This window comes from Oceanibacterium hippocampi (assembly GCF_900172325.1).
GTDB lineage: Bacteria > Pseudomonadota > Alphaproteobacteria > Sneathiellales > Sneathiellaceae > Oceanibacterium > Oceanibacterium hippocampi.
Genome location: NZ_FWFR01000003.1, coordinates 173,015 through 286,221 on the forward strand (window position 1 = coordinate 173,015; position 113,207 = coordinate 286,221).

Genomic DNA, 113,207 nt, shown 5'->3' on the forward strand with positions numbered 1-113,207 from the left:
AGTTCTACATCCCGGAGCCCGAGCAGCTTGCCGTGCAATCGGCACAGAACCGCCAGGGACGCGGCAATGTACTGGCCCCGGACGAGGCGCGCCGCGTCCAGGACCTGCTGCGGGCCGATGCCGAGCAGGTCTACGGCCATTACGAGGACATGCTCAACGAGCGCGAGGACGGCAGCGTCATCGATCCGGAAAGGGACGGGCTGGCCCGGGAACTTGCTCGCATGGACCTGACCCTCAACTTCTATACGCAATGGTACTGGAAGACCGACCTGCACAACCTGATGCACTTCCTGAACCTGCGCGCGGACGCCCATGCCCAGTTCGAGATCCGCGCCTATGCCGATGTCATGCTGGACACCCTGAAGCGCTGGGTGCCGATCACCTTCGACGCCTTCATGAACTACCGGGCGAACGGTGCCCAGCTCTCGGCCGCCGGCCTCGACGTGGTCCGCCGCATGCTGGCAGGCGAAACGGTCGAGCAGGCAGGCAGCGGCCTCAGCGCCCGGGAATGGCGTGAACTCATGGCGACACTCGGCCGCGACTGATCGTCCGTCCGCGGTTTTCTCGGCACAAAACGATGCCTCCCATCGTCTCTTGAACGGCGACTGCCCCGTGACGGCCAGGATTGGCGCGGCGGGCGACGCGGACAGGGCCGATGAGAGGATCGATCGCGATGCTGAGAACCATCCTGACCGGCATGCAGCAGGCATTGGAAGCCATTCAGAAGACCACCACCCTGACGCTTGGCGTCGAGGGCGGCGTGCCGCCGAGCTACAGCCTCGACGTCCTCGCCGGCGTGCTCATCGACCTGACGAAGATCGTCAGCCTGATGCCGAACCAGGTCAAGGCGGTCGAGGCGATCCTGCAGGCCAATGTCAACGAGAACCGCGAAACCATCAAGAAGATGGACAGCGGGAACAAGCCCTGGTTCGACGCCACGATGGCGGTCTACGCGGCGATGTTCCGGAGCGTCGAGACCCTGCTCCGCGACATCTACCGCGAGGCCGACGATCCGGATGGCACCAAGGAAAAGGCCTGGGAGCAGCGCATCCAGGACATTCGCGTCAAGTTCAGGCTCGACAACGAGGAGCTGCAGGACGACGTCCGCGACTTCATCCTCGCCGCGCAGCCGGCGGAGGCGAGCGGCGGCCAGCTCAACGTGCGCTGACGGCCGGCCCCGGCGGCCGGACCGACGGTTCAGACGGCGACGATCTTTCCGGGATTCATGATGTTGTCCGGGTCGAGCGCCTGCTTGAGGGTCCGCATCACGCTGAGCGCCTCACCATGCTCGGCCTGCAGGAACTTCATCTTGCCGTAGCCGACGCCGTGCTCGCCGGTGCAGGTGCCGCCGAGCGCCAGGGCCCGCATGACGAGCCGGTCGTTCAGACGGTGCGCCTCGGCCAGTTCCTCGGGCTTGTCCGGGTCGAGCAGGAAGGAAAGGTGGAAATTGCCGTCGCCGACATGGCCGACCAGCGGCGCCAGCAGGAACGATCCGGCAAGATCCTTCTTGGTCTCGACGATACATTCGGCAAGCGCCGAGATCGGCACGCAGACATCGGTCGGCCAGCCCTTGGAACCCGGCCGCATGGCCAGCGCCGCGTAATAGGCATTATGCCGCGCTTCCCAGAGCCGGCTGCGGTCCTCGGTCCGGCTGCTCCAGCGGAAATCGCCGCCGCCATGATCGCCGCAGATCGCGCCTACCGTCTCGGCCTGTTCCGCGACACCGGCTTCCGAACCGTGAAACTCCAGGAACAGCGTCGGCTGGGCCGGGTAGTCGAGGCCGGAGTAATTCCGGATCGCCTCCATCTGGACCTCGTCGAGCAGCTCGATCCGGGCGACCGGCACGCCGGCCTGGATGGTGGTGATGACCGCCTGCACCGCGCCTTCGATATCGGGAAAGGAGACGACCGCGGCGGAAATCGATTCCGGAATGCCGTAGAGCCGGAGGGTGACCTCGGTAATGACGCCGAGCGTCCCCTCGGAACCGACGAACAGCCGGGTCAGGTCGTATCCCGCCGACGATTTCCGGGCACGCTGCGCGGTGCGGATGACGCGGCCGTCGGCCAGCACCACAGTGAGCGCCAGCACATTCTCGCGCATGGTGCCGTAGCGGACCGCGTTGGTGCCCGACGCGCGGGTCGCCGCCATGCCGCCCAGCGAGGCATTGGCGCCGGGATCGATCGGGAAGAACAGGCCGGTATCGCGCAGATGCTCGTTGAGTTGCTTGCGGGTGACGCCGGGCTGGACCGTGCAATCCAGATCCTCGGCGCTGACCCGCAGAATGGCGTTCATCTCGCCGAGATCGATCGTCACACCGCCATGCAGCGCGTTCACATGCCCTTCAAGGGAAGTCCCGGTGCCGAACGGGACGACCGGGACGCGATGAGCGGCACAGATCTTCACGATCGCCGCCACTTCCTCGGTGCTCCGGGCGAAACACACCGCCTCGGGCGCCGCGGTCTCGTGCCAGCTCTCGTCGTGGCCATGCTGTTCGCGCACTGCCGCGGCGGTGCTCACCCGTTCGCCGAGCAACGCCTTCAGTTCCTCGAGCCAGTCATTCCGCAATGCCGTCGCAACACTCATCGGATTTCTCCATCAGCCGGCCATCGAACGTGGGCGCCGATACTAGGGCAGCCCGCGGGGTGCGGCAACAAGGCCGGCGCCGGCGGGCTTTTGGGGCGCGCGGCTTTGCTCTACACTCCCCCTCATGACCGCTTCAGCCACCTTGCCGATTGCCGGTGAATCCGTGCGCCCCGAATGGATTGACTACAACGGTCACATGAACGTGGCCTACTTCGTCCTTGCCTTCGATCACGCACTCGACCAGTTTCTCGATCAGCTCGACATCGGCGATGACTATCGCCGCCGCACCGGCCATTCGACCTACATACTGGAAACCCACGTGCACTATGTCCGTGAAGTGCATGAGGGAGCGCCTCTGGCGTTCCGCTTGCAGCTCCTCGATTTCGACGCCAGACGGCTCCATTACATGCTGGAAATGCGCCATGCGGACGCGGATTACATTGCCGCGACGTCGGAACAGTTGCTACTGCATGTCGATCAGTCCGGTCCGCGCGCCGCGCCGTTCCCGCCCCATGCCTACGAGCGGGTCGCCGCCCTCCATGAAATGCACCGCACTTTGCCCTGGCCCGAGCGCGCCGGGACGGTGATCGGCATCCGGCGACGCATGGCGGCCTCTCATGGGTGAAATCGTCGCGACAGCCCGCCCGCGGAACTCTCGATCGTCGCGCGGACGCAATCTCCTTGCCGGACTGGCGCTCGGGCTTGCCTTGCTGCCGGTCCTGTCGCTGCCCGCCAGCGCCGACTGCGCGGACGTTCCGGCGCCCGGCGTCGACTGGCGCCGCTGCCAGTTCTTCGGCAACGATTTCTCGGACCGAGATTTCACCGGGGCCAATTTCCAGAGCGCCAGTCTTTCGAATACCAATTTCGAGAATGCGCAGCTGGACGGGCTTGACGGCCGCCGGGTGCATTTCGTCGCCGCGAAGATGAGCGGGGCGAGCCTCGCCGGCGCCGACCTTCGGGATGCGGACTTCACCAGCGCCGATCTGAGTGGCGCCAGCCTGGCAAAGGCCGACATGCGGCGCGGCCGCTTCTACGGCACGGTATTCCGCAACGCCGACCTGACCGGCGCGCGCCTCGACAATGCCGACCTGCTCAACGCCGACCTGTCCGGCGCGACCTGGATCGACGGCAAGACGGTCTGCGACGAAGGATCGATCGGGCAGTGCAGGTTGAAACGCACCAAGGCGCCGGGTCCCGCCTAGGCGCGATAGTTCGCGACCCTCTGTTCGGCGCGGGGCGCGACGGTATCCAGAGGCATGTCTTCGGGATCGTGAGCGATCACGGGGTCACCTGGGCCGGCAGCCGCCGCGTCGTGGCTCGAGTCCGTCTTCGGCGGTTTCACGCGGAAGAACAGCGTCGCCTCCGTGCCCGTGCCGACCTCGCTCTCGATCGTCAATCGGCCGCCATGCAGTTCGATCAGCGAACGGACCAGCGGGACGCCGAGCCCGGTGCCCTCTTCCTTGCGGCTGAAGCCGCTGTCGACCTGCCCGAAGGGCTCGAAGACACGTTCCATCTGATCTGCGGCGATACCGATCCCGGTATCGCGGACGCAAACCGCGTATTCCTCGCCAACCGTTTCCGAGGTGACCACGACCTCGCCGCCCGGCTGGGTGAATTTCACCGCATTGCTGATCAGGTTGACCAGCATCTGCTTCACCGCCCGTGAATCGGCGGTGATCTGCGGCATCGCCGTCGGCATTTCCAGGCGCAGCTCTATGCCGCCGGATTCTGCATTCTGCGCGAGCAGACGTACCGCGGACTGGGCGATGCGGCGCAGGTCGATGGTTTCCAGGCTCAGTTCGAACCGGCCGGCCTCGATCTTCGACAGGTCGAGAATGTCGTTGATGACCTGCAGGAGGTGGCGGCCGCTGTCGGCGATGTCGAGGGAATATTCCTTGTAGCGCGGGTCGCTGTGGCTGCCGAAGAGCTCGTCCTTGAGTATATCGGAGAAGCCGATGATCGCGTTCAGGGGCGTGCGCAGCTCGTGGCTCATCAGCGCAAGGAACTCGGACTTCATCCGGTTGGCGCGCTCGGCGACACGCCTGGCCTCGATCGCCTCGGCCTCGCGGGCCTTCAGTTCGCTGATGCTGGTATGCACGCTGACGATGCCACCACTGCGGGTGCGCCGGTTGCTCGACTTGAGCCACTCGCCGCTCACGAGCTGCTGCTCGAAGGTCCCGACGGAAAGCGTGCGCAACTGCCGTCCCTCCGGGAAATAGCCGCGATACTTGGTATTCTTGATGATCGAGCGCCCTTCCTCGTCGAACAGCGCAAAGGCATCGGAACTGGATTCGATGGCGTCGACCAGGTTGGCCCTCGCCTCCGCCAGTCGATCGGCGAGGGTGGCGTTGTCCCGCTTGGTCCGGGCATGGTCGAGGAAGGAGGTGAACCCCACCCGGGCAAAGCTGATCATCGCGACCAGGTACATCGCTGCCATCAGCGCCATGATCAGCGACAGCTGGTCGAAATTGCCGATGAAACGGATGATCAGCGGGGTCAGCGCCGGCACCGAGAAGAACAGATAGGCGGCCGGAACGATGCTGAGCGCCGGGACCACGCCGGCGACGAGACCGCCGATCACGAAGGCCAGGAAGACCTCGTGAACGATCGAGTCGGTGGAAAAGAAGAAGAAGCCCGCCGCCCCCCAGAGGCTGCCCAGGAACAACGCGTAGGCCGCGGACGCGTCGACGACCCGGCGGCTGACCGAACGCGGCACCGGCCAGTTCCGCTTGCGATAGGATGCGTAGAACACGAAGGCCGACGGCACGGCCATGATCAGGACCCAGGCCAGGAGCGCCAGATTGGGCACGATGTCCCAGAGAACCGCGGCAGTCAGCATCGCGGTGGGGACGTTGAACGCGGTCATCACGGGCGCGTACTTGGTCATCTGGACGACCTGGCGTACGCGAACCTCGGCTTCCTGCCATTTTTCCTGTGTGCGACCGCCCGCCCATGAATCGGCGAGACGCGGCCAGATCAGGCCCAGCATTATGATATCTCGCCCTTGAAGCGCTTTTTCCCGCGATCTAGGCGTCGATCCTCGCCGATGGAGGTTAAGAGGCCTTTAAGATCCCCCGCCACCCGACCGCCGGTTGTGCACCCTGCCCGCGAGATTCAAGGGATAGTACCCGGCAGTCAGCCGATCAGGCCGCGCGCCCGAAGCTCGCTGTCCAGCGCCTTGGTCTGGGTCTCGACGGATATCGGCAGGTCGGAGGTGATCTCGAGCGCGCGGTCCTCGAAGACATCGGCATCGCCGATCCGGACCTTGTGCGCCTCGACCGCGCGATCACGTGCCACCAGCAGGATCTCGATCTGCGGCCGGAACAGGCGAAGCATGGCGGTCAGCCAGCGGTTGACCGGCCAGGACGGGTTGGCGTGATCGATCACGAAGCGGTCGAGCATCGCGATGACATCCTCCGCGCGATACCAGTTCTCGCCGGTCACCCAGCGGTTTGTCGTGAACAGCCCGATCGGGAACCCGAACTTGTCCATCGACACGGCGATCAGGTGAGACAGCCGTTCGTCCCCTTCGGGCCAGGGTTCAGTGCCCTCGTGCGGCACCGGCGACAGTCCCTTCGGCATACCCTTGACGCGGACGAAGGTGTGGAAATGGCCGTGCTCCACCTCGCTGCCGCGATGGGCATGGTAATAATACTGGGCATGCGAGTCGCTGTCGTAGATGTCGCCTTCGGGAAAGTGATTCCACTCGTAGAAGGTGCCCTGCCCCTTGAGCAACTCGCCGACGACGTTGAGGCCACCCTTCCGCAGCACGCGGTAGCACTCGATGATCTCGGCGGCCGCGCCATGCATGTGCTTGAGCCGGTCGCTGTCGAGCTCCGACAGAAGCTGGCTGATGATTGCTTCGTCGCTTGCCATGGTCTTGGCAAGGTAATCGGTCTTTCCGCTGTCTGGCAAACCGGCGGCATTCGTCATGACAATCGCTCTCCTAAGGTTCACGGACCAGCCGGAAGCCGATCAGAATATGCTTGATCTGGTCCGGACGGCCATGCCCGGCCGCCGCGCGGCAGACACCGCAACCCTTGTCGTCCCAGGAACCGCCCTTGACGACATGCCGGTGCGCGCCGGCAGGGGTCGCCGTCCATTCGAACACCTGCCCGGCGACGTCAAGCACGCCGTAGGGGCTTGCACCGGCCGGGAAGCTGCCGACCGGCATTGTATCGAACGGCCCGGCATCGTGACTGTTCAGCCGCGCCGGATCGAAGTCGTTCCCCCAGGGAAAATAGCGCCCGTCGTCGCCTCGCGCCGCCTTTTCCCACTCATCCGCCGTCGGCAATCGCCAGCGCTGGCCGGTTTCCCGGCTCAGCCAGTTCGCGTAGTCGGTCGCGTCGGCATGACTGACCAGAACGACCGGGTGGTCCTCCCGCCCCATCGGGGGCCGGCCGTCCCGCCAGGCGAAGCGGCGTGTTCGCGCATAGGGATGGACAAGGCCGTAATCCTGCCAGGTCGCCCGATCGACGTCCGGCGCGGGGTGCCCGGTCGCGGCGATGTACCGGCCATAGTCCGCGTTGCTGATCGGCGTCGCGGTGATGCGGAATGCCGGGAGCCGCACGGTGCGCCGTTCACCCTCCGATTCGTACCACCGTTGCTGCCTCGTCACGTCGTGACCGTAGCCCCGTTCGTCCAGCGCATAGGCAATTTCCCGTTCGGCCCGATCCGATCCGACAATGAACGTGCCGCCGGGAATGTCGCGAAGCGGCGGTTCCGGGACCGCCGCACGAAGGGGCGCGACCGCGAGCCACAATGCCGCGACGACAAGTCCCGTCCGCACCGACATTGCTTTCGAAGGGTACCTCATGGCCGGCAATATACGCCTCGCCCGTCGCCGCCGCGCCCCGCTCTCACGCGCTCGTGAGACGATTTGACCGGACGCCGCGCCCGCCGCCATGGCATGGATTCGGGGATGACGCCGTTCCCGCGATTGACCCGCCATAGTTGTTGCCCCTCATGCGTCATGCTGCCGCGTGTTCGGGCAACGGCTCCTGTGATATTGAAGCTGTTCGGAAAACCCGTTCTCGCTACCAGCCCAAGGAGTCCCTACGCGATGTTCCGTCCCAGCGTTTTCGTCGGCGCCCTCGCCGCCATGGTGTTTGTCGCCTCCGCCGCGCATGCCGAAGGCGATGCCGAGAAGGGCGAGAAGGTTTTCAAGAAGTGCAAGGCCTGCCACACGATCGAGGAAGGCGGCAAGAACAAGGTCGGTCCGAACCTGTTCAACGTCGTCGGACGGCATGCCGGCGCGCTCGAGGATTACAAGTATTCCGACGCGATGAAGGAATCCGGGCTGACCTGGGACGACCCGACGCTCCATACTTATCTCGAGAAGCCGAAGGACCTTGTGAAGGGCACGAAGATGTCCTTCCCGGGCCTCAAGAAGGAAAGCGACCGGGACAACGTGATCGCCTATCTGAAGTCCTTCTCGAAGTAACCGCCCGGCGCTCAGGCGCCGCCGAAAGCCTCGCGCATCGCGGCGGCCGTCCCGATCGGGCGGCCGATCGCGCGCGCCAGCGCCGCGCTGTGCGCGACCGGCACGCTGTTGTCGGCGGCGGTGCCGCCGTCCGGCAGCGTGACGTTGTTCTCGAAACCGACCCGGACATGGCCGCCCAGTGCCATCGCCGCCGCCATGCAGGCCTGCTCCTGTGGGCCGAAGGCGCAGACCGCCCACGGGTCGTCCTCTTCGTTCGCCTCCAGGAAGGGCAGCAGGACGCGCGGCGACGAGGCGCCCGCGGCGACATATCGGCCGAGTACGAACAGCAGGAAATGCCGCCCCGGCGGTACGACACCCGCCTTGCGCAAGGCCCGGAAGCGGATCACGTCAGCCGCATCATAGAGGATGAACTGCGGCATGATCGGCTGCCCCGCGAGCCAGTCGAAGAACTGCGCCGCCGCCCGCTCCTCGCCAGCCGGCGCGAGTTCCCGTAACGCCAGCGAAACCGCTTCGGGCCGGAGCTCGCGAACGAGCGCCATCTGCTCCGCCGCGCTGTAGCGGCCCACCGCTTCGGTCGTCGCCTGAATGACGAGGCCGTCGCCGACCCGCGCGCGCACCGCCTCGGTCGCCTCCCGGTAGCGCCCGACATCGAGGCTGTGCGCACCGTCGTCGTCGCGGACGTGGAGATGCAGCATAGCCGCGCCGGCCGCCGCCGCGGCCGCGGCGGTCTCGGCGATTTCGGCCGCGCTCATCGGCAGCGCCGGATGGTCGGACTTGGTCTTGCGCGCGCCGTTCGGTGCGACGGCAATGTAGAGCGGTTCAACCTCCGCGCCGGCCCTGTCCATCGATCGATCTCCTGCCGCCAATGATCTGCCGCACCAGCGTGGCGCGCTTTGACCAGACAATGCAAGAGGTCGAATTTGCTCTGGTAATCAGCCTCTTATCCGCTACCATCTGGCCGCGATGATGATCTGGCGGCGTTGGCAGCATTACCTGGTCCCTGCAATCATGCTGGCGTTGGCGCTGGGCGTGCGGCTGGACCAGCCGCAGCTTCTGGTGACGCTGCAGAACCGCATTTTCGATACCTACCAGCAGATCAAGCCGCGCTCCTACGAACCGGTGCCGGTGCGGATCGTCGATATCGACGACGAGAGCCTCAACGCTCTCGGGCAATGGCCTTGGCCGCGCAAGCAGGTCGCCGATCTCGTCGTTCGGCTGTTCAATGCCGGCGCGGCGACGGTCGTCTTCGATATCGTCTTCGCCGAGCCGGATCGCACCTCGCCGCGCGAGATCGTCAAGCTCTGGCCCGAGCTTCCGGCCTTCCAGGCGCTGAAGGACGACCTTTCGGGCTTGCCCGACAACGACGAGCTGCTGGCCGAGATCATCGCCCAGGCGCCGGTCGTGACCGGCTTCGCGCTGGTCGACGGCAACGTCAACCGCTACCCCCTCGGCACGCCGGAAAAATGGGGCGTGGCGATCGCGGGCGACGATCCGAAGGCGTTCCTGCCGTCCTATCGCGGCGCCCAGCCGTCGCTGGAGGTGCTGGAAAAGGCGGCAAGCGGCAACGGCAGCTTCAACATGGTGCCCGACCGGGACAACCTGGTGCGCCGGGTGCCGACTTTCGTCCGCATCGAGGACAGGCTCTATCCGTCCCTCGTGCTCGAGGCGCTGCGGGTCGCGCAGGGCGCCTCGACCTATATCCTGAAGGGTTCCGGGGCCAATCTGGAGGAATCCTTCGGCGAGCACACGGGCCTCAACCACGTCAAGGTGGGCCGGCTCGAGATCCCGACCGACGCGAACGGACAGATGTGGGTCCACTACACCCGACCGGTGCCCGAGCGCAGCGTGCCGGTCTGGAAATTCTACGCCGAGGAACTCGGCCGCCCTGACGAGACATTCGACCCGGCCCTGATCGAGGGCAACATCATCTTCATCGGCACCAGCGCGGCGGGCCTCAAGGATCTGCGCGCGACGCCGCTGGCCGCGGCGCTGCCCGGCACCGAGGTTCATGCCCAGGCGACCGAGCAGATCCTGCTCGACGACTTTCTCGAACGCCCCGACTGGGCCGACGGCGCCGAGCTCCTGTTCATCCTGCTGCTCGGAATCGCGCTGATCGTCGCCCTGCCCTATCTCGGCGCCGCCTGGTGCGCGGTGATCGGCGCAGCCGGCGCGGCAGGCGGAATCTTCTTCTCCTGGCAAATGTACGATCTCGCCCGGCTGCTGGTCGATCCGGTGGTCCCGGCGCTCTCGGTCCTGCTCGTCTACCTGGCCAGTTCGCTGCTCAATTTCCTCCGCTCCGAGCGCGAGAAGCGGCAGGTTCGTGGCGCCTTCTCGCAATATCTTTCGCCGGCCCTGGTCGAGCAGCTCGCCCGCCAGCCGGAACGGCTGCGCCTCGGCGGAGAAACCAAGGAAATGACCTTCCTGTTCTGCGACGTGCGTGGCTTCACCGCCATCTCCGAGCGGTTCAAGGGCAATCCGCAGGGCCTGACCTTCCTGATCAACCGTCTGCTGACGCCCCTGACCGCGCAGATCCTGCAGCGCGAGGGAACGATCGACAAATACATGGGCGACTGCATCATGGCGTTCTGGAACGCGCCGCTGGACGATGCGGAACATGCCCGGCACGCCTGCGTCTCGGCGCTGGCCATGATGGAGGCGATGCGCGTCCTGAACGCAGAGCGCGAGGAGGAGGCAAAGGCCGAGCAGGTGCCCTTCCTTCCTCTCAATGTGGGTATCGGCCTCAATACCGGTGCCTGCGTGGTCGGCAACATGGGGTCCGACCAGCGTTTCGACTATTCGGTGCTCGGCGACGCGGTCAACCTGGCCTCCCGCCTCGAGGGGCAGAGCAAGAACTACGGCGTCGATATCGTCGTCGGCGACAGCACCCGGCAACAGGCGTCGGATTTCGCGGTGCTGGAACTGGACCGTATCGCGGTCAAGGGAAAGAGCGAGGCGGAAACCATTCACTGTCTGCTCGGCGATTCCGGGCTCGCGGAAAGCGACGCCTTCCGGGCCCATGCCGAGCGGCACGAGGTGTTGCTCCCGACCTACCGCTCGCAGCAGTGGGCCGATGCCCGGCGCCTGCTGGACGAATGCCGCAAGCTCGATGCCGCCTGCACCGGGAAGCTTGCCGCGCTGTACGACATGTACGAGGCCCGGATCGACGATTACGAGAAGAACCCGCCGCCGGCCGACTGGGACGGCGTCTATGTCGCCACCAGCAAATGATGGCCAAGCTTCCTTAAGTCGATCGCGCTCCGCTCTCCTGCCCCGATCCGACCGATCCCGACCCATTCCCGACAACATCGGAAGATTATAGCCGTTGACTCGGGAATCAGCCCGAATCTATCATGAAGACAAGAAAATCAAGCCCTTATGGCGTTTCGGCGATTGCTGTAATGACCGGGGTGAATGCAGGGAGAGGGGTTTCGGTTCCGTAACGCAGGCAACTGAATATTGGAACGCTGCATGGCATTGTCGTGATATGCTGTGAAAGTGTATTTCGGTTTCATGCGTCTACTGCGCCACTATTGATCCTTCACGTGGTGTGGTCTGTCCCCCCGTCGCACAAGGCGGATCGGTGACGGACACGGCTCCTGATCGTTCGCGATGCCCGACACCGTGTCGCCGGGGATCCGGGGGCAGATACCTGTGGAGGATCGGAATGGAGCGCGAGCCAGGCCGACGGACGCCGAATTGGGGTCGAACCGGATTTCCCGACCGGGAGTTCCGCGTACCAAGGCATAAAGTTTGCCGCTCGTGCTGATCTGGGAGGCTGCTGTCGATGACGGTATTCATCGCCAAGAGATTCGGATTCATGATCCTGACGATGATCATCGTCTCGCTTCTCTTGTTCCTGCTGCTTGAATATTCGCCGGGCAGCGTCGCGACCAAGGTACTCGGCCCCTATTCGAGCGAGGAACAGCGCCAGCTCTGGCTCGAGGCGCACGGCTACATGCAGCCGATCTACGTCCGCTATTTCGACTGGCTGTTCAATTTCGCGACCGGCGATTTCGGTGAATCCGTTCGCTTCAAGGTTCCGGTCGCCGACGTCCTTTGGTCGCGGCTCGCCAATACCGCGATCCTCGGCGGCTTCGTCTTCGCCATCATGATCCCGCTGTCCCTGACGCTGGGCGTGCTGGCCGGCATGCGGGAAGGCTCGAAACTGGACCGCACCATCTCGGTGACCTCGATCGTCACCACGTCGCTCCCGGAATTCGCCTCGGCCGTGCTGCTGTCGGCGATCTTCGTCTTCGGGCTTGGGCTGCTGCCCGGCACCAGCGGCATGTCACGCGGCTGGAACATCCAGGAGATGATCCTGCCGACGATGGTCCTCGTGCTTTACGATTTCGGCTATGTCGCGCGCATGACACGGGCCTCGATGGCCGAGGTGATGACGACCCATTACATCCGGACCGCGATCCTCAAGGGCCTGCCCTACAAGACCGTGATCATGAAGCACGCGCTGCGCAATGCGATGATCGCCCCCTTCACGGTGATCATGCTGCAGATCAACTGGCTGCTCTCGGGCGTCATCGTCGTCGAGTATTTCTTCGCCTACAAGGGCTTCGGCGCCCTGCTCCTGGAGGCCTCGCTCAACCAGGATATCTTCATGATCGAAGCCTGCGCGATGATCGCCGTGTTCGTCGCGGTGGTGACGCAGACCCTGGCGGATATCGGGTACACCTACCTCAATCCGCGCATCCGGTTCAGCTAAGGGGCGTCCGCAATGGTTGATGAAACCCTCGACCCCGTCGCCAACCGCCGTGTCCCGTTCATCGTCACGGCGCTGAAGTCCTTCCTGCTGCTCCGCGAAAGCTGGGTCGGCATGATCGGCGCCGCCATCGTCATCTTCTGGGTACTCGTCGCGATCCTGGCGCCGCTGCTCGCGCCTTTCGACCCGCTGGCAACGCTGGCGCCGCTGCAGAAGCCGGGTGCGGTAGGCCCCGACGGCGCCATCTTCTGGCTCGGTACCGATCAGATCGGCCGCGATATCCTGTCGCGGATCATCTATGGCTGTCGCACGGTGCTGATCTATGCCCCGCTGGCGACCCTCTGCGCCTACACGGTCGGCATCCTGATGGGCCTGACCGCAGGCTACAAGGGAGGCGTCTGGGACGAGGTGCTGAGCCGGACCAGCGACATCATCCTCTCCTTCCCGGTGCTGGTTCTCTACGTCATCATCATCGCCACGATCGGCGCGTCGGGGACCAACATCATCATCGCCATCACCTTCGCGAGCGCGCCCGGGATCATGCGCATCGTGCGCGGCCTCACGCTCGACCTGCGAAACCGCGACTATGTCGCCGCCGCCCAGACCCGGGGCGAGCCGACGTGGCGGATCCTGCTCGTCGAGATCCTGCCGAACGCGCGCGGCCCGCTGATCGTCGATGCCTGCCTTCGTCTCGGCTATGTCACGATCACCATCGGCGTGCTCGGCTTCCTCGGTCTCGGCCTGCCGCCGCCAGATCCGGACTGGGGCAGCATGATCGCCGATACCCGGCAATTCGCCCTCGTCTTCCCGCATATGAGCCTGTTCCCCAGCATCGCGATTTCCTCGCTCGTGCTCGGACTGAACCTGCTGGCGGACGGCCTGCGTGAAATCAGCCTGCGTGACTAGGAGCTGACCCGATGAACGACGCGAGTGCTTCGACGGGAACCGGTACGAGGCCGATTCTCGACATCCGCGACCTTTGCATTTCCTACTTCACGCGGGCCGGCGAGATCCCCGCCGTGGTCGACTTCTCGCTCAAGCTGGCGCCCGGCGAAAGCGTCGGCCTGGTGGGCGAATCCGGCTGCGGGAAATCGACGGTGGCGATGGCGATCATGCGCTACCTCGGGACCAACGGCGGCATCGTCGGGGGCAGCATCGAATTCGACGGCCGCGACCTGACAACGATGGCGGAGGAAGACCTCCGGCGGATCCGGGGCTCCGAGATCGCCATGATCTACCAGGAGCCGATGGCGGCGCTCAATCCGTCGATGCGGATCGGCCGGCAGCTCATGGAAGTGCCGCTCTTTCACGAGAATGTCTCGGAGGCGGAAGCCGAGAAGCGCGCCATTGCCATGCTGGAGGACGTCAACCTGCCCGACGCGGAACGGGTGATGGAGGCCTATCCGCACCAGATATCCGGCGGCCAGCAGCAACGCGTGGTGATCGCGATGGCGCTGCTGTCCAATCCGAAGCTGCTGCTGCTCGACGAGCCGACGACCGCGCTCGATGTCACCGTCGAGGCCGGCATTGTCGAACTGATCGCCGACATCTCGAAGAAATTCGGCACCAGCATGCTCTACATCTCGCACAATCTCGGGCTGATCCTCGAGACATGCGACCGGGTCTGCGTGATGTATTCGGGCGAAGTGGTCGAGGAAGGCACCGTCAACGAGGTGTTCGACCGGATGCGGCATCCCTACACGCACGGCCTGTTCAACGCCATCCCGCTGCCGACGGCGGACAAGAATTCCCGGCCGCTTGTGGCGATCCGCGGGCAACTGCCGCTGCCGCACCAGCGCCCGCCCGGCTGTTTCTTCGGACCGCGCTGCGATTTCTTCGTCGAGGGGCGCTGCGATGCCCAGCCCATCCCGATGACGGGGATGACGTCGCCGACGCACCGCGTGCGCTGCATCCGCTGGGAGGAGATCGACTGGGACAATTACGCCCCCGACCGCAAGGAGAGAGAGCCCCATCCGCCGGGCGAGATCGTCCTCCAGGTCGAGGCGATGCGGAAATACTATCCGGTTCACGACGACTCGCTGCTCGCCATTTTCCGCGGCGACACGACCCGCCAGGTGAAGGCCAATGAATCGCTCAGCTTCTCGGCGCGCAAGCAAGAAACGGTTGCGATCGTCGGCGAATCCGGCTGCGGCAAATCGACCTTCGCCAAGGTCCTGACTGGGCTCGAGACGGCGACCGACGGCAAGATCATCTTCGGCAACACCGATATCGGCCAGATCGCCGTCGGCGACCGTACAGAGGGACAGCTGAGTTCGCTCCAGATGGTGTTCCAGAATCCGAACGACACGCTCAATCCGAGCCAGACGGTCGGCTCCCAGATCGCGCGCGTGATCCGGAAATTCGGCGTCGAGAGCGATCCGGACAAGATCCACGACCGGGTCATGCGGCTGCTCGACCTGGTCAAGCTGCCGCGCGACTTCGCCCTGCGGCGACCGCGCCAGCTGTCCGGCGGCCAGAAGCAGCGGATCGGCATTGCCCGCGCCTTCGCCGGCAATCCCTCGATGGTGATCGCCGACGAGCCGGTCTCCGCCCTCGACGTGTCGGTCCAGGCCGCGGTCACCGACCTGCTGATGGACATCCAGGAGGAATTCGGCACCACCCTGCTGTTCATCAGCCACGACCTGTCGGTGGTCCGCTACCTTGCCGACCGGATCGTCGTCATGTATCTCGGCCAGATCATGGAGCGGGGCTCGACCGACGAAGTCTTCAGCCCGCCCTATCATCCCTACACCGAGGCGCTGCTCTCGGCGGTGCCGATCGCCGACACCCGGGTCGAGAAGAAGCGGATCGTGCTCGAGGGCCAGTTGCCGAGCGTGCTCAATCCGCCGAAAGGCTGCCCCTTCCATACCCGTTGCCCGCGCAAGATCGGCGCGATCTGCGAGAACGAGCGGCCGCCGGTGCACGATGTCAGCGACCAGCACAAGATCGCCTGCCACATTCCGCTCGACGAGCTGAAGGCGGTCGAGCCGGTGTTCCGCCTGGCCAGCGACGCCCCGTCCGCGGCATGAGAGCGAGGCCGCGCGTACAACCGGGCTGATGTTCGCGATTTAACTACAAATTAACGCCCCGGCCTCGATAGTCGGACCGTCGATCCTGCGAAGCGAGAGGCGTCTCCAGTCGAGCCGCCGTGTTTCGCAGCACAGAGAAGCGGAAGGCGGGACGGCGTGAGCAGCAAGATCAGTGGTACCGAACAAGCACAGACAGGAGGGGCGGCATCCGGTAGCCGGTGGCGCCTTCTGGTCGTCGAAGACGGCGACATCGCTTCCCTCGTCGTTGAACAGTTGTCGCAACAGATCGCGATCGACAAGACCCGCGACATCGAGGTTGCGCGGAACGAGATCCTGAAGGGCGACTATGATTGCGCCGTCGTCGATGCTTCCCTGCCCGGCCTCAAGATCGGCGAATTCCTGTCGCTGACGGCTTGTGCGCGTCCGGCGACCCCGATCGTGGTCGTCGGCGGAGACGTCGAGAATCTCGACCTCGGCGCCGCCGAATATGTCAGCTCGACCGAAATCTCGACTCCCCGCCTCGGCAGTTCCGTCCGGAAGGCGATCACCAACGGCCGGAAGTTCCGCCGTCTGCACGAACTCGAGCGCAAGCTCGAGGTCGAGGGCTCGCAGGACAGCGTCACCGCGCTGCCGTCCCGCGTTCGCTTCCATGACCGGCTGGAAATGGAAGTCCGCAATGTCGAGGGCAGCGACAACCATCTCGCGCTCCTCGTTCTCGATCTGGACGGCTTCAAGGCATTCAACTACAGCCTCGGCTACGCGATCGGCGACCAGCTTCTGCAGGCCGTCGCCGAGCGGCTGAACCAGACCGCGCCCGACGCCAAACTGGTCGGCCGACTGGGCAACGACGAGTTCGGCATCCTGCTCGACCTTGCACCGAATTTCGCGTCACAGGTTGCCACCAAGTTCTCCAAGGCACTCCGCGTGCCGTTCGACTGCGCCGGCCACCAGGTCGAGATCAGCGCGACCTTCGGCATCGCCATGCAGGCCCCCGGCGACAACGCCACCGAGCTGCTGCACAAGGCGATGAACGCGCTCGACGGCGCCCAGCGGCGCGGGGTGCGTTTCCTCGTCTTCGACGAGGAGAACGAAGGCGAACGGCGGCTCCAGTTCGGCCTCGGCCGGGATCTGCCGAGCGCCATCGAAAGCGGCCAGATGCGGCTCTACTTCCAGCCGAAAATCAGCATGATCGACGGCAATGTGACCGGTGTCGAGGCTCTCGTCCGCTGGCAGCATCCGGAACATGGCCTCGTCTTCCCCGACAATTTCATTCCGCTCGCCGAGCGCTCCGGCGCCATCGAGCCGCTGACGCGCTGGGTGCTCGACGCCGCGCTCAAGCAGGCCAGTGCCTGGAGCGCGCTCGGCATCGACCTCGAGATTTCCGTCAACGTCTCGGCCCTGACGCTGCACAACCGCGACTTCCCCAACACGGTCCGGACGATGCTCGCCAACTGGTCGTTCCCGGCCAACCGGCTGACGCTCGAAATCACCGAGAGCGCCTTCATTTCCGACGTGCTGCGCGCCACCGATACGCTGACGCGGCTGCATGAACTGGGCGTGCGGATCTCGATCGACGATTTCGGAACGGGCTATTCCTCGCTGGCCTATATCCGCCGCCTGCCGATCGACGAGCTCAAGGTCGACAAGAGCTTCGTCATGCACATGCAGTCGGAACCCGACGATTCCGTGATCGTGCGGGTCCTGGTCCAGCTCGGCCGCAGCCTCGGCCTCAATGTCGTCGCCGAGGGCGTCGAGGATCGCGAGACCTGGTACATGCTCGCCGCGCTCGGCTGCAACTGCGCGCAGGGCTATTACATGGCCCGTCCGCTGGACGTCCCGAACTTCGAGAAATGGCTGCAATCCTCGGCCTGGGGCCTCGCCGGCCGCGCCGTCGCGCAAGCCAGCCTCGCCGAGTAGCGATCCCCATCACCTGAACGCGGATCCAGACGAGCCAGTCGCGAAAGCGCCTGTTCGGCTCACCACGTACGATTCGCGGCTCCGATGTCCGCCGTCCGGGGCCAGCGTTCCTCCTTCGCTCCAAGACGCGACGCCGGCGCAGCCGTTTGCCCGGACCGGACGGATGATGTAGAGGTGAATTGGACGCATCAAACGTCCTTTTCGTCTCTCCCGTAACGGACATTTCCACGAATGGCGATCAACGGCCCCGATGTCACGCTCGATCACCCGGCCTTCATCCATCCGAGTGCCGAGATCTTCGGCAAGGTCCATATCGGACGGGATGCCTCTGTCTGGCTGAACGTCGTGATCCGGGCCGAGAACCAGTCGGTCGAGATCGGCGAAGGCAGCAACGTCCAGGATTTCGTCATGATCCACGTCGGCGCCTCGACCGGAACCCGGATTGGCCGCCATTGCTCGATCGCGCACCATTCGACCGTCCATGGCTGCACGCTGGGTGACAACTGCCTGGTTGGCATCAATGTCACGATCATGGACGGCGCCGTGATCGGCAAGAACTGCGTCATCGGCGGCCATTCGCTGATCACGGAGAACACCGTCATCCCCGACAATTCCATCGTCATGGGCACACCCGGCCGGGTGGTGAAGACGCGCAACAGTTTCATGCAGACGCGCATGAATGCGCTTGCCTATGTCCGTAATGCCAAGGCATATGCGGCCGGTCGGTACCGCGAGTGGGACCAGCCCGAATTCGTCGCGGCGATGATGGCGGCACGGGCCGAATTCGAACGCGAGATGGCCGAGGCGGAATCCGCCATGGCCGAGCAGAACGCAACCTGAACGATTGAAACCAGGGGCCCTCGACGCGGCCCGGAAGAGGTCAACATGGACTCTCCCTACCTTCTCTTCCTCGGCGACGTGCCGGATCAGCTTTCGGCCAAGACGGCGGAAGGCGTCGTCCGCTGGCGGCCCGAACGGGTGCTGGGCCAGAACCGGATGGAGGGCTGCGGGGCCGATCTCGGGGTCGCCGACATCTCGATCCCCCATGCCGCCGCCAAGGGGGCGAAGACGATGATCGTCGGCGTCGCCAATTCCGGCGGCGTCCTGCCAGGACACTGGAGCCGCTCGATCGTCGAGGCGATGGAACTCGGCATGGACGTGGCGAGCGGCCTTCACATGCGCCTCGCCGACCAGCCCGAGATCGCCGAGGCGGCAGCCAGGACCGGCCGGAAGCTTTACGACGTCCGTCATCCGACGCGGCAGTTCCCCACCGGCAAGGGCACCAGGCGGACCGGCAAGCGCCTGCTGACCGTCGGCACCGACTGTTCGGTCGGCAAGATGTTCACCACGCTCGCGCTCGAGAAGGAAATGCGGAAGCGCGATTTCAAGGCCGATTTCCGCGCCACCGGCCAGACCGGGATCCTGATCACCGGCGAGGGCGTGTCGATCGACGCCGTGGTCGCCGACTTCATCTCGGGCGCCGTCGAATGGCTGTCGCCTGACAACGATCCGGATCACTGGGATCTGATCGAAGGCCAGGGGTCGCTCTTTCACCCCTCGTTCGCCGGTGTCAGCCTCGGCCTCCTGCACGGCGCCCAGGCCGACGTGCTGATCATGTGCCACGAGCCGACCCGGCCGCACATGCGCGGCATCCCGGGGCGCGCCCTGCCGTCGATCCAGACCTGCATCGATGCCAATCTGCAGGCAGCCCGCCTGACCAACAGCGCGGTCCAGTGTATCGGCATCGCCGTCAACACCTCCGGCCTCGACCCGGCGGCCGCCAGGGACTATCTCGCCGCCACCGAGGAGACGCATGGCCTGCCCTGCGTCGATCCGGCACGCGATGGCGTCGCCCGCCTGGTGGACCGCCTGTCGTGAACGACATCAGCCTCACGGTCAGGCAGGAGTCCTGGCCGATCCGGGGCGCCTTCCGGATCAGCCGCGGCGCCAAGACCGCGGCCGAGGTCGTCGTCGTCGAGGTCACCCGCGGCCCCTTCACCGGGCGCGGCGAATGCGTGCCCTACGCCCGCTACGGCGAAAGCCTGGACAGCGTGACCGGCGAGATCGAGCGCGTCCGCAAGACCATCGAGGGCGGCGTCAGCGCGGAACGGCTGCTCTCCCTGCTGCCGTCCGGCGCGGCGCGGAACGCCGTCGATTGCGCCCTCTGGGACCTTGCCGCCAAGGCGAGCGGACGCACCGTCGCGGACCTGCTGGGCGTGCCGGCCCCGGGCCCGCAGATCAGCGCCTACACGTTGAGCCTCGACAGCGCCGAGGCGATGGGCGCGGCGGCGAAGCTCCAGGCAGACCGGCCCCTGCTCAAGCTGAAGCTGGGTGGCGCCGGCGATGTCGAGCGGGTTGCCGCGGTCCGCGAGAACGCGCCGCGATCGCGCATCATCGTCGATGCGAACGAGGCCTGGACGCCTGCCATGATCGCCGATTTCGACGCCGACATGGCGCGCCTCGGCGTCGAGCTGATCGAGCAGCCCCTGCCCGCCGACAAGGACGAGGTGCTGGCCGATATCGAGCATTCGGTGCCGCTGTGCGCCGACGAGAGCTGCCATGACCTGTCGACGCTCGACGAGGTCGCGCCCCTATACGACTACATCAACGTGAAGCTCGACAAGACCGGCGGCCTGACCGAGGCGCTCCGCCTCGTCGGCGCGGCGCGCGATCTCGGCCTCGGCGTGATGGTCGGCTGCATGCTCGGCACCAGTCTCGCCATGGCGCCGGCGCTGCTGCTCGGCAGTTCCGCCCGCTATATCGACCTTGACGGGCCGCTGTTGCTCGACCGCGACCGCGAGCCGGGCCTGCGCTTCGAAGGCAGCGTCGTTCATCCACCGCAGCCGGCGCTCTGGGGCTGAACCCCCGGCAGCGATTCAGCACAAGGCGCGGGCCTCATGAGGATCACCGGCATGCTGGGCCTGGAACGGATCGCCGAGAAGAAGCGCAACACCGGCATCACCTTCGCCCGGCATGAACGGGGCAACGGCATCGGCCTGCTCGCCAACATCCATCTCGCGGCCGCCGTCGCGCCGGCGCCATTTATCGAGTATCCTTTCGATCCGCCCGAATGGACGGTCGAGCGCCGGGACCTCATCCTTGCCGGGCCGGTCGTCGCGGAACAGGGCTGAACCGTACTGTCCGAGCGCCCGGGCCTCGGATTCGAACTCGACGACGCGCATCTCGAAGCAACACGCATCCAGGGGACCATCCCCCGAACAGGATCACGGCATCATCGCCAGGAACATTAGGTCCGTCATGCCTGCCAGATCCGACCGGCTCGACCGGCCCCTCTGCACGCCCGGCAGGCCGGTCGCTGACGCGCCCGCGAAGCGGATCGTCGGATGGCGCGAATGGGTCCGGTTCCCGGAACTGTCGGACGTGATGATCAAGGCGAAATTCGACACCGGGGCGCGCACCTCGGCCCTACATGCCTGGGACATCACCCCTTTCGAGAAGGCGGGCGAACCGTGGATCGCCTTTCAGCTGCATCCTCTCCAGCGTAACGACGCCGAGCGTATCGACTGCCAGGCGCCGTTGCACGACCGCCGGGAAGTCGTCAATTCGGGCGGCGGTCGGGAACTGCGCTACGTGATCCTCACGACGCTTCGTCTCGGCGACGCGGCATGGCCGATCGAGGTGACGCTGACCAACCGGGACGAGATGGGCTTTCGCCTGCTCGTCGGGCGCACCGCCATGCACGGCCGTCTCGTCGTGGATCCCGACCGTTCCTACGTGCACGGCCGGCGACGGAAGAAAAAGAAGAAAACCAGGGCGGCCGCGGCCTTATCCCGCGGCGACGGAGGAGAAGCCCGATGAAGATCGTCATGCTGGCCCGCAACCCGGAGCTCTATTCGCATCGGCGTCTGGTCGAGGCGGCCGAGGCCCGCGGGCACGAGATCCGCATCCTCAATACCCTGATGTGCTACGTGAACATCACGTCGCATCGTCCGGCGGTCCATTATGGTGGCGAGAAGCTCGACGATTTCGACGCGGTGATCCCGCGGATCGGCGCCTCGATCACCTTCTACGGCGCCGCCGTGCTGCGCCAGTTCGAGATGATGGGCGTCTATCCCCTCAATGAATCGGTCTCGATCGTGCGCTCGCGCGACAAGCTCCGCTCGCTGCAACTGCTCGCCCGCAAGGGCCTCGGCCTTCCGGTCACCGGCTTCGCCCATTCGACGAAATATACCGACGAGCTGATCGAGATGGTCGGCGGCGCGCCCGTCGTCATCAAGCTTCTGGAAGGCACGCAGGGAATCGGCGTGGTGCTGGGCGAGACGCACAATTCCGCCAAGAGCGTGATCGAGGCGTTTCGCGGCGTGAAAGCCAATATCCTCGTGCAGGAATACATCAAGGAAGCGGGCGGCACCGACATCCGCATCTTCGTCATCGGCGACAAGGTCGTCGCCTCGATGAAGCGCCAGGGCGCCGAGGGCGAGTTCCGCTCCAACCTGCACCGGGGCGGCACCTCGTCGGCGGTGCGCATCACGCCGGAGGAGCGTTCGACCGCGGTCCGCGCGGTCAAGGCGCTTGGCCTCAACGTCGCCGGCGTCGACCTGCTGCGCTCGAACCACGGTCCCGTCATCATGGAGGTGAATTCAACACCGGGTCTGGAAGGGATAGAGAACGCGACCGGCAAGGATATCGCCGGACAGATCATCGAGTTCCTCGAAAGTAACGCGAAAAGCGGCAACACAAGAACAAGAGGTCAGGGATGAGAGAGCCATTCACGATTGGCGGCGCAACGATCGCCGCCGGCACCCGCGAGACCATCGATCTGCCACTCACCATGTTGTCCACCCATACGCCGATGACACTCCCGGTCCATGTCGTGCATGGCCGGCGAGAGGGGCCGGTGCTGTTCGTCTCGGCGGCGCTGCACGGCGACGAGATCAATGGCGTCGAGATCATCCGCCGCCTGCTGAAGGCGCCGCAGATGGCGCATCTCAAGGGCACCCTGATCGCGGCGCCGATCATCAATGTCTATGGCTTCATCAGCCATATCCGCTACCTGCCCGACCGTCGCGATCTCAACCGCTCGTTCCCCGGCGCCGCCGGCGGCTCGCTCGCGGGGCAGCTCGCCAACCTGTTCATGACCGAGATCGTCAGCCCCGCCAGTCTCGGGATCGATCTGCATACCGGGGCGATCCATCGTACGAACCTGCCGCAGATCCGCCTGTCGCCCGAGGACCAGGACCTCAAGCAGCTGGCGAAGGCATTCGGCGCGCCGGTCATCCTGCGCTCGCCCTTCCGCGAGGGATCGCTGCGGGCCGCGGCAATGGAAAAGAAGGTGCCGGTACTCGTTTACGAGGCAGGCGAGGCCCTCCGCTTCGACGAGCATTCGATCCGCGTCGGCGTTACCGGCGTGCTGCGCGTGATGAGCAAGATCGGCATGATCGCGCGGCTGCGCCGGCATGCCGCCCCGAAACCGGTCGTCGCCAAGTCGAGCTACTGGGTCCGGGCGCCCGCCAGCGGCATCGTACGGACCTTCGTCCGCATGGGAGCGGTGGTCCACGACGGCGAGCAGCTCGGCATCGTCAGCGACCCGTTCGGCGAGCAGGAAACCACGATCATTGCCCGCAATGAAGGTATCCTGGTCGGGCGCAGCAATCTGCCGGTGGTCAATCAGGGCGATGCGCTTTATCACATCGCGAGGCTCGAGCCGAACGTGGCCCGCGAGGATGCCGAGGAGTTGCTGGAGGATCATTTCAATTCCTTCGATCCGGACCGGGTATCCGCCACCTGAGGCTTGTATGAGAAGCGCCTTCCTGACCGGGGCGCGTGACGAATCCGGGGAGTTACCATGCCGTCGACGCTGATCAATCGCCGCGACCTCGCGTTCCAACTTTACGAGGTTCTCGGCATTGAAGCGCTCACCCGTCGCCCCCGCTACGCCGAGCACGGGCGGGACACCTTCGAGGCGGTGATCGACACCGCGGAGGCGATCGCCGAACGTCATTTCGCCCCGCACAATGCCGAACTCGACCGGAACGAGCCGACCTTCGACGGCGAACGGGTGCATATCATCCCGGAGGTCGGCGAGGCCTTGCGCCATTACATCGAGGCCGGCTTCATGGCGGCGGGCCATGACGAGGCGGCCGGCGGGATGCAGCTTCCCTACGTGGTCACCCAGGCCTGCGCGGCCTTCTTCCAGGCGGCCAACATCTCCACCGCCGCCTATCCGTTCCTCACCGGCGCGGCGGCCAACCTGCTGGACGCGTTCGGCAGCCCACAGCAGAAGGAGCGCTACATGACGCCGATGCTGGAGGGCCGCTATTTCGGAACGATGGCGCTGTCGGAACCGCAGGCCGGCTCGTCGCTTTCCGATATCCGGACCCGGGCCGAACCGCAGGACGACGGAACCTACCGGCTGTTCGGCAACAAGATGTGGATCTCTGGCGGCGAGCACGATCTCTCGGAGAACATCGTCCATCTGGTACTGGCGAAGATCCCCGGCGGGCCGGCCGGCGTGAAGGGGATCTCGCTGTTCATCGTGCCGAAGTACCTGGTCAACGACGACGGCACCAGGGGGCCGCGAAACGATGTCCGCCTGGCCGGCCTGAACCACAAGATGGGCTACCGCGGAACGACCAATACGCTGCTCAATTTCGGCGAGGAGGACGGCGCCCTGGGCTACCTGGTCGGCGAACCGCACCAGGGCCTGCGCTGCATGTTCCACATGATGAACGAGGCCCGCATCGGTGTTGGCCTGGGCGCGGTGATGCTGGGCTATGCCGGTTACCTCTACAGCCTCGAATACGCGCGGACGCGGCCCCAGGGACGGCATCCGGGCGACAAGGATCCGTCCACGCCTCAAGTCCGCCTGATCGAGCATGCCGACATCCGGCGCATGCTGCTCGCCCAGAAGGCGGCCGTCGAGGGCGGCCTGGGGCTCTGCCTGCTGTCGGCCCGCCTTGTCGACGACAAGGCGACGGCAGAGGATCCGGCCGAGCGCGAGGCGGCGGCGACATTGCTGGAGATCCTGACCCCGATCGCCAAGGCGTGGCCCAGCCAGTATTGCCTCGAGGCCAACGGCCACGCGATCCAGATCCTCGGCGGCTACGGCTATACCCGCGACTACCCGGTCGAGCAGTATTACCGCGACAATCGCCTGAACCCGATCCACGAGGGGACCAACGGTATCCAGGCGATCGACCTCCTGGGCCGCAAGGTGACGATGCAGGGCGGCGCAGCCTATCACCTGCTGCTCGAGCGGATCAACGCAACCGTCGACGCGGCGGCGGAACACACCGAACTCGCCGAGTATGCCGAGGGACTGGCCGCCGCCGGACGCCGGCTGGTCGAGACGACCCGCGTGCTGACCTCTGCGGCGGCGGAGGGAAAGGTCGCCCTGTCGCTGGCCAACGCGACCCACTATCTCGACCTGCTGGGACATATCGTGATCGCCTGGATCTGGCTCGATCAGGCAATCGCCGCGCTGCGCGGACTGGAAGCCGCACAAGGCACGGAAAGGGACTTCTACCTGGGCAAGCTCCGGACCTGCCGCTACTTCTTCCGTTTCGAACTACCGAGGACGGCAGCCTGGGCGACACTGCTGGGGAAACTGGACGACACCACCCTCGGGATGCCGGAAGCCGGTTTCTGATCGAATTGAAACCATAGACTGCATAATCCGCTACGCATTACATCTTTTGCTTGAAATTGTCCGACGGGCCGATAACCTCGGACCATGGCTCGCGAGGATCTCGAGAAACGCCTCGGCAAGACCGACGCGGAATGTCTCTGCGCCAACACCCGTCGGGCGGCGCGTGCCGTTACACGCTATTTCGACCATGTCCTGGACCCGAGCGGCCTGCGCGCGACGCAATTCACGCTGCTGCTCGGCATCCGGCTGAACCAGCCGGTCGGGATCACCCGGCTGGCCGAATACATGGTGATGGACCGGACCACCATGACCCGCAATCTCCGTCCTCTCGAGAAGGCCGGACTGATCAGCGTCGGCCGGGCAGGTGATCGGCGCCTGCGCGCGATCAGGCTGACCTCCGGCGGCGAAGAATCGCTGGAGGCCGCCCTGCCCGCCTGGTCCACGGCGCAGGCCGCGCTGGCCAAGGCGGTCGGCCATTACCGGAAGGATATCGTGGTCGGGAACCTGAAGGCGGTCGCCGACGCGGCGAGCCGGATCCTGGAGGCGGACCGGCAGCCGTCCGGCTAGCCCCGGCGCCGGCCCGACGCCACGTCAGGCGCTTCCGCCCGCCTCGCCCCGCCGGGAGAACCCGCCCAGGCCGAAATGCTGGCCAAGCAGCTTTCGCGCCGTCACCGAGGCACTGGCGATCGCCTCGACCAGTTCGGCAGCCTCGCCGTTCCACCCGGCCTGGCAGGCCCGTTCCAGTTCCGCGGCCAGCCACTGCACCTGCAGCACCCCGAAGTTGCCGGCGAGGCCCTTCAGGTCATGGGCGTCACGGGCGATCCGGTCGATATCCCGGTCCCTTGCCGCCCGCCCAAGCCGGTCGACGATGTCGCGGGCCGAGCTGTTGTAGGCGTTGAGCAGCTCGGTCAGTCGCTCCCTCGGCAGGGTTCGGGCCAGGGCGTCGAGATGGCGCGGTTCGAGCGGCGCCTCCGGCATCTGTCCGGGCGCGGCCGTCGATCCGTCCCGGGAGGGAGCCCGACCGCGTTGTCCGTCGGAGAGGAATCCGGCGACCAGCCGGAGAAAACCGTCCGGGTCGATCGGCTTCGAGACATGGTCGTTCATGCCCGCCTTGAGGCAGGCGGCTCGGTCACTCGCCATCGCATTGGCGGTCATGGCGACGATCGGAACCGTCGCCGACGGCGTGCCGAGCGCGCGGATCTCGCGGGTCGCCCGGAGACCGTCCATGATCGGCATCTGGACGTCCATCAGGATCAGGTCGAAACTCTCCGACCGCGCCGCCGCCACGGCCGCCGCACCGTCGGCGACGGTCACCACGTCATGGCCATCCGCTTGAAGCAGCGTGGTGGCAAGCAGGCGGTTGGTCTCGTTGTCCTCGGCAAGCAGAATGCGCCCCCGTGCCATGCTTGCCGCAGCCGGCCTGGCCGGAACACTGCTGACGGCAGGCGCCGGCGGCACGGTTGTCGGCGGCTCGGTTGTCGGCGGCGATGCCGTCTCGACCGCGACCGGTTCCGCGGCGGCACCGGCGATCGTCCGGGCAAGGCAGCCGATCAACTCCCGATGACGGACCGGCTTGGTCAGATAGGCATCGATCCTGGCGTCAAGCGCCGGATCGGGCCGCATCGACATGTCGATCGAGGAGGCCATCACCACCCTCGGTTGGCGCAGGGCGACATTCCGGCGGATCTGCGCGGCAACCTCCTGGCCGGAGTAATCCGGCATCATGTGATCCATCAGGACCAGGTCGAAGGGACGGCCCTGCGCCTCGGCATTGTACAGAGCCGCCATGCAGCCGGTCGCGCCGGCGGCGACCTCGACCTCGGCGCCTTCGGCCTCGAGCTGACATTTGAAGATCGTCCTGTTGAGCTCGATATCGTCGACCACAAGGATGCGAGCGCCGTCGATTCCGCGATCCGGACTGACGGCCGGGGCCGCCGCCTCGTGGGCAGCGCCGAACTCGGCCTCGAACCAGAAGGTGCTGCCGCCGCCGTCGCGGTTCCCGGCGCCGATCGTCCCGCCCATCAGGTCGACCAGTTGCCGGCAGATCGACAGGCCGAGCCCGGTGCCGCCATAGCGTCGGGTGACCGAGCCGTCGGCCTGCTGGAACTTCTGGAACAGCTTGCCCATGGCCTCGTCGCTGAGGCCGATACCGGTATCGTTGACCTCGACCCGGACGCGGGTGCGGTCCGGCGCGGCCGCGGTCGAGGTGACCGAGACGGAAACGATGCCGGTCTCGGTGAATTTCTCGGCGTTCGAGACCAGGTTGAGGATGATCTGCCGGAAACGGACCGGGTCGCCGCGCAACTGTCGCCGCGCGCCCTCGTCGATGAAGGAATTCATCTCGACGCCCTTCTCGGCCGCGCGCGGGGCCAGAAGCTCGACAACATCCTCGACGATATCGGCGATGTTGAAATCGATCTCCTCGAGTTCCATTCGCCCCGCCTCGAGCTTGGAGATGTCGAGGATGTCATTGATGATGGCGAGCAGCGCATCGGCCGAGCTGGAGACCGCTTCCGCGAATTTCCGCTGCTCGGGCGTGAGCTCGCTGCGGAGCAGCAGTGCGTTCATGCCGATGATGCCGTTCATCGGCGTACGGATCTCATGGCTCATGTTGGCGAGGAATTCGGACTTGGCGCGGTTCGCCGCCTCGGACTGGATACGCGCGAGCTTGAGTTCGCCTTCCTTGCGCCGCAACTCGGTGATATCGCTCGAGATGGCGACCTTCCGGCCGCCCCCCATCGTCCGGTAGACGGTCCTGACCACGCGCCCGTCATCGGCGCGAAGGTCGGTCGGCTGTCCGGAATAGAGCCGTTCGAGCAGACGCTCGCTGGTTTCCCGCCAGACCGTTTCGTCGCCGTCGGGCAGTGCCTGCCGCACGCTGTCGTACATCCCGGCGCGAATGCCGAGACCGCGTTCGAAGGCGTCGAATGCGATCCCGTGATCGCGCCGTGACGGCGCATTGGAATAGATGAGTTTTTCCTCGGCGTCGAAGATCGCGAAGCCTTCAGACAAGGCGTTCACGGCCTCTTCGATAAGCGTTGGCAAATCCGGCATGTCGGTTTCGCCGGGCAATAGATCCGTCATTGCGTAAGACATTTTTGCTCTTTCCCCCACTGGCCAGACGGTGACGGAATCGGCTTAAAGGAGCGTTAAACCAGAAAGGGAAAACGTCGGGCGGCCTCACGTCCATTACGCGAGTCGTCATGTCAGAAAATTTTCGACGGAATCCACCGCCGCCTTGCGTTCAAGTAATCTTGGCCAGAATCGGGCAGAAACGCGCAGGGAGCGCGAAAAGCAGATGAAACTGATCCATGCCGGTGTCATGCTCCCCGGGCAATATCGGCAGGCGGTTAGAGGGCCGGCAATACCTCGCCGCCCGTCGCCTGCGCCATGCTCTTCGAACTTGTTCAAACTCGGACCTCGCAATTGAATGTCGATCCGTAACCAGATTCTGCTCGTCCTGCTGGTCAGCGCCTTCCTTTATGGCGGCTTTGTCGGCTGGAACCGCTATTTCGCCCCCGATGCGACGGCCACGAACAAGTCGGGCGTGCGACCGGTTCCCGTCGAAACGGCAACCGCCCGGATGGAGACCATGTCGACCGCCGTCGAAGCCGTCGGTTCGACGCTTGCCCGCCAGTCGATCGCGATCGTCCCGCTGGCCGGCGGCCGCGTCGACAGGATCGCTTTCCAGGCGGGAGAGACGATCAAGGCCGGCGGTGTCATCGCCGAACTGGACGACGACATCGAGCGCGCCAACCAGGCGCAGTCGGAAGCGGGCCTGCGCAAGGCAAGCCTGGAACTGGAGCGGGCGAAACTGTTGCGCGAGAAGAGCATTTCGACCAGGGCCACCGTCGAGGACTTGACCGCCACCAAGGCCGCGGCCGAGGCGGACGTGGCGCGGGCCAGGCGCAAACTCGCGGACCGCACGATCCGCGCCCCGTTCGCCGGCACGCTCGGCATCAGCCGTGTGGACAGCGGCGCCCGGGTCACAGATTCGACGGTGATCACCACGCTGGACGACCTGTCGAGCGTCGATATCGAATTCGCGGTTTCGGAGACGTTGTTCAACGCGACCCGGATCGGCCAGCCGGTCGAGGCCACCGCTGCCGCTTTCCCGGGCCGGAAGTTCGTCGGCAAGGTGACCGAAATCGATAGCCGCATCGACGCGATCAGCCGCTCGTTCAAGGTGCGCGCTCGGGTGCCCAATCCGGACCGCGAACTGCCCGCCGGCATGTTCATGCACCTGCGCATGATCCTCGCCTCCAGCGAGGCCCTGGTCATTCCCGAGGAGGCGGTGGTCGCAGAGAGCGGCACGAACTTCGTCTTCTTGCTGGAGGACGGCAAGGCCCGACGCCGGAAGGTGACCGTCGGGCGGCGCGATTTCGGGATCGCCGAGATCGTCGAAGGGCTGCAACCGGGCGCTGTCGTCGTCACGCGCGGCACCGGAAAGCTGCGCGAAGGCTCGGCCGTGAGGGTCGCGGCGAACAAGACGGACGCTTTGCAATGACGCTTTCGGAACTGTCCATCCGCCGGCCGGTTCTGGCCGCCGTTTTCAGCCTCCTGATCATCGTCTTCGGGATCGCCGGCCTGGCGCAGATCCCGATCCGCGAGTTGCCCGACATCGATGCCGCGGTCGTCGCCGTGACCACGACCTATACGGGCGCGGCGCCGGAGATCGTCGATTCCGACATCACCGAGCTGATCGACGGGGCGGTCGCCGGGATCAGCGGCGTGAAGACCATCACCTCGCAGTCCAGTCGCGGCCGCAGCGTGACGACCATCGAGTTCGAACTCGGCCGCGACATCGACGAGGCGGCCAATGACGTGCGCGACGCGGTGGGCCGGGTGCGCGGCCGCCTGCCGGACGAAGTGGACGAGCCGCAGGTCATCAAGAACGACAGCGATTCCGACCCGGTCATGCGCCTCGCGGTCACTTCCTCGCGCATGGATCCGGCCGAGGTGACCGACTATATCGACCGCTTCATCAAGGACCGGATCACCACAATCGAAGGCGTCGCCACCGTCGATATCTATGGCGAACGACGCGGTGCCATTCGCGTCTGGCTCGACCGCCGGGCAATGGCGGCACGCAACCTCACCGTCGCCGACGTCTCGACTGCGCTGACGCGCAACAACATCGAACTGCCGGGCGGCGAGATCGAATCCCAGACCCGTCTCTTCACCGTCCGGCTCAACAGCCGGCTCAACAACGTCCAGCAGTTCCGCGATATCGTCCTGCGGCAGGAGGCCGGCTATCCGATCCGCCTGTCCGCGGTCGCCCGCGTCGATCTGGGCGTCGAGGACGACAGCACGATCGTCCGCAACAACGGCGACCCGGCGATCGGCATCGCCGTCATCCGCCAGTCGCAGGCCAACACCATCGCCATCTCGAACGCGGTCCGGGCCGAACTCGACCGCCTAAAGGACGTGCTGCCGGACGGCATGGCGATCAGCGTCGGTTCCGACGACGCGATATTCGTCGCCGCCTCGATCCGCGAGGTGCTGATCGCACTCTCGCTGTCACTGGTTCTCGTCGTGCTGGTGATCCTGGTTTTCCTGCGCTCGATCCGCACGACGCTCATTCCGGCAATCACCATCCCGGTCTCGCTGATCGGCTGCTTCTTCCTGATCTATGTGCTCGGCTTCTCGCTGAACGTGTTGACACTGCTCGCGCTGTTGCTCGCCATCGGCCTCGTCGTCGACGACGCCATCGTCATGCTGGAGAATATCGAGCGCCGCCTGGCACTCGGCGAATCGAAGCTCCAGGCGGCTGTCTATGGCGCCCGCCAGGTGACCTTCGCGATCCTCGCGACCTCGGTCACGCTGATCGCGGTGTTCGTGCCGATCTCCTTCCTGAAGGGCGCCGCCGGCCGCCTGTTCACCGAGTTCGGCCTGGTCATGGCGAGCGCCGTCCTGATCTCGACCTTCGTCGCGCTCAGCGCCTGTCCGGCGCTGGCCTCGATCATCCTGAAGGCACGCGCCAAGCGGCCGGCAGGCGACGGTATCACGGCCCCTGAGAAGCCTGCCGAGAATCGCCTCTCCCGCTGGTACCGGGCAGCATTGTCGACATCGCTCAAGGTGCCGCTGCTGGTGATCTTCCTCTCACTGGTCTTTTCCGGGGCGAGCTGGTTCGTCTTCCAGTCGTTGCCGAGCGAACTCTCGCCGAGCGAGGACCGGGGCGTGCTGTTCATTCCGCTGACAGCCCCGCAGGGCAGCAACCTCGCGTTCACCGACAGCGAGGCGAAGAAACTCGAAGCTGACATCGTGCCGGTGAAGGACGAACTCGGCATCAATACGATCTTCACCTTCACCGGCAGCCGCGGCCGGGCCTACCGGTCGTTCGTGGTGCTCCGCCTCGAACCCTGGAGCGAGCGCGAACTCGGCCACCGCGAGATCATGCGGGAACTGGCGCCCTTCGCCGGCCAGCTGACCGGCGCCCGCGGCTTCCCCGTGAGCCCCTCCGGCCTCGGCCTGCGGGGCAACAGCACGCCATTGCGGGCGGTCATCGGCGGACCCGATTTCGAGAGCGTGAAGGGCTGGGCCCAGGCGCTCCTCGAAAAGGCGGAAACCAACGAGGGCCTGCGCAACGTCGAGATCGATTTCGAGCAGAACCAGCCGCAATTCAACCTCATCGTCGACCGTGCCAAGGCCGACGATCTCGGCATCAGCATCGAGACGATCGCCTCGACGCTTCAGGCCATGTTCGCCTCGCTCGAGGCCACGACCTACATCGACCGTGGCCGGGAATACCCGGTCATGCTGCAGGCCGACGCCGAGGACCGCCAGACCCCGAACGATATCTCCAGCATCTTCATCCGTGCCGGCGACGGGGTCACGCTGGTGCCGCTGTCGGCGCTTGTCACGATCGGCGAAACCGCCGAGGCCCCGGCGCTCCGCCGCTACAACAGGCTCCCGTCGATTACCCTGGAGGCGGCGCTCAACGACGGCTACGCCCTTGGCACGGCGATCGGCTATATCCGCGAGATCGCGGCCGAGACCCTGCCGGCGGAAGCCTCGCTCAATTTCGCCGGGCAGTCCCAGCAGTATCTCGAGACCTCGAGCGGCGTCGCGATCACCTTCGCGCTCGCCATCCTGATCGTCTTCCTCGTCCTGGCCGGCCAGTTCGAAAGCTTCATCCATCCGCTCATCATCATGCTGAGCGTGCCGCTTGCCGTCGCCGGCGCGGTCTATTCCCTCTGGTTCGGCGGCCTGTCGCTGAACATCTACAGCCAGATCGGCATCATCCTGCTGATCGGCCTGATGGCCAAGAACGGCATCCTGATCGTCGAGTTCGCGAACCAGCTTCGCGACGAGGGCTACGATGTCCGGGAGGCGGTGATTGAGGCCTCCGTCATCCGGTTCCGGCCGATCCTCATGACGACCGTGTCCACGGTACTGGGCGCGGTCCCGCTGGTCCTGGCCTTCGGCGCCGGGGCGGAGAGCCGGCAGGCAATCGGCACGGTGATCATCGGCGGCCTGCTGTTCGCGGGCCTGCTGACGCTCTTCCTGACGCCGGTGCTCTACGACCTGCTCGCCCGCTACACCAAGCCCCGCGGCCATGTCGAGAAGCGGCTTGCCCAGGAACTGGCGCGACCCGGCGCCAGTCAGGCCGACCTGCCCGGGTACTGATCGGACGGCCGGCCTGATCTGCTGGGGAGAAAACCTGCGATTCGGTCGATCGGCCGCTTGCCCGGCACGGATGCGTCTCGCTATATTTGTCCGACAATCCGACATTCAAAGCGGAAGCCGCGACTAGCCACGGGTCTGGAATACATGAGCGAGACGATCGACGAGAAGGCCGTGCCGGAAGGCATGGAGACGACAGCCATTCGGGACGGGCACGCCTTCGACAGCGCTGCACTGGCCCGTTACCTGGCCGGGAAGCTGCCCGGCGTGGCCGCGGATGGCCCGCTCGACATCTCGCAGTTCCGCGGCGGCCAGTCGAACCCGACCTTCCTGGTCCGGGCCGGCGGCCGGCGGTACGTATTGCGCAAGAAGCCACCGGGCGAACTGTTGCAATCGGCCCATATGATCGAGCGCGAGTATCGCGTCTTCAGCGCGCTCGCCGGTACCGATGTCGCGGTTCCGCCGGTTCACCTGCTCTGTGAAGACGAGACGGTCATCGGCACGCCGTTCTACGTGATGGATTATCTCGAGGGCCGGGTCTTCCGCGATCCGGCGCTGCCCGGCGCCGATCCGGCGGAACGGGCCACGATCTACGACGCCATGAACGAGGCGATGGCGCGTCTCCACGCGGTCGACTATGCGGCGGCCGGGCTGGACAGCTTCGGCCGGCCGGAGAATTACGTCGCCCGCCAGATCCGGCTCTGGACCAAGCAGTACCGGCAGGCGGAATCGGAGACGATGGAGCCGATCGAGAAGCTGATCGCCTGGCTGCCGGAGAATATTCCGGCCGGTGAGGAACACGGTATCGCCCACGGCGATTTCCGCCTGGAGAATCTCGTCTTCCACCCGGAGAAGCCGGTCGTCCTTGCGGTTCTCGACTGGGAACTGGCGACGCTCGGCCATCCGCTCTGCGACGTCGCCTATAATTGCATGATCTACAACCTGCCGAGCAGCACGCCCAATCTCGGCGGCCTTGCCGATCTCGACCTCGCCCGCCTCGGCATTCCGTCGGAAGCCGATTACGTGGCCGCCTATTGCCGCCGTACCGGCCGCGCCGGGATCGAGCATTTCGATTTCTACAAGGCCTTCGCCCTGTTCCGCTTCGCCTCCATCGCCCAGGGCGTCTACAGCCGCGCGATTAGCGGCAATGCGAGCGCGCCGAACGCGCTCTCGGTAGGCCGCCTCGCCCGCCCGCTCGGCGAGATCGGCTGGGCGCAGGTCGCGGCACGGGCCTGACCCCAAGGCCGGTTCCCACGTCGCCATTCCCGGAACGAAAAAGGGCGGCCCCGCGAGGGACCGCCCTTCGTCTTCCTGCCCCGCGCCCGATGGGCGCGAAACGCGTTACATCGAGCAGGAAACCGGCGGCGTCACCTGGTCAGGCGTCGCCGTCATCGTGATCACTGGCCGAAGCGCGCCGTCGAACTCGTCGACCTTGCCGAAATAGTTCGGCGACAGCAGCTGGTGATCCTCGGCCCGCATCTTCAGCTTGCCGAGAATGGTGTCGAACTCGCCACCCGACAGCGCCTTGCCGAGATCGGCGGGGGCGATGCTGCCGCTCTTTTGCACGGCCTGGAAGAGGACCTGCATGCCGAGATAAGTCTCGCCTTCGAAGTTGGTCGGATCGGCGTCGTACTTGGTCCGCCATGCCGCGACGAAGGCCTTGTTCTCGGCCGTGTCGAGGGTCGAGCTGTAGTTGATGATCCCGAAGATGCCCTTGGCGACATCGCCGAGCGCCTTGACCGTGTTGTCCGTCGTGAAGCTCTGGCCGGCCACGGTGATGGAATCGATCAGGCCGAACTGCTTGGCCTGCTGGGCGAAGTTGATCGCGTCACGACCGGCCAGCACGACCCAGATGCCGTCGGCGCCGGAATCCTTGACCTGCTGGATGTAGGGCGCGAAGTCGTTGGTGTTGGAGGGGATGAAGAACTGCCCGACCATGGTCTTGCCGGCGCCCTCGGCGGTGGCCGCGAAGGCCTCGCTGGAGCCGCGGCCCCAGGCGATGTCGACGGCAACGACCGCCCACTTCTTCTCTTCGCGCTGCTTCAGCCACGGCTCGATGGTCATGGCATCCATGGCGCTCTGGGTATTCACGCGGAACACCCGGTCCTCGCAGGAGTCGCCGGTCAGCTTGTCGCTCTTGTTGATGGTCGAGATGTAGAGTCCGTCCCAGCGCGCCATCATCGGGGCGATCGCCAGGCCTTCGCCGGAGGCGATCAGGCCGAGAATGACCGGATACCCCTCACGGACGAGCTTTTCCGTCTGACGACGGGCATTGTCCGGCTTGGCCTCGGTGTCGAGTGAACGATACTCGACCTTGCGGCCATCGACGCCGCCCGCCTCGTTGGCCTCCCAGACGGCAAACTCGACCGCCCGGATCACCTGGTTGCCGAGATCGGCATAGGTGCCCGAGAGATCCGTCGGCACGCCGATCTTGAGCGCATCCTTCGCCTGCGCGGCGCCGGCGCCGATCAGGAGCGCGGTCGCCGCCGCGATACCGAGCCCGACACGGCCCGCTTTACGCATCTTCGACATTTATCGTTTCCTTCCCTTGATACACATTGATCGGTTCCCGACGGTCGTAGTCACGGCGCCGTCGAAGTCGCCGGCCGGAAGAACCGGCACATTCGGTCGAAAACCCCTCACGCATGGGCAACCTCAGATCGCGATATGCCTCTGCAGTTGCTCGGTACTCATTCCCTCGAGGCTGCCGCTCTCGATCACCTGCCCCTTCGAAAGCACGTAGTAGCGTTCGGCGACGCGCTGGATCAGCCCGACATTCTGTTCGATCAGCATGATCGCCGTGCCGTCCCGGCCGAGCCGGTTGAACAGCTCGGCCAGCTCGTCGACGATCACCGGCGCCAGTCCCTCGCTCGGCTCGTCGAGGACCAGCAGGTCCGGGTTGGCCATCAGCGCCCGGCCGATCGCCAGCATCTGCTGCTGCCCGCCGCTCAAGCCCAGGCCCATGTTGGTCGATCGCTCCCTCAGGATCGGGAACAGCCCGTAGACCGCCTCCAGCGACCACGGCCCCTTGCGCCCGACGGACGCGCCGAGCAGCAAATTCTCCTCGATCGTCAGATTCGGCAGGATGCCGCGGCCCTGCAGCACGGTGGCGATGCCGGAGCGGGCCGCGAGATAATGCGGCAGGTCGGTATGGCCGCGATCGTTGATGCGGACCTCGCCGGCGCGGATCGTGGTGCCGCCGCAAAGCGTGTTGACCACGGTCGTCTTGCCGACGCCGTTCCGCCCGAGCACGGCGACGCGCTCGCCGGCGTCAACATTGAACGACACGTCATTCAGGATACGCGCGGCGCCGTAACAGGCATCCACATGGTCGAACGCAAGCAAGCTCATGGCGCCTGGGACCCCAGATAGGCGGAGATGACCTCCGGATTGGTCTTGATGGCATCGGGCAGGTCGTCGACCAGGACCTTGCCGAGATGGAGGACGGTGATCCGGTCGCAGATCGAGAAGATCACCTCCATGTCGTGCTCGACGATGAGCACGGTCACGCCCCACTTCTTCACCAGGTCGCGAAGGATCGCCGCGAGTTGCAGCGATTCCTCGACGGTCAGCCCGGCCGCCGGTTCGTCGAGCAGCAGCACCTCGGGCCGGCCGACCAGGGCCAGCGCCAGGTCGAGCCGACGCTGGTCGCCATAGCTGATCTGCTGTGCCGGCCGGTCGAGAAGATGACCAAGCGACAGGGCTTCGACGACATCGTCGAGACCTTCGTTTCCAAGCGCCCGGGCGGCCACGGTGAGCTGGGTGCCGACGGCAAGTGCAGGGAAGATGTTGGTGCGCTGGAACGAGCGCGCGAGGCCGCGACGACGACGCTCGTGAACCTTGAGCCCGGTCACTTCCTCGCCGCGCAGATAGATCTGCCCGCCCCAGTTGTCGGCCCGCCCGGACAACACGTCGATCAAGGTTGACTTGCCGGCCCCGTTCGGCCCGATCAGGCCGCGGATCTGCCCGGCCTCGACCGCGATGTCGACCCCGTCGAGCGCCTTGAAGCCGCCGAAGGAACGATGCAGGCCGCGACCTTCGAGGGAGATGCTCATGACGCCCTCCCTTTCCGGAGCCGGCGGAGCGGCACGTCGGTCCGTTCCGCCAGCCCGGCAAAGCCTTCCGGCAGCAGCAGCGTGACGACGATCAGCATGATGCCGACGAGCGCAGGCCAGTATTCCGTCGCGTCGCCCGCGACATCCTTGAAGAAGAACAGGATGAAGGCGCCGAGCGCCGGCCCCCAGATGATCTTCGGGCCGCCGACGATGGCCATGATCAGCGCCATCCCGGACAGGCTCCAGTGGAACATGTCGGGCGAGATGTAGCCGTTGTAGAGGGTCTGCAGCAGCCCGGCGACGGCGGCGACAAAGGCCGAGGCGCCGTATATCACGGCGCGCGGCAGGGTCGTCGTGTAACCGATGAACTGGGCCCGCTCGTCGTTCTCACGGATAGCCTCGGTCAGCTGGCCGAACGGACTGCGTGCCATCAGTGTGAAGCCCACCAGGATCATGACCAGGATCGTCCAGACGATCGGCAGCATCGATCCCGGTGTTTGCAACATCCCGCTGTCGAAACCGAACAGGGTGCGCGGCAGGGCCACACTCATCCCGTCGTCGCCGTTGGCGAGTTCCCGCCACTTGAAGACGACCTCGTAGAAGGCCTGGCCGACGGCAAGCGTCAGCATGGCGTGGGCAACGCCCGGTATCCGGGCGATGATCAGGCCGAGGAGGAAGGCGATCAGGGTCGGCAGTACCACGGCCAGGATGATGGCCAGTTCCGGGGTCGCGATCTCGCGGGCGATGGACACCGCGAAGATATAGCCGCCGAGCCCGAAGAAGGCCGCCTGGCCGAAGCTGATACGGCCGTTCTGGCGCACCAGCAGGCCGACGCTGGTGGCGAAGATCATGTCGACAACCGCCTGGGTCAGCAGCGAGATCCAGAGCACCGATGAAATGACATGCGGTGCGGCGATCCCGGCCGCGACCGCGACCGCGGCGGCCGTGAGCAGCCGCCAGTTGCGGGACAGCGGTCCGCTGTCGCGCCCGCCGGCAGGTGCGGTCAGGCTGGTCGGGTTGCCGCTCATCCCTTGCCTCCCGCGATGCCGGTCGGGCGCCAGATCAGCACGCAGACCATCAGCAGGAAGGGCAGCAGCGTGGAGGCCCAGGGCAGATAGACGGCGCCCATGTTGTGGATCTGTCCGATCAGCAGGGCGGCGATGAAGGCGCCCGAGAAACTGCCGAGCCCGCCCACGACGACGACGATGAAGCTCTCGATCAGGATGAAATTCCCCATGGTCGGTGACAGCGCCATCAGCGGCGCGGCGATGACGCCCGACATGCCGGCAAGGCCGGTGCCGAGGCCGACGACGAGCAGGCTGAGGCGGTCGGTATCGACGCCCAGAATGCCGGTGGTGGTCGGATCCACGCTGGAGGCGCGGACATAGAGCCCGATCCGGCTGTGCCGGAGCCAGACGGTCAGGCCGCCGGCGACGCAGAGGCTGACGGCGATCACGAAGAGCCGGTACACCGGGAACGGTTCGCCGAACAGTTCGACCGTGCCGGACAGCAGTTCCGGCGGCTGCATGCTGCGGAAGGCCTTGCCCCAGACCGCGGTGGCGAAGGTTTCCAGCACCAAAAGGATGCCGAAGGTGACCAGCACCGTGACCATGTGGTCATGCTTGCGCAACGGCCGCAGGACGCCGGCATCGAGGCAGAGCCCGACCAGTGTCATGGCGACGATCGCGCCGGCCAGGCCGAGCCAGAAATCGAAGATCGCGGCAATCGAGAAGCCGATGTAGGAGCCCAGCATGAACAGCGCCCCATGGGCGAAATTCACGATCTCGCGGAGCCCGAAAATCAGCACGAGGCCGACCGCCAGCAAATAGAGCAGGCCGCCATAGACAACGCCGTTGAGCACCTGGATCAGCATCGCCCGTACCACCTGTTGAGCATCGTCACGTTCCTCATCCCGCCGTGTAGCCGCCGTCGACGAACAGCGTCTGCCCGGTCATGTAGCGGCCAGCGTCGGAGGCCAGCAGCAGGAGTGCGCCCGACAGGTCGTCGGGCTCGCCGAGCCGTCCGAGCGGCGTTCTCTTGACGATCGCCTCGTAGAGTTCGGGCTGGGTCCGAACCGCCTCGCGATTGAGGTCGGTGACGATCACCGTCGGCGCCAGCGTGTTGACCGTGATGCCGTGCGGCCCGAGTTCGAAGGCCAGCGCCGCCGCCATGTTGGCGACCGCCGCCTTGGTGGTGCTGTAGGCGACCCGGTTCGCCATGCCGCGCGCCGAGAGGATCGAGCCCATGTTGATGATCCGCCCACCACCGCGCCGGATCAGCGCCGGCGTCACCGCGCGGATGGCCAGGTAGCTGCCGGTGACGTTGACGTCGAGCAGCGCCTGCCATTCCTCGGGAGGAATGTCGCGGAGAGTCTTCGTCGAGGTGATGCCGGCATTGTTGAACAGGATGTCGATGCCGCCGAGTTCCGCCTCGATCCGCTCGGCAGCGGCGGCGAGTGCCGCCCCGTCGGTGACGTCGACCGTGATCGGCAGCGCCGTCCGGCCGAGCGCGCGCACCTCGTTCGCGGTCGCTTCGAGATTCACCTCGTTCCGGCCGAGCAGGACGATATCTGCCCCGGCGCCCGCGAAGGTCAGCGCGGCGAGCGTGCCGAGGCCGCCGCCACCGCCGGTGATGACGGCAACCCGGTTATCCAGGCGGAACCTGTCGAGTATCAACGTCGTTTCCTCACTTCGTTTGCGGCCGGCTCTTCTGTTCCTGGCCGGTTCGTTGCGTCCTGTCGGGCGCTTGATATTGGTCGGAACGCCTACATCGCCATTTGCCCGCCATCGACCGGCAGGGAGACGCCGGTCATCATCCTGGCCTCGTCGGAGGCAAGGTAGAGAACGGCGCTGGCGGTGTCGGACGGCTCCGGCAACCGGCCGAGCGGAACGGTCGCCCGCAGCCGTTTCATGGCCTCGGCCGGATCATCCGCCATGCCCGGCAGGAAATGCGCCAGCATCGGCGTCTCGGTGATCGTCGGGCAGACCGCGTTGACCCGGATATTCTTCGGCGCGAGTTCGAGGGACAGGCTCCGCACCAGCCCGACAAGGGCGTGCTTGCAGACCGTGTAGAGGCTGAAATTCGGCTTCGCCTTCAGTCCCTGCAGCGACGAGGTATAGATCAGCGAGGCGCCGGCCGGCGTGGCCGCGGCCTGCCGTTCGAGGGCCGGCAGGGCGGCCCGGGTCATCTTGAGCGCGCCGAACAGGTTGATGTTGATGACCCGCTCCAGCGTCTCGTCCTCGATTTCGCGAAACGGCCCGGTGAACGGCGCGCCGGCGTTGCTGTGCAGGATGTCGAGCTTGCCGAACTCGGCCACCGCGAAGGCCACCGCCGCGTCGCAGGCGGCGCTCTCGGTATGGTCGCAGTGAACGAAGGCCGCATTCGGCCCGAGCGCCGAGGCCAGCCAGTTGCCGCCGGCCTCGTCGATGTCGGCGATGACCACGCGCGCGCCCTCGGCGACGAAGCGTTCGGCGACGGCGCGGCCGAGCCCGGAGGCGGCACCGGTGATCAGGGCAACCTTGCCGTCAAGCCTGTCGGACATCATCTCGTCTCCCCATTCCCGGTTACGCCAAGCAGGTCGGCGACATCGTCGCCGAGCAGCGAGAGGAAGCCTGTGATCCGTCCGTGCAGGTGCCGGCCCTGCCCGGCGATCAGCGGATCGTCGCTCAGGCACAGGGTGTCGGCGAGCGCCTGCATCTGGCGCAGCGTGGCGATCGGATCGTGGACCATCTCGTGCTTCTCGGTCACAGCCGGTATCCCTTCTGGCGCTCGTCGGACCAGCGCCGGGCCTTGTAGGTATATTCCGGAAGCTCCGCGCGATCGGCGAAGACGACCCGCATCGCGACATTGGTCCGTTCCTTGACGGCGTCGCGCAGGGCGCCCGCGATGCGGCCCCTTTCCGCCTCCGAGCATGCCGCCGCGGCAGCTTTCAGGGCGACGCGGATCTCGACATCGGTCTTGCCGTCATCGGCGGTGAAGACGCGGCCGACATACTCGTCGACTTCCGCGAACGCGAGCACGGCCGCATCGACCGCGTCCGGCCAGACGTTGTTACCGCGGATCTTCATCATGTCGTCGTAGCGGCCGATACCACCGCATTCGATCGCATTGAGCGCACTCGCCCGGTCGGCCGCCGGAACGAAGCGGACCCGGTCGCCGGTCCGGAAGCGGATTACCGGCGAGGCCTCGATGGTCAGGTTGGTAACGACGAGTTCGCCCTCCTCGCCCGGCGCGACTGCCTGGCCGCTCTCCGGGTCGATCACCTCGCAGAGCGTCATCCATTCGAAGAGTTCCATCACGCCGCGTCCCCCGTCCGGGCCGATCGCGCCCTGAGGCCCCGTTCCGGCGGCGAAGCCCACGCATTGCGTGCTGCCGTAGCCTTCATGCAGCGTGCAGCCCCAGAGGTCCTGGATCCGCCGGGCCCATTCGAGCGGATAGCCCTCGGCCGCGATGAAGACGCCGACCAGATCGGGGAAAGCCTCGCGCGGCACGATGCCGAGCTGGCCCATCACCTCGGTCATGCGATGGAGATAGTTGGTCGAGGCATAGATGAAGTGGAGCGGGCGGAAACGCAGCATGAGGTCGATCTTCGCCTCCGTGCTGAGCGCGGCGGGCGGCGTCAGGCCGGTCGCGCCGATGATCCGGATCCCTTCCGATGGCCCCCAGCCGCCGGTCGTCATGCCGCCGGTCGGCACGCAGTTCAGCACCGTGTGGTCCGGCCGGAGCCCGGCCCGGTACCATGCGAGCGCATGGAGGTAGCCCAGAGTCTGCACGTCCGCCTGGGTGCGCCCATAGGTCTCCTGCCCCTGGCCCGAGGTGCCGCCGGTCAGGTTGATCAGCGCCACGTCACGCCGGTCGACGCAGAGGCGGGAACCGAACGGCGGATGGCGATCCTGGTCGGCGAGAAGCTCCGCCTTGGTCGAGAAGGGCACGCGCTCGCGGAACGCCGCCAGGTCGGCGATCCGCTCGGGGGATACGCCGGCTTCGTCGATCTTGGTCCGGTAGAAACTGCTGTCCCGGTAGGCACGGGTGAGCAGGGCCCGCACCCGGCGCGACTGGATCGCCTCCAGGTCCGGCCGGCTCAATGCCTCGTATGCGGACAGCATCGTCGACATGGCAGCCGTCACGATCCCCGGTCGGCGCCATCCGCCGGCACGAAGACCGGCAGGGTCAACTCGTCGGTCACCTTGTCGAAACGCACCGTCACCGGCATGTCCGCCTGCACGCTGTCGACGTCGATATCGACCAGGTTGCTGACCATCCGGACGCCCTCGTCGAGGGCGATGATGGCGACGACATAGGGCACCTTGTCGGCATAGACGTCCTTCGGCACCGGGTGGCGCACGACGATCCAGCTGAACACGCGGCCACGGCCGCTGGCCTCGATCCACTCGGACCTGTCGGACTGGCAGGCCGGGCAGACGCCGGTCGGCGGAAAGCGGTTGGTCCCGCAATCGGAGCAGCGCTGGATGCGGAGAATGCCGTCCCTGCAGGCGTCCCAGAAGGGCTTGGTTTCGCTGTTCGGGTAGGGAAGCGGCTTGTTGTAACCCATGACCGGTACGTCTCTCCTAGTTGTGCAGGACCATGGCGCTGCCGCAGGTCATCGCGCCGGCCGTGGTCAGCGCCACCTCGGCGCCCTCGACCTGGCGCGGGCCGGACTGGCCGCGAAGCTGCTCGACCGCCTCGATCACGTGATTGAAGCCGTGGATATAGGCCTCCGACAGCAACCCGCCGTGCGTGTTGACCGGCAGCGCGCCGTCGCGGGCGATCCGCCTGCCCTCGGTGAAGGCACCGCCCTCGCCTTCCTTGCAGAATCCGAAGCCTTCGAGCTGCATCACGATGCTGTAGGTGAAGCAGTCGTATATCTGCGCGATATCGACGTCTTCCGGCCCGATGCCGGCGCTCGCCCACAGGTCCGCGGCGATATACTTCGAGTAGTTGTGCGCGTGATCGGGCCAGCGTATGGCGTCGAAAAGATCCTCGCCCTGCTGGGGGCCGCCGCCATAGGCGCCGCCCGAGACATAGACCGGCTTCTGCTTCATGTCGCGGGCGCGCTCGGCCGAGGTGACGACGACCGCGCAGGCCCCGTCGCTTTCCAGGCAGATATCGAGCAGCCGGAACGGATCGACGATCATCCGGGAATTCATGTAGTCATCGAGGGTCAGTGGCGCGCGCTGCATCGCCCGCTCGTTGAGCACCGCGTTCTCGCGCAGCGTGACGGCGATCCCGCCGAGCTGCTCGGCCGAGGTCCCGTATTCGATCATGTGCCGCCGGCACCACATCGCCATGGCCTGCGGATAGGTGATCCATCCGAACGGCGCGGTGAACTGGGTGATTCCGTGCGCCGCCATCTCGCGCCCGCCGCCCAGCCGGAAGCCGGAGCGGCCGTTCATCGCGCGATAGCAGACGACGGTTTTGGCGAGTCCCGCCTCGATCGCGGCGATCGCGTTGAGCACGATCAGGTTGGCGGCATTGCCGCCGGCCAGGAAATCGACCGCGAACCCGGCAGCCGGCACACCGAGTTCGGTTGCGACGGCGATCGCGGGTACCGAGTCGTTGAAGTTGTAGCTGACGAAGCCGTCGACATCCTCGACCGAAAGCCCGGCATCCTGAATCGCTTTCAGGCAGGCTTCACTGGCCAGGCTGCGCACGGGGCGACCCGAGTCCCGGCTGTAGTCGGTGAAGCCCACTCCGGCAATCGCACATTTGTCTCGGGCATTGAACATTGGGTAACTCTCCTTCTCGTGCCGCCGTCAGGCCCGGTAGGCCGGCGCGCGCTTGTCACGGAAGGCGTCGAGGCCTTCCATCGCATCGGGCTCCGTGGTGGCATAATTGTGGACGAAGGCGAGTTCGAGCCGCAGCCCCTCGTCGAGGGAGTGCTTCAGGCCTTCGCTGATGAGATACTTGGCGCCGCGCAGACCGGCCGGGCTCTTCGTCACGAGCTCGGCGATCAGCGCCTCCGCCGTTTCGGCAAGTTTCGCCGCCGGCGCGGCGAGGGTGACGAGCCCGAGCGCCTCGGCCTCCCGGCCGGTTATGATGCGCCCCGTCATGATCAGGTAGCGGGCCTTCAGTGGGCCGACGATCCGGGCCAGGCGCTGCGAGCTGCCGGCGCCGGGCAACTGGCCGAAATTCACGTGCCCGTCACCGATCTTCGCGCCCTCGGCGGCAATCACGATGTCGCAGGCCAGCATCAGTTCGAGGCCGCCGGCGACACAGGCTCCGTTCACGATGGCGACGTAGATCTTCGTCGATTCCTCGATCCGGCGGTTGAGGCTGTAGAAATCCTCGAGGAAACGCTCGAAGGCCGGCGGATCGCGGTAAAGCGACCGATACCCTTCCAGGTCGCCACCTGCCGAGAAGGCCTTGCCGGCGCCGGTGATGCTGACCACGCGGACTGCCGGCTCCGCCTCGATCTCGGCGACGGTCTCGATCAGGCCGGCGATCGTCGCCCGATCCAGGGGATTCATCTTGTCGGGGCGGTTCAGGGTAATCGACGCGACGGCACCCCGGCGCGCGAGCAGATGGCCCGGCCGCTCCTCGGTGTCGTTCGTTGCGTCGTTCTCGCTGCCCACTTGCGTCGCCCCGGTTCGCTCTTCTGTCGTCGGCACTACAACCGGCTTGCTACGCAAAGTCCGATTGTTGAATTGTCCGACAAGTTGACAATCTTGTAGCGATGGCGTTTATGGAGATCAAGGCAAAAATAAGCGCCAGACCGCCCGGCCGGCGGCATCTCCGATCCCGCGTATCGCCAGAGGCAGGTCGCGCCGGATCCGAAGCCAATCTCGGCAGAGCCATGAAAAAGAAGGGAGCGCAGTGACCGACGCCCAGTTTTCCGTCATCGAACGGATGCCGACCTATCGGCTGGTCTTCAATGCGGTCCAGAACGAGATCCTGAGCGGCCGGCTCGGTATCGGCGAACGGCTGCCATCGGAAACGGCGCTCGCCGACCAGTTCGGCGTCAACCGCTCCACGGTACGGGAAGGCATCCGTCTGCTCGAGGAAAGCGGGCTGGTGACGCGGAAAGGCGGCGGCCGCCCGCGTGTGGCGCTGCCGCACTATCTCGATCTCGCCTCACGGGCGAGCCGGGCGCTTATCCTGCATTCGGTGACGTTCCGGGAACTCTGGGAAGCAGCCGTCATCATCGAACAGGCGACGGCCGAGTATGCCGCGTCGCGTATTACGCCAGAACACCTGGAACGACTGCAGGAGAATATCGACCGAATGGCGGCCATGGTCGCCCGGGTCGAGGCCGACGAGCCCATCAATGTCGACGACTTCGTCGCGATCGACGCCGAGTTCCACGACATCATCTCGGAAGGGGCCAACAACCGGGTTCTTGCGCTGGCCCGTGAACCGGTCAGCCGCCTGTTCATCCCGGCCGGGCGGATCATCCTGCCCCGCCTGCGCACGCACCGGCGCGTGCTCGATGCCCACATGCTCATCCGCGACGCACTGGCCGCCGGCGACGCCACCCGTGTCCGCGACTGGATGCGCCGGCACATGGAGGACTTCAAGCGCGGCTACGATCGCACGGGCCTTGCGATCGACATGCCGCTCGACGCGGTCGCCCTCGGTCACGCCACGGACTGAGCCGACCCTTCGGGCGCGACCCGGCAAGACGAGGACGCACCGGCACGGTTGCCCGCGCCGATGCGTCGTTCCCCCTAGACGAGCTTCTCGGACGCCGCCGCCGCGTCGCGGAAGACACCCTTCGCCATCTGTGCCCGCTCCGCGCTTACCCGTGCCCGGTAGACGCTGGCGCGAGTGGCATGGACCGCCGGATCGCACGGCGCCGCCAGGGCCGCGAACTCGGCGAAATGACCGGCCAGTCGCAGGTCGCCATTTTCCAGCAAGGCCCGCGCCCGCTCGGCGAGACGGTCGGCGCCGCCGGCGACCGCCGCAAGTTCGCGCGCCAGGTCAGCCTCCGGCGCCGGTTTCAGGTTCGCCGGATTGCCGTCCCACCAGCCGCCATAGAGCCGGCAGATGCCGCGCACGACGAATTCCGGATCGTCGTAGTTGGGCTCCAGCCAGGAGAGATTCCGCAACCGTTCCGGCACCTCGAAGCGATGGATGATGTCGCCGACCCTGAGCCCCTCGTTCATCAGCTCGACTGTCTGGTTGTGCAGCGATTCCAGCCAGCAGGCGGCGTCGTCGAGAATGCGGTTGATCGACTCCCGCCCGAAAACCGGCGGACCGTGACCGGGCACAAGGATCTCGGCATTTCGTTCGATCATCCGGCGCAGCGTGATCGCCCAATCCGGGGCATAGCGCTGGACCTTCTGCGGGTTCCCGGCGTTGGGCGCGGCCCAGGTATAGAAATCCCCGGCGACGATCAGCTTCCTGTCGGGCGCCCAGAGCCAGGCGTGATCGTCGGTTTCGCCCTTGCCGTGAATGATCGTGAATGTCTCGCCGCCCATGTCGTGGTCGTGGGAATCGCGAACGACGATATCGGGATGGCGGAAGCCCTCGGGCCAGCGAAAGTCCGGCCGGCTGTACTGGCGGATGTTGATCTTCCGGTTGAGCGCGGCCGTCATGCGATAGCGCTCGAACCGGCCCAGCACGTTCTCATGCGCGATGACGATCGGGCGATCGAAGCCGCGTTCGGCGGCGTCCGCCTCGATCAGCCCGATGCCGGCGACATGATCGAAATGACCATGGGTGTAGAGCACCGAATGGATCGGCGCATCGGGCTCCCAGCGGCGCACTTCCGCCAGCACCCGCTCGCAGGTATCGACCGCGCCGGTGTCGCAGAGAATGAGACCCTCGTCGGTCTTCAGGGCCGTCACATTGCCCGAAAGGCCGCGGCAGACGATCATCGCGGTAGCGGGCGCGACATCCAGCCGGATGCTGTCCGGAACACCGCGAAACCAGTCGGACACGCCTTCCTCTCCGCGGATGATCCTTTCGGCCGCATTCAGAACATCCAGAGCCATTCAAACAGTCCTTTGTCTTTCGCAATCAACAAGGTGAAACAGTGATAGCCGCCTGCCACCGGCCACGGCCTACTCGCCCCGAAGCACAACCACGGCATCGAGCGCACAGGCCGCCGTCGGGCCGACCGAGAACGGATTGATATCGATACTTTCGACTCGCTCGGCATGCGCGCTCGCGAACCGCGACAGATCGGCAAGCGCCTGTGCGAGGATCCCGACATCGACGGCCGGGCCGCCCCGCGCGCCGGCGAGAATCGCGCTCGCCTTCGTTTCGGCGATCATCCGGCGAGCCTCCGCGACATCGAACGGCGCAACGCGGAAGGCCACGTCCCGCAGGACCTCGGCGAATACACCGCCAAGTCCGAACATGACGACGGGACCGAAGACGGGGTCGCGATGCACGCCGATGATCGTCTCGATACCCGGCTCGGCCATCGGCGCGACCAGCGCACCGTCGACGGCGATTCCGGGCGCCCGCTGGGCGACACGCGCCATGACCTCCGAATAGGCTGCGCCGGCTTCCTCTTCCGAACAGATGCCGAGACGGACGCCGCCGGCCTCGGACTTGTGCGGCAGTTCGCGCGACACGACCTTGAGAACGGCGCGCCGGCCACCCTCGGCATCAATCCTGCGAAAGGCCTGCGTCGCCTCTTCGGCCGATCCGACGGCAATCGCCCCGATCGTCGGGATACCGGCCGCCTGCACGATCGCCAGCGAGTCGAGTTCGTTCAGCGGCCCGGCTTCTGCCGGCAGGGAAAGCAAACCCGGCGGGCGACTGACCGCCGCGCCATCGGCTCGCCCGAAGCTCTCCGCGAAATGCCGGAGCGCCGCAAGCGCCCGGACCGCATGGGTCGGTTCCTCGAAAACGAGGTGCCCGGCCTCTTCCAGCGCCTGGCGGATCGCCGGGTCGAACAGCGTGGCCACCGCGAGCGTCCGTTCGGGATGGCGCCGCCGCACGCTTTCCCAGAGCGGCAGGATGCGCGGCCCGTATTCCTTCGACAGCCCGAGATACCCCATGAAACAGACGAGCATGTCGTAGTCGCCCTGTTGCAGGACGACTTCCAGGCTGCGGTCGAAGAGATCGAAATCGTTGATGACCTGCGCGGTCACATCGACCGGGTTGCGTGTCCCGGCAAAGGGGACGAGTTCCCTGAGCGCCGCCTGTGCCGGTTCCGGCATCGGCGCGATGTCGAGACCGCGCGTGGCCGCCTCGTCGGCCAGCAGCACGCCGACCCCGCCCGAGATCGAGGTTATGGCGATCTTCGCGCTGTTAGGCAGCGTGCCGTTGGCCGCGGCATAGCCGATGTCGAACAATTCCTCGACGCTGCGCGCCCGGTAGGCGCCGTACTGGCGCAACACTGCGTCGAAGACACTGTCTTCGCCGGCCAGCGCCGCCGTATGGGATGAGACCGCCGCCGCGCCGGCCTCGGTCGTGCCGACCTTGACCACGACGACCGGTTTCCGCCGGGCGCGCGCCAGCGCCAGCGCCTCGATGAACCGGGCGCCGTCGGCGCAGCCTTCCATGTAGACGAGGATAACCTTCGTATTCTCATCGGCAGCGAGAAACGCCAGACCGTCGGCGATGTCGACATCGATGGTGTTACCGGTGGTCAGCCACTGGCTGAACCGAATGCCGCGATTGCGACCGACCCGGTAGCCGAAGTTGGCGAAGGCCCCGCTCTGGCTGACCAGCCCGACATTGCCGACGCTGTCCTGCCCTTCTTCCAGCAGCGGGGCAAAGGTGACCCAGGCGCCGTTGGCGAAATTCGCGTAGCCCGAGCAGTTGGGGCCGAGCAGCCGGATACCGGCCTTGCGCCCGATCGCCGCCAGTTCGTCCTGGAGCCGCACCCCGTCCGCCCCCAGCTCGGCGAACCCGGCGCTGAAGATGATGGCGCTTTTCGTCCCTTTCGCCGCGACGACGAGCAGCGCCTCGCGGACCTGGGCGGCCGGAACGGCGATCACGGCGAGATCGACCGCCGCCGGAACCGCCGCGAGGCTCGGCCAGGATTTGAGGCCCTGTATCTCGGTCCTTCGCGGATTGATCGGATAGATGTCACCGTCGTAACCCGCCCGTTTCAGATAGTGGATCGGCAGTCCGCCGATTTTGCCGGCATTGGCGGAGGCACCGATCACGGCAACCGAGCGCGGCCGGAACAATGCGTCCAGCGAGGCAAGGTCGATCGCCTTGGGCGTACGCGGCAGGGATATCGTTTCGTTCATGAAGCGGGCACGATCTCGTTACAGGTCCCAGGGTTGCGCGGACGCCGTTCGATGACGGCGTCCGCAACCGTTGCCGGCTATTTCGCTTCCGGCGGGATGAGGTCCTCGGGAATATCGAAGCCAGCTTCCCTGTAGTAGCGATAGGCCCCGGCATGCAGCGGGAAGTTCATGTAATCGAACACGGAATCCCGGTTCACGTTCTTGAGCCAGGCGGCGTTGCCGTGGAATTCCGCGAGATTCTCGAAGATCGCCTTCGTCATGTTGTAGACGATCTCCTCACTGACCCCGACATGGGTCGCGAGGCCCGCTTGCGTGCCGACCGTCGTCACGTCCTCCTGGTTGATCTGACGGTCGCCATAGGTACCGGCGGCGATGGTCTCGACCGTCCGTCCCGGCGTGCCGAGCGCCTTCTTGACCCCTTCGCTGTCCATCTTGTCGGCCGGGATGCCGAGCAGCCGGATCTTGTCGGACACCGCGAACTGCTCGATCTGCGGGCTCGGAACCGATGTCAGCCCCACATAGACGTCGAGCTGGCGGTCCTGGAAGGCCTGCGCGGCCGAGTTCCAGTCGAGCTTGGCTTCCTCGAAGTCGACACCCGGTTCATAGCCGGTGACACCCTTGATGATCTGGCTGGTGACGACACGCGCAGCGCCTTTCGGCGGCCCGATGAAGACCCGCTTGCCCTTGATGTCCTCGAGGCTGTTGATGCCCGAATCCGAGTAGGTGACCATGTGATAGGCACCGATCGGATAGTTGATGATGCCGCGGAGCTTCTTGAACAGTTCCGGCGCCTCGGGCGCGTTCTTGAACATCGCCTGGCCGTTGGCCATGAAATGGTTGATGGTCATCGAGGCCAGGTAGAGATCGACGTCGCCCTTCGCCGCGTCGATCGCCATGCGCACGGCGGTCTTGCCGGAGGAAACCTGAATCTCGTAGGGAAGATGCTTCTGCACGACCCCGCTGAAGGCCACCGAGAAGACATAGGCCGACGATCCTGGCGCCAGCGTGTCCATCTTCAGATAGGTCTTGTCGGCCGCCTCCGCGCCGCCGATCGCGAACGCCGCCGCGCCGAACCCGGCGAGCATTGCCTGTTTCAATCTGGTCATTCCGTTCCCTCCAGTTTTTTCTGGTTTCAGTTTCGTTTTCCGTGCGCCGCGCTGCCGGACGCCAGGGTCTCGCGCGGGGCGAATTTCTGCCGCAGCAGCATGTCGTAGGCGACGATGAGGGCGCCGAGCCCGCAGGCCGCCAGCGACACGGGGATGAAGCCCGGCAGGATGAGGGCGGCGCAAAGCAGCCGGCCGATCCGTGACCAGGGCGCGAGCGACAGCCGCTCGAACCCGGCGAAGGCGGTCGCTGTCAGCCATAGCGCGGCGCCGAACCGGACCATCACCCAGACGAAGTTCGCCAGGTCGAAATCGAGAATGAGCAGCAGGTCCGGCTCGTAGACGAACACGAACGGGATGATGAAGCCGGCGACCGAGAGCTGCGCCGCCACGAGCGCGGTCGTGAACGGATTCGCCCCGGCGATCGGCGCGGCCGCGAAGGCGGCCAGCGCGACCGGCGGGGTGATCGCCGAAAGCACCCCGAAGTAGAGCACGAACATGTGCAGTGCGAGCACCGGCACACCGAGATTGCGGATCGCCGGCCCCATCACGAGCACGATGATCAGATAGGCCGGTAACGTCGGCATCCCCATGCCGAGCGCCAGGCAGGCCAGCATCGTGAGCAGCAGGCTGAGGAACAGGTTGCCCTCGCCGATCACCGAAATCAGGCTCGCGAACTTGAGACCGAAACCGGTCAGGTTGAGCACGCCCAGTACGACCCCGATGCCGGCGACGGCGATCACGATGGTGGCGCCCGTCCGGCCGCCGGCGGCAAGCATGCCGAGGACCCGCCCCGGCTTCCTGCGGAAATCCGGATTGATCAGGAACGCCAGGACCAGCACCGTCACGGTCGCCCAGAAACCGGCCATGGCAGCCGTTCTGCCCATCGTCAGCACGATGATTATCGCCGCGATCGGGCCGGCCACCATGAGGCCGTTCAGCCAGTCGCGGCGATTGGGCGTGACGAGATCCTCGGCCGGCGTCGGCCGGATGCCGAGCCGACGTGCCTCGAGCCCGACGGAAAGCGCGAGGCTCAGGTAGAACAGGAGCGCCGGCACCAGTGCCGCGATGCAGATCGACAGGTACGAATAACCGGTCAGATCGGCCATGACGAAGGCCGCCGCGCCCATGACGGGCGGGACGAACTGGCCGCCGGCGGACGCAGCCGATTCCACGCCGCCGGCGAAAGGCCCGGAGAATCCGCGCTTCTTCACCATCGGGATGGTGAAGGACCCGGTGCCCACGACATTCGCGACCACGCTGCCGGACATCGTGCCGAACAGCGCGCTTGCCACGACAGCCGCCTGGGCCGGCCCGCCGCGCGATCGGCCGGTCAGGAAGAAGGCGATCCGGATCAGCGCCGCGCCGGCCCCCGATTGCTCGAGCAGGACACCGAACACGATGAAGATGAAGATGATCTGCAGGACCACGCCGGTGGGCATCCCGAAGACGCCCTGAAGCCCGAACCAGAGGATCTGCATCGTCTGCTCGAGCGAGAAGCCCGAGTGCCGGAAGATCCACGGAAAATGATCGCCATACAGGCAATAGACCAGGATCAGGAGCGAGAACAGGAAGAGCGGCCAGCCGAACAACCGCCGAGACAGCTCGAAGATCGCAAGCACGGCGAGCAGCGAGACCGTCAGGTCGTAGGCGCTGTAGGCCAGCATGATGTCGTCGACATGCTCGTAGGCATTGAACAGCCGTTCGAGCGCGAGCGTGACGACCGCGATGATCGCCACGTCGATGGCGATCAGGCATGCCGCGACGAGCCGTCGCTTCGGCTTGTGCCGGGAAACGAGCGAGGTGGTCAGGGTAACGACGGCGACCGAGATGCCGACCACGAGGCTGCGATGGAACCACGGCTCCCAGACCCCGAAATAGGCGCTGTAGATCGCCTGCAGGGCGAGCCCGAGGCCGAGCGCCGCGGCAAGCAGGCCGCAGGCCTTCGCGAGGCTGTCGGTCACCGGCACGACGATCCTCCCGGCGCGGCGAGGCAGCCCTCCTGGCTGGCGCCGTTCGATATCGCCACGGCCGATCTCGGAGCAGAGGGAAGCACGATCACGCCCGCCTCTGGCCCTGGTTCGAGAGCAGTTCGAGCGTCCCATCGGACGCCTTGCCGGAAATCGCGCCGACCAGGAAATCGACCAGGTTCGAGGAAAAGAAGGCGATGTCGAGGGCCCGGTTCTTCGCCTGTTGCGACCGGCTTTCGCGCTCGAAGTTCGACAGGATGTAGACGACGATGCCGGTCACCACGAGAAGGCGCTGGCGAAGAACACGGTCGGGAATTTCGGGCAGGTTCTGCCGGATCAGGGCGAAGCAGCGCTGGTAACCCTCGTCGAACTTGCCGCTGACGAGATGGGCGCCCCGGATTGCCGGGTCGCCATATACCTGCGCGAGGAACTGGATGTAATAGCTCGTCCTGCTGCCCGCCGAGAGGCACTCCGCAAGCGGGAAGACGATCGCGGAGACGATCGCGGTCAGATCGGTCGCCTTTCCGGCCTGTTCGATCTCGTCGAGCATCTGCAGCCGGCGGGCATTGATGCCGCGCATCCGCTGCTCGATGATCGCCTCGATCAGCGCGCCCTTGGATCCGAAGTGGTAATGCAGGGCGGACGTATTCTTCTGACCCGCCGCCTGGTTGATCCGGCGCATCGATACGCCATGAATCCCGCTTTCGGCGAACAACTGCTCGGCGGTTTCGATCAGCAAGTCCCGTGTCACGGCCGCGGTCGCGGTCATCGGCCCCCTCCCCGGCGGCATCCAGCATCTAAATCATGTGCTTTATTAAGTCATATGATTTAGGACCCGCCGCTTCCTGTCAAGTGGCGCTGTCGGAATATCGCGCGGGCCTCGTATCCCCTTGCACCGCGAGCCCTGAGACGTTTTGACGCTCTCCTTAATAGGTATTTACAATGCTCATTACGGTTCGATGTAATGGCGAAGGGGGACGGCGCGGCGGTCGCGCCTCCCGGGAAGAGGAGAGCACGCAATGACCGTCCAGATCCGGCACACGCCCCTGCAGTACCGCGCCGTCGGCGAGATCGCCGCGGCAATGCCCGGCGCCGTCGACGTGTTCCGCAAGTACAACGTCAACTTCTGCTGTCGCGGGCATCTCGCCCTTGACGAGGCGGCGCGCCAGCGCGGTATCGAAACCGCCGAGCTGGCGGCGGCGCTCGATGCGCTGGAAGAGATGGAAACGGTGACCGGGAGCCCGGCGAACTGGAGCAGCGACGCGCTGATCGATCATATCCAGACGCGCTTCCACGAAACCCATCGACGCGAGCTTGTCGAGCTGATCGAACTCTCGCGCAAGGTCGAGGCCGTCCATGCCGAGCACCCGCGGGTGCCGCGCGGCCTGGCGCGCCTGCTGCGGCAACTGCAGGGCGAGATCGAGGTGCATATGAAGAAGGAGGAACTCATCCTTTTTCCCGCGATGCGCAGGCGGGCCGGCGGCGGTCTGGACGAGCCGATCTCCCGGATGCGCCATGAGCATGGCGACCATGGCGACTTTCTCGACCAACTAGCGACGATGACCGAAAGCTTCACCACCCCCGACGGGGCCTGCCGGTCATGGCAGGCGCTTTATGCGGGCCTTGCAAAATTCACCGGCGACATGATGGATCATGTCCACCTCGAGAATTTCGTTCTCTTTCCCCGCTATGAGGAGCCCGCGACATCATGAGTGACGATCTCTATCCGAAGGCGACCCGCGCCCTCGCAGACAAGCGCCGGACACTGGCGCCCGACGCCGAGGCGGCCTTCCGCGCCTTCAGCGAGGCGGCCTTCCGCGAAGGCGTCCTGACGCAGAAGACCAAGCAGCTGATCGCCGTCGCGGTCGCCCATGCGACCCAGTGCCCCTATTGCATCAAGGGGCATGTCAAGGCCGCCGCCAGGGCAGGGGCGAGCGCGGAGGAGATCATGGAGGCGATCTGGGTCACCGCCGAGATGCGCGCCGGCGCCGCCGTCGCCCATTCCCTGATCGCCCTCGACACGCTCGGCGACGATTGAGGATTTCGAGGCTGTCGGGCCGCTAACCGCCGAGATAGGCCCGCAAGGTCTCGTCCGAGGCGCCAAGCGTTTCCGGATCGCCGGCGGCGACAATTCGGCCGTTCGCCATGACATAGGCATGGTCGGCCATCTGCAGCGCCAACGTTGCATTCTGCTCGACCAGCAGTATCGCCGTTCCGTTGCGATTGATGTCTCGGATCAGATCGAAAACCGTCTCCACAATCGTCGGCGCGAGGCCCATGCTCGGCTCGTCCAGCAGCAGCAGCTTCGGCCGGCTGATCAGCGCCCGGGCGATGGCGAGCATCTGCTGTTCTCCGCCCGACAGTGTGCCGGCATTCTGGTCCTTTCGCTCGGCCAGCCGCGGAAAGCGATCGAGGAGCGTCGCCAGCGTTTCGCGGACCGCAGCCCTGTCGTCGCGGGCATAGGCACCAAGCTGGAGATTTTCCAGGACGCTCAACTGGGTGAAGATCCCTCTTCCCTCCACCACATGACTGATTCCCTTCCGCATGATCGTTTGCGGTGGCAATCCCGCGATCGGCTCACCGCGCAGCAATATGGTACCTGCCGCCGGCCGCACGAGACCGGATATGCTCGAAAGGGTGGTCGACTTGCCGGCGCCGTTGGCACCGATCAGGGCAACGACTTCACCCTCGTGAACGGCCAGGTCTATCTGCCGGATCGCCTCGACCGGCCCATAGCGCGCGACGACGCCCTGCACGGATAGAATGACGGGGCGTTCCTCCCGGGGAATCCGCGTTACCGCCGTCGCTGATGGCCGGGTCTCCTTCCGGGTCGTCCCCAAATACGATTCGATAACGCCAGGATCCCGCTGTACCACGGCCGGCAAGCCGTCGGCGATCAAGGTGCCGAAATTCAGCACCGTGACGTGATCGCACAGGTTCATCACCAGGTGCATATCATGCTCGATCAGCACGACGGTCTTGCCAAACTCCCGGACGATGTGGCGGATGAAGGCGCCGAACGCGTTGGTCTCCTTCTCGTTCATGCCCGCGACCGGTTCGTCGAGCAGGAGAATGTCGGGCTCGCTCGCCAGCGCCCGGGCAATCTCGACGCGGCGCTGATCGCCATAGGACAGTGTCCCGGCAAGCCGACCCGCATGGGCATCAAGGCCGAGTGCTTCCAGCAGGCTCTCGGCGCGCTGGCGAGTTTCCTCTTCCTCCCGCGAATCGAGCCGCAGGGCACATCTGAGAACACCGTTCCGCATGCGGACATGGCGACCGATCATGACATTCTCGAGAACCGTCAGGTCGCGGAAAAGACGAATGTTCTGAAACGTGCGCGCGATGCCAAGGCGCGCCAACTGGTGCGGCAGCAGGTCCTGGATCTCGCGGCCGTTCAGGATGATCTGTCCATCATCCGCCGCGGTGAGTCCGCTGACGATGTTGAACAACGTCGTTTTCCCGGCCCCGTTCGGACCGATGACCGCGTGGATCATGCCGCGCGCGATCGTGACGCTGACACTGTTGACGGCGATATGGGCGCCGAACCGCTTGGTGACGTTCCGGAGCACCAGCATGGGTTCGTGGGAGGCCGCAGGCGGCGGCAGGCCCGACGCACCCCGCCGTTGTGGGCCCGCCGACCGCCGACGCGTGAATCGCCAGCCGATGATCTGCCGCGTCACGATCCCTTCCGGACGCATCAGCAACAGCGCGACCAGCACGGCGCCATAAACCGCCAGACGCCATTCGAAGAGAAAGCGCAGCAACTCCGGCGTCGTGCTGAGAACGAGGCTGCCGGCGACCGGCCCCACGAACGTCCCGAACCCACCGAGCATCACGGCCGCGAGCCACTCGATCAGGGCCGACAGTCCGTAGTTCTCCGGACTGATGAAGCGGACATAATGCGCCTGGAACCCGCCGGCGAGCCCGGCCAACAAGGCGCCCAGCGTGAAGGTCAGGACGCGCACATGCTTCGTTCGAATTCCAAGCGTGGCCGCCGCCGTGGGATCGAACCGCACCGCGGCTATCGCCCGGCCGATGCGGCTCCGCATCAGGAAGAAAAGAAGCGTGACAACCACAGCCAGGGTGAGCTGAAGGTGCCATACCTCGGTATATTTCGGGATGCCGGCAAAACCGAATGCGCCACCGGTGGGCTCGAAGTTCACGAAGAAGATGCGGATGACTTCGCCGAACCCGAGGGTCGCCAGCGCCAGGTAGATCCGCTGCAACCGAAGCGCCGGATAACTCGCGAGCAGGGCGACGAAGGCGGTGAGCAACGTTCCGGCGACAAGCGCCGAGGTGAAGGGCCATTGCAACTCGACCGTGAGCCAGGCCGAACTGTAGGCGCCAATGGCCATGAAACCTGCCTGCGCCAGAGAAAGCTGGCCGCTGGCGAACGGCAGCCAGACCGATATCGCCATCAGGGCCGCGATGCAAAGCTGCGGCATGGCCGAGCTGGCAGGCGCGAAGCCGGGCACGAGGCCGCCCAGATAGATCGCGTAGTAGAGGCCGGCTGCCGTGAGCAGAGCGCGGGCGATACCGATCCGGCTTGTGATGCCGGCGCTGGCAAAAAGTTGCAGGCCGAAGAAGCCCAGCAGCCAGGAGAGCGGTTCGCCGAACTCCACATCCGTCAGCGCATGCTGCAGTCCGAACAGGATCGCGTAGGGCAGAAGCCAGACAACGCCGAGCAGTACGAAAACGCGGGTGGAAACAGGGGGCATTGGCAAGGACTTCCTCAAGGGCATGCTGGAACGCTGCAAAGCCGGCCGGTGGCGGTCTCCTAGACCTTCTCCGCGACCGCTCTGCCGAACAGGCCGGACGGGCGCAGCAGCAAGACGAGAATCATGACGCCGAACGCCACCGCGTCACGCCAGGAGGCATCGAAGTAGCTCACCGCCATGACCTCGCTCACGCCAATGACGAAGCCCGCGACGACCGCGCCATTGACGCTGCCGAGCCCGCCCAGGATGACAGCGGCCAGGCCCTTGAGGCTGATTCCGATACCGACGAACGGGCTGATATTGTGGAAATACATGCCAACCAGTACGCCCGCGATGCCTGCAAGCACCGATGACAGGACGAACACCAGGGCGACGACGGCAACGCGATTGACTCCCATCAACTGGGCGATTCCGGGATTCTCGGCGACCGCGCGGATCGCCAGCCCAAGCCTCGCCTTGCTCAGGAAGAGGCTCAGTCCGACGGTCAGAATCAGTGTCAGCGAGATGATGAAGATGTTCAGGGCATCGAGCTTGATCGGGCCGATATCGAAGGTCGTCGCGAGAAAGTCCGGCGTGATATAGGGCTGCTCACGGGCCGAGAAATAGCCGGCGGCAATCTCCTGCAGCAGAATTCCCGCGCCGATCGTACTGACCATCGGAATATGCGGGTCCACGCCGGATGGCAGCGGGCGGAGCGCGAAACGCTCGATGAGGTAACCGCACAGGCCCGCCGCGATGATCCCGGCCAGAAGCGCACCAGGCAGGCCGAAGCCCGCTTGCAGGGCGAGCAGCCCGCCGAAGGCTCCAACCATGAAGATCTCGCCCTGGGCCAGATTGATGACGCCGAGAACGCCGAAGACCATCGTCAGGCCGATGGCCACGAGGCTGTAGGTGCTGCCGAGTATCAGGCCATTGGTGAGCTGCTGAACAAGGAACTGGATTTCGGTCATGACGGCGCCCCGGCGGTTTGTTCGACCCGATCCCGCACATCATCGATGTGCGGGATCCTGTTGGGCCAGTTAGCTGGCATCGCGGCACGCGTCAGAGAGCGTGCCAGTCGCCGTCCTTCACCTTGATGATCACGGTCGCCTTCTGCGCCACCCTCTCCTTGTCGAACGAGATCGGTCCGATCAGTCCGGGATAGTCCCTCACGGCGGCGAGAGTCTTGTGGAGCAGTGCGCGCTCGGCCGCGAGATTGGCCGGATCGCCGGCAATGCCCGCCTGCTTGATCGCGTGGGCGATCAGCCCGATACATTCGAACGTGCTCGCCTCCCACGGATCCGGCTTGGCGTTACCGGTCATCTGCGCGTAGCCGCTCGTGAATGCCTCGTTCACCGCTTGCGTGGCGCCGTAATAATAGGGCACGACGACAAGCGTGTTCTCGACCGCCGCGCCACCGATCTTGATATAGTCCGCAGAAACGGTGGGCGTGCCGCCGAGTATCGGTCCTTCGTAGCCGCGGCGGCGAAGCTCGCGTGCGACATTGGCGGCGTTTTCCGCGTGGGCGGCGACAGCAACCAGATCCGGGCCGTTCCTCAGGGCCTTGGCCACGATATCGCCATAGCTCATCTGACCGGACAGGAACGAGACGACTTCCTGGACTTCCCAACCGGCCTTGGGGGCGAGTTGCTCATACAGCTCGCCGATGATCCTGTCGGCCGCCTGCTTCTTGTCATAGAGGATCGAGATCGTCTTGGCGTCCGGATGGGTGCTCTTGACCAGTTCGAGCAGTTTCGGGATGTTGTCGGCTTCCGACGGATTGTTGCGGAATGCCGTTTCGATCCCGGTCGTGAGATTGGGCGCGGTCGCCGTCGGCGAGATCATCAGGACACCCTTCTCCACAGTGATCGGCGCGCCTGCCTGATAGAATCCGCTGGTGATCGGCCCGACCAGTGCATGGACCTTTTCCGTCTCGATCAGCCGGTTCAGGCCATTCAGGAAATTGGTCGGGTTGCTGCCGTCATCCTCGGTGATGACCGCCAGTTCGTTCCCGTTGACGCCACCGGCGTCATTGATGGCCTTCACGGCATATTCCGCCGCCGCCTTCATGGAAACGCCATAGGACGCCAGCGGGCCGCTTTGCGAGAGCAGCAGTCCGATCTTGATCGTTTCCGCCTGCGCGCTGGTGAAGGCCAGCAGCGTCGCGGCGGCCGCGGTAGCCTGCAAACACGATAGGAAATGCCTCATCGATTATCCCTCCCAGGATGCGTGCCCATTTATCGTTATTCTTGGATCGTCAACGGCATCGTCAGATTCTCATCATCCGTGCGCACGATCATTGACCCCGTCGCGTGATCCCCGTTCGCCGGTTGTTTGGCCGGGGCGGCCATCACTGTCGCCAGCGCACTCGCCCGCCCCGACCCTTACGCATCACGAGCGTGTCTTGATTGAGATCTTCTGACTGCGCTTTTCGAGATCCTCCACCGTGTCGAGATTGTTGAAGCTCGGCACCACGCCCTTGACCATGTGGCGGAGATTTTCGTGCCCGTCCGGGTCCTCGTTCAACATCGCCCGGCGATAGCAGAGGTCCGGGAAATCATGGATCGCGAGTTGAAGCGCCGGCTCTTTCGACGTGCAGACATGGGCGTGATTCACCCAGGCCGGGGAAATCGAAACGTCGCCCGCCTTCCAGTAGATGCGGGTTTCCTCGCGGTCAATGCCGTCGTCGTCGTTGCAGGTGTAGCCTTCACCTTCGACCCAATAGTAGATCGCGACATAGTTATGACGATGGAACGCGAGCTTCTCGCCAGGCAGGATCGGCTGGAACGAGACGCTGATACTGGGCGACAGACCGGCTGACCCAACCAGATCGTTATGCACCAGCGTCACGCCGCGCCGCTGGTCATCGTGCCGGCGGTTCTCCTTGGTGAATCCGCCCATCGCCTTGCGAATATCCTCACCGGCCCACTTTCCGGGGCGAAGATCCGGCTGAAGAAGTCGACCGACGAGTGTGTCGATATCGACCAGTTCACACCAATCGTAGCCGTTCTTGTTCGTCCATTGCATGCCAGTTCCTTTCCGAATCTTTTCGCTTCAGGATCGTCTGTCGGCACAAAGGATCGGCGTCTTCTGATAATGAGTCCAATTCATAATTTTTATTTGCATGATATAATTTTCTGATCGTGACGCGGTTCGTCATACACCCGGAGAACGGCTGCGCCCGCCCTACCCTGGACATGCGTGGCCATGTCGCCCGGGCCCGAGATCCGTTGTCTTCATCTTCATTCGAATTCATACTCTTCGGAGTCGTGATCGAATCTATCGATCCGGCCGGAGATGCCCATGGATCTCAAGCAACTCGCGGCTCTGCGCGCGATTTCCGAGGCCGGAAGTTTCGGTCAGGCCGCGAAGCGGCTGCGCCTTACCCAGTCGGCCGTCAGCTACCAGATCAGGAACCTCGAGGAAGAACTTGGCCAGACACTGATATTTCGCTCGCGACCGAACGTCACCCTCTCGCCGGCGGGTCTGACGGCTCTGCGCTCGTACGAGCGGATCCTGGGAGAGATCGATCAGCTCAGGATCAGCTTCGGCAGCCGCGACGAGGCGGAAGTCTCGGGTGAACTCCGGGTTGCCTCGAGCATTCTCGGGATCGTCTATCTCTATGGCGACCTGATCGGAGAGTTCATATATGCGCACCCCCGGATCGAGGTCAAAATGACGACCACGGAATCCGGCCAGGAAGGCGCGCGCCAGGTCATCGCCCGCCAGACCGACGTGGCATTCGTCGCCTTTCCGATCGACGGCGCGCAACTGCAATCCATTACGCTTGGCGTATCAGAGCATGTCGCGATCGTGCCAGCCGAGCACAGGCTTGCGGAATTCGACAGCGTCACCGTCGATATCCTGCGCCAGCATCCATTCGTCCGCTACGCACCCGGCGCCGGCAGCCGCCATGCCACCGACCGGATCTTCCTGTCCGGGCACGGTTATCCGCCGATCATCCTGGAATCGAACGATACCGAATTCATCAAGCGTGTGGTCCGAATGGGGCTCGGCCTGGCCATCGTACCGTCCTTCACGATTTCCGCCGCCAAGGATCCGCGTCTTCATACCCTGCGGATCGAGGGGCAGCCGACCCGGCAGGAGTTCGGGCTGGTCTTCCGCCGACGCGTCAAGAGCAAGACCCTCGACCTGTTCTGCGAATTCGCCCGGGCGCGGGCGAGCGAGATACTGCAGAAGGCCGGCCGCTAGGCGTTGTCGAACCGTTATTGCCGTCAGAAGCGCCGACCTATCGCAACGAATCCCGCGCCCGCTCGACCAGGCGGCCGTAAAGCGCGTTCGCCTGCCCGACAAGAGCCGCGTTCGCGGTCGTGTCATGCGCCGCCTGGCTCAGGCTGAAGCTCTCCTCCGCGCCGCCCGGATCCCCGATGCCGGCAAGTGCTGCGAGGCGATCCCATACCTCGCCGCTCCGGCATAGATCCTCGTAGCAGACAAAGATGGCCCCCTCCGGCGCGTTGCGCTCGAGCCAGGCATGGGTCTGGCACCACAGTTCGAGCCAGTAGTCGATCCGGTCCGGGTCATGGGCCGCCAGCCGTGCGGCGCCGTCCGCGTCGAACCGGAACGGCCGGTGATCGAGGCCGAATTCGTGATGCACGAGCCAGGTCATGTAGGCCATGGCGAAGCGGTCATCCTGCTGCGTCGCAACGAAATTCCGCTGCTGCCGGAGCAGCGACCCTGCATGGGTCAGCGGGTCGCGGAACGGGACCAGGATCAGCGCATTGGGAAACAGCCGGCGGATCGTCGCCAGACGCAGGATATTGTTGTTGTTCTTGGACAGGTAGCGGGCGCCCTCCCGTCCCCGCGCATTGAGGATCGCGTTGACGTAGCCGACATATTTCCGGGCCGTCTCCTCGTCCGGCTCATGCGGTGCGAGATGGGATTTCCCGATATAGGCGTCGCCGTCGAGGATCCGCCAGAACACCTCGTCGAGACTCTCCGGGCTGTCGATATCGACGAGTATGCGATCCCCGTGCGCCCGTTCCGCCGCCGCGATCGTCCGCCGGGACAGGTTCGCGAGCTTCCGCCACAGGTTCGGCGCGAGCACGAACGGCATGTCGCGATAGGTCAGCGAGCAATATTCGCCGGTCGCATGGAACCGCCGCATCAGGATCGTCGTCCCGGCGCGCGCCAGTCCGGCCACGAAGACATGACGATCGCCGACGATGTCCTTCGGGTCGGAGCGGACCATTTTCTGGTCGAGTTCGAAACTCAGTTCGGCGATCGGCAGCGCCTGCAGCGCGGCGCGGTGGAGGATCCGGTCGAGGACGCTATACCCGGCCACGGAGCACCCGCCAGCGCAGGGCGGCATAGGCGCTCGCGAAGAGAGCGCTGAAGACCAGCCCGAGCCAACCGAGAATGAAATCCTGGAAGCCGGGCAGACCCTGCTCGAACGCCAGCACCATAAGGTAAGCCACGGCCAACACGGCGATCAGCAACCCGGCAAGCTTCATCGAGGACAGGAATGTCGCCCGCGCATAGGCGGCCATCGCCTTTTCCTTCCAGTGATCGGATATGCCCGCCGCCCGCACGACATGCAGCGCCCGGCCGCCGGAGCGCCTAATCCCGGCGGTCGCGGCAACGAAGGGGAGACGGATCACAAGCTCCACGAGGATGACACAGAGAACGGCGGTCAGGAGCCAGTTCACGAATTACCCGGACGTTCCGGCGCCTCCGGGCTGCCGTCCCGGTCACCCTGCCGGGCCTGTCTCCGCTTCCTGAGCACGCGCTTGACCGGGTACCAGAGCACCGCGAAGAAGGCCATGACGATCGCGGCGAGGATGCCCACGACCACGGCAATCGCGCCCGCGCCCGCGCCGGGGCCGATATAGGCCTGCGCCGGAGCGGCACCAAGCAGCGCCATGAGGAGTGGCGTCAGGACCAGGGTGCTCAATTTGCCAGCGGACATTTCCACGCCTCCATCTCGAAATAGTCACGGGGCAGCCACTTCAGTTCCGAAATGACATAATTGACGGTCTCGCTATCCGGTTTCAGGTTGACCACCTCGAAGACCACCTCGCCCTGGCGGTCGACCTCGAAGGCGCGGGCCTGCTGCGGGCTGGTGACGATCAGGTCACCGTTGTCGAGGATCTGACCCTTGCCCCGGATCCGGGTGTAGAAGTCGTTATCCCGCCCGTCGAACAGGACGGATTTCCTGAAACTGACCGGATCGATCGCGACGATCTCGCTGAAATCGCGGCTCATCCGGTTGTTCAGGACGGCGATTTCACCGCTCGACAGCCAGTCCGGGTCATGCTGGCGCTGCGTTTCCCCGATCCGCCACCATTTGATCTCGAGAGACTCCGGGTCGAGGACGAAGACCATGTTCAGCGAGCGGGCACTGAGCAACAGGTCGCCGGCGCGGAAACCGTCGAAGCTGGCGGCCATCGTCGCCGGCAGCGGGTCGACATCGTTGAAATGATATTTCTCCGGCATCCACTCGCCTTCGGTATTGCGGGTGTTCTTGCCCCAGTCGTTCGGATGCAGGCGGCGCAGTTCGAGAATATCGATCGTCGGATTGGCCGCGATGACCGCATCCATCGAGATCTCGCGCAGGATCGCACCATCCCCGACGGCGACCTGGGCGATCGTGCCCGTGCCGTTGAAGGTCCAGACGGTCTCCCCGGCGTCGTCCAGCGTCACGGAGTGATGGAACCCGCCGCCGGTCGTCCAGTCCCGTTCGCCGCATGAATTGAACCGCTGCAGGGACATCCCGCCCTCGAAGGCGAAGATCACCGAGCCATCCCGGAGAATATCCAGGCCATGCACCAGCTTGCGGAATTTCGGGCGCGGCTCCAGTTCGTCCACCGGGATCTCGTCGAGCGTCCACGCCCTGACAATCTTAAGATCCGGCGAGATCAGGAGCGCGGCGTTTTCCATGTCGCCATTGAGCGCGAACGCACCCGTTACCATGCGCCATCCATCGGCCATGGCGGACCGGTCGGCCCGGATCAGAAGGCCCGGCACCTCTATGCCAGGCGTCGCCGGGAGCGGCTCGAAGCCGGAATAATCCGCATCCGCAGGCCGCGGAACGCGGATCGATTCATCCTTGAAGTCCCCGGACGCGTAGCTGGAAAGCTCCAGGAGAACATCCTTGACGGTGGTCGGAAAGGAAGCCACGGCGACGGCGACCTCGCCTAACAAACCGCTTCGGTCGCTGCCCGATACCGTGGACTTCACGGCCCAACCGAACGCGACGACAAACAGCGCTCCCAGGAGAAGACAAAGAAAAAAGAACCACAAGGGTACGGATCGATCCATACAGTTCTTCTAGCCCAATCGCTGTCGTCGGCACACGTCCGGTTTATCAGCTATTCCTGACATAACCATAAGGTCAGGTCGGGACGATGCCAAGACTCAATTGGGAATGTCACCCCCTTGCGCAACCGTGACGTGCATGCTCGACCCGGCGGATGCCGGGCGACGCCCTTATTCGCTCCGCTTCAGGCTCGCCGCCAGCGCCCGCGTCGCGCCGGCGAGCAGGGCGATATCGGCACCAACGGCGACGAAGCGGTAACCCTGGTCGAGATAGCGGCGCGCGACCGCTTCCTCCATCGCGAGGATACCGGCAGCCTTTCCTGCGGCGCGGATGCGTCGAACCGCGTCGGCGAGCGCCGCCTGGACGTCCGGATGCCCGGAATTGCCGAGATGGCCGAGCCCGGCGGCCAGATCCGACGGGCCGACGAACACGCCGTCGACGCCCTCGACCGCGGCAATGGCATCCAGATTGTCCAGCCCGCGCTGCGTTTCGACCTGCACCAGCAGGCAGATCTGGTCGTTGGCGCGCTGCAGGTAGGAGGGGATGAGGTTCCAGCGCGAGCCGCGGGCGAGCGCGCTGCCGACACCGCGGATGCCCTCTGGCGGATAGCGCGTCGCCTGCACCAGCGCTGCTGCCTGTTCGGCCGTCTCCACCATCGGCACCAGCAGGTTCTGCACGCCGATGTCGAGATACTGCTTGATCAGGCTGGTCTCGCCGACCGGCGGGCGCACCACCGGATGGACCGGATAGGCCGCGAGCGTCTGCAACTGCGACAGCAGGCTGCGCAGATCGTTCGGCGCATGCTCGCCGTCAACGACGACCCAATCGAAGCCGGCGCCGGCGCTGACCTCCGTCGCATAGGGGTCGGCGAGCGCCAGCCACAGGCCGATGCAGGCCTTGCCCTCGGCAAGCGCCGCCTTGAAACCGTTCTCCAGCAGATCCATTCGAGTCCCCATCACACAAAACAGCAGGAAATCGAGCCATACGGCCCGTAATCGACATGAAACGTATCACCCTTCCGGGCAAAGACCGGTCGGGTGAACGAGCCGCCGAGAATGATCTGGCCCGGCTCCAGGACCACGTCATGCGCGGCGAACTTGTTCGCGAGCCAGGCTACACCGTTGGCGGGATGGTTGAGAACCGCCGCGGCAACGCCCGATTCCTCGATCTGTGCATTGCGATAGCAGATCGCCGAGATCCAGCGCATGTCGCCGTCGTCCGGGCGGAACGGGCGGCCGCCGATCACCAGCGCGGCATTCGCGGCATTGTCGGAGATGGTGTCGAAGACCTTCCGCGTGACGCCACTGTCGGGATCGACCCGCTGGATCCGGGCATCGATGATCTCGATCGCCGGAACGACGTAATCGGTGGCGTTCAGGACGTCGAAGATCGTGCAGTCGGGGCCGCTCAACCGCTTGCCGAGCACGAATGCCAGCTCGACCTCGACGCGCGGCTCGATAAAGCGCGCGAAGGGGATCTCCGCACCGTCGCGGAAGAACATGTCGTCCAGCAGCGAGCCGTAGTCCGGCTCGTCGATGTTCGAGGAATATTGCATCGCCTTCGAGGTGAGGCCGATCTTGTGGCCCTTCAGCGTGCGGCCGGCGGCGAGCTTCATGTCGACCCAGGCGCGCTGGATCGCATAGCCGTCCTCGATGGTGATACCGGGATATTCCAGCGAGAACTGGCGGATCTGCCGGCCCGTCTTCTCGGCCTCGTCGAGTCGCCTCGCCGCCTCCTGGATGGTCGCCTTGTCGAGCATGTCCGTTCCCCCTCCCGGAATTCCTGTCGCGCCGCCTATTTTCTGGGAAAGCGGCGATGGATGTTGTTCTGCTTGTAGGTGCCGCCTTCGCTGAACTCGCTCAGTTCCAGCGAAAGCGCAAGATAGCGCTTCGCGAACAGATCGGCGAAATGCGCCTTCATGACCTCAAAGAGCGCGTCGCAGGCCTGCTTCTTGACCGCCTCCGAGCGGCCGGCGCCGATCTTCAGCTGGGCATGCACGAAGGCATCGTCCTCGGCCCCGTCGGCAATGACGTAGTCGCGCAGTTCGATCGCCCGCGCCCGGATGCCGCCAACCGGGAAGGCTCCGCCCTGGGCGATCAGCACCGCGGTGACCTTGGCCAGAAGCTCGGGGATCCGCGCGTCCGGCTGCAGATTGTCGGTGTACTCGAGGATGAAATGAGGCATCGGCCCCTCCCGAACGGGTTCAGACGACCGGGAAGATCGCGTTGATCTGCCCGGTACCGGAACTGGCGAAATAATCGGTGACTACCTCGACCGGGCGGTCGTAGGCATCCCAGCCGAGCAGGCCGAGCAGCATCGCCGTGTCGTGCATGCCGCCCTCGCCCTCGCAGAGGTCGGCATATTCCGGCAGCATCGCGCAGAAGGTCCTGAAGTCGCCCTGTTTCCAGAGATCGACGACACGGAGATCGACCTGGCGATAGAATTCCCGGCTGATGTCGTGGATGCCGGCCTCCGCGTCCCGGTTGTCCTGGAAACGATGGGAAAGCGAGCCCGAGGCGAGCACCATGACGGTGCTGTCGCTTTTCTCGATCGCCTCGCGCACCGCCTCGCCGAAGGTCCGGCTATCCGCGAGCTCATGCCAGGCGCACCAGGCGGCGACCGAGACCACCCTGAAGGTCTTGTCCGTGTTCATGTAGCGCATCGGAACGAGCGAGCCATATTCCAGCGTCAGGCTCTCGATCTCGTGGGCGCGGGTCCGGACGCCCTGCGCATTGGCCGCTTCGGCGATCAGCCGGCCCAGTACCGGGTTGCCGTCATAGGCATACTGCATGTCCTTGATGAAATGCGGCAGCTCGTTGCTGGTATAGACGCCCTCGAAACGTCCGCTGCAATTGATGTGGTAGCCGCTGTTGACCAGCCAGTGGACGTCGAACACCACGACGGTATCGACGCCGAGCGCCCGGGCCCGTTCGGCAATGATGTGATGGCCCCGGATCGCCGCCTCCCGGCAGCCCTGATGCGGCCCCGGTAGCTCCGACAGATACATCGACGGCACGTGGGTGATCTTCGCCGCGAGCGCCAGTTTTCCCATGCTTCCTCTCCCCTGCTCCCGGCTCAGCGGCCGTCGTCGGCGATGATGGTGTTCTCCAGCCGGCCGATGCCCTCGATCTCGGTGACGACGACATCGCCGGGCGCGGTATCGACGACCCCGTCCGGTGTCCCCGTCAGGATCACGTCGCCCGGCATCAGCGTCATGAAGCCGGAGAGATACGCGACCAGATGCGGCACATCGAAAATCATGTCGCGCGTCGATCCCTCCTGGGTCACCTTGCCGTTGACCATGGAACGGAGCGCAAGGTCCATCGGGTCCGGGACATCCGCCGCATCGACCAGCCAGGGACCGATCGGTGTGCCGCCATCGCGGTTCTTCACGCGCAGGTTCGGGCGGTAGTAATTCTCGAGATAGTCGCGCAGCGCATAGTCGTTTGCGACCGTATAGCCCGCCACGTAGGCATAGGCGTCGGCGCGCGCGACGTTGCGGGCCGGCCGCCCGATCACCACGCCGAGTTCGCATTCGTAATGCATGTAGGTCACGTCGGCCGGGCGGCGGGTATGGGCGCGATGCCCGACCAGGGCGTTCGGCCCTTTCAGGAAGACCAGCGGCTCTTCCGGCGCCTTGAAGGCCAGTTCCCTTGCATGGTCGGCATAGTTCAGGCCGAGCGCCACGATCGTGCGCGGCGTGACCGGTGGCAGCCAGACCACCTCGTCCTCCTGCACCAGCCGGCCATCCTCAAGCCGGAGCGCACCTTCCTCCTCGACCGCGCGATGAACGGCGCCGTCAAACGCGACACGGGCCCGCTTCATGGCCGCTCTCCTTCCGGCTCGCGCGCCGGGACAAGCCTGTTCTCCGTCCAGCCCACGCCGTCGATCTCGACCCGGACGGTCTGGCCGGCGCGCGCCTCCGGCGCGTTGTCGGGCAGCCCGACCAGCAGGACGTCGCCGGCGCTCAGGGTCATGAAGGCGGTCACCTCGGCAAGCAGGCAGGCGAGCGGACGCACCAGGTTGGCGGTCGTGTTCCGTGCGCGCAATTCGCCGTCGACATGGATGCGGATCTCCAGATCGCCGGGATCGCCGACATCCGCACGCGCCGCGACCCAGGGGCCGATCGGGCAGAAGCCGTCCTGGCAACGCTGGCGGATCGAGGGACGATGCAGGCTCGCATGGGGAATGGTGACGTCATTGACGACGACATAGCCGGCGACATGGTCCAGCGCGTCGGCTTCGCGGACGCGGCGCGCGTCCCGGCCGATCACGACGCCGAGCGTGCCGCCCATCTCGAGCGCCTCGACTCCCTCGGGCACCGGGATCGTGTCGCCGCAGCGCCGCCAGGTGTTCCAGGGCTTGAGGTAGAGAACCGGCGCCTTCGGCGGTTCCTTGTAGGGCGGCTGGCGCATCGCCTCGCCGAGCGCGGCCAGGGTGCCCCGGAAATTCAGCAGCGTCCCGTAGACCGTGCCGTCGACCGGGATGCCGGCATCAAGCTGCTCGACTGTCCGATTGCGGCCGGCGAAATCGACGGTGCCGGCGGCACGGTCCAGTGCCGCCTCGACCAGTTGCGGCGTGCCGTCCGGCCGGAGCCATATCCTGCTGTACACCTTTGCCTCCCCGCCGCTCAGACGCCGAGACCCGGAACGCGGTGACGGTCGAGCGCCAGGCAGATGTTCTTCGTTTCCATGTAGAAATCGAAGCTGTAATCGCCGCCGTCGCGCCCGATGCCGCTCGCCTTCATCCCGCCGAAGGGCGTTGGCAGATGCCGGTTGTTCTCGGAATTCACCCAGACCATGCCGGCATCGAGGGCGAGCGCGATCCGGTTGGCGCGGCCGACATCGGCGGTCCAGAGATAGCCCGCGAGACCGTATGGAACGTCGTTGGCGAGCTTGACGGCCTCGGCCTCGTCGTCGAACGGGACCGCGGTCAGCACCGGCCCGAAGATCTCCTGCTGGGCAATGCGCATATCATTGCCGGCGTTGGCAAACAATGTCGCCGGGAAGTAGTTGCCTTCGGCAGGCAGGCCGTCGCGGGAACCGCCGACGCGGATCTCCGCGCCGTCGGCGCGGGCGATCTCGCAGTAGCTCATCACCTTGTCGAGATGGCGGCGATGGACCAGCGGGCCGATCTCGGTCGTCGGGTCGAGCGGATGGCCGACCTTGATCCGGGCCGCCCGCTCCGCGACCCGCGACACGAAGCTGTCGTAGATCGAACGCTGGACGAGCAGCCGCGAGGACGAGGTGCAGCGTTCGCCGTTCAGGCTGTAGATCATGAAGATCACGGCATCGAGCGCCCGGTCGAGACTGGCGTCGTCGAAGACGATCACCGGGTTCTTGCCCCCGAGCTCGAAGTGGACGCGCTTCAGCGTGGGCGCGCCCTGCACCATGATCGCGCTGCCGGTGCTCGATTCGCCGACGAAGGCGACCGCCTTGATCGCCGGATGCTCGGTCAGGCTCCGTCCCGCCCGTTCGCCCAGCCCGTTGACCAGGTTGACGACGCCTTCCGGCACCCCGGCCTCGTTCATGATCTCGGCCAGAAGCATCGCCGTGAGCGGGCTCCACTCGGCCGGCTTGTGGACGACCGTGCAGCCGGCGGCGAGCGCCGGCGCGATCTTCCAGGTCGACAGCATGAAGGGCGTGTTCCAGGGCGTGATCACGCCGACCGGGCCGATCGGCTGACGCACCGTGTAGTTGACATGATCGTCGGCCGGCAGCGACAGGCCGTTGCGCGCCGCCGGCGCGCGATCGGCGAAGAAGCGGTAGTTGTCGGCGCCGCGCGTCGCCGCCTTGCTCATGAAGCGGATTGCCTGGCCGGTATCCATCGATTCGACGAAGGCGATTTCCTCGGCCCGCGCCTCGATCAGGTCGGCCACGCGATGCAGGATCGCGCGCCGCTTGTCGCCCGACAGCGCGCGCCAGGCGGGAAAGGCCGCCTCGGCCGCCTCGGCGGCGGCGGCGACATCCGCCTCGTTGCCGGCCGCGACCCGGTTGATCACGGAGCCGTCGATCGGGCTCAGGTTGTCGAAGACCTCGCCGGAGCTGCCCGCGACATGACGTCCGCCGATGAAATGGCCGAGAACGCCATCCCTGAAGCGCGCCAGATAGCCTTCGGCCTTCTGCAGGTTCCTGTCCAGGGCGTCAGTCATGGCGGCTCTTCCTCATTCGACGGTGGCGTATTTATTTAACATGTTATCTAATTGGCGTGACGCCACCCTGTCAAGGGGCTCTCGCCCGGTTGTTCCGGCCTGCGAACCCCGCCACAATGACCGAGGAAGCCGTACCCCGGCTTCCAGCATCGCCTTATGGAGATACCCTTTGGATCGCGGAAAACCGAAATCGAGCCGGGCCGGAAACCAGTCCCGACCGTCCGCGCCGGCGGACGACAGCGCCGCGGACCGCACGATCCGCGAATTCTCCCGCTCGTTGCCCATGGCCTTGCTGCGGGCCCGCGAGGCGGTGATGGGGCGGTTCCGCCCGATGCTGCGCGACCATGATCTGACCGAGCAGCAATGGCGCGTCCTCCGGGCACTGACAACGGCGCCGGAAATGCGCGCCGGCCAGCTCGCCTCGGTCAGCTTTATCAGCATGCCGAGCCTTTCGCGCATCCTGCGCATCCTCGACGATCGCGGCCTCATCCTGCGGCGCAACGAGGCGACAGACCTCCGGGCTTCACTGATCTCGCTGGCCGACGACGGGGCTGCGCTGATCGCCCGGATCGCGCCGTTGTCCGAGGCGCATTACGGCGAGATCACCGACGCCTACGGACCCGAGGCACTGGAGACGCTCTATCGGATGCTCGAGGATCTGACCGAGCGGCTGGAAGTACGCCCGGCGGAGCGCGACGACCCTGGCGCCACCACCTGAGGCGGAACCCGAGATGCGCCCGGAATCAGGGCCGGGCGTACATGTGGCTGACCTCGTCGAGGAAGACCCGGACCTTCGACGGCATGAGCTGGCGGCTCGGGAACAGGGCGAAGACCATCAGCGGCGCGCAGGTAAAGCTCGGCAGGACCTGCACAAGCTTCCCCGCCTTGACCGCCGCCTCGCAATAGGTCGCGGTGATCTTGGTCACGCCGAGCCCCGACATCGCCGCCTGCAGCCGCACATCGGCGTTTGAGCTGCGAAGCCGCGGCACCGGCAGGGTCACGGTCTCGCGCCCGCCGTCGCGGCCCAGGAAGACCCATTCCGCATCCTTCGACGACGCGATGACCGGCATCCGGGCGAGATCGCCCGGCTGTACCGGGCGACCGATGGCATCGATCAGGTCAGGCGAGGCATAGAGCGCCTGGTCCAGCGAGAGAACCCGCCGGGCGATGATGCTGGAGGACGGCAGATCGCCGTCGAGCATCGAGAAGACAAGGTCGTAATTCTCGTCGAACAGGCCGATCTGCGCGTAACGCATGTCGATCTGGATGTTCAGCTGCGGATGCTGATGCATGATGTGGCAGGCGATGCCCGCTAGGTGGTGGGCGCTGTATTCGTATGGCGCGGCGATGCGCAGCGTCCCGCTGACCAGCTTGCTGTAGGACATGGTCTCGTCGCGCGCGTCGCGCAGCCGGTCGAACAGCGGATCGATGCTGCTGTAGAGGAAGCGGCCCGCCTCGGTCAGGCGGACCGCCCGTGTGCTGCGTTCGAGCAGACGGACGTTCAGGGTTTCCTCGAGCCGCGAAATCGCCGCGCTCAGGCTCGATTTCGAGACCCCCGCGACCTTGGCCGCCTTGGTGAAACCGCTCTGTTCGGCGACGTGGCAGAAGGCCTCGAAATCGTCCCACTTCGTCATGACCCCAACTCCCGTCCGGAATCAATTGTCCTGTTTCCTGAACAGTGAAACCACGAAAAGACGATTTTACGCAAGGTTCCACGTCAGCATACTCGGGAAAATACGAACAACGGTCGACGGATCGCCGCTGGCGATGGCCGCGGCCCGAGATCATAGGGAGAGGCTCATGACCCGAACCAGCATGCAATTTCCGATGAACGGCGAGTTCGTCACCAACTGCTGGTATGTCGCCGCCTGGGATCACGAACTGATCGACGGCAGAAAACTGGCACGAACGATCCTCGAGAAACCGGTCCTGATCTACAAGGGCGCGAGCGGCCAGTATGTCGCCCTCGACGACCGCTGCTGCCACCGCGCCGCGCCGCTCTCGATGGGCCGGATCGAGGGCGACGACGTCCGCTGCATGTATCACGGCATGAAGTTCGATCCCTCGGGGAAATGCATCCAGATCCCGGGCCAGGACCGCATCCCGCCGAAGCTCGGCGTGCGCAGCTATCCGGTGGTCGAGCGCAATCACCTGGTCTGGATCTGGATGGGCGATCCGGCGCTTGCCGACCCTGACCTGATCGTCGACTACGAACCGCTCGGCGATCCGAACTGGCGCGGCATCCCCTGCTACATGCATTACGACGCGAACTGGGTGCTGATCGTCGACAACCTCAGCGATTTCGCGCACCTGGCCTTCGTCCATACCAATACCCTCGGCGGTTCCGAGGAATATGCCTACACCACCAAGCCGGTCGCGATCGAGCGGCTGGAGGACGGCTTCCGGGTCGAGCGCTGGCACATGAACGCCGACGCCCCGCCGTTCCACAAGAAGGTCATTGCCGACAAGACCGCCAAGGTCGACCGCCGCAACATCGGGCGCATGGTCACGCCGGGGATCTTCTTCCTTGAAACGATGTTCACGCCCGCCGGCTCCGGCGCCGAGACCGGCAAGATCGTCAATGCGCGGCAGTATCGGAACTGCCAGTACATGACGCCGGAAACCCGCCGCTCGACGCACTTTTTCTGGAACTACCTGCACGACTTCGATCTCGACAACCCGAACATCGCCCTGTCGCTTCGCGACAGCCTGATCGAGGGCTTCAACGAGGACAAGGCGATCATCGAGGCGCAGCAGGTCATCCTCGAGGCGGATCCGGAATTCAACCTGCTCGCCATCGGCGCCGATGCGGCGCTGTCGCACTTCCGCTGGCTGCTCAACAAGATGAAGGACGCGGAACGTGCCGGCGGCACGGCCCCCGTCCAGCCCACCCGCAGCGGCGAGCGCGTCCCGGCGTGAACGCGTCACTCCCGAGAACGACCGAAGCCGGACTCCAGCAGATTATGAACGAACAGCAACAGCGACTGCGGGTGTCGGACATCCGCGCGGAGGCGCGCGACGTCCTGCTTGTCGAACTCCGATCCCCGGACGGCGGCGCCCTGCCGCCGTTCGAACCGGGGGCGCATCTCGAGATCGTCCTGCCGAACGGCCTCATCCGGCATTACTCGCTGGCCAATGACAGTCGCGAGCGTGACCGCTACCTGATCGGCGTCGGCCGCGCGGAGAACAGCCGCGGCGGATCGGACCATGTCCATCGCGAAATCCGCTGTGGCCAGGACCTCACGGTGACTGGGCCACGCAACAACTTCCCGCTCGCGCCCCACGGCGGCCGCTACGTCTTCGTTGCCGGCGGCATCGGCATCACGCCGATCATGGCGATGATCCGCTGGTGCGCCGCCAACGGGCGCGACTGGCACCTGCATTACGCGAGCCGGAGCCGGCAGCGCGCGGCCTTCTACGAGGAACTCCGGGTCCTCGGCGGCGACCGGGTCAGCTTTCATTTCGATGACGAGACCGGTCACGTGCTGGACGCGAAGGCGGCGCTGGCCACGCCGGAAGCGGACGAGACGGTCTATTGCTGCGGTCCGCAACCGCTGATGCAGGCGGTCGAGGCGGCAACCGTCGACCGCCCGGAAGGCAGTGTCCGGTTCGAGTATTTCACGGCGCCGGCGAGCGACCCGGCAGCCAGCGGCGAGGCCACGGGGTTCAGCGTCCATCTGCAGAAGAGCGGCCGGACCCTTACCGTGCCGGCGGACAAGAGCATTCTCGAAGTTCTCGAGGAAAACGGTTTCTCGATCCCCTTCTCCTGCCGGGAGGGGCTGTGCCGGACCTGCGAGACGAAGGTCTGCGCCGGCGATATCGAGCACCGCGACTATGTGCTGTCGGACGAGGAACAGCAGGCCGGCGATACCATGATGCTCTGCGTATCACGGGCCAAATCGGACAGCCTCGTACTGGATCTCTGACGCGGCGGCGCCATCCGCACGATGCGCCGCCGGGGATGCGAAGGATTGGAAAGACCGTACCGATGACGACCGACATTCTTGCGGATCTGGCAGCGGAACGCCCGGACGACTACACGGCGGAAGAATGGAAGCTGCGCGTCGAACTCGCGGCCTGTTACCGGGTCTTCGACATCCTCGGCTGGACCGAGCTTCTGTTCAATCACATCACGCTCCGCGTTCCGGGCGAGACGCCGGCCTACCTGATCAACCCGTTCGGGCTGAACTACAACGAGGTCACGGCGCGCAACCTGATCCGGATCGGCCTCGACGGCACGCCGCTCGAGAAGACCGAACATCACGTCAACCGTGCCGGCTTCGTCATCCACAGCGCCATCCATGCGGCCCGCGCGGACGCCCACTGTATCGCCCATACCCACACCACCGACGGCATGGCGGTCGCCTGCAAGGAAGAGGGCCTGCGATACGACGATTTCTACGGCGCGGAATTGTGGGGCGACGTTGCCTATCACGACTTCGAGGGCATCACCGTGCATGAGGATGAGGGCCCGCGGCTGGTCCGCAGCCTTTCCGACAAGCACATCATGATCCTGCGCAACCACGGCATGCTGGTCGTGGGCGGCGACGTCTTCTCGACCTTCCGCTGGGCCTGGACCCTGGAACGCGCCTGCAATGTCCAGTGCGCGGCCGGCGCCCTGCCCGGCCCCGATCGCAGTTTATCTGACGAGATACGGGCGGCCTGTGCCCGCGACGCCCGCGCCTTCGAACCGAAAGGGCTCCTGGAACGCATGCTGTTCCTCGGCGTCCTGCGCCGGGCGGCGTTCGATCCGGGCGAACTGCTCAAGACCTGACCGACGCGACACGGCGATTGGCGACTGGCGCCCCGCAACGAACCAAATACGGAATCGATAAACCGATAAGACAACCCCAAGGGAGGGATCTATGGCGATGAAAAAGTATCTGCTGCCCGTTCTGTCGGCGATCGGCCTGCTCGGGCTGAGCGGCGCCGCCTCGGCCGAGACGGTTCTGACGGTATCCCGCTGGGTACCCGCCGGGCACCTGATGTCGCACGCGATGCTGGACTGGTGCGGCAAGGTCAAGGACGCGACGAGCGGCCGCGTGTCCTGCGAGATGCTGCCCAAGGGCGTGGCACCGCCGGCCCAGACCTTCGACGCGGTGCGCGACGGCCTGGCCGACATGTCGTTCGGCGTGCATGGCTACACACCCGGCCGCTACACCCTGACCGGGCTCGCGGAGCTGCCGTTCCTGGGCGAGACGGCGACCGCGACCAGCGTCGCCTACCAGCGCATCTACGAGAAACATCTCGCGAAGTTCGACGAGCATCGCGGCCTCAAGGTCATCACCGTCTTCACCCATGGCCCGGGGGTGATCTTCAACACCCAGAAGCCGATCGCCACGGTCGCCGACATGCAGGGCCTGAAATTCCGCACCGGCGGCGGGACCATCAACCGGATCTCCAACGCGCTAGGCGCGAACGTCACCCTGAAGCCGGCGACGGAATCCTACGAACTGCTGTCGAGCGGCGTGATGGACGGAGTGTTCTTCCCGAACGAGTCGGTGCGGACGTTCAAATTGGAGAAACTCATCAAATACGCGACGACCTTCCCCGGCGGCCTCTACAACACCAGCTTCGCCTTCGTGATGAATGCCGACACATGGAAGGGCATTCCCGAACAGGACCAGAAGATTATCGACGGCCTGTCCGGTGAAGCGGCGGCCCGCCTGTTCGGCGGATACTGGGACAAGGGCGACAGCGAAAGCGCCGAGCTGCAGCACGAAGTCGGGATCGAACTCACCCGCGCCGACGAGGCCTTCGTCGCCGAGGTCAAGGACCTGACGAAGGACATCGAGACCGACTGGATCGAGCGGGCCGGCAAGGCCGGCCTCGAGAACCCGGCCGCCGTGCTGGCGGAGTTCCGCGCCGATATCGCGAAACTGTCGGACTGAACGGCGCAGGCGCCGCCCCCACCGGCGACGCCTGCCCTTCCACGCAACGTGATCCCGTCGCACGGGGGTCTCCGGACCTTCGTGCGACAGCTTTCCGGGAAACGCCATGAACAGGACGACAGACGCGCTCGGCCTCGTCCCTGCGGTCGCGCTCTTCGCGATCATGCTCCTGACATTCTCCGACGTCGTCGGACGGAAGCTGTTCGGCCACTCCATCACCGGCAGCGTCGAACTGACCGAACTCCTGCAGGTGATCATGGTCTTCGCGATCCTGCCGGCGACCTCGCTGCTGGGCGGCCATGTCGTCTTCGACCTGCTCGACCGTGTGCTGTTGGAACGCTTGCAGCGGATCGTCTACCGGCTCTCCAACGGGGCAACCGGCCTGGTTTTCGCGGCAGCCGCCTGGGCGGTCTCGCTGCGCGCGGAACGCACCCTCGAATACGGCGACATGACATCGCAGTACGGCATCACCCTCTGGCCGTTCCACTACATGATCGCCATCGCACTGTTGCTCACCGCGCTCGCCCACGGTTATCTCGCCGTGACCGGCCGGCGCATAACCCTGGCGCCGAGGTAATCGCATGATCGAGGGGCTGATCGGCTTCGCCGCCATGGGCATCCTGATGATGCTTCGGCTGCCCATCGCGATCAGCATGGCGGTCGTCGGCTTCGTCGGGGTCGGCCTGCTGCGCTCGTGGCCCGCCGCGATCTCGACAACGGCGACCGAGATCATCGGGATCTCCTCCTACTCGCTCTCGGTGATCCCGCTGTTCGTGCTGATGGGCAATTTCATCACCCGCGCCGGCATGTCCCGCGATCTTTACCAGGCGGCCTATTCGCTCATCGGCCATCGCCGTGGTGGCCTCAGCATGTCGACGGTCGTTGCCTGCGCCGGCTTCGGCGCCATATGCGGCTCCTCGATCGCGACGGTCGCGACCATGGCCCGTGTCGCGATGCCCGAAATGAAGCGGTTCAACTACGACCCGGCCTTCGCCGCCGGGTCGATCTGCGCCGGCAGCACGCTCGGCATCCTGATCCCGCCATCGGTGATCCTCGTGATCTACGGCATCATGACCGAACAGAGCATCGGCGCGCTGTTCGCGGCCGGCCTGATCCCCGGGATCATCGCGACGCTGTTCTATCTCGGCGCCTGTGTCTTCGTCACCCGGCGCCAGCCCGGCGCCGGCCCGGCGGGCGAGCGCATCGACTGGCCCGGCCGCATGCGGGCGCTGCGCCATATCTGGGGCGTGCTGCTCCTGTTCGGGATCGTCATGGGCGGCATGTATGGCGGCCTCTTCACGCCGACCGAGGCGGCCGGCGTCGGGGCCATGGGCGGCTTCCTCTTCGCGCTCGCCCGCCGCACCCTCAGCGTCGCGGTGATCCGGGACATCCTGATGGAATCCGCGAGGACGACGGCGATGCTGTTCACCATCCTGATCGGCGCCATGATGTTCTCCAACTTTCTGAACTTCACGTCGCTGCCGTCCGATCTGCGCGATCTGGTGACCTATTTCGACGTGGCGCCGCTGATCGTCGTGGTCGCCATCTGCCTGGTCTACGTGATCCTCGGAATGGCGATGGAATCGCTCTCGATGATGCTGCTGACGGTGCCGATCTTCTACCCGCTGATCGTCCAGCTCGGGCTCGATCCGATCTGGTTCGGCGTCATCGTCGTCTGCGTGATCGAGATCAGCCTCATCACGCCGCCAATCGGGCTCAACATCTTCGTACTTTCGAACGAGGTGCCCGACGTCCCGACGCCGATGATCTGGCGCGGGGTGCTGCCGTTCATCGCGGCCGACATCCTGCGCATGGGGGTGCTGATCGCCTTTCCGGCGATAACCTTGTTCCTGCCGGTCCTGCTTGATCTGTAGGCCCGGGACGCGGCGACCGCACGCGAGCGGGGCAACTCGCGTGCAGTCGCCGTCCGCTCCCCTATGCCGCCCCGATCAGCCGGACCACCTCGTCGGTGGTCCAGACGGCGTTGGCGATATAGCGGAAGTTCGTCAGCGCGGCGAGATAGCCGTCGCCCTCCGGCAGCATCGCCGCCGCGGTCGCATCCTTCACGACGCCAACCTCGAAGCCCTGCTCGATGAGCTCGCGCATGTGCGACTCGGTGCAGAGGTTGGCCGACATGCCGGCCAGGATGACCTTGTCGACACGCTGCTTCCGCAACTGCAGCGTCAGGTCGTTGGTGTCGTTGCCGTAGACCTTGTGCGGCGAGGTGACGATCGTCTTGCCGTCGTTGATGTAGGGCTTGTACTGCGGCATCCAGTCGGCCCCGGAGCCTTCGAAACCGTCCAGACTGAGCGCGCCGGGACGGTCGAACATGCCGATCTTGTGCATCAGCTTTTCCAGCGCGCCCTCGAACTTCCAGCCATGGTCGGTCGGGAAATAGTAATGCGGTGAGACCGCGACGGTCATGTTCCGGGCCTTGGCAGCCTTGAAGAGCCGCTCGATGTTACGCACCGTGTCATTCCGGGTGACGGACGCGCCGACGACCCCCCAGGTAACGCCGTCAGGGCTCAGGAAGTCGACTTGCGGATCGGTGACGACCAGGGCCGTGTGGGACAGTTCGATAGTCATGTCGCTCGCCGGCAAGGCCGGTTCCGTAGGCTCCGCATACGGATTGTCCTGGGCCTTCGCGGCGCTTGCGCCGGCAATGGTCGCTGCCGTCGCGACGGCAGCAACAGCGCCGCCGCGCAGGGCGTCCCGGCGGCTCACGTGGTGATGGTCATCGCACATTCTGATCTCCCGTTTCGGATTCCGATGATCCGAATGTGCGCAATCGATTGTGCCTTTTGGTCCGGATCTGGTGCCTTTCCGCCAAATTGATTATGCCCGTTCATCCGGCCGGGCGTATCGTCAAGCATGACCTACGAATATGTTCTCGACAAAATGGACGTCGATACCGAGCCGTTCGCGCTTTGCGAATTGCGCGGAAATTGCGATCTGGGCCTCGGGCGGCGCCCATCGGCCACGTTGCATTACATTCTTGCCGGACAAGGCGAGATTCGCCTGCCCGGCCAGCAACAGGTTCCGGTTGGCAGGGGATCGCTTGTCCTTGTACCCGCGATGCACTCGCACACCCTGCGCAGCTTCGGAGAAGGCGGAGACGTCTTTCCCGTCTGCAATCCAGCCGGGCTCAACCTGGCGCTTCATGCCCGGGACAGCAGGGAGCAGAACCGCAACAGTCAGCTTGTCGCCCTCTGCACCCATGTCTCGGTCGGCCTCGGCGGCACCGGCAACCTGATCGACCTGGTGCGCGAACCGATCACCGAGAGAACCGCCGCCGACAGCGCGCTTCAGGCGTCGCTGCAGGCCATCATCGGCGAACTTTCACAGCCCGGCCTGGGCAGTCGGGCGATGATCCGGGCGCTGCTGCTGCAGTGCATGATCGAGATCCTGCGAAAGCGGCTCTCCGCCGGCGACCCTGCGCTCGCCTGGATGGCAGCGCTCGCGGATCAGGATATCTGGAAGGCGCTCGGCCGAATGCTCGATGCCCCGGGGGATGCCCATACGGTCGAATCCCTCGCCCGGGAAGTCGGCATGAGCCGTTCGACCTTCGCGCTGCGTTTCGCCAACGCCTGTGGCAGCGGCCCGATGGAATTGTTGCGCAGCCTGCGGGTCATGAAAGCCGGGAGCCTGCTCGAGGAAACGAACCTGCCGGTAAAGCGCGTCGCCGAACGCGTCGGATTCCGCAGTCGCAGCGCCTTTACCCGGATGTTCGAGGGGCATGTCGGGCTGTCGCCGCAGCAGTTCCGCAAGAGCCGGCGCAACGCACCTTAGCGCGCCGGCCCCGACAGCCTAGCCGCCGACGAGGATCCGGACCTCGCGTTTCAGGATCTTGCCGTAGCCGCTCTTGGGCAATTCATCGAAGAAATGAACCTCGGTGGGCTTCTTGTAGCTCGCCAGGTTGCCGCGGCACCATTCGACCACGCCGGCCTCGTCCAGTTCGGCCGCCCCCTTGCGGACGATCGCCGCGACCACCCGCTCGCCCCATTTCCGGTCGGGCAGGCCGAACACCGTCGCCTCCTGGATGGCGGGGTGGCGATAGAGGACCTCCTCGATCTCGCGCGGATAGATATTGTGCCCGCCGCTGATGATCATGTCCTTCTTGCGGTCGGTCAGGAACAGGTAGCCGCCCTCGTCGAGATAGCCGATATCGCCGGTTCGCAGCCAGCCATCTTGCAGCGCAGCACGATTGGCCTCTGGGTTCTTCCAGTATCCGCGCATGACGAGATCGCCGCGCACGACGATTTCGCCCGCCTCGCCCGGCGGCAACTGGTTGCCATCATTGTCGAATATCCGGACCTTCACGAACAGGCATTCGCGCCCCGCCGATCCGAGCCGGCGCTCGCCCACCTCGTCCCTGGCGAGATGCTCTTCCCGCGGCAGGCAGGTACAGCCCATCGGCGCCTCACCCTGGGCGAAGCCCTGGACGAAAATCGGGCCGAAGGTGTCCACGGCCTCCTTCAAGCGATCCACATACATCGGCGCGCCGCCATACATCACCGTATGCAGCGAGGACAGATCGTGTTCCTTGTGGCTCGGATCGTCGAGCATGATCTGGATGATGGTCGGCACCATGAAGGCCGTGGTCACGCGGTAGCGCTCGACCATCCGGTAGAAGTCGCCCGCGGTGAAGCGGGAGAAGGTCGGGAAGACATGTCCGGCCGCCCGCGCCACATGCTGGAACGCCATCAGGCCGTTCGAATGGGACAGCGGCGCAATATAGGCCAGTCGGTCGGACGCCTTGACCGGATTGAATTCGATCAGCTGCGTATTGACCATGGTGGTCAGATTCCGGTGACTGAGCATCGCCCCCTTGGGCTTGCCCGTCGTTCCGGAGGTATAGAAGATCCAGGCGATATCGTCGGCGTCGACATCCGCGTCCTCGAAACGGTCGGCGCTGCGCGCCAGCAGATCCGCGAAATCGACGATCCGCGGATCGTCGCCGGCCGGACGATCGATGGCGATGACGACAAGCCGGTCGGGAAGATCCGGATCGGCCGCCAGCAGACCGTCGAGCAGGCTGGCGCTGACGATGAGCGCCCGGGACTCGGAGTTCTCGAGCATGTAGCCATGCTCCTGCGGGTGCAGCTTCGGATTCATCGGCACGATGGTCATGCCGGCCCGCAAGGGGGCGAAGAGCGACACCAGTCCGGACGGGTTGTTCGCCAGGATCAGGCCGACGTGATCGCCGGGTTTCAGGCCCAGCGAGACCAGTCCATTGGCGAGCCGGCTGACCTGCCGGTCCATCCACGCGTAACTGTGGGTCGTCTCGCCGTGAAAGATCGCCGGCCGGCTGCCATTCGCAGCCGCGGTCCGCGTCAGAAAATAGCTCAGGTTGTTCATCAGGGGACAATCCAGATGCAAGAGGGATTCAGGTAACGGGCATGTCGACCGGGCCAGGGGGCGCCACGCTGCCGGGGCCTGTCCGGGGTCTCGATGCCGACAACAGCGACATTCACCGAATGGAAGGAACCGCGACTACCGGCGAAGGATCGTGATGGCGGTCGCCGCCGCCTCGTCCGCGACCAGCCCGCCCGAGCTTTGCGCCAGGCCGACCCGGGCCTTCTCGACCTGCCGGTCGCCACCGCGTTCCTGCAACTGCCAGACCAGTTCGACAAGCTGTGCGGCGCCCGTGGCAGCCCCCGGATGGCCGCGTGACAGCAGGCCCCCGGAACTGTTCACCGGGATCCGCCCGCCAAGGGCTGTATCGCCGTCCCGGAGAAGGCGCTTCGCCTCGCCGGCCGGCGCCAGGCCGATCTCCTCGATCGCGATCATCTCCGCGACCGCGGATGCATCGTGAACTTCCGCCAGGTCGACGTCTTCGGGGCCGATCGACGCCTCCTCGAAAGCCCGGGCGGAGGCGCGCGCGAGAACCGGGTCGGCGGTGCCGCGCTGCGGCATGCCGCTTCTGACGACCGAGGCGGCGACTTCGACCAGCGGCAATCCGAAGGTCTTGCCGGCATTCTCCGAGCAGACCAGGAAGGCCGCCGCACCGTCGGTCAGCGGCGAACACATCAGGGTTCTGAGCGGCTCGGCAACAACCGGGGAGGCAAGTACCTCTTCCTCGGTCATCGGCTTGCGATACTGGGCGACGGCGTTCAGGGACGCGTGCTTCCGGTTCTTGACCGCGATACGGGCCAGGTCGCGCTCGGTCGCGCCGGTATTCTTCAAGTACTCGCGTGCGATGCGGGCGTAGTAATGCTCCATGAAGATCGAGCCGGCCTTGCCGTCACCGTCGAGGGCTTCGGACATCCAGGCCATTTTCTCGACGTCCATCGCGCCGAACAGGGCACGCATGCTCCGGCGACGATCGGTCGCGTAGAGCTTGTCCATGCCGATGACCATCACCGCCTCGTACTGGCCGGCCCTGATCGCCTGGGTGGCGAGATGCAGCGCCGAGGGACAGGCCGCGCAGGCATTGTCGATATTGAAAACGGGAACGTCGCAGATACCGCTCGCCGCAAGGGCAACCTGCCCGGGAACAGCGACCTGCCCGTCGATGTGGCTGGAGAATGCCCGTCCCGCATAGACCGCTTCGATCGCGGACGTCTCGATACCGGTTTCCTCCAGCAGGCTCCCGATTGCCTCGCGGCCGAGATCAGACGCTGTCCGGTCAGGATATTTCCCGAACGGGATCATCGACGCGGCGGCGATGTATGCCTTGCCCATAGTGAATATCCCCTAGATCTTGCGGTCTCTGTTTTCCCAGTACTTTTCACGCAACTCGCGCCGCATGATCTTGCCGTAGGCGGTCTTCGGGAGTTCCGGAAGACGCTCCACCGAGCGCGGACGGCGATCGGGGCTCAACTTCTCGCCACACCAGGAAATGAAGGAGTCGACATCGAAATCGTCACCGGACCGGGAGACGACCAGGGCGTGAACGCGTTCGCCCCACTTGTCGTCGGGGATCCCGATTGCGATCGCCTCGAGGACTTCCGGATGGGTGTGAATGACCTCCTCGATCTCGCGGGGATAGACATTGCTGCCCCCGGTGATGATGACGTCCTTCTTGCGGTCGGTGAGATAGAGGAATCCGTCGGCATCCATATGACCGATGTCGCCGGTCCGCTGCCACTTGCCGTGCCGGATCTCGCTGGTCGCCGCCTCGTTGTCCAGGTAGCCGACCATCAGATGGTCGCCGCATGTGACCACTTCGCCGTCGCTGCCGGGCGGCAGCAGCCTGCCCTCGTCATCCATGATCCCGACGCCGCAGAACGAGATCGGCATGCCGGCCGAGCCCAGTCGATGGATCTGCCCGCTGTCGAGCGCCTCTGCATGCTGCTGCTGGTCGAGATAGGTGAACAACTGAGGCGCTTCCCACTGGCCGTAGCCCTGCAGCAGCACCGGTCCCCATTCGGCAAGCACCTGGCGGAGATGTTCGACGATCATCGGCGCGCCGCCGTAAACCACGGTCTTCAGCGAGGACTTGTCGGTCTTCCCGTGATCCTCGTGCTGGAGCAGAAGATGGATCATGGTCGGCGCGAGAAAGGTCGTCGTGACCCGTTGCCGCTCGATCGTCTCCAGCACCTCGGGCGCCGAGAATTTCGGAAGCGCGATCTGCCGGGCGCCGCGCAGGAAGTGACTGAGGGCGAGCGCGCCGGAGGCGTGCGACATCGGCGCCGCGTGCAACACGACATCGTCCTGCGAGGCCGAGTGAAACGGGCCGACCAGATGGTTGCGGATCAGGACCAGCCAGTTCCGCTGGCTCAGAACCACGCCCTTCGGCCGGCCGGTCGTCCCCGACGTGTAGTAGATGCTGTGCCAGTCGTCCTCTCCGACCTCGTAGGCCGGAGGGGCGTTCTTCGCACTGGCGATCAGGTCCTCGTAGGACACGGCCCATGACGGCGCATCGCCGATGCAGACATATACCTGAACCGAGGTCAGCCGTTCGCGGAGCTGCTCGACAACCGGGGTGAACCGGTCGGAAAAGAACAGCGCCCGGGCCCCGCAATGATTGAGCGCATACTCGAAATCGGACGCTTCGTTGCGGGCGTTGAGCAAGGTCCGGACGAAACCGAAGCGCGATGCCAGAAGCTCGATCTCGAGGGTCTCGATCGAGTTGAACTGGAGCGAGGCGATGCGGGTGCCGAGCGCAAGGCCGAGACCGAGCAGCCCGGTTCCCAGCCGGTTGACGCGTTCGTCGAGCTGGGCGTAGCTGCGGACGGTCCGGCCGTCTTCCATGGCCGGGCGGTCGGCAAAGCGGGCGACCGAGTTCTGTATCAGCAGATCGAGATTCACGATCGCCCTCACACGCTCAGAATGTGAATGCAGCTTGACCACATGCCCATGTTCGAGGTCAGGCCGATCCGCGCCCCCTCGACCTGCCGGGCACCGGCTTCGCCGCGCAGCTGGGTCACGATTTCGCCGATCTGTCCGAGCCCGGTTGCGCCGAGCGGATGCCCCTTCGCCAGCAACCCGCCGCTCGGGTTCACCGGAATGCGGCCGCCGACCCGGGTCGATCCGTCGTCAACCAGGCGGCCACCCTCGCCCTCTGCGCAGATGCCGAGTTCCTCGTAGGCCAGCACTTCGGCAACCGAGAAACAGTCGTGAAGCTCGATCACGTCGAGATCGTCCGGCCCGAGACCGGCGCGTTCATAGACGCCGCGAACGTTGCGGCCGACCATTTCCAGGCTGAAATGGTTGTGCGCCTGCTCATCGACGTCGGAGACCAGGCCCGAAGCCAGTAATCGAACGGCACGCGCAGAGCCGTGTTTGGCCAGGTAGTTGTCGGAACAGACAATGACCGCGGCCGCCCCGTCGGTCGTGGGGCTGCACTGGAACAGGGTGATCGGGTCGGTGATCATCCGCGATCCCAGCACCTCCTCCAGGGTCACAGGCTTCGGATACTGGGCGTTCGGATTGTGAACCGCATGCGCCCGGTTCTTGACGACGACGTTCGCGAACTGCTCGGCGGTCGTGCCGTATTTCGCCATATGCTCCATCGCCATCAGCGAGAAGCGCATCGGCAGCACCGTCGTGCCCATCGCCACGTCCGGGCTGTCCTCGGGATGCACGTTCAGAAGAACGCCATGCTGCATCTTCTCGAAACCGACGACCGCGACCACGTCGTACTCGCCGGCCCTGACCGCCAGGCTTGCCTCCCGCAAGGCGGTCGAGGCGGCCGCCGAACAGTTTTCGACATTGAGGATGGGAATGCCGGACGGGCCGACCTCCTTGGCGACGCGCTGTCCGGCGGCGACGCCCTGATTGACATGCGCCGCGTAGAGCTGCTGCACGTCGCCCCAGCCGATATTGGCGTCTTCAAGCGCCCGGACGAGCGCCTCGCTGGCCAGTTCCTCGACGGGCTTTCCGGGAAATCGTCCGAACTTGGTGATGCCGACACCAATGACATGCGCGGTCGTCATTATACGCTCCCCTTTGAGGTCGAATCGTCGTCTGTCGCGGGATCGCGGAACGCGTAGGAAAGCACCTCGCCGTGGACGCCGGCGTTCACCGGCAGCACGGTCGCACAGGAGGCGACACGGTCGCCGGCCTTCCAGTCCGCGTCGGGCTTGCCGATCAGGTGGGTCAGGATCCGCACATGGTTGCCCAGCACCACCGTTCCCAGAACATAGGGAACGCCACCCGCATAACCCGGAGGCGCCTGGCGAACGACGGTGAAACTCTCGACCTTTCCGAACCGGTCGAGGGGTACTTTCTCGAGATCGGCGCCGTAGCAGCTGACGCAGCGCATCCGCACCGGGAACATGTGCTCGCCACAGTCCCGGCAGCGCGACGCCAGCATCCGCACCCGGCCGCACGCGTCGGGTTCGGTGAACAGATCCGGTCGGATCGGAATGAGCTTGTCGCCCGGGCAGGCATGCCGGCTCGACGACGCCATACTGGTCATTACGAAGTTCCCCCGCTTACGAAAGGTCGATTGAGAAACCCGGCCTCACCCGGCTCGACGTTCTGGTCGGAGGTAAGCCGGTTATGGATTTCACGCGCCGATTTGCGCCAATGGAGATCCAGCAGAAGCCGCACCTGGACCTGGTCGCCCTGGCGGCAGGCTTCAAAAATCTGCCGGTGATCGGCATCCCACCCCGCTACGAGCGTCGGGTGCAGCGCCGACTGGTTCATGTAGCGCATGAGATTGAGCCGCGCCTCGCGGATGATCCCGAAGGCCCGCTTCCAGCCCGATGCCCGCGTGACGATCAGGTGGAAGCACATGTTGTCCTGGTACCATTCGGCCGGATCGGAGACATTTTCCTTCATGCGGGCCAGCAACGCGGCCATTTCATCGAGATCCGCCCGGGAGAGCAGCGGAACACCGCGCTCCGCCGCCAGCGCCTCGAGGCTTCCCGCGACCGCGACCAGTTCGAGCATGCCTTCCGGATCGAGTTCGCAGACCATGGCGCTGCGATGGGAGTGCAGTTCGACAAGACCTTCCGCGGAAAGCTGGCGAAGCGCCTCCCTGACCGGAATCCGGCTGACACCAAAACTCTCGGCCAGCTTGTCCTGCGACAGCTTGCTGCCCGGCGCCATTTCCCCGCGAATGATCCGGCGACGGAGCGCGTCCGCGACCAGATCGACAACGGTTCGGCCCTCGGCAAGGGGCGTGATCGGTTCCTTGGCGTTCATTTTGGATATTGTATCCTATCTTTCGGCGACGTCAACGCGCTTGCAGGTTACGACCTCTGCCGGCGCTCGCGTGAAACCGCGAATTGACAATCGGCTTTACGTTGTCCCGATGGACCCCGCTGCCCGCTTCAGGTTGACAGGATCGACGCAACAAGAGCCCCGGACAATCAAAACATGTGGGGAGACGCGCGCTTGCAGCCGGCCCGGGAAAATCGGCTGGAACTGTCGAGGCAGGGTCAGTCCTGTTCAGTCAGAACGATCTTGCCTTTCACCGAGCGGTTCGCGACCAGGCTCAGCGCCTCGCCGGCCTGCTCGAACAGCATGACAGCGGAGACATGCGGCCTGACCGCGCCGTCGCGATACCATCGCGTCAGCATGTCCAGGGTTTCGGCGATTCGCTCGGGCCGGTTGAGCAGGCTGAAGGTCCAGCTGCTGCCCATGACTGAACAGGATTTGATCAGTATCCGGCCGGCACTGGCGGAGGGAATGCGGCCGCCCGCGAAACCGATGATGACCACCCGCCCCTCGAACGCGACACAGCGCAGGCAGGCATCGAAGGCATCGGCCCCGACCGGGTCGAAAACCACGTCGACGCCACGGCCGCCGGTCATGTCCTTCACCCGATCGGAAAGATTTTCCTCATTGTAATCAATCAGATATTCCGCGCCGTTGGCCTTCGCCAGGGCCAGCTTCTCGCTGCTGCCGGCGGCCGCGATCACCGTCGCGCCGAGCTTGCGGCCAATCTGGACCGCTGCCAGTCCGACACCGCCGCCGGCGCCGGTCACCAGCAGAGTTTCGCCGGCCCGCAAGCCCGCCCGATAGACCAGAGCGATATAGGCCGTCCCGAAGGTGGTCGGGAAGACCGCGCCTTCCGTGTCGCTCATTTCCTCGGGCAGCTTCATTGCCGCCCCGGCCTTGACGACGACCTCCTGCGCGAAGCCGCCCCATTCGGCGTAGGCGGCGACGCGATCACCGATCCGGAAGGCGCTGGCCCCGCCCGACCCGACCCGGATCACCTCGCCGGCCACCTCCATTCCCGGCGCGAACGGGAACGGCGGACGGGCATGATAGGTGCCGCCGATCAGCACGAGGTCCGCGAAATTCACCCCCCATGCCCTGGGCGCCACGACGATCTCGTCCGGGCCCGCTTGCGGGGACGGAAGCTCGGCGAGCCTGAGCACTTCCGGCCCTCCCCAGCGATCGCATACGATGGCCTTCATCAACGCCACTCCCATTGACATAGGTGGGTCTTCTCAATAATTTGGATACAATATCCAAGCTTGCTCGACATTGGCAAGTTCAACGGAACCGGCGCCCGGTGCACATTGGCGCGTTTTTAAAGCTGAAGACTCTTGGGGGAGGTATCGAGATGCGTATCCTGAAACTGCTCACGACAGCGGCGTTGGCCGCCCTGGTCGCCACCGGCGCCCAGGCCGAGGACTATCCGAAGCTGAATCTGAAGCTGGCTCATTTCGTGCCGGCCAATATCATCGGCTCGCAAGTCGATCAGTGGTTTGCCGACGAGGTCGAGAAACGAAGCGGCGGCAACATCAAGATCAAGATCTTCTGGTCCGAGTCCCTGGGCAAGTCCGGCGAACTCCTTGAACTCGTGCGTTCGGGAGCCATCGACATGGCCGCGGTTTCGCCGGCCTATTTCCCGAACGAACTGCCGCTGACGGGTGCCACGAACTCGCTGATGATGCAGTTCAAGGACGGGCGTGACGCGCTGCGCGTCACCCAGAGCCTCGTCGACGAGACCGAGGAAATCCAGGAAGAACTGAAACGGGCCAACGTCTATCCCATCTATTTCCACACGCTGAACACCTACCGGCCCTTCTGCACCTCGCCGATCGAGAGCATCGAGGATTTCCAGGGCAAGAAGATGCGCTCCTACGGCGAATACATCCCGGTGATGTGGCAGGAACTCGGCGCAACCGGCGTGAATGTCCTCACCAACGAACTGTACGAGGCGCTGCAGCGCGGCACTCTCGACTGCGCCTTCTACGCGCACGATCTGATCAAGGCGACGAAGCTCTACGAGGTGGCGAAATTCGCCTGGGACGGCGACAACGCCCTTGGCGCCATTCCGACCTGGCCGATCTGGGTGAACTGGAACACCTGGAACAACGAATGGCCGGCAAACGTCCGTGAGCTGTTCACGACCGTCGGCAAGGAAGCCATGGCGCGCGACGTCGAGCTTACCACCGCGGCCGAGGCAGACGCGCTCGAATGGATGGTAAAGGAGCAGGGCGTCCAGATCGTCGATTTCAAGGACATGGACAAGGTGCATGAGCGCACCACCGACCCCGCCGAACTCTGGATCAAGAAAATGGAAGAGCGCAATCTCGGCGACGTCGCGAAAAAGATGGTCGCCTACTGGCGCAAGGAAGCCCCGTTCAAAGACTGAACCCCCGCAACCGCGGCAATTATCCCGCTCGCGATCCGGCAGGGAGGGTTTCGGCTCTCCCTGCCGGTCTCGCAAGGAAGGAACCCGGTTATGCGCTACGCGTTGGCCTGGATCGACAGAGCGATCGGTCTTCTGGTACGGGCGGCCTTCACGCTGGCATCAATCGCCATGCTGGCCATCATGGCCATCGGCACGATCGACGTGATCGGCACCTATCTGCTCCACAGCCCGGTGCCAGCCGGGCTTGAACTCCAGGAAGTCCTGCTCGTCCTCGTCATCTTTCTCGGCCTGGGTCACGCCCAGTCCCGGCGGGAACATATCGAGGTTGATATCATCACATCCATGATGGGAGTCGGGATAAGGCGCTGGTTCGAGTTGTTCGCGCTGTTCGCCGGCGCCCTCGCCTTCGGCCTGATCGGCTGGCGCGCCTGGGATCTGGCGCTGGCAAGCTGGAAGGTCGGCGAAACCGCCAACGCGGTCTTCTCCTTCCCGATCTACCCGAGCAAGTTCCTGGTTGCCGCCGGCGCAAGTGTCGCAGCGCTGGAATGCATGCGGCAAATCGGCCGCTGGTTTGCCTCGAAGAGCATCCAGGCACCAGACCAGCCGGAAGCGGAGTAATCTCAGTTGGACCCTATTCTCGGCGGCGTTCTCACCATCGCGGTGATGCTTCTCTTCACGGCCATCGGGGTTCCCGTCGGCATCAGCATGGCGGCGGTCGGCTTCGGCGGCATGATCATTTTCTCCGGCATGCCGTTCGCCATGGGAACGCTGATGACGCTGCCGTACAGCATCGGCAGCCAGTATGCCTTCATCGTGGTCCCGATGTTCATCCTCATGGGATCGCTGGCGGCGAAGGCCGGCATCACGGCTGAACTCTACACGGCCGCCTATCGCCTGTTCAGCGCGGTTCGGGGCAGCCTGTACTACGCGACGGTGCTGGCCTCGGCCGCCTTCGGCGCGGTTTCGGGCTCGACGGTCGTCGCCAGCGCGGTCTTCACCAGGATGGCCCTGCCGGAAATGCTCCGGTTCGGCTACCGCGGCTCGATCGCGGCCGGCTGCATTGCCGCTGCCGGAACCTTCGCGGCGCTGATTCCGCCCTCGATCAGCATGGTGATCTACGGAATCCTGACCGGTGAATCCATCGGCTCGCTGCTGATGGCCGGACTGCTGCCGGGAATCGTGACCGCCATTGCCTACGGCATCGGCATCTGGGTCATGCTCCGGATCCGCCCCGAATGGGCACCGCAATCGGTGAAGCGCTTCACCGCCCCCGAGATCCTGACGAGCTTTCGCGGCCTCTGGCCAGCCATGATCCTCGTGATGATCGTGCTCGGCGGAATCTACAGTGGTGTCATGCCACCGTCAGCGGCCGGCACCATCGGCGCGGCAGGCGCGCTCGCCATCGGAATCTTCCGCCGGCGTCTGACGACCGCTTCCTTCTGGGACGCCCTGCGCCAGTCGGTTTCGGTTACCTCGGTGCTGTTCCTGATCATCATCGGCGGCATGCTCTTCACCCGCCTGCTGCTGATGATGGGTTTCGTCGACAGCCTCACCGAACTGGTCACCGATGCCGGCATCCACCCGGTCGTGTTCATCATCGCAGTGACGCTCATCTATCTGGTGCTCGGCTGTTTCGTCGACACGGTGTCGATGATGGTGATGACGGTCCCCTTCCTCTACCCGATCGTCATTTCGCTGGACATGAACCCGATCTGGTTCGGCGTGATCGTCATCAAGCTGATCGAGATATCGGCGATCACCCCGCCGGTAGGCCTCAACCTTTACGCGGTCCTTGGCTCCGCCGAGAAACGTGTGAGCGCCGCACAGCTGTTCGCCGGCGTCCTGCCCTTCCTGATCATCGAGATGGTCGTGCTTGCGATCCTCTTCCTGGTGCCGGAACTGTCGCTCTGGCTGCCGGAACTGATGATCGGATAGTCGAAACCGGGGGACAGCGGGTCGCCGGAGCAACCAGAAACGGCAGCGCCCCCGATCGCGCGGCCGCATGCAGGAACAGGCCCCGGCGAGCGGCCGTGGCAAGGCCATCGGCGGCGTAACCATCGAGCCTCCTTCGCGGGTTGGTGGGGGCGCTCCGATCCACTACAATGAACGGGATTCATCGTAGCGGACATAACAATGGGCTACCGGTTGCCGCCCCTTGCCACGTTGCGGCTGTTCGAAGCCGCAGCGCGCCACAACAGCTTCAAGCAGGCGGCCGACGAACTCGCCCTGACGCCGAGTGCCGTCAGCCATGGCATCGACAGGCTGGAGAACTGGCTGGCAATCCGGCTGTTCGAGCGAAACGGACGCAACCTCGCGCTGACTCAGGCCGGTCGTGACTTTCTCCCGCACGTGACCGAGGGCCTGTCGATGATCGCGACCGGCGCGCGGCGCATTTCACCGATCGTCGGGGAGCGGCGAATCAATGTCAGTGTCGCCCCGACGTTCGCCCGCCGCTGGCTCATCCCGCGGCTTGGACGTTTTCGCGCCATGTACCCGGACATCCATTTGCAGATCGACACCAGCCACCGGCAGGCGGTTTTCCCGCTCGACGGCGTCGACGTGGCGATCCGGATGGGCGCCGGGCCCTGGCCCATGGCGAGATCGGAGCTGCTGTTTCGGGAAGCCGTGATACCTGTGGCAAGCGCCGACTATCTGCATGGAATCCTGGCCGGTGACGATTCCATCGATTGGGCCAGGGTCGACCTGATCGGCGTGTCGTCCGTCGAGAACGACTGGCCGACCTGGCTCGAGGCGCACGGGATGGCGATGCCCGATGCGCGGCAGCTCCATTTCGACAACATAGACCTTGCCCTTGACGGCGCCGCGCTTGGCCTCGGGGTCGCGCTCTGCCGGCTGCCTCTCTGCCGGGATGTCCTCGACCGACCCGATATCGCCCCCCTTCCCTTCGCACCGCTACCGATTCCGACCGGCTACTGGATCACGATGCCGGAAGGCCGCGAGCCGCGCCGCGAAGTCGACGCCTTCCTGCGATGGTTGCGCAAGGAGGCCGGCTCGGCCGTTTGAGTGAATTCTTGTCACTCAAACGGACTCTTACTCGCTTGCCGGAAGTCGTGCCGCACATGACCCTGTCGGGACCATTCCTCACAGGAGACGTGACTCATGTCGAATACAGTGCTGTGCAATATCGACGACGGCATCGCCACACTCACGCTCAACCGGCCCGGAAAGCTCAACGCGATAAGCTACGAACTCGCCGACACGCTGCTCGGGCATCTCGACGATCTGGAGATCGACCCGCTCGTCCGGGCGATCATCCTGACGGGCGCCGGAGACACGGCTTTCTCGGCCGGCGGCGACATTCACGAGTTCTACGAGAGTGTCAAGCAGGGACCGGTCAGGGCCGTGAAGGATTTCGTCCGTCGCGGACAGGCCATGACAGCCCGTCTGGAAGCGTTTCCGAAGCCGGTTATCGTCGCGGTGAACGGCCTCGCATACGGCGGCGGATGCGAGATCACGGAGGCGGCTCACCTGGCTGTCGCAAGCGAGACAAGCCGGTTCGCCAAGCCGGAGATCTGCATCGGGATCCCGCCGACGTTCGGGGGAACCCAGCGCCTGCCCCGTCTCGCCGGCCGGAAACGGGCGCTGGAACTGCTACTCACCGGCGACCCCTTCGGCCCGGAGCAGGCCCTCGAGATGGGGTTGATCAATGCGGTGGTGCCGTCAAGCGACGTCATGAGCACCGCCCGAGCGCTCGCCAAGCGGATCATGCGGCATTCGCCCTTGGCCACGGCGAGTATCATCACCGCCGTTACACGCGGGCTCAACATGACGATCGCCGAAGGACTTCTGACCGAAAGCGAACAGTTCGCAAAAATGGTGCCCACCAACGACACCCGGGAGGGATTGGCGGCCTGGATCGAGCGGCGTCCGCCGGCCTACTCCGGGACATGAAGATTCCGCCCCGGCGTCGACAGCCCCCGCGCCGGTTGCCCGATTGACGGACGGCGTGCAGGGCCTTTCCGAAAGAGGTCGAGGCGCGGATCGGCTACACGCACTCTTGCCGCCTGTCGCGCCGGGGTTTAGACGGTGAACGGTTGCGTCGCCCGACGCCCCGGCGCGAGCGAGCAACGGCAAAAGGCTGGAGTCGGACGACATCTGGCGAACACGTCCGCCGACAAGGCCCGGCTCGGTCGCCCGAAGGGCGCGACCTCCTGCAATCGCGATCCGGAATCCCTTCGATGGCTATCAGTTTCAAGCGCGGCATCCCCGACCAGATCGAAACCCTGCATCCGGCCTATTTCGCGCTCGTCATGGCCACCGGTATCGTCGCGCTGGCGCTGCAACTGCAGCACATCGCCTTCCTGCCGACTTTGCTGTTCTGGCTGAATGCGGTCTTCCTGGTCGTCCTAGTGGCCGCGACAGGCGTCCGCATCCTGCGCCACACGCAGGCATTCACGGCGGATCTGCGAAGCTACAGCCGCGGGGTCGGTTTCTTCACGATCGTCGCGGCGCTTGGCGTGTTCGGCAGTCAACTCGAACTGCAGATGGCGGCCGACGGGCTGGCGGTCGTCGTCTGGCTGACCACTGCCCTGCTCTGGCTCGTGATGACTTACGGCATATTCGCGATGCTCACCGTCCATCGCGACAAGCCGGGACTGGACGAGGGTCTCAACGGCGGCTGGCTGGTCAGCGTCGTTGCCACACAGTCGGTCTCGATACTGACCGTTCTGGTGCTGCCCGCCTCGGTTCCTGCGGCGCTGCAAGATCCGCTGATGGTCGTGGCGCTCGCCTTCTGGCTCGGCGGCGGGGTGCTCTATCTGTGGCTGACGACCATGATTTTCCTCCGCTACACGTTCTTCCGGATGCGGGCCGAGGACCTCACGCCGTCATACTGGATCAACATGGGCGCGGCGGCGATTTCGACGCTGGCCGGCGCCACGCTCGTGGAACATGCGGCCCTGTCACCGGTCGTCACCGACCTACTGCCCTTCGTGAAGGGCCTGACCCTCTGCTTCTGGGCCGTGGGAAGCTGGTGGATCCCACTGCTCGTCATCCTCGGGCTGTGGCGTTACCTGCTCCGTGGCGTACCGTTCAGTTATGACCCGCTGTACTGGGGGGCCGTCTTTCCGTTGGGAATGTATTCCGTCTGCTCCCACCACCTGGCGGACATACTGCACGTCTCCTTCCTGATGTCGCTATCGACCGTCTTCCTGGTCTTTGCCGTCGCGGCCTGGATCGCGGCCCTTGCCGGGCTGGTCGACAGCCGCCTTGGCTCCGGCAGCCGGTAGACCGCCGAACGGATTCCCGGCACGTCGCGGGGGGCGTTTCAGCCCCCCGATTCGCGGTGCGCGAATGCCCGGTTTCCGACGGAGACGATCAGTGCCACCGCGACCAGCAATGCCGCGACCGCGAAGGTGATCCGCGTGCCGGTGGCGACGGCACCGGGATCCGCGCTGGCCAGGTCGACCGCCGCGGTCGCAAGGGAGAACAGGGCCCCCATCGCCGACGCGCCGGTGATCAGCCCGAGATTGCGCGCCAGGTTGAGCATTCCGGAAACAACGCCGCGCCGATCGGCCGGGAGATCCTTCATGACGAGCGTGTTGTTGGCTGTCTGGAACAGCGCATAGCCCGACGTGATGACGACAAGCGGCGCAACGTAGCCGGCGACCCCTGCCGTCGCCGGCATCGCCGACAAGAGAAGACACCCGGTCACAATGCCGACGAGCCCGACAACGGTCATGCGCTGCGCGCCGAGGCGATCGGTCAGGCGGCCGGCGGGGATACTGGTCAAGGCTGCGGCAAGCGGCCCGACCGACATCGCGAGGCCGACGAGCGCCGTATCCAGGCCGAGCGCCAGTGAAAGATGGAACGGCCCGACCACGAGTGTGGCCATCATCACCGTGGAGACCATCGCGCTCATGACGAGGCCCGCGCGCAGGACCGGATCGCGGAACAGGGCCGGGCGCACCAGCGGCGACGGCGCTTTCATCTCTGCCCGCACGAAAAGCCCGGCACCGGCGATCGCGGCCAGCAGCAGGGCGGCGTTGAGCGGGCCGAGGTCGCCGCGCCCCATCGTCATGGCGAGCGCGTAGGCGGCGAGAGCGAACGCAAGCAGCAGCGTTCCCCGGTTGTCGAAGGCCGGCCGCACGGCCGCCGCGTCCAATCGATCAACGGGCAGGTGGCGCCATACCACCAGGAACGCCAGTGCGCCCAGCGGCAGGTTGAAGAGGAAGATGGCAGGCCAGTCGAGCTCCGCGATCAGGATGCCACCGAGCGATGGGCCAAGCGCGGTGCCCACGGCCGACATGGCTCCGAGCAACCCCATCGCCCGGCCGGTCCGCGCCTTCGGAACCGTGTCGCCGACGAGCGCCATGGTCAGCGCCAGCATGACCGCGGCCCCGGCGCCCTGGGCCGCGCGGGCGGCGATCAGCAGCCAGAGGGAAGGCGCGACGCCGCAAAGCCCCGATGCCGCCGTGAACAGGAAGATCCCGGCCAGCAGCAACCGCCGACGGCCGACGATATCGCCGAGACGGCCGACGCTGACCACCAGTGTGGTGATGGCAAGGAGATAGGCGAGAACGACCCACTGGACATGCTGGAACGCGGCACCGAAGGCCTCCGCGAAAGTCGGCAGGCCGACATTCGCGATCGAGATGCCGAGCGATGTCAGCAACATCGAGAGCGACAGGCCGGCAAGCGCCCAGCGCTCCGACCGACCGTTCTTCGCGATACCGTCCGCCGCCCCGCCCGATCCGGCGCGATCGGATTCCGCCATGACTGCTTTCATCTGGCACTCCGTTCTTCGACGACTCCGGCACTGGAGTCATCGCGAAGCTAGTGCGCGCCATGGCATGGCGGAACGCGCATCATTTGCAGTCAATAGATGCATTTCACGCCATATCAAACCCGTGCGATGTGATAGGATCGATCCATGTCGAAGCCCGATCTCAACCTGCTCGCCACGCTCGACGTTCTGCTCGCCGAGGGCAGCGTCGCCCGGGCGGCGGCGCGGTTGCGGCTGAGCCCCTCGGCGATGAGCCGTGCGCTCGCGCGCCTGCGAGAGACGACCGGCGACCCGCTGCTCGTCCGCGCGGGCCGCGGTCTTGTTCCCACCCCGAGAGCCCTTGAACTCCGGGGGCGGGTCGGCCGCCTCGTCCAGGACGCGGAGGCAGTCCTGCGACCGGCCGAAACGCTTGACCTCGGGCGGCTTGCGCGAACTTTCACGCTGCGGACTCGCGAGGGTTTCGTCGAGAATTTCGGGCCCGACCTCATCGCCCGCGTCCGCAACGAGGCGGCCGGGGTGCGGCTCCGCTTCGTGCAGAAGCCCGACAAGGACAGCCGGCTGTTGCGCGACGGCCTCGTCGACCTTGAAACCGGCGTCGTGGGGGACGCGATCAGCCCGGAGATCCGCGTTCAGGCACTGTTTCGCGACCGTGTCATCGGCGTTATGCGAGCCGGCCATCCACTGATCGCCGGTGAGATGACGCCGGCGCGCTACGCGGCAAGCGAGCATATCCTCGTCTCGCGATTGGGACGCGACCGGGGCCCGGTCGACGAGGCCCTCGCGGCGCTCGGGCTGGAACGGAAGATCGTCACCATCGTCGGCGGCTTCTCGGCCGCGTTGGCGCTCGCACGCGCCTCGGACCTCATCGCCAGCGTTCCCGAGCGCCATACCGGCAACCTGCGGGCAGGCATGCACTCGTTCCCTCTCCCCGTTGCCACGCCGGACATCACCGTCTCGCTGCTCTGGCATCCCCGGCAGGACGCCGATCCGGCGCATCGCTGGCTGCGCGCTTGCATCCGGGAGGTCTGCGCGGGATCGTCAGGCCTGCCGGCCCGGGGCCATCCGCATCCGAGATCGGCCGCTCCCGGTGAACCGGTCACCGATGCCTGACGTTGGTTATTCCGCCATGCCCCGATCGGCAAAACAGAGAGGAGACCACATCCGTGGCAAGCCGAACGTTCGATTTTCACAGCCCGCGCGGCTACCGGCTGTCCGGCCGGATCGAGCAGCCGGAAACGACGCCCCGTGGCTGGGCCGTATTCGCCCATTGCTTCACTTGCGGGAAAGAGAGCCATGCGGCGGTCCGGCTGGCCCGCGCCCTCGCGCAGAACGGCATCGGCGTCCTGCGGTTCGATTTCGCCGGGCTCGGGTCGAGCGACGGCGCCTTTGCCGAGGCGACCTTCGCGGCGGATGTCGACGATCTCGTCGCCGCCGGAGACGCCATGCACGCGGCGGGGATGACGCCGGCCCTGCTGGTCGGGCACAGCCTCGGCGGCGCCGCGGCACTGGCGGCCGCCGGCAGGATGAAAAGCATCACCGCCGTGGCCACGATCGCCGCGCCGGCCGATGTCGGCCATGTCCTGAACCACTTCGATCCCGAGAGCCTCGCGAAAATCGAGACGGACGGCGAGGCCGAGATACAGCTCGCCGGGCGTCCTTTCGTGGTTCGGCAGAGCTTCGTCGACGATGTCCGCGAGCACGACCTGCTGACGCTGATCTCGCGCCTCCACCGCCCGCTGTTGATTCTCCATGCGCCGCGTGACGAGACGGTCGGGGTCGACAACGCCTCGCGGATATTCCTGGCGGCGAAGCATCCGAAAAGCTTCGTCTCCCTCGACGGAGCGGACCATCTGCTGACCCGGCGGGCCGATGCCGACTATGCGGCCGCGATGATCACCGCCTGGGCGACCCGTTACCTGCCGCACCTGCGGGACGATCTCCCCCAGGTCGAGAAAGCGGCGGGGGTGGTGGCGGAAGAAACCGGCAAGGGCCAGTTCCAGCTAGCGATGCGGAGCGGCGCGCATCGCTTCCTTGCCGATGAGCCGGAAAGCGTCGGCGGCATGGGAAGCGGGCTGTCGCCTTTCGAGTTCGTCGCCGCCGGCCTCGCCGCGTGCACCACGATGACGATGCGGATGTATGCCCGGCGCAAGGGATTTCCGCTGGAGCAGGCACGCACCGAGGTCGTTCACTCCAAACGCAAGGATGAGACGCCGGCGGATCTCTTCACCCGGACGATCACCCTGGAAGGTCCGCTCGATGACGAGCAGCGGGAAAGGATACTGGCCATCGCCGACCGCTGTCCGGTCGATCTGACCCTCGTGCGCGGATCGGCGATCGAGACCGTCCTGACGGAGACCGGCGGCGAAGACCCGTCCGGGGATTGATCTCCGCCTGTCCCGGACTCGCGGCCCGGCCGCACCGGGGCCGGTCGGCCCGCTCCCCCAAAGGGGAGCGGGACCACCTGTTGCCGGATCAGAAGTCCATGCCGCCGGCAGGCATCGCCGGGGCGGTTTCCTTCTTCGGCTTCTCGGCGACCATCGCCTCGGTCGTGACCAGCAGGCCGGCGACCGACGCGGCGTCCTCCAGGGCGGTGCGGACCACCTTGGCGGGGTCGATCACGCCCTGCTTGAAGAGATCGCCGTACTCGCTCGTCTGGGCGTTCCAGCCGTAGGAGAAGTCGGCATTCTCACGCAGCTTGCCGACAATGATGGCGCCCTCGGCACCGGCGTTCTCGGCGATCTGGCGTACCGGCGCCTCGATCGCATGGCGGACGATCTGGACGCCATGCTTCTGGTCCGGATTGTCCGTCTCGACCTTGTCGAGCGCCCTTGCGGCACGGAGCAGGGCGACGCCGCCACCCGGCAGGATTCCCTCCTCGACGGCGGCACGGGTCGCGTGCAGCGCGTCGTCGACGCGGTCCTTCTTCTCCTTGACCTCGACCTCGGTCGCACCGCCCACGCGGATGACCGCCACGCCGCCGGCGAGCTTCGCCAGCCGCTCCTGCAGCTTCTCGCGATCGTAGTCGGAGGTGGTCTCTTCGATCTGCGCCTTGATCTGCTTGACGCGTCCCTCGATGTCGGACTTCGAGCCGGCGCCGTCGACGATCGTGGTGTTCTCCTTCTCGATGACGACCTTCTTGGCGCGGCCGAGCATGTCGAGCGTGACATTCTCGAGCTTGATGCCGAGATCCTCGCTGATCGCGGTGCCGCCGGTGAGGACCGCGATATCCTCGAGCATCGCCTTGCGCCGATCGCCGAAGCCCGGCGCCTTGACGGCCGCGACCTTCAGGCCGCCACGGAGCCGGTTGACGACGAGGGTGGCAAGCGCCTCGCCCTCGACATCCTCGGCGATGACCAGCAGCGGCTTGCCGGACTGGACGACGGCCTCGAGCACCGGCAGCATGGCCTGCAGATTGCCGAGCTTCTTCTCGTGGATCAGCACGTAGGGCTCGTCGAACTCGACGCGCATCTTGTCCTGGTTGGTGATGAAATAGGGGGACAGATAGCCGCGGTCGAACTGCATGCCCTCGACCACCTCGAGCTCGGTCTCGGCGGTCTTGGCCTCCTCGACCGTGATCACGCCCTCGTTGCCGACCTTCTGCATGGCCTCGGCGAGGAAGCGGCCGATCTCGACATCGCCATTGGCGGAAATGGTCCCGACCTGGGCAATCTCGTCGTTGTTGCTGATCTTGCGGGCGTTGGCCTTCAATTCGGCGACGACCGCGTCGACAGCCTTGTCGATGCCACGCTTCAGGTCCATCGGGTTCATGCCCGACGCAACGGCCTTCGCGCCTTCCTTGACGATTGCCTGGGCCAGCACGGTCGCGGTCGTGGTGCCGTCACCGGCAAGATCGTTGGTCTTCGAGGCGACCTCGCGCACCATCTGCGCGCCCATGTTCTCGAACTTGTCCTCGAGCTCGATTTCCTTCGCCACGGTCACGCCGTCCTTGGTGATGCGCGGCGCGCCGAACGACTTGTCGATGACGACGTTCCGGCCTTTCGGACCCAGCGTCACCTTGACCGCGTTGGCGAGGATATCGACGCCCCGCAGCATCCGCTCGCGGGCGTCGGAATTGAATTTGACTTCCTTGGCAGCCATTGGATCACTCCTCAAGAGGCAGTTTTCGTTGACTGGATATTCAGGACAAGAAGCCGTCAGGCGGCCTTCTTGGCGGCGGACGGCGTCTCGATCACGCCCATCACGTCGCTTTCCTTCATGATCAGCAGGTCTTCACCGTCGAGCTTGATCTCGGTGCCCGACCACTTGCCGAACAGGATGCGGTCCCCGACCTTCACGTCGAGTTCGACCAGCTTGCCGGTTTCGTCCCGTGCACCGGGACCAACGGCGACGACCTCGCCTTCGCTCGGCTTTTCCTTGGCGCTGTCGGGGATGATGATGCCGCCGGCCGTCTTCTCTTCGGCTTCGATGCGGCGGACCAGGATTCGGTCGTGCAATGGGCGGAACGTCATATCGTTCTCCTCAAGGACAAACAGATTTTCGAGAGGTTCCTCCGCACCGGCCCGGGTGGGCCGGTACGGGGCCGCGCGACCCATGCGGCATCGCGCGCATTGGGAACTAATGACGCGAAATCCGCGTTTCAAGAGGGTGAGGGCAAATTTTTGTCACTCGCAGGGGGAGACTGCTAGTGCCATGAAATTGCGGCATTATTTCCGGTTCTTCCGCAGCGAATGGCTTGAATTTTTTCGCCTGTCACGCAAGATCGGTCCGTTGTCGTGCCCGCTTCCGGGCCGGATCGATTGGCTGACGCTTGTGAAAGGAGGCCGCGAATGATCGCGATGGCAAGCCGCGAGTTCCGCATGCAGATGGAGGGCTACGGCCTGACGACAGCCGAGATCCACTATCACCTGCCGGACCACCCGAGCCTGCTGCAGCTTTATATCTGGCAGGAATACGATCTCGCCCCGGACTTTCCCGAACTGCGCGGGTTCCTCGATTACTGGACCGAGGCTCTTGAGGGCCCCCTGCATTCGGTCCGCGTTGCCCACCATCGACTGATCCAGCCGTCAGAATGGCAGGCGGTGGACGGCATCATCGCAATACACTGAACTGCCGATAGCGCGGCTGGCGGTCATGGACGGGCCAGCATGACACGCTCGATGGTTTCGAGGTGGATGCGCATGGCCTCGCTCGCGCCGGCCGGGTCGCGCCGGACAATGGCATCGACGATGATTCCGTGCTGTTCGCAGTGCAGACCGGTGAATTCCGAGGCGCCGACACGGCGGTAGGTGCGCTCCCACTCCTGCTGCCACGCCGCGCGCCTCCGCGCGCCCGCGAGATAGTCCAGCAAACCGAGCAGGACCGGATTGCCCGCGGTTTCCGCGATACCGCGATGAAACCGCGCGTCCGCCTGTTCGCATTCCCCGCGCGATCGGGCGAGTTGTCCCGCTTGCACGAGGCCGCGCAGGTATCCGATATCGGCGGATGAGGCGGCCCGGGCCGCTTCGGCCGCGACCGGCGGCTCCATCATCAGGCGCGCGCGCATGAGCTGCTGCGGCGACGTCGCCTGAACCAGAATATTCTCGCGAACGGGGTGGCCGCGCGGACGCGGCCCGCGGAACGTGCCCTGGCCGACGTGGCGCCAGATCTCCCCCGCCTCCTCCAGCACCGACAGTGCCGTCCGCAAGGTCTGGCGGCTGCAACCGAACCGTGCCGCCAGCTCCCGTTCCGCCGGCAACCGCGCGCCCGGCAGCGGGGCATCCTCGTCCAGAAGGCGCCGGAGCCCGGCCAGTACCGCCCCCGCATTACTTCGCGTCATTTGCCACGTCCCTGCTCAAGGATACGGACCAATTTGCAGACCAATAGCCGGATGTGCAATCCCTCGCGCCGGTTTTCAGGGCTCGGAGGGTTCCATGCTGTCTGTCATCGTTCTCGCGATCGCGGGGCTCTCCGCCGGGGCGCTCAATGCCGTGGCAGGCGGCGGCACGTTCCTCTCGTTCCCGGCCCTGGTCTGGGTCGGCGTACCGCCGATCATGGCGAACGCGACGGCGACGCTTTCCGCGCTGCCGGGCTATATCGGCAGCGCCTGGGCGTACCGCCGCGATCTGCGGAAGAACAGCGTCCCGAGCCTGCGCGCGATCGTCATCACGGCAATCGTCGGCGGCTTCCTCGGCGCGCTGCTGCTGCTGGTGACCCCGCAGGCGATCTTCTCTGGCATCGTCCCGTGGCTCCTCCTGCTCGCGACCCTCGCCTTTCTCTTCGGCCCCGCCGTTCTCCGCCGCATGACCCGGAAAGGCACAAGCGTCCCGCTCTGGCCAGCGCTCGGCCTGCTGCTCGCCGTGACGATCTACGGGGGATATTTCAACGGTGGCCTCGGGATCATGCTGCTCGCGACCTTCGGGATCATCGGCTTCACGAACCTGCACGAGATGAACGGCCTGAAGAACGCGATTTCGGCCGTCCTGTCGCTGGTCTCCGTCGCGACCTATATTGCCGCCGGCCTGATCGACTGGCCCTCCGCCCTCATCCTCGGCGTGGCTTCGGCTGTCGGCGGTTATCTCGGGGCGAAACTGGCGCGGCGTATCACCAACGTCACCGCGCTTCGCGTCTTCATCACCACGGTCGGCTTCGTCATGGCCGCCGCCTTCTTCATGCTGTAGTCGAGCGCCCCCTGGCGCCACGATCCGTTGCATCGGTCATGGTCGAAGCCAGTACCGCTCTATCTTTCGTTATTGCGGCGCCGCCAGCTTCACTACTATCGCGCGGTCGTGGCAAGGTGATGGCCCGTACCGCCCGGCGATGCCGGCTGCATTACCGGGCATCCGGAATCCACAACTCGTTCGCGCGAAACCAGCCAGGGAACCCAGCAATGTCCGTTACCGTCGAGAAATCGGGGCCCGTCACAACCGTCATCCTGAACCGGCCCGAAGTCCGGAACGCCGTCGACCGGCCGACCGCGCAGGCGCTGGCCGACGCCTTCCGCGCCTTCGACGCCGATCCCGAGGCCAGCGTCGCGGTCTTCTGGGGAGCCGGGGAAGGTTTCTGCGCCGGCGCCGACCTGAAGGCGCTCGGCGATCCCGCGCGCGGCACCCACCTCGATCCTCGCGGCGACGGTCCGATGGGACCGAGCCGCCTCCTGCTCGGCAAGCCGGTGATCGCGGCGATCTCCGGCCATGCCGTCGCCGGCGGCCTCGAACTCGCCCTGTGGTGCGACATGCGGGTCGCCGAGGAGGACGCGGTGCTTGGCGTCTACTGCCGGCGCTGGGGAGTGCCGCTGATCGACGGCGGCACGGTGCGGCTGCCGCGGCTGATCGGCTCGGGCCATGCCATGGACCTGATCCTGACCGGGCGGCCGGTGAAGGCCGACGAGGCGCTCGCCATGGGCCTGGTCAACAGGGTCGTGGGCAAGGGCGAGGCCCGCGCGGCGGCCGAGGCGCTCGCCGTCGAGCTCGCCCGCTTCCCGCAGGCGTGCATGCGGGCCGACCGGATGTCGGCCTACCGGCAGTGGGACTTGCCACTTGCCGAGGCGTTGATCAACGAAGGCCGCTGTGGCGAGGCGGTGATCGCGGACGAGGCCCTGCCCGGTGCCGCGCGGTTCGCCGCCGGTCACGGCCGGCACGGCAGTTTCTTCGATATCTGAAACAAGCGACTTCCGGAGGCCAAGGCTGACGCGTTTGCGGACCCAAGCCGGCCGGTCATGGTCGGCGCGGGAAGGCCGTATCGTTTCGACGAGGCGACGGATGGGCCGACGCCTTCGTCAAGCCGCCTTCAGAACCTCGTCGAGTGCCGTCACCGCGGGCATGAGACGGCCCTTCATCGCCTCGTCACGCAGGCGTTCAATCGTCGCCACCAGTTCCGGGCCGCGCCCGCCCCGCCCCCACGCCGCCAACGCCCGGCCACGGGCGACCGTGAAATCGGGCCAGGGCAACGGCTGCGCGCGCGTATAGGCCTCGAGCCGGGTCGCGTAGCGCTCGGCCTCGTCCCATTCGCCGAGCACCAGGGCTTGCTCGACAGCGGATTGACCGAACCAGAAGTGATTGTGCGCGACACAGCCCGCATCGAGAATGCTTTCGGCTTCCGCCATCGCTTGCCTGCGCTCGGCAGGATCATCGGTCAGCGCGGCCCCGACCGCGAGCACGGTGGGGCCGATGAACGTCATGCCTACCTTGCGCACGACGGCAACGGCCCGCCGCGCGAAGTCGCGCGCTTCGGACATTTGTCCTTCCGCGGCACCGAGGCGCGCCAGCAAGACAAGGGACTGGGCCTCGAAGTTGCCCGCACTCAGCGTGCGGGCCAGATCAAGGGCCCGCCGCAGGTATTCCCGGGCCTCCCCGAAACGCCCCAGCTCCAGTTCGACGCGCCCCGCCAGCATAAGCCCGAGCAACTCTGCCCGACGGTGCCGGACCTCGGCCGCCATCTCCACGGATTCCAGCGCATCCTCGAGCGCCTCCGGGAACTCCATGAGATAGATCCGGGTCCATCCCACCATGTGCCGGTTCGCGACCTCGATCCGGCGGTATCCGTGCTCTCGACAGAGCTTCACACAGGCGCCGAACTGCTCGAAGGCGGTCCGCATGTAGCCGCGCAGGTAGTAGGCATCGCCGAGCCCGCCCAGCGCCAGAGCCTCGCCCTTGGTCGAACCGACCTCGCGCGCGAATCCCACGGCCTTCTCGTGCTCCTCCAGACAGCCATCGATATTGCCGAGCGGGAAGTAGACATTGCCGCGCAGATAGTGGATCAGGCCGCGCTCGGACAACAATCCGTGTTCGGTTGCCGCGGCTTCCGCCTTGTCGAGGGCTTCCAGGGCTGCTTCCTGGCGGTCGGCGACACGCAGTCCCTTGGCCATTCCGACCCAGGCCCGGCACCGCTGCACGTCGTCCTCGGCGGAGTCGCGTGCCGACTCGAACGCGGCGATCGATTCTTCTGTGCTCCCGACATTTCTCAGGGAATCGCCGCGGAGGCACATCAGCTCGAACCTGGTTGCCGCGTCATCGACAAGTTCGATGCCACGGCCGGTCAGACTGAGCGCGGTCTCGAAGTGGAGCGCCGCGATCCGCGTCCTTGCCGCCTCCAGGTAAGCGGCCGCAGCGGCCTTGTCACCGGCGCGATCCAGATGTTCCGCGCGGAGCGCGGGATCCTGCTGGCCGTACCAGGCGGCAGCCGCGCGGTGCAACGCAACGCGTCGGCTCGTGAGCAGCGAAGCGTAAACGCCCTCCTGCACCAGCGCGTGAGCGAAGAGATAGCCCTCCCTCTCCGGCTTGAACAGATGGCGCGCGAGCAATTGGTCGCAACGGTAGCTCGGGCTTTCCGTCAGGTGGCGCAAGGCGTCGAGAGAGAATCGCTGGCCGAGGACCGAGGCGGCCTGCAGCGCTTCCTTGTCGGCCGGTGACAAGCGGTCCATCCGCGCCAGGACGAGGCTCTGGATCGATGCGGGGACGTCGTCACCGCCGCTTTCCTCCTCGGCGTTGCGCAGCAGCTGTTCGAGGAACAACGGGTTGCCCTCGGCGCGCTCGACGCAACTGAGGGCGAGTTGCGTGCTGGTATCGAAAAACGAGTTCGCAAATATAAGCGCATCGTTCCTGCGCAAGGGACCCAGGTCGATGGTCACCAGGGGGCATCCGCCGGTCTGGCCGCGCCACTCCTCGTCCAGTGGATCGCCCTCTATGCGAGACGTCATGACCAGCACCGCCGGACATTCGGTGACGGTCGCGGCCATACGCGCCAGATACGTGAGCATCAATGGCGCCGCCCAGTGTACATCCTCGACGATCACCGTCACGGGTGCGTCCGCGCTCGCGCGCCGCAACAGGTCGGCGACCAGCTTTCGCTTGCCCTCAATACGCGTCGCATTATCCATGGCGTCATAGGTCGCACGAACGTCGACCGGCTGCGGCAGGTACAAGAGATCGTTGAGGAAGACGCGCTGGCCCGACGCCAGCAGTCTGTCGGCGACCGCTGCCTCGGCGGCCTCCCGGAGCGCTGCCTCGCTGCCACCGGGCGGGATGCGGAGAATGCTGCGGACTATCGAACGGATCGCGTCCTGGCCCTTGCCGACACCGAAATCGAGCACGAGGCCTCTATGGGTGGCGAAGCCTTGCTCCGCAGCGACCCGCGTGAATTCCTCGACCAGCCGCGATTTGCCGATCCCGGCCTCGCCGCGCACGACGATCGCCTGCCCGTTGCCGCTCGCCCGGCAGTTTTCAACGATAGCGGTGAATTGCGCCAGTTCGGCGCCCCGCCCGACGAACGCGATGCGCGCCGATGTATCCCCTATCCCGCGCAGCAAGACCACCCGCCACACGCGGACCGGCTTTTCGATGCCCCTCACCGCGACGTCGCCCAGCGAGTCGCATTCGACGTGGCCGGCGACAGCCTGGCGCAGGGCATCGGAAATCAGCGTCTCGCCGGCCTCGGCCCTTTCCTGCAGGCGGGAAGCGAGGTTTACGGAATCGCCGGTCACCGTGTACTCGCGATAGGCATCGCTGCCGGTGCCGCTGGCGACAACCTGGCCGCTGGCGAGGCCGATGTGAGCCTGCAGGGGGCGACCAACCTCGTTCGAGAGCGTCGCCATCCGCTCGTGAATGTCGAGCGCGACGCGAACCGCGCGCAGCGGGTCGTCGTCGTGGGCGGTCGGCGCGCCGAAGACCGCCATCACATTGTCGCCCATGTGCTTGTCGATCGAGCCGCCGTAGTCGGCGACGATACCGTCAACCACTTCAAAGTAACGGTTGAGCAGCGCGTGGGTCTTCTCCGCGCCGAGTTCACTCGATAGCCGGGTGTAACCGGCGATATCGGCAAACAGCACGGTGACCTGGCGGCGTTCGCCGGCGCCAATCGCTGGGGCCGTCGGCCCGTCCGCGAATTTGTCGTCGCTTTCTGAAAGGGACGCGATGGCCTTGAGGATCGTCTTGCGGTCCATCAGGCGGACAACGCCCAGATCCTTCAGGTCTTCATTGGTCAACTCGGGCAGCAGGTCAAGGTCGACGCCGTTCGCCGCGAACGCCTCGGCGTATTGCTCAAGCCCGAGTCCCGCCAACCAGTTTCCGACGTTCACGATGGCCCGTCCGTTTCCTGGTTCGACCTTCGCAGCACATTAACATAGTGCGCTAAGTAAAGATCAACCAGAACGATGGAACCGATACGGAAAAGAACCGCGAAGCACCGGCCCACCAGCCGACACAATTTACGGCGACGAGAACTTCGGAACAACGATTCGTTTTATCACTGCGCCGCGCATGAATACTACGGGCACACCGGAGAAGACGGCCGCACCCCGGGGCGAACCGGCAGGTTGATTGCCCGGGCGTGCCGGGCTCGCGCGTCACGCATCCGCCATTCCGCCGTTGCCAGGTGGAGGCGCTCCTCGAAGTCGTCACGGGCGGCGAGGCGATGGTCAGGATCAGGATGCCAGCGCGTCCAGGACAGGACAGTCCGGAACTTCCTCGCCTGAACACTGCGACGCGGTTCGCGCCAACACGCTCTCGATGCGTCTGAGATCGGCGATCTTTGCCCGAATGTCCGCCAGATGCAGCTCGGTTCGTTCCTTTACCTCGGCGCAGGTCTGGGTCCCTCCGTCGACAAGGACAAGAAGACCGCGCAACTCCTCGATGGAGAAGCCGAGTTCGCGACCTCGCAGGATGAAGCCGAGGCGCGCCTGATTGTCCGGCGCGTAGAGCCTGTGCCCGCTGTCCGACCGCTCAGGTTCGGCCAACAGCCCGATCTTCTCGTAATATCGGATCGTCTCGATATTGCAGCCCGAACGCCTTGCCAGTTCGCCGCGCTTGATCGCCCCTCTCGCCCTCGTGAACGTCATCAGCGTGGAATCCCCTTGAACCTGTAGTTCCTACAGACCCTATCGTCTCCCTAGGTCGAGATCGAGAGCGAAATGGTGAGCGAGCCGACATGGCCAAGTCTGTGGTGGATATCGAAGGGAGTGGCTCCGGATCGATCGAATCCGGTCAGCGCAAGGGTTGGCTGGCGGCCGGCGGCGTCATCGGCGCGATCCTTGCGTCGTCCTGCTGCATTGTGCCGCTCGTACTGGTCACCCTCGGCATCTCCGGCGCCTGGATAGGGAACCTCACCGCGCTGGAGCCGTACAAACCCGTTTTCGCGGTGGTCACGCTGGTCTTCATCGGCCTCGGATTCTGGCATGTCTATTTGAAAGCCAAGCCGGCTTGTGTCGATGGCTCCTATTGCGCACGTCCGCAATCGGGGCTGATCACCAGATCCGCCCTCTGGATCGCAACGGTTCTGGTCATCCTCTCACTCACGATCGATTGGTGGGCCCCGCTATTTTATTAGCCGCTTTGAAGGAGATACCCATGAAACGACCATTCCGTCTTGCGCTATGCGCCCTCGTGCTGGGATCCGCGAGCGTCACGGGCGTTGGTGTCTTCTCGCCGCTCGCCGCCCAATCGGCCGCCGAGCAAGCAGCGAGGGTCGAAACGAAAACGTTCGCTATCGAAAAGATGACCTGCGCGATGTGTCCGATCACGGTCCGGAAAGCCATAGAGCGTGTTGACGGCGTCCGCTCGGTCGAGGTCGACTTCGACGCCAAGACGGCAACCGTCGTCTACGACCCGTCGATCACCCAGGCCGAGGCGATCGCCGCTGCCTCGAGCAATGCCGGCTATCCCGCGTCGGTCAAGGGTTAGGGTCGGTCGATGAAGGACGCCACTATCGTCAGAACGGGCATCGTCGGCGCGGCCATCGCGGCCGTCTGCTGCGTCACACCGGTGCTGGTTATTGCCCTCGGTGCCCTGGGCTTCTCCGCCTGGCTAGGCTGGCTGGATTACGTGCTGTTGCCCGCCCTCGCACTATTCCTCGGCATGACGGCCTACGGCTTGTGGCGGCGGCAACGCGCCAGGGCCTGTTGCTCGCCTGAATCACGAACGGGCAACGAGGGTCTCTGACATGTCCGACTGCTGCATACCCCGCGAGAACCTGGCAAGCGGTTACGATCTTGCCGTCGTCGGCGCCGGATCAGCCGGTTTCTCCGCGGCGATCACGGCGGCGGAGCAAGGAGCCCGGGTCGCGCTTATCGGCCACGGCACGATTGGCGGCACCTGCGTCAATGTCGGTTGCGTACCGTCGAAGACCATGATCCGCGCGGCCGAAGCGCTGCATGGGGCGAACGCCGCACGCCGCTTTCCGGGCCTCGTCGGCGAGGCCCATGTCGCCGATTGGAAGCAACTGGTTGCCGCGAAGGACGACCTGGTCGGGACACTTCGACAGAGGAAATATATCGACCTTCTGCCGGAATACAGCGGCGTCGCCTATCTTGAGGGAAGCGTTCGGTTCAATGGCGGCGGCCTTCTTGTGAACGGTGGGGCCGTTGGCGCGGACAAGATCGTCATCGCCACCGGGTCCTCTCCGGCGCTACCCGACATTCCGGGCATTGGCGACGTCCCGTATCTGACCAGCACGACGGCGCTCGAACTGACCGATCTGCCGCGCTCGCTGCTGGTCATCGGCGGCGGCTATATCGGCTGTGAGCTGGCGCAGATGTTCGCCCGCGCCGGAACCGAGGTGACGCTCGTCACGCGCTCGCGCCTGGTGCCCGGGGCGGAGCCGGAGATATCGGGGGCGCTAACCGGATTTCTCCGCGATGAAGGCGTCGTCGTGCGAACGGGTCTCACCTATCGACGGATCGCGGGCACGGACGACGGGGTCGTCTTGACTGTCGAGACGAAGGGAGAAAAGGAAACAATTCGAGCCCAGCATGTCCTACTGACGACGGGCCGTACGCCCAATACCAGGGATCTGGGACTGACCGGGGCGGGCATCGAGCTGACTCCGGAAGGCGGTGTTTCGGTCGATGACCGGATGCGGACGACGAGAGCGGGCGCCTATGCGGCAGGCGACGTGACGGGACGCGATCAGTTCGTCTACATGGCGGCTTACGGCGCCAAGCTGGCGGCGCTCAACGCGCTGAACGGCGACAGCCTCGTCTACGACAATTCCGCGATGCCCTGGGTCGTCTTCACCGACCCGCAGATTGCCGGCGCAGGCCTTACCGAGGCAGCAGCCCGGGAAGCAGGCTATGAGACCAAGATCTCCATCGTTCCCCTCGATCAGGTCCCGCGGGCGCTGGCTGCCCGCGACACGCGGGGGCTCATCAAGCTGGTCGCGGATGCAAAGACCGACCGCCTTCTCGGCGGTCAGATCCTAGCGCCGGAAGGCGCCGACAGTATCCAGACCCTGGTCCTCGCGCTCAAGCACGAGATGACGGCGACGGCACTCGGGGCGACAATCTTCCCCTACCTGACCACGGTTGAGGGGTTGAAGCTGGCGGCACAGAGCTTTGGCAAGGATGTGACCAAGCTCTCCTGCTGTGCGGGATGAATGGTGCGCCGCATAGGCCGGCGGATCTCGTCGGCAGTTTCGCTCCCCTCATGCTCTTCTGGGGCCTGCCGATAGCCGCGATGCTTGCCGCCATCGTCGCGGTCCATCCGCTCAAGACGATCGTCTGGGCGACGGCGCTGGTCTGGATGGGGGCTGCCTGCCTGGTCAATGCCAGGCGCTGCGGGCGCACGCATTGCTACTTCACCGGTCCGTTCTTCCTGTTGATGACGATCCCCGTTCTCCTGCATGGCTATCACGTCTTCTGGCTCGGCACCGACGGGTGGAAATGGCTCGGCATTGCCGTTGGCGTCGGCGGCGGCGGCCTCTGGTGCCTGACCGAGAAGCTCTGGGGCAGGTTTCTCGGCAACGCGTGAAGGGGCCGACCGGCCGATGCCCGGACAGCATGTGCCCGTTCCCGGAATGCCGGCAATGATCGGCCGCCGGGATCGATCTTTTGCCCTCCTCCGCGCCCTGACTGCGTTTCGGGAATGCCCATGCCGCGATAATGGGTTATCTCGATAACGCGACAGGTTTGCCGGAACGCGTGAGGGAGAAACATGAGTGCAAGGTTCGAAAGAGTGGGCGCGACCGTCGATCTGCTCGGCGAAAGCCCGTTGTGGGATGTCGAAACGGCCGCCTTCTACTGGATCGACACCCGTGGCAGGAAGATTCACCGGCTCGACCCGGAAACCGGCGCATATCGCGACTGGTCGGTACCCGGGCAGATCGGCAGCATGGCGCTTCGCCGGAACGGCGGCGCCGTGATCGCGCTCGACGGCGGCTTCTGGCGCTTCGACTTCTCCGACGGCTCGGCCGTCCCGATCGCCGAACCCGAGGCGGATGACCCGCGCACACGGTTCAATGACGGCAAGGTCGATCGGCGCGGCAGGTTCTTCGCCGGCTCGATGGGCATCAGGATCCGGGACCCGCTGCTCGGCACGCTCTACCGGCTGGACCCCGACATGTCGGTGCATCCGGTCGAGAGCGATATCGGCGTCTCGAACGGACCTTGCTGGAGCCCCGACAACAAGGTCTTCTACTTCAACGACACGGAAACGCGCCTGGTGCACGCCTACGATTACGATATCGAGACCGGGAGCCTCGGCAACAAGCGGCTCTTTGTCGACCTCCGGGAGCATGACGGGGCCGGCGACGGGGCGACGGTCGACCAGGAGGGCAATCTCTGGATCGCGCTGGTCTTCTCCGGCGAGATCGCCTGCTTCGCACCGGACGGGAAGCTCATCGAACGGATCAGGACGCCCTGCAGGATGCCCTCGAGCGTGATGTTCGGCGGGCGCGATCTCGACGTGCTCTACCTCACCTCGATCAGCGATACCGGCATTCGCCAGGCCGACGGCCCGCAGGATGGCGGACTGTTCGCGATAACCGGGCTCGGCGCGAAAGGGCTGCCCGAAGTCAGGTTCGCGGGGTAGCGCCGACCGCCGGGTCGAGGTCGCCCGGCACGACAGGACAGCAAGTCCAGGAAAAGGAGCCAAGTGACATGGACAAGACCGTCATTCCGACGCCCTGGCCCGGCCGAATGCCGGCTTCGCGATTCCGGGTCATGCGGCCGACCGCGAATTACGAGGCTGTCCTCGCCTTCTACGAGCAGGGTGTCGGGCTCGATAGGCTCGGTGAATTCGTCGATCACGACGGATATGACGGCACCATGCTCGGGCTCCCCGCCGAGACTTATCACCTCGAGATCATCCGGACCCCGGACGCCGACGCCAATCCCTGCCCGAACAAGGATAACGGGCTGGTCTTCTATATCGACGATCCCGACGCCCTGGCCGAGGTCGTGGCCCGAATCAGGGCGATGGGCTATTCGCCGGTATCGGCCCGGAATCCATGGTGGGGCAACCACGGCGCCGTGACGTTCGAGGACCCGGACGGGTGGCCCGTGATCCTGTCACCGTCCAACAGCTAGCGACATTCACGCGCGGGGCTAGTCCAGTACGGCCTTGAGGACTTCCGCCTTCACCACCTTCCCGCCGCTGTTCTTCGGAAACGAGTCCATGAAGAATACATGCTTCGGATGCTTGTAGCTCGCCAGCTTCACGGCGCATTCCACCCTGATTGCCTCGCGCGTGGCGTCCTCCGACATCCCGGAGGCAAGAACCAGCGCGACGCCGACCTCTTCCCCGAACGTGGCGTGCGGCACCGGGAACACGCAGCATTCGGAGACGCCGGCCACTGCCGAGACCACGCGCTCTATTTCCGCGGGGTAGATGTTCACGCCCCCGCGAATGATGACATCCTTGGACCGGCCCTTCAGGCTGAGAAAACCTTCTTCATCGAGGACGCCCAGGTCGCCGGGATAGAAGAAGCCATCGCGGAAGGATTTCGCGGCGGCCTCGTCGTCACGGAAGAACCATTGCGCCACACCGGGGCCGCGATAACGCACGGATCCGGTTTCACCCGCCGGAAGCGGCTGGTGATCGTCACCCACGACCTGCAGATCGACACGAAAGGCCGGACGCCCCACCGTGTCGGGGTGATCCACCTGGTCTTCCGGGGCCAGCACGGAAACGCCGCCGCCCTCGGTCGACGCATAATACTCGTAGTAGTTCCGGGTCAGTCGTTCCCGCACCGCCACCCGCTCGTGAGCATGCAAGGGCGAACCCGAGGAGATGAGTTGGCGAAGGTGCCTGAACCCGGTCAGCTCTTCATCCGGCAGTTCCAGCAGGCGACGCAGCAGGGTGGGCACCAGGAACAGCGCCGTTGTCCGGGTTTCTCTCACCGCCCGGGCGAGCTCCTCGATCTTGAATGGCGGCGTGTTGAGGATCAGTGTCGCACCGATGGCGATCTGCGACAGGGTGAAGGCCCGGCCGCCGCCGAAATAAAGCGGCGTCGCCGTCATGAACCGGTCGTAGCTGGAAAACCCCAGCGACGCCATCTGGCTGACCGTGCGGGCGAACATCTGCTCGTGTGTCAGGAGC

General features: G+C 65.5%; 106 protein-coding genes (2 of these 106 running past the window's edge). 52 read left to right on the plus strand and 54 right to left on the minus strand.

Features of this window, described 5'->3' with window-relative positions:
* Both thyX and OCH7691_RS16160 read left to right on the plus strand, forming a co-directional pair.
* Positions 1-545: the 3' portion of an FAD-dependent thymidylate synthase gene (gene thyX / locus OCH7691_RS16155; RefSeq protein WP_085884624.1), read on the plus strand. The gene continues 391 nt to the left of window position 1, outside the view; 545 of the gene's 936 nt are visible here — the last part of the coding sequence; its start codon lies beyond the left edge, outside the window; the stop codon is at positions 543-545.
* A gap of 128 nt (positions 546-673) precedes the next feature.
* A complete protein-coding gene (locus OCH7691_RS16160; RefSeq protein ID WP_085884625.1) occupies positions 674-1,168 on the plus strand; it encodes a hypothetical protein in 495 nt (164 codons plus the stop codon).
* Between the two features lie 29 nt (positions 1,169-1,197).
* On the opposite strand, the gene OCH7691_RS16165 is transcribed toward OCH7691_RS16160, so the two are convergent.
* A complete protein-coding gene (locus OCH7691_RS16165) occupies positions 1,198-2,583 on the minus strand; it encodes an FAD-binding oxidoreductase (RefSeq protein WP_085884626.1) in 1,386 nt (461 codons plus the stop codon).
* Positions 2,584-2,707: 124 nt separating this feature from the next.
* Here OCH7691_RS16165 and OCH7691_RS16170 point away from each other — a divergent pair, with 124 nt between their 5' ends.
* Positions 2,708-3,208 carry a thioesterase family protein gene (locus tag OCH7691_RS16170; RefSeq protein WP_085884627.1) on the plus strand — a complete coding sequence of 167 codons (501 nt, stop codon included), beginning with the start codon at positions 2,708-2,710 and terminating at the stop codon, positions 3,206-3,208.
* Complete coding sequence (locus tag OCH7691_RS16175; RefSeq protein WP_085884628.1) at positions 3,201-3,785, plus strand: pentapeptide repeat-containing protein; 585 nt, start codon at positions 3,201-3,203, stop codon at positions 3,783-3,785. Before OCH7691_RS16170 ends, OCH7691_RS16175 begins: the two co-directional genes overlap by 8 nt.
* Here OCH7691_RS16175 and OCH7691_RS16180 read toward each other — a convergent pair.
* From OCH7691_RS16180 to OCH7691_RS16190, 3 genes are all read right to left on the minus strand, one after another.
* On the minus strand, positions 3,782-5,572 hold the full coding sequence (locus OCH7691_RS16180; RefSeq protein WP_085884629.1) for a sensor histidine kinase: 1,791 nt from the start codon (positions 5,570-5,572) through the stop codon (positions 3,782-3,784). The two genes, OCH7691_RS16175 and OCH7691_RS16180, sit on opposite strands and share 4 nt — an antisense overlap.
* Before the next feature lie 146 nt (positions 5,573-5,718).
* Entirely contained in the window at positions 5,719-6,516 is a 798-nt protein-coding gene (locus OCH7691_RS16185) for a DUF6969 family protein (RefSeq protein ID WP_217808093.1), read from the minus strand.
* Positions 6,517-6,529: 13 nt separating this feature from the next.
* The gene (locus OCH7691_RS16190; RefSeq protein ID WP_217808094.1) at positions 6,530-7,372 is read right to left on the minus strand and encodes a formylglycine-generating enzyme family protein; all 843 of its coding nucleotides are present in this window, start codon (positions 7,370-7,372) and stop codon (positions 6,530-6,532) included.
* A gap of 273 nt (positions 7,373-7,645) precedes the next feature.
* Here OCH7691_RS16190 and OCH7691_RS16195 point away from each other — a divergent pair, with 273 nt between their 5' ends.
* Entirely contained in the window at positions 7,646-8,026 is a 381-nt protein-coding gene (locus tag OCH7691_RS16195) for a c-type cytochrome (protein ID WP_085884631.1), read from the plus strand.
* A gap of 11 nt (positions 8,027-8,037) precedes the next feature.
* Here the strand turns inward: OCH7691_RS16195 and OCH7691_RS16200 are convergent, their stop codons facing one another.
* Positions 8,038-8,871, minus strand: a complete 834-nt coding sequence (locus tag OCH7691_RS16200) for a beta-keto acid cleavage family enzyme (protein ID WP_085884632.1) — start codon at positions 8,869-8,871, stop codon at positions 8,038-8,040.
* 121 nt (positions 8,872-8,992) lie between these two features.
* On the opposite strand from OCH7691_RS16200, the gene OCH7691_RS16205 reads away from it, so the two are divergent.
* From OCH7691_RS16205 to OCH7691_RS16270, 14 genes are all read left to right on the plus strand, one after another.
* Entirely contained in the window at positions 8,993-11,254 is a 2,262-nt protein-coding gene (locus OCH7691_RS16205) for a CHASE2 domain-containing protein (protein ID WP_085885135.1), read from the plus strand.
* Positions 11,255-11,810: 556 nt separating this feature from the next.
* Positions 11,811-12,743, plus strand: a complete 933-nt coding sequence (locus OCH7691_RS16210; RefSeq protein ID WP_085884633.1) for an ABC transporter permease — start codon at positions 11,811-11,813, stop codon at positions 12,741-12,743.
* Between the two features lie 12 nt (positions 12,744-12,755).
* Positions 12,756-13,646 (plus strand): ABC transporter permease, encoded by an 891-nt coding sequence (locus tag OCH7691_RS16215; protein WP_085884634.1) that lies wholly within the window; start codon positions 12,756-12,758, stop codon positions 13,644-13,646.
* Positions 13,647-13,657: 11 nt separating this feature from the next.
* Complete coding sequence (locus OCH7691_RS16220; protein WP_085884635.1) at positions 13,658-15,769, plus strand: dipeptide ABC transporter ATP-binding protein; 2,112 nt, start codon at positions 13,658-13,660, stop codon at positions 15,767-15,769.
* 273 nt (positions 15,770-16,042) lie between these two features.
* Positions 16,043-17,686 (plus strand): putative bifunctional diguanylate cyclase/phosphodiesterase, encoded by a 1,644-nt coding sequence (locus OCH7691_RS16225; RefSeq protein ID WP_176245108.1) that lies wholly within the window; start codon positions 16,043-16,045, stop codon positions 17,684-17,686.
* Between the two features lie 231 nt (positions 17,687-17,917).
* A complete protein-coding gene (locus OCH7691_RS16230) occupies positions 17,918-18,526 on the plus strand; it encodes a gamma carbonic anhydrase family protein (RefSeq protein ID WP_085884637.1) in 609 nt (202 codons plus the stop codon).
* 45 nt (positions 18,527-18,571) lie between these two features.
* Positions 18,572-19,564 carry an N-acetyltransferase DgcN gene (gene dgcN, locus OCH7691_RS16235; RefSeq protein WP_085884638.1) on the plus strand — a complete coding sequence of 331 codons (993 nt, stop codon included), beginning with the start codon at positions 18,572-18,574 and terminating at the stop codon, positions 19,562-19,564.
* A complete protein-coding gene (gene dgcA, locus OCH7691_RS16240; protein ID WP_085884639.1) occupies positions 19,561-20,547 on the plus strand; it encodes an N-acetyl-D-Glu racemase DgcA in 987 nt (328 codons plus the stop codon). The genes dgcN and dgcA overlap by 4 nt, the downstream gene beginning before the upstream one ends.
* A gap of 36 nt (positions 20,548-20,583) precedes the next feature.
* Positions 20,584-20,817 (plus strand): enolase-like domain-containing protein, encoded by a 234-nt coding sequence (locus OCH7691_RS16245; RefSeq protein WP_085884640.1) that lies wholly within the window; start codon positions 20,584-20,586, stop codon positions 20,815-20,817.
* A gap of 127 nt (positions 20,818-20,944) precedes the next feature.
* The gene (locus OCH7691_RS16250) at positions 20,945-21,505 is read left to right on the plus strand and encodes an ATP-dependent zinc protease family protein (RefSeq protein ID WP_085884641.1); all 561 of its coding nucleotides are present in this window, start codon (positions 20,945-20,947) and stop codon (positions 21,503-21,505) included.
* On the plus strand, positions 21,502-22,407 hold the full coding sequence (gene rimK, locus OCH7691_RS16255) for a 30S ribosomal protein S6--L-glutamate ligase (protein WP_085884642.1): 906 nt from the start codon (positions 21,502-21,504) through the stop codon (positions 22,405-22,407). The genes OCH7691_RS16250 and rimK overlap by 4 nt, the downstream gene beginning before the upstream one ends.
* Positions 22,404-23,435 (plus strand): succinylglutamate desuccinylase/aspartoacylase family protein, encoded by a 1,032-nt coding sequence (locus OCH7691_RS16260; RefSeq protein WP_085884643.1) that lies wholly within the window; start codon positions 22,404-22,406, stop codon positions 23,433-23,435. The genes rimK and OCH7691_RS16260 overlap by 4 nt, the downstream gene beginning before the upstream one ends.
* 57 nt (positions 23,436-23,492) lie before the next feature.
* On the plus strand, positions 23,493-25,295 hold the full coding sequence (locus OCH7691_RS16265) for an acyl-CoA dehydrogenase (RefSeq protein ID WP_085884644.1): 1,803 nt from the start codon (positions 23,493-23,495) through the stop codon (positions 25,293-25,295).
* An 84-nt stretch (positions 25,296-25,379) separates the two neighbouring features.
* Complete coding sequence (locus OCH7691_RS16270; RefSeq protein WP_085884645.1) at positions 25,380-25,862, plus strand: MarR family winged helix-turn-helix transcriptional regulator; 483 nt, start codon at positions 25,380-25,382, stop codon at positions 25,860-25,862.
* Positions 25,863-25,886: 24 nt separating this feature from the next.
* On the opposite strand, the gene OCH7691_RS16275 is transcribed toward OCH7691_RS16270, so the two are convergent.
* Positions 25,887-28,349, minus strand: a complete 2,463-nt coding sequence (locus OCH7691_RS16275; protein ID WP_176245109.1) for a response regulator — start codon at positions 28,347-28,349, stop codon at positions 25,887-25,889.
* 376 nt (positions 28,350-28,725) lie between these two features.
* On the opposite strand from OCH7691_RS16275, the gene OCH7691_RS16280 reads away from it, so the two are divergent.
* The 3 genes from OCH7691_RS16280 to OCH7691_RS16290 all read left to right on the plus strand — a co-directional run bounded on the left by OCH7691_RS16280 (position 28,726) and on the right by OCH7691_RS16290 (position 34,157).
* On the plus strand, positions 28,726-29,802 hold the full coding sequence (locus OCH7691_RS16280; RefSeq protein WP_085884647.1) for an efflux RND transporter periplasmic adaptor subunit: 1,077 nt from the start codon (positions 28,726-28,728) through the stop codon (positions 29,800-29,802).
* Positions 29,799-32,924, plus strand: a complete 3,126-nt coding sequence (locus OCH7691_RS16285; protein WP_085884648.1) for an efflux RND transporter permease subunit — start codon at positions 29,799-29,801, stop codon at positions 32,922-32,924. The genes OCH7691_RS16280 and OCH7691_RS16285 overlap by 4 nt, the downstream gene beginning before the upstream one ends.
* Positions 32,925-33,068: 144 nt before the next feature.
* Positions 33,069-34,157 (plus strand): phosphotransferase, encoded by a 1,089-nt coding sequence (locus tag OCH7691_RS16290; protein WP_085884649.1) that lies wholly within the window; start codon positions 33,069-33,071, stop codon positions 34,155-34,157.
* Positions 34,158-34,262: 105 nt separating this feature from the next.
* Here OCH7691_RS16290 and OCH7691_RS16295 read toward each other — a convergent pair whose 3' ends face one another.
* The 12 genes from OCH7691_RS16295 to OCH7691_RS16350 all read right to left on the minus strand — a co-directional run bounded on the left by OCH7691_RS16295 (position 34,263) and on the right by OCH7691_RS16350 (position 44,547).
* Positions 34,263-35,453, minus strand: coding sequence for an ABC transporter substrate-binding protein (locus OCH7691_RS16295; protein ID WP_085884650.1), 1,191 nt, complete (start codon positions 35,451-35,453; stop codon positions 34,263-34,265).
* Between the two features lie 123 nt (positions 35,454-35,576).
* The gene (locus OCH7691_RS16300) at positions 35,577-36,272 is read right to left on the minus strand and encodes an ABC transporter ATP-binding protein (protein WP_085884651.1); all 696 of its coding nucleotides are present in this window, start codon (positions 36,270-36,272) and stop codon (positions 35,577-35,579) included.
* On the minus strand, positions 36,269-36,976 hold the full coding sequence (locus OCH7691_RS16305) for an ABC transporter ATP-binding protein (protein ID WP_085884652.1): 708 nt from the start codon (positions 36,974-36,976) through the stop codon (positions 36,269-36,271). The genes OCH7691_RS16300 and OCH7691_RS16305 overlap by 4 nt, the downstream gene beginning before the upstream one ends.
* Positions 36,973-38,004, minus strand: a complete 1,032-nt coding sequence (locus OCH7691_RS16310; RefSeq protein WP_085884653.1) for a branched-chain amino acid ABC transporter permease — start codon at positions 38,002-38,004, stop codon at positions 36,973-36,975. The genes OCH7691_RS16305 and OCH7691_RS16310 overlap by 4 nt, the downstream gene beginning before the upstream one ends.
* Positions 38,001-38,861, minus strand: a complete 861-nt coding sequence (locus OCH7691_RS16315; protein ID WP_217808095.1) for a branched-chain amino acid ABC transporter permease — start codon at positions 38,859-38,861, stop codon at positions 38,001-38,003. The genes OCH7691_RS16310 and OCH7691_RS16315 overlap by 4 nt, the downstream gene beginning before the upstream one ends.
* A gap of 22 nt (positions 38,862-38,883) precedes the next feature.
* Positions 38,884-39,651, minus strand: a complete 768-nt coding sequence (locus OCH7691_RS16320; protein WP_176245110.1) for an SDR family NAD(P)-dependent oxidoreductase — start codon at positions 39,649-39,651, stop codon at positions 38,884-38,886.
* A gap of 89 nt (positions 39,652-39,740) precedes the next feature.
* Entirely contained in the window at positions 39,741-40,517 is a 777-nt protein-coding gene (locus OCH7691_RS16325; protein WP_085885136.1) for an SDR family NAD(P)-dependent oxidoreductase, read from the minus strand.
* Positions 40,517-40,723 carry a hypothetical protein gene (locus OCH7691_RS16330; protein ID WP_085884656.1) on the minus strand — a complete coding sequence of 69 codons (207 nt, stop codon included), beginning with the start codon at positions 40,721-40,723 and terminating at the stop codon, positions 40,517-40,519. The genes OCH7691_RS16325 and OCH7691_RS16330 overlap by 1 nt, the downstream gene beginning before the upstream one ends.
* Positions 40,720-42,090 (minus strand): phenylacetate--CoA ligase family protein, encoded by a 1,371-nt coding sequence (locus OCH7691_RS16335; RefSeq protein WP_085884657.1) that lies wholly within the window; start codon positions 42,088-42,090, stop codon positions 40,720-40,722. The genes OCH7691_RS16330 and OCH7691_RS16335 overlap by 4 nt, the downstream gene beginning before the upstream one ends.
* Positions 42,091-42,098: 8 nt before the next feature.
* Positions 42,099-42,527 (minus strand): Zn-ribbon domain-containing OB-fold protein, encoded by a 429-nt coding sequence (locus OCH7691_RS16340; RefSeq protein WP_085884658.1) that lies wholly within the window; start codon positions 42,525-42,527, stop codon positions 42,099-42,101.
* A gap of 16 nt (positions 42,528-42,543) precedes the next feature.
* Complete coding sequence (locus OCH7691_RS16345; protein ID WP_085884659.1) at positions 42,544-43,701, minus strand: thiolase C-terminal domain-containing protein; 1,158 nt, start codon at positions 43,699-43,701, stop codon at positions 42,544-42,546.
* 27 nt (positions 43,702-43,728) lie between these two features.
* The gene (locus OCH7691_RS16350) at positions 43,729-44,547 is read right to left on the minus strand and encodes an enoyl-CoA hydratase/isomerase family protein (protein ID WP_085884660.1); all 819 of its coding nucleotides are present in this window, start codon (positions 44,545-44,547) and stop codon (positions 43,729-43,731) included.
* Between the two features lie 241 nt (positions 44,548-44,788).
* Here OCH7691_RS16350 and OCH7691_RS16355 point away from each other — a divergent pair, with 241 nt between their 5' ends.
* Positions 44,789-45,565, plus strand: a complete 777-nt coding sequence (locus tag OCH7691_RS16355; protein ID WP_217808096.1) for a FadR/GntR family transcriptional regulator — start codon at positions 44,789-44,791, stop codon at positions 45,563-45,565.
* Positions 45,566-45,639: 74 nt separating this feature from the next.
* Here the strand turns inward: OCH7691_RS16355 and OCH7691_RS16360 are convergent, their stop codons facing one another.
* The 5 genes from OCH7691_RS16360 to OCH7691_RS16380 form a co-directional block, all read right to left on the minus strand.
* Entirely contained in the window at positions 45,640-46,908 is a 1,269-nt protein-coding gene (locus OCH7691_RS16360; RefSeq protein ID WP_085884661.1) for an alkyl sulfatase dimerization domain-containing protein, read from the minus strand.
* A 69-nt stretch (positions 46,909-46,977) separates the two neighbouring features.
* Positions 46,978-49,128: an acetate--CoA ligase family protein gene (locus OCH7691_RS16365; RefSeq protein ID WP_085884662.1), complete on the minus strand. Its 2,151-nt coding sequence runs from the start codon at positions 49,126-49,128 to the stop codon at positions 46,978-46,980.
* Positions 49,129-49,205: 77 nt separating this feature from the next.
* On the minus strand, positions 49,206-50,234 hold the full coding sequence (locus OCH7691_RS16370; RefSeq protein WP_085884663.1) for a TAXI family TRAP transporter solute-binding subunit: 1,029 nt from the start codon (positions 50,232-50,234) through the stop codon (positions 49,206-49,208).
* Between the two features lie 26 nt (positions 50,235-50,260).
* Positions 50,261-52,201 carry a TRAP transporter permease gene (locus OCH7691_RS16375; RefSeq protein WP_176245111.1) on the minus strand — a complete coding sequence of 647 codons (1,941 nt, stop codon included), beginning with the start codon at positions 52,199-52,201 and terminating at the stop codon, positions 50,261-50,263.
* Between the two features lie 88 nt (positions 52,202-52,289).
* Positions 52,290-52,970, minus strand: coding sequence for a TetR/AcrR family transcriptional regulator (locus tag OCH7691_RS16380; RefSeq protein WP_176245112.1), 681 nt, complete (start codon positions 52,968-52,970; stop codon positions 52,290-52,292).
* Positions 52,971-53,220: 250 nt separating this feature from the next.
* Here OCH7691_RS16380 and ric point away from each other — a divergent pair, with 250 nt between their 5' ends.
* Together ric and OCH7691_RS16390 are read left to right on the plus strand one after the other, a co-directional pair.
* Positions 53,221-53,913: an iron-sulfur cluster repair di-iron protein gene (ric, locus tag OCH7691_RS16385; RefSeq protein ID WP_085884666.1), complete on the plus strand. Its 693-nt coding sequence runs from the start codon at positions 53,221-53,223 to the stop codon at positions 53,911-53,913.
* Positions 53,910-54,239 carry a carboxymuconolactone decarboxylase family protein gene (locus OCH7691_RS16390; protein WP_085884667.1) on the plus strand — a complete coding sequence of 110 codons (330 nt, stop codon included), beginning with the start codon at positions 53,910-53,912 and terminating at the stop codon, positions 54,237-54,239. Before ric ends, OCH7691_RS16390 begins: the two co-directional genes overlap by 4 nt.
* 22 nt (positions 54,240-54,261) lie before the next feature.
* On the opposite strand, the gene OCH7691_RS16395 is transcribed toward OCH7691_RS16390, so the two are convergent.
* The 4 genes from OCH7691_RS16395 to OCH7691_RS16410 form a co-directional block, all read right to left on the minus strand.
* The gene (locus tag OCH7691_RS16395) at positions 54,262-56,919 is read right to left on the minus strand and encodes a branched-chain amino acid ABC transporter ATP-binding protein/permease (RefSeq protein ID WP_176245113.1); all 2,658 of its coding nucleotides are present in this window, start codon (positions 56,917-56,919) and stop codon (positions 54,262-54,264) included.
* Between the two features lie 59 nt (positions 56,920-56,978).
* Positions 56,979-57,869: a branched-chain amino acid ABC transporter permease gene (locus OCH7691_RS16400; protein ID WP_085884669.1), complete on the minus strand. Its 891-nt coding sequence runs from the start codon at positions 57,867-57,869 to the stop codon at positions 56,979-56,981.
* Between the two features lie 91 nt (positions 57,870-57,960).
* Positions 57,961-59,106, minus strand: coding sequence for an ABC transporter substrate-binding protein (locus OCH7691_RS16405; protein ID WP_085884670.1), 1,146 nt, complete (start codon positions 59,104-59,106; stop codon positions 57,961-57,963).
* A 183-nt stretch (positions 59,107-59,289) separates the two neighbouring features.
* On the minus strand, positions 59,290-59,925 hold the full coding sequence (locus OCH7691_RS16410) for a cupin domain-containing protein (RefSeq protein WP_085884671.1): 636 nt from the start codon (positions 59,923-59,925) through the stop codon (positions 59,290-59,292).
* 276 nt (positions 59,926-60,201) lie between these two features.
* On the opposite strand from OCH7691_RS16410, the gene OCH7691_RS16415 reads away from it, so the two are divergent.
* The gene (locus OCH7691_RS16415; protein ID WP_176245114.1) at positions 60,202-61,110 is read left to right on the plus strand and encodes a LysR family transcriptional regulator; all 909 of its coding nucleotides are present in this window, start codon (positions 60,202-60,204) and stop codon (positions 61,108-61,110) included.
* A gap of 37 nt (positions 61,111-61,147) precedes the next feature.
* Here OCH7691_RS16415 and OCH7691_RS16420 read toward each other — a convergent pair whose 3' ends face one another.
* The 11 genes from OCH7691_RS16420 to hpaE form a co-directional block, all read right to left on the minus strand.
* Positions 61,148-62,200, minus strand: coding sequence for a sulfotransferase (locus OCH7691_RS16420; protein WP_176245115.1), 1,053 nt, complete (start codon positions 62,198-62,200; stop codon positions 61,148-61,150).
* Entirely contained in the window at positions 62,187-62,564 is a 378-nt protein-coding gene (locus tag OCH7691_RS23370) for a hypothetical protein (RefSeq protein WP_085884674.1), read from the minus strand. Before OCH7691_RS23370 ends, OCH7691_RS16420 begins: the two co-directional genes overlap by 14 nt.
* On the minus strand, positions 62,561-62,824 hold the full coding sequence (locus tag OCH7691_RS16430) for a hypothetical protein (protein ID WP_085884675.1): 264 nt from the start codon (positions 62,822-62,824) through the stop codon (positions 62,561-62,563). The genes OCH7691_RS23370 and OCH7691_RS16430 overlap by 4 nt, the downstream gene beginning before the upstream one ends.
* Positions 62,806-64,035 (minus strand): arylsulfotransferase family protein, encoded by a 1,230-nt coding sequence (locus OCH7691_RS16435; RefSeq protein ID WP_176245116.1) that lies wholly within the window; start codon positions 64,033-64,035, stop codon positions 62,806-62,808. The genes OCH7691_RS16430 and OCH7691_RS16435 overlap by 19 nt, the downstream gene beginning before the upstream one ends.
* 309 nt (positions 64,036-64,344) lie before the next feature.
* Positions 64,345-65,118 carry a 4-hydroxy-2-oxoheptanedioate aldolase gene (gene hpaI, locus OCH7691_RS16440; protein WP_085884677.1) on the minus strand — a complete coding sequence of 258 codons (774 nt, stop codon included), beginning with the start codon at positions 65,116-65,118 and terminating at the stop codon, positions 64,345-64,347.
* 11 nt (positions 65,119-65,129) lie between these two features.
* Positions 65,130-65,933: a 2-oxo-hept-4-ene-1,7-dioate hydratase gene (gene hpaH, locus OCH7691_RS16445; RefSeq protein ID WP_085884678.1), complete on the minus strand. Its 804-nt coding sequence runs from the start codon at positions 65,931-65,933 to the stop codon at positions 65,130-65,132.
* Positions 65,934-65,968: 35 nt separating this feature from the next.
* Positions 65,969-66,358, minus strand: coding sequence for a 5-carboxymethyl-2-hydroxymuconate Delta-isomerase (locus tag OCH7691_RS16450; RefSeq protein WP_085884679.1), 390 nt, complete (start codon positions 66,356-66,358; stop codon positions 65,969-65,971).
* A 19-nt stretch (positions 66,359-66,377) separates the two neighbouring features.
* Positions 66,378-67,226, minus strand: a complete 849-nt coding sequence (hpaD, locus tag OCH7691_RS16455; protein WP_085884680.1) for a 3,4-dihydroxyphenylacetate 2,3-dioxygenase — start codon at positions 67,224-67,226, stop codon at positions 66,378-66,380.
* A 23-nt stretch (positions 67,227-67,249) separates the two neighbouring features.
* A complete protein-coding gene (locus tag OCH7691_RS16460) occupies positions 67,250-67,999 on the minus strand; it encodes a fumarylacetoacetate hydrolase family protein (RefSeq protein WP_085884681.1) in 750 nt (249 codons plus the stop codon).
* Positions 67,996-68,787 (minus strand): fumarylacetoacetate hydrolase family protein, encoded by a 792-nt coding sequence (locus tag OCH7691_RS16465; RefSeq protein WP_176245117.1) that lies wholly within the window; start codon positions 68,785-68,787, stop codon positions 67,996-67,998. Before OCH7691_RS16465 ends, OCH7691_RS16460 begins: the two co-directional genes overlap by 4 nt.
* A gap of 17 nt (positions 68,788-68,804) precedes the next feature.
* A complete protein-coding gene (gene hpaE, locus OCH7691_RS16470; RefSeq protein WP_085884682.1) occupies positions 68,805-70,325 on the minus strand; it encodes a 5-carboxymethyl-2-hydroxymuconate semialdehyde dehydrogenase in 1,521 nt (506 codons plus the stop codon).
* Positions 70,326-70,494: 169 nt separating this feature from the next.
* Here hpaE and hpaR point away from each other — a divergent pair, with 169 nt between their 5' ends.
* Entirely contained in the window at positions 70,495-71,043 is a 549-nt protein-coding gene (hpaR, locus tag OCH7691_RS23535) for a homoprotocatechuate degradation operon regulator HpaR (RefSeq protein WP_245826591.1), read from the plus strand.
* 25 nt (positions 71,044-71,068) lie between these two features.
* Here the strand turns inward: hpaR and OCH7691_RS16480 are convergent, their stop codons facing one another.
* Positions 71,069-71,959 (minus strand): LysR family transcriptional regulator, encoded by an 891-nt coding sequence (locus OCH7691_RS16480; protein ID WP_085884684.1) that lies wholly within the window; start codon positions 71,957-71,959, stop codon positions 71,069-71,071.
* A 166-nt stretch (positions 71,960-72,125) separates the two neighbouring features.
* Here OCH7691_RS16480 and OCH7691_RS16485 point away from each other — a divergent pair, with 166 nt between their 5' ends.
* The 6 genes from OCH7691_RS16485 to OCH7691_RS16510 all read left to right on the plus strand — a co-directional run bounded on the left by OCH7691_RS16485 (position 72,126) and on the right by OCH7691_RS16510 (position 78,090).
* Positions 72,126-73,244, plus strand: coding sequence for an aromatic ring-hydroxylating dioxygenase subunit alpha (locus tag OCH7691_RS16485; RefSeq protein WP_217808097.1), 1,119 nt, complete (start codon positions 72,126-72,128; stop codon positions 73,242-73,244).
* Positions 73,245-73,288: 44 nt separating this feature from the next.
* On the plus strand, positions 73,289-74,251 hold the full coding sequence (locus OCH7691_RS16490; RefSeq protein ID WP_085884685.1) for a PDR/VanB family oxidoreductase: 963 nt from the start codon (positions 73,289-73,291) through the stop codon (positions 74,249-74,251).
* A gap of 62 nt (positions 74,252-74,313) precedes the next feature.
* Positions 74,314-75,099: a class II aldolase/adducin family protein gene (locus OCH7691_RS16495; RefSeq protein ID WP_085884686.1), complete on the plus strand. Its 786-nt coding sequence runs from the start codon at positions 74,314-74,316 to the stop codon at positions 75,097-75,099.
* 91 nt (positions 75,100-75,190) lie between these two features.
* Positions 75,191-76,216, plus strand: coding sequence for a TRAP transporter substrate-binding protein (locus OCH7691_RS16500; RefSeq protein WP_217808098.1), 1,026 nt, complete (start codon positions 75,191-75,193; stop codon positions 76,214-76,216).
* Between the two features lie 106 nt (positions 76,217-76,322).
* Positions 76,323-76,793, plus strand: a complete 471-nt coding sequence (locus OCH7691_RS16505; protein ID WP_085884687.1) for a TRAP transporter small permease — start codon at positions 76,323-76,325, stop codon at positions 76,791-76,793.
* 4 nt (positions 76,794-76,797) lie between these two features.
* Positions 76,798-78,090 carry a TRAP transporter large permease gene (locus tag OCH7691_RS16510; protein WP_085884688.1) on the plus strand — a complete coding sequence of 431 codons (1,293 nt, stop codon included), beginning with the start codon at positions 76,798-76,800 and terminating at the stop codon, positions 78,088-78,090.
* 61 nt (positions 78,091-78,151) lie between these two features.
* Here the strand turns inward: OCH7691_RS16510 and OCH7691_RS16515 are convergent, their stop codons facing one another.
* Complete coding sequence (locus tag OCH7691_RS16515; RefSeq protein ID WP_085884689.1) at positions 78,152-78,961, minus strand: cysteine hydrolase family protein; 810 nt, start codon at positions 78,959-78,961, stop codon at positions 78,152-78,154.
* Positions 78,962-79,087: 126 nt separating this feature from the next.
* Between OCH7691_RS16515 and OCH7691_RS16520 the strand changes: the two genes are divergently transcribed.
* Positions 79,088-80,005, plus strand: a complete 918-nt coding sequence (locus tag OCH7691_RS16520) for a helix-turn-helix domain-containing protein (protein WP_085884690.1) — start codon at positions 79,088-79,090, stop codon at positions 80,003-80,005.
* An 18-nt stretch (positions 80,006-80,023) separates the two neighbouring features.
* Here OCH7691_RS16520 and OCH7691_RS16525 read toward each other — a convergent pair whose 3' ends face one another.
* The 7 genes from OCH7691_RS16525 to OCH7691_RS16555 form a co-directional block, all read right to left on the minus strand.
* Positions 80,024-81,574, minus strand: a complete 1,551-nt coding sequence (locus OCH7691_RS16525; protein WP_085884691.1) for a class I adenylate-forming enzyme family protein — start codon at positions 81,572-81,574, stop codon at positions 80,024-80,026.
* A 135-nt stretch (positions 81,575-81,709) separates the two neighbouring features.
* Positions 81,710-82,900 carry a thiolase family protein gene (locus OCH7691_RS16530; RefSeq protein ID WP_085884692.1) on the minus strand — a complete coding sequence of 397 codons (1,191 nt, stop codon included), beginning with the start codon at positions 82,898-82,900 and terminating at the stop codon, positions 81,710-81,712.
* 12 nt (positions 82,901-82,912) lie between these two features.
* Entirely contained in the window at positions 82,913-84,469 is a 1,557-nt protein-coding gene (locus OCH7691_RS16535; protein WP_139839752.1) for an AMP-binding protein, read from the minus strand.
* 8 nt (positions 84,470-84,477) lie between these two features.
* Entirely contained in the window at positions 84,478-85,596 is a 1,119-nt protein-coding gene (locus OCH7691_RS16540) for a thiolase C-terminal domain-containing protein (protein ID WP_085884694.1), read from the minus strand.
* Positions 85,596-86,081 carry a Zn-ribbon domain-containing OB-fold protein gene (locus tag OCH7691_RS16545; RefSeq protein ID WP_085884695.1) on the minus strand — a complete coding sequence of 162 codons (486 nt, stop codon included), beginning with the start codon at positions 86,079-86,081 and terminating at the stop codon, positions 85,596-85,598. Before OCH7691_RS16545 ends, OCH7691_RS16540 begins: the two co-directional genes overlap by 1 nt.
* Positions 86,081-86,812 carry a GntR family transcriptional regulator gene (locus tag OCH7691_RS16550; protein WP_085884696.1) on the minus strand — a complete coding sequence of 244 codons (732 nt, stop codon included), beginning with the start codon at positions 86,810-86,812 and terminating at the stop codon, positions 86,081-86,083. The genes OCH7691_RS16545 and OCH7691_RS16550 overlap by 1 nt, the downstream gene beginning before the upstream one ends.
* A gap of 236 nt (positions 86,813-87,048) precedes the next feature.
* The gene (locus OCH7691_RS16555) at positions 87,049-88,032 is read right to left on the minus strand and encodes an NADPH:quinone oxidoreductase family protein (RefSeq protein ID WP_085884697.1); all 984 of its coding nucleotides are present in this window, start codon (positions 88,030-88,032) and stop codon (positions 87,049-87,051) included.
* A gap of 149 nt (positions 88,033-88,181) precedes the next feature.
* Between OCH7691_RS16555 and OCH7691_RS16560 the strand changes: the two genes are divergently transcribed.
* From OCH7691_RS16560 to OCH7691_RS16585, 6 genes are all read left to right on the plus strand, one after another.
* Complete coding sequence (locus OCH7691_RS16560; protein ID WP_085884698.1) at positions 88,182-89,219, plus strand: C4-dicarboxylate TRAP transporter substrate-binding protein; 1,038 nt, start codon at positions 88,182-88,184, stop codon at positions 89,217-89,219.
* A gap of 90 nt (positions 89,220-89,309) precedes the next feature.
* Positions 89,310-89,837, plus strand: coding sequence for a TRAP transporter small permease subunit (locus tag OCH7691_RS16565; protein WP_085884699.1), 528 nt, complete (start codon positions 89,310-89,312; stop codon positions 89,835-89,837).
* Positions 89,838-89,843: 6 nt separating this feature from the next.
* Positions 89,844-91,154, plus strand: coding sequence for a TRAP transporter large permease (locus tag OCH7691_RS16570; RefSeq protein ID WP_085884700.1), 1,311 nt, complete (start codon positions 89,844-89,846; stop codon positions 91,152-91,154).
* 198 nt (positions 91,155-91,352) lie between these two features.
* Positions 91,353-92,243, plus strand: coding sequence for a LysR substrate-binding domain-containing protein (locus tag OCH7691_RS16575; protein ID WP_085884701.1), 891 nt, complete (start codon positions 91,353-91,355; stop codon positions 92,241-92,243).
* Positions 92,244-92,339: 96 nt separating this feature from the next.
* Positions 92,340-93,131, plus strand: coding sequence for a crotonase/enoyl-CoA hydratase family protein (locus OCH7691_RS16580; RefSeq protein WP_085884702.1), 792 nt, complete (start codon positions 92,340-92,342; stop codon positions 93,129-93,131).
* A 287-nt stretch (positions 93,132-93,418) separates the two neighbouring features.
* Positions 93,419-94,468 carry a tellurite resistance/C4-dicarboxylate transporter family protein gene (locus OCH7691_RS16585; RefSeq protein WP_085884703.1) on the plus strand — a complete coding sequence of 350 codons (1,050 nt, stop codon included), beginning with the start codon at positions 93,419-93,421 and terminating at the stop codon, positions 94,466-94,468.
* Between the two features lie 38 nt (positions 94,469-94,506).
* On the opposite strand, the gene OCH7691_RS16590 is transcribed toward OCH7691_RS16585, so the two are convergent.
* Positions 94,507-95,967, minus strand: coding sequence for an MFS transporter (locus OCH7691_RS16590; RefSeq protein ID WP_085884704.1), 1,461 nt, complete (start codon positions 95,965-95,967; stop codon positions 94,507-94,509).
* A 144-nt stretch (positions 95,968-96,111) separates the two neighbouring features.
* Here OCH7691_RS16590 and OCH7691_RS16595 point away from each other — a divergent pair, with 144 nt between their 5' ends.
* Entirely contained in the window at positions 96,112-97,074 is a 963-nt protein-coding gene (locus OCH7691_RS16595) for a LysR family transcriptional regulator (protein WP_085884705.1), read from the plus strand.
* A gap of 53 nt (positions 97,075-97,127) precedes the next feature.
* Positions 97,128-98,348 (plus strand): bifunctional alpha/beta hydrolase/OsmC family protein, encoded by a 1,221-nt coding sequence (locus OCH7691_RS16600; protein ID WP_085884706.1) that lies wholly within the window; start codon positions 97,128-97,130, stop codon positions 98,346-98,348.
* Positions 98,349-98,436: 88 nt separating this feature from the next.
* Here the strand turns inward: OCH7691_RS16600 and groL are convergent, their stop codons facing one another.
* Positions 98,437-100,062 carry a chaperonin GroEL gene (gene groL, locus OCH7691_RS16605; RefSeq protein ID WP_085884707.1) on the minus strand — a complete coding sequence of 542 codons (1,626 nt, stop codon included), beginning with the start codon at positions 100,060-100,062 and terminating at the stop codon, positions 98,437-98,439.
* Between the two features lie 56 nt (positions 100,063-100,118).
* Entirely contained in the window at positions 100,119-100,433 is a 315-nt protein-coding gene (gene groES, locus OCH7691_RS16610; protein WP_085885141.1) for a co-chaperone GroES, read from the minus strand.
* A gap of 327 nt (positions 100,434-100,760) precedes the next feature.
* On the opposite strand from groES, the gene OCH7691_RS16615 reads away from it, so the two are divergent.
* Entirely contained in the window at positions 100,761-101,030 is a 270-nt protein-coding gene (locus tag OCH7691_RS16615; protein WP_085885142.1) for an usg protein, read from the plus strand.
* A gap of 23 nt (positions 101,031-101,053) precedes the next feature.
* Here the strand turns inward: OCH7691_RS16615 and OCH7691_RS16620 are convergent, their stop codons facing one another.
* On the minus strand, positions 101,054-101,740 hold the full coding sequence (locus tag OCH7691_RS16620) for a FadR/GntR family transcriptional regulator (RefSeq protein ID WP_085884708.1): 687 nt from the start codon (positions 101,738-101,740) through the stop codon (positions 101,054-101,056).
* Positions 101,741-101,834: 94 nt separating this feature from the next.
* Here OCH7691_RS16620 and OCH7691_RS16625 point away from each other — a divergent pair, with 94 nt between their 5' ends.
* Both OCH7691_RS16625 and OCH7691_RS16630 read left to right on the plus strand, forming a co-directional pair.
* On the plus strand, positions 101,835-102,581 hold the full coding sequence (locus tag OCH7691_RS16625; protein WP_085884709.1) for a sulfite exporter TauE/SafE family protein: 747 nt from the start codon (positions 101,835-101,837) through the stop codon (positions 102,579-102,581).
* A gap of 209 nt (positions 102,582-102,790) precedes the next feature.
* Entirely contained in the window at positions 102,791-103,561 is a 771-nt protein-coding gene (locus OCH7691_RS16630; protein WP_085884710.1) for a crotonase/enoyl-CoA hydratase family protein, read from the plus strand.
* 117 nt (positions 103,562-103,678) lie between these two features.
* On the opposite strand, the gene OCH7691_RS16635 is transcribed toward OCH7691_RS16630, so the two are convergent.
* Together OCH7691_RS16635 and OCH7691_RS16640 are read right to left on the minus strand one after the other, a co-directional pair.
* Positions 103,679-106,975: an adenylate/guanylate cyclase domain-containing protein gene (locus OCH7691_RS16635; protein ID WP_085884711.1), complete on the minus strand. Its 3,297-nt coding sequence runs from the start codon at positions 106,973-106,975 to the stop codon at positions 103,679-103,681.
* Positions 106,976-107,320: 345 nt separating this feature from the next.
* Complete coding sequence (locus OCH7691_RS16640) at positions 107,321-107,734, minus strand: MerR family transcriptional regulator (protein ID WP_085884712.1); 414 nt, start codon at positions 107,732-107,734, stop codon at positions 107,321-107,323.
* Between the two features lie 89 nt (positions 107,735-107,823).
* Here OCH7691_RS16640 and OCH7691_RS16645 point away from each other — a divergent pair, with 89 nt between their 5' ends.
* The 7 genes from OCH7691_RS16645 (at position 107,824) to OCH7691_RS16675 (ending at position 112,195) form a co-directional block, all read left to right on the plus strand.
* Positions 107,824-108,222, plus strand: a complete 399-nt coding sequence (locus OCH7691_RS16645; RefSeq protein ID WP_085884713.1) for a mercuric transporter MerT family protein — start codon at positions 107,824-107,826, stop codon at positions 108,220-108,222.
* 20 nt (positions 108,223-108,242) lie between these two features.
* Positions 108,243-108,575 (plus strand): heavy-metal-associated domain-containing protein, encoded by a 333-nt coding sequence (locus OCH7691_RS16650; protein ID WP_085884714.1) that lies wholly within the window; start codon positions 108,243-108,245, stop codon positions 108,573-108,575.
* Positions 108,576-108,584: 9 nt separating this feature from the next.
* A complete protein-coding gene (merF, locus tag OCH7691_RS16655; protein WP_085884715.1) occupies positions 108,585-108,833 on the plus strand; it encodes a mercury resistance system transport protein MerF in 249 nt (82 codons plus the stop codon).
* 1 nt (position 108,834) lies between these two features.
* Positions 108,835-110,265, plus strand: coding sequence for a mercury(II) reductase (merA, locus tag OCH7691_RS16660; RefSeq protein WP_085884716.1), 1,431 nt, complete (start codon positions 108,835-108,837; stop codon positions 110,263-110,265).
* Positions 110,266-110,315: 50 nt separating this feature from the next.
* A complete protein-coding gene (locus OCH7691_RS16665) occupies positions 110,316-110,639 on the plus strand; it encodes a hypothetical protein (protein WP_217808100.1) in 324 nt (107 codons plus the stop codon).
* Positions 110,640-110,822: 183 nt separating this feature from the next.
* Complete coding sequence (locus tag OCH7691_RS16670; protein ID WP_085884718.1) at positions 110,823-111,698, plus strand: SMP-30/gluconolactonase/LRE family protein; 876 nt, start codon at positions 110,823-110,825, stop codon at positions 111,696-111,698.
* A 68-nt stretch (positions 111,699-111,766) separates the two neighbouring features.
* The gene (locus OCH7691_RS16675; protein ID WP_217808101.1) at positions 111,767-112,195 is read left to right on the plus strand and encodes a VOC family protein; all 429 of its coding nucleotides are present in this window, start codon (positions 111,767-111,769) and stop codon (positions 112,193-112,195) included.
* Between the two features lie 18 nt (positions 112,196-112,213).
* Here the strand turns inward: OCH7691_RS16675 and OCH7691_RS16680 are convergent, their stop codons facing one another.
* Positions 112,214-113,207, minus strand: partial view of a class I adenylate-forming enzyme family protein gene (locus tag OCH7691_RS16680; protein ID WP_176245118.1) — the 3' portion only. 488 nt of this gene lie beyond the right edge of the window; the window shows 994 of its 1,482 coding nt (coding positions 489-1,482); its start codon lies off the right edge, out of view; it ends in the stop codon at positions 112,214-112,216.

What these genes read in the sequence shown, in the direction of transcription:
- OCH7691_RS16160 (WP_085884625.1), top strand. Translation starts at nt 674, where the DNA reads ATGCTGAGAACCATCCTGACCGGCATGCAGCAGGCATTGGAAGCCATT.
- OCH7691_RS16165 (WP_085884626.1), bottom strand. Translation starts at nt 2,583, where the DNA reads ATGAGTGTTGCGACGGCATTGCGGAATGACTGGCTCGAGGAACTGAAG.
- OCH7691_RS16170 (WP_085884627.1), top strand. Translation starts at nt 2,708, where the DNA reads ATGACCGCTTCAGCCACCTTGCCGATTGCCGGTGAATCCGTGCGCCCC.
- OCH7691_RS16175 (WP_085884628.1), top strand. Translation starts at nt 3,201, where the DNA reads ATGGGTGAAATCGTCGCGACAGCCCGCCCGCGGAACTCTCGATCGTCG.
- OCH7691_RS16180 (WP_085884629.1), bottom strand. Translation starts at nt 5,572, where the DNA reads ATGCTGGGCCTGATCTGGCCGCGTCTCGCCGATTCATGGGCGGGCGGT.
- OCH7691_RS16185 (WP_217808093.1), bottom strand. Translation starts at nt 6,516, where the DNA reads ATGACGAATGCCGCCGGTTTGCCAGACAGCGGAAAGACCGATTACCTT.
- OCH7691_RS16195 (WP_085884631.1), top strand. Translation starts at nt 7,646, where the DNA reads ATGTTCCGTCCCAGCGTTTTCGTCGGCGCCCTCGCCGCCATGGTGTTT.
- OCH7691_RS16200 (WP_085884632.1), bottom strand. Translation starts at nt 8,871, where the DNA reads ATGGACAGGGCCGGCGCGGAGGTTGAACCGCTCTACATTGCCGTCGCA.
- OCH7691_RS16205 (WP_085885135.1), top strand. Translation starts at nt 8,993, where the DNA reads ATGATCTGGCGGCGTTGGCAGCATTACCTGGTCCCTGCAATCATGCTG.
- OCH7691_RS16210 (WP_085884633.1), top strand. Translation starts at nt 11,811, where the DNA reads ATGACGGTATTCATCGCCAAGAGATTCGGATTCATGATCCTGACGATG.
- OCH7691_RS16215 (WP_085884634.1), top strand. Translation starts at nt 12,756, where the DNA reads ATGGTTGATGAAACCCTCGACCCCGTCGCCAACCGCCGTGTCCCGTTC.
- OCH7691_RS16220 (WP_085884635.1), top strand. Translation starts at nt 13,658, where the DNA reads ATGAACGACGCGAGTGCTTCGACGGGAACCGGTACGAGGCCGATTCTC.
- OCH7691_RS16230 (WP_085884637.1), top strand. Translation starts at nt 17,918, where the DNA reads ATGGCGATCAACGGCCCCGATGTCACGCTCGATCACCCGGCCTTCATC.
- dgcN (WP_085884638.1), top strand. Translation starts at nt 18,572, where the DNA reads ATGGACTCTCCCTACCTTCTCTTCCTCGGCGACGTGCCGGATCAGCTT.
- OCH7691_RS16245 (WP_085884640.1), top strand. Translation starts at nt 20,584, where the DNA reads ATGAGGATCACCGGCATGCTGGGCCTGGAACGGATCGCCGAGAAGAAG.
- OCH7691_RS16250 (WP_085884641.1), top strand. Translation starts at nt 20,945, where the DNA reads ATGCCTGCCAGATCCGACCGGCTCGACCGGCCCCTCTGCACGCCCGGC.
- rimK (WP_085884642.1), top strand. Translation starts at nt 21,502, where the DNA reads ATGAAGATCGTCATGCTGGCCCGCAACCCGGAGCTCTATTCGCATCGG.
- OCH7691_RS16260 (WP_085884643.1), top strand. Translation starts at nt 22,404, where the DNA reads ATGAGAGAGCCATTCACGATTGGCGGCGCAACGATCGCCGCCGGCACC.
- OCH7691_RS16265 (WP_085884644.1), top strand. Translation starts at nt 23,493, where the DNA reads ATGCCGTCGACGCTGATCAATCGCCGCGACCTCGCGTTCCAACTTTAC.
- OCH7691_RS16270 (WP_085884645.1), top strand. Translation starts at nt 25,380, where the DNA reads ATGGCTCGCGAGGATCTCGAGAAACGCCTCGGCAAGACCGACGCGGAA.
- OCH7691_RS16275 (WP_176245109.1), bottom strand. Translation starts at nt 28,349, where the DNA reads ATGCCGGATTTGCCAACGCTTATCGAAGAGGCCGTGAACGCCTTGTCT.
- OCH7691_RS16280 (WP_085884647.1), top strand. Translation starts at nt 28,726, where the DNA reads ATGTCGATCCGTAACCAGATTCTGCTCGTCCTGCTGGTCAGCGCCTTC.
- OCH7691_RS16285 (WP_085884648.1), top strand. Translation starts at nt 29,799, where the DNA reads ATGACGCTTTCGGAACTGTCCATCCGCCGGCCGGTTCTGGCCGCCGTT.
- OCH7691_RS16290 (WP_085884649.1), top strand. Translation starts at nt 33,069, where the DNA reads ATGAGCGAGACGATCGACGAGAAGGCCGTGCCGGAAGGCATGGAGACG.
- OCH7691_RS16295 (WP_085884650.1), bottom strand. Translation starts at nt 35,453, where the DNA reads ATGTCGAAGATGCGTAAAGCGGGCCGTGTCGGGCTCGGTATCGCGGCG.
- OCH7691_RS16300 (WP_085884651.1), bottom strand. Translation starts at nt 36,272, where the DNA reads ATGAGCTTGCTTGCGTTCGACCATGTGGATGCCTGTTACGGCGCCGCG.
- OCH7691_RS16305 (WP_085884652.1), bottom strand. Translation starts at nt 36,976, where the DNA reads ATGAGCATCTCCCTCGAAGGTCGCGGCCTGCATCGTTCCTTCGGCGGC.
- OCH7691_RS16310 (WP_085884653.1), bottom strand. Translation starts at nt 38,004, where the DNA reads ATGAGCGGCAACCCGACCAGCCTGACCGCACCTGCCGGCGGGCGCGAC.
- OCH7691_RS16325 (WP_085885136.1), bottom strand. Translation starts at nt 40,517, where the DNA reads ATGTCCGACAGGCTTGACGGCAAGGTTGCCCTGATCACCGGTGCCGCC.
- OCH7691_RS16335 (WP_085884657.1), bottom strand. Translation starts at nt 42,090, where the DNA reads ATGTCGACGATGCTGTCCGCATACGAGGCATTGAGCCGGCCGGACCTG.
- OCH7691_RS16340 (WP_085884658.1), bottom strand. Translation starts at nt 42,527, where the DNA reads ATGGGTTACAACAAGCCGCTTCCCTACCCGAACAGCGAAACCAAGCCC.
- OCH7691_RS16345 (WP_085884659.1), bottom strand. Translation starts at nt 43,701, where the DNA reads ATGTTCAATGCCCGAGACAAATGTGCGATTGCCGGAGTGGGCTTCACC.
- OCH7691_RS16360 (WP_085884661.1), bottom strand. Translation starts at nt 46,908, where the DNA reads ATGGCTCTGGATGTTCTGAATGCGGCCGAAAGGATCATCCGCGGAGAG.
- OCH7691_RS16365 (WP_085884662.1), bottom strand. Translation starts at nt 49,128, where the DNA reads ATGAACGAAACGATATCCCTGCCGCGTACGCCCAAGGCGATCGACCTT.
- OCH7691_RS16370 (WP_085884663.1), bottom strand. Translation starts at nt 50,234, where the DNA reads ATGACCAGATTGAAACAGGCAATGCTCGCCGGGTTCGGCGCGGCGGCG.
- OCH7691_RS16380 (WP_176245112.1), bottom strand. Translation starts at nt 52,970, where the DNA reads ATGACCGCGACCGCGGCCGTGACACGGGACTTGCTGATCGAAACCGCC.
- ric (WP_085884666.1), top strand. Translation starts at nt 53,221, where the DNA reads ATGACCGTCCAGATCCGGCACACGCCCCTGCAGTACCGCGCCGTCGGC.
- OCH7691_RS16390 (WP_085884667.1), top strand. Translation starts at nt 53,910, where the DNA reads ATGAGTGACGATCTCTATCCGAAGGCGACCCGCGCCCTCGCAGACAAG.
- OCH7691_RS16395 (WP_176245113.1), bottom strand. Translation starts at nt 56,919, where the DNA reads ATGCCCCCTGTTTCCACCCGCGTTTTCGTACTGCTCGGCGTTGTCTGG.
- OCH7691_RS16400 (WP_085884669.1), bottom strand. Translation starts at nt 57,869, where the DNA reads ATGACCGAAATCCAGTTCCTTGTTCAGCAGCTCACCAATGGCCTGATA.
- OCH7691_RS16405 (WP_085884670.1), bottom strand. Translation starts at nt 59,106, where the DNA reads ATGAGGCATTTCCTATCGTGTTTGCAGGCTACCGCGGCCGCCGCGACG.
- OCH7691_RS16410 (WP_085884671.1), bottom strand. Translation starts at nt 59,925, where the DNA reads ATGCAATGGACGAACAAGAACGGCTACGATTGGTGTGAACTGGTCGAT.
- OCH7691_RS16415 (WP_176245114.1), top strand. Translation starts at nt 60,202, where the DNA reads ATGGATCTCAAGCAACTCGCGGCTCTGCGCGCGATTTCCGAGGCCGGA.
- OCH7691_RS16430 (WP_085884675.1), bottom strand. Translation starts at nt 62,824, where the DNA reads ATGTCCGCTGGCAAATTGAGCACCCTGGTCCTGACGCCACTCCTCATG.
- hpaI (WP_085884677.1), bottom strand. Translation starts at nt 65,118, where the DNA reads ATGGATCTGCTGGAGAACGGTTTCAAGGCGGCGCTTGCCGAGGGCAAG.
- hpaH (WP_085884678.1), bottom strand. Translation starts at nt 65,933, where the DNA reads ATGCTCGACAAGGCGACCATCCAGGAGGCGGCGAGGCGACTCGACGAG.
- OCH7691_RS16450 (WP_085884679.1), bottom strand. Translation starts at nt 66,358, where the DNA reads ATGCCTCATTTCATCCTCGAGTACACCGACAATCTGCAGCCGGACGCG.
- hpaD (WP_085884680.1), bottom strand. Translation starts at nt 67,226, where the DNA reads ATGGGAAAACTGGCGCTCGCGGCGAAGATCACCCACGTGCCGTCGATG.
- OCH7691_RS16460 (WP_085884681.1), bottom strand. Translation starts at nt 67,999, where the DNA reads ATGAAGCGGGCCCGTGTCGCGTTTGACGGCGCCGTTCATCGCGCGGTC.
- hpaE (WP_085884682.1), bottom strand. Translation starts at nt 70,325, where the DNA reads ATGACTGACGCCCTGGACAGGAACCTGCAGAAGGCCGAAGGCTATCTG.
- OCH7691_RS16480 (WP_085884684.1), bottom strand. Translation starts at nt 71,959, where the DNA reads ATGACGAAGTGGGACGATTTCGAGGCCTTCTGCCACGTCGCCGAACAG.
- OCH7691_RS16485 (WP_217808097.1), top strand. Translation starts at nt 72,126, where the DNA reads ATGACCCGAACCAGCATGCAATTTCCGATGAACGGCGAGTTCGTCACC.
- OCH7691_RS16490 (WP_085884685.1), top strand. Translation starts at nt 73,289, where the DNA reads ATGAACGAACAGCAACAGCGACTGCGGGTGTCGGACATCCGCGCGGAG.
- OCH7691_RS16495 (WP_085884686.1), top strand. Translation starts at nt 74,314, where the DNA reads ATGACGACCGACATTCTTGCGGATCTGGCAGCGGAACGCCCGGACGAC.
- OCH7691_RS16500 (WP_217808098.1), top strand. Translation starts at nt 75,191, where the DNA reads ATGGCGATGAAAAAGTATCTGCTGCCCGTTCTGTCGGCGATCGGCCTG.
- OCH7691_RS16505 (WP_085884687.1), top strand. Translation starts at nt 76,323, where the DNA reads ATGAACAGGACGACAGACGCGCTCGGCCTCGTCCCTGCGGTCGCGCTC.
- OCH7691_RS16510 (WP_085884688.1), top strand. Translation starts at nt 76,798, where the DNA reads ATGATCGAGGGGCTGATCGGCTTCGCCGCCATGGGCATCCTGATGATG.
- OCH7691_RS16515 (WP_085884689.1), bottom strand. Translation starts at nt 78,961, where the DNA reads ATGTGCGATGACCATCACCACGTGAGCCGCCGGGACGCCCTGCGCGGC.
- OCH7691_RS16520 (WP_085884690.1), top strand. Translation starts at nt 79,088, where the DNA reads ATGACCTACGAATATGTTCTCGACAAAATGGACGTCGATACCGAGCCG.
- OCH7691_RS16525 (WP_085884691.1), bottom strand. Translation starts at nt 81,574, where the DNA reads ATGAACAACCTGAGCTATTTTCTGACGCGGACCGCGGCTGCGAATGGC.
- OCH7691_RS16530 (WP_085884692.1), bottom strand. Translation starts at nt 82,900, where the DNA reads ATGGGCAAGGCATACATCGCCGCCGCGTCGATGATCCCGTTCGGGAAA.
- OCH7691_RS16540 (WP_085884694.1), bottom strand. Translation starts at nt 85,596, where the DNA reads ATGACGACCGCGCATGTCATTGGTGTCGGCATCACCAAGTTCGGACGA.
- OCH7691_RS16545 (WP_085884695.1), bottom strand. Translation starts at nt 86,081, where the DNA reads ATGACCAGTATGGCGTCGTCGAGCCGGCATGCCTGCCCGGGCGACAAG.
- OCH7691_RS16550 (WP_085884696.1), bottom strand. Translation starts at nt 86,812, where the DNA reads ATGAACGCCAAGGAACCGATCACGCCCCTTGCCGAGGGCCGAACCGTT.
- OCH7691_RS16555 (WP_085884697.1), bottom strand. Translation starts at nt 88,032, where the DNA reads ATGAAGGCCATCGTATGCGATCGCTGGGGAGGGCCGGAAGTGCTCAGG.
- OCH7691_RS16560 (WP_085884698.1), top strand. Translation starts at nt 88,182, where the DNA reads ATGCGTATCCTGAAACTGCTCACGACAGCGGCGTTGGCCGCCCTGGTC.
- OCH7691_RS16565 (WP_085884699.1), top strand. Translation starts at nt 89,310, where the DNA reads ATGCGCTACGCGTTGGCCTGGATCGACAGAGCGATCGGTCTTCTGGTA.
- OCH7691_RS16575 (WP_085884701.1), top strand. Translation starts at nt 91,353, where the DNA reads ATGGGCTACCGGTTGCCGCCCCTTGCCACGTTGCGGCTGTTCGAAGCC.
- OCH7691_RS16580 (WP_085884702.1), top strand. Translation starts at nt 92,340, where the DNA reads ATGTCGAATACAGTGCTGTGCAATATCGACGACGGCATCGCCACACTC.
- OCH7691_RS16585 (WP_085884703.1), top strand. Translation starts at nt 93,419, where the DNA reads ATGGCTATCAGTTTCAAGCGCGGCATCCCCGACCAGATCGAAACCCTG.
- OCH7691_RS16590 (WP_085884704.1), bottom strand. Translation starts at nt 95,967, where the DNA reads ATGAAAGCAGTCATGGCGGAATCCGATCGCGCCGGATCGGGCGGGGCG.
- OCH7691_RS16595 (WP_085884705.1), top strand. Translation starts at nt 96,112, where the DNA reads ATGTCGAAGCCCGATCTCAACCTGCTCGCCACGCTCGACGTTCTGCTC.
- groL (WP_085884707.1), bottom strand. Translation starts at nt 100,062, where the DNA reads ATGGCTGCCAAGGAAGTCAAATTCAATTCCGACGCCCGCGAGCGGATG.
- groES (WP_085885141.1), bottom strand. Translation starts at nt 100,433, where the DNA reads ATGACGTTCCGCCCATTGCACGACCGAATCCTGGTCCGCCGCATCGAA.
- OCH7691_RS16615 (WP_085885142.1), top strand. Translation starts at nt 100,761, where the DNA reads ATGGCAAGCCGCGAGTTCCGCATGCAGATGGAGGGCTACGGCCTGACG.
- OCH7691_RS16620 (WP_085884708.1), bottom strand. Translation starts at nt 101,740, where the DNA reads ATGACGCGAAGTAATGCGGGGGCGGTACTGGCCGGGCTCCGGCGCCTT.
- OCH7691_RS16625 (WP_085884709.1), top strand. Translation starts at nt 101,835, where the DNA reads ATGCTGTCTGTCATCGTTCTCGCGATCGCGGGGCTCTCCGCCGGGGCG.
- OCH7691_RS16630 (WP_085884710.1), top strand. Translation starts at nt 102,791, where the DNA reads ATGTCCGTTACCGTCGAGAAATCGGGGCCCGTCACAACCGTCATCCTG.
- OCH7691_RS16640 (WP_085884712.1), bottom strand. Translation starts at nt 107,734, where the DNA reads ATGACGTTCACGAGGGCGAGAGGGGCGATCAAGCGCGGCGAACTGGCA.
- OCH7691_RS16645 (WP_085884713.1), top strand. Translation starts at nt 107,824, where the DNA reads ATGGCCAAGTCTGTGGTGGATATCGAAGGGAGTGGCTCCGGATCGATC.
- OCH7691_RS16650 (WP_085884714.1), top strand. Translation starts at nt 108,243, where the DNA reads ATGAAACGACCATTCCGTCTTGCGCTATGCGCCCTCGTGCTGGGATCC.
- merF (WP_085884715.1), top strand. Translation starts at nt 108,585, where the DNA reads ATGAAGGACGCCACTATCGTCAGAACGGGCATCGTCGGCGCGGCCATC.
- merA (WP_085884716.1), top strand. Translation starts at nt 108,835, where the DNA reads ATGTCCGACTGCTGCATACCCCGCGAGAACCTGGCAAGCGGTTACGAT.
- OCH7691_RS16665 (WP_217808100.1), top strand. Translation starts at nt 110,316, where the DNA reads ATGCTCTTCTGGGGCCTGCCGATAGCCGCGATGCTTGCCGCCATCGTC.
- OCH7691_RS16670 (WP_085884718.1), top strand. Translation starts at nt 110,823, where the DNA reads ATGAGTGCAAGGTTCGAAAGAGTGGGCGCGACCGTCGATCTGCTCGGC.
- OCH7691_RS16675 (WP_217808101.1), top strand. Translation starts at nt 111,767, where the DNA reads ATGGACAAGACCGTCATTCCGACGCCCTGGCCCGGCCGAATGCCGGCT.